Origin of the sequence: Sphingobacterium faecale (assembly GCF_016746095.1) — a bacterium.
Lineage (GTDB): Bacteria > Bacteroidota > Bacteroidia > Sphingobacteriales > Sphingobacteriaceae > Sphingobacterium > Sphingobacterium faecale.
Map to the genome: position 1 here is coordinate 230,116 of NZ_JAERTY010000007.1, position 84,201 is coordinate 314,316.

An 84,201-nucleotide genomic window follows, 5' to 3' on the forward strand; every position below is an offset into this window, starting at 1 on the left:
ATCTGCAGGGCGGTACACATCCCCATAAATCACTGGCGGCTTGACACAGCGTGAACCGTATGATTGCACCCATCCATATTGTGTAAATGCATAACCAGCTAATTGTTCGCCGAAGTATTCAACCATGTCGTTGCGTTCGAACTCTCCGTGCACTAATACATCGATCTCTAATTGTTCTTGAAGACGAATGGTATTTTCTGTTTCTTCAGCAATAGCTTTATCGTATTCTTCTTGTGTAATGGTTCCTTTTTTAAGATCTGCACGCCATTTACGAACATCCTTGGTCTGTGGGAATGATCCAATCGTGGTTGTAGCAAACGATGGTAAGTTGAATTTTGCTTGTTGTGCTGCTTTACGTGATGCAAACGGAGAGGTGCGCTGTGCATCCTCATCTGTAATATTACTTACACGTTCCTTTACTTCAGGTCGGTGTATTAGTGGGGATGTACGACGGCTTTCTGCGGAGGCTTTATTAGCTTCAAAGTGTTGCGCTGTTGTTGCGTCAACGTCTCCATTGGCTAATATAGCAAGGTCTTTTACTTCTGCTAGCTTTTGTTTGGCAAATGCTAACCAGTTTTTGACTTCAGCAGGAAGTGTTTCTTCATTCTTTTCACTTTCCAAATCAAATGGTACGTGGAGTAAAGAGGAAGAAGTGCCTACCCATACACGATCTGCACCTAATGCATTAACGGCCTGCTGGATTTTGGTAAGTGATTTTTGATAATCATTCTTCCATATATTACGTCCCTCTACAACGCCCAAAGAAAGAGTCAGTGATGATGGAACCTTAGCCAAGAGTGTGTCTAATTGATTCTCACCACGTACGAGGTCAATATGTAGGGCATGTACAGGTAGATTGACTGCTAGATCTTCATTGTCCTGTAATGCCTCGAAATAAGTGGTTGCAATAAGTTTTGCATTTCCAGCAGCACTATTTAATCTTTCAAAAACTTGGTTATATAAAGCTTTTGTTTTAGCATCGATATCCAGGGCCAAGTAGGGTTCATCAATTTGGATGTATTTAGCGCCCGCATCAGCTAGCTTGGACAGGATCTGTTCGTAAACTGGTAATAGGTTTTCAATTAAGTCAATACGGTTAAACCCTGTTTCTTTTTCTTTTCCTATCAATAAGTATGTGATGGGGCCGATAATAACTGGCTTGGTGTCGATACCAAGAGCTTTAGCTTCATTATATTCATTTAAGAACTTTTCTGAACTAAGTTTGAATGTCTGTCCTTTTGTAAATTCAGGAACCATGTAGTGGTAGTTTGTGTCAAACCACTTGGTCATTTCGGACGCTGTAACGTCTATTCCGTCTTGTTGGAAACCGCGAGCCATAGCGAAGTACAGATCTAAACTGTAGCCGTTGTCTGCTTTATCCAATAAAGAGCTGTAACGAGCCGGTATCGCACCTAACGTTAAGGAAAGATCCAATACTTGATCATAAAAAGAGAAATCATTGGAAGGAATTAAATCAATTCCGGCATTCTTTTGTGTGTTCCAATTTGCTTGACGGATTTCTTTGGCTGTTTGAAGTAATTCTTCCGCAGAAATCTTTTTAGCCCAATACGCCTCATTAGCTTTTTTTAGTTCGCGGAAAGGTCCCACTCTTGGGTAACCTAAGTTGTTGGTAATTAACATACTATTCCCTTTTTAAAATGTTTTTTAATAAAAAAATAATGCTGTAGAGAGAGTTCTTGGATCAGAAACTTCGGCTTATCTTTTCCGCCAGCTGGCGGATAGAATTTAGCACCTTGTCAAGGGACAGGTTGCTAAGGCTTCATCGGGTCTAGTCCCTCTGCCTTTCTCTATAAGCGCTGCTAAATTAAAGAGAAGAATTGATATTACAAAAAAAAAGACAAAAACAGATTCGTTTTCGTCTTTCTTTGTTCTTGAGGTTATACGATTTTAGCTCACGAGCAGTTTGTATCCTTTACCATGGACATTGACAATCTCTACATTAGGGTCTTCTTTAAGATACTTTCTAAGCTTACTTAAAAAAACATCCATACTGCGACCAGTAAAGTAGTTGTCATCATGCCAGATCTTGATGAGAGCTTCCTCGCGTGTGAGAACATCGTTCTTTTTTAAGCAGAGTAGACGTAGCAATTCTGCTTCTTTGGTCGATAGTTTTTGCTGTTGCCCTTTGTAGGATATAATCTGACTGGTATAATCAAAAAAATACCCGCCAATTTCAAATTTGTCTGCAAGTTCTTCTTCTTTGTCTTTAGATACTCGTTTGAGCAAAGCGTTAATACGTAGTAAAAGTTCTTCGACACGAAATGGCTTTGTGATATAGTCGTCTCCTCCCAATTCAAAGGCTTGGGTTTTGTCTTCCATCATTCCTTTGGCCGTAGCAAAAATGATCGGGATGGTCTGATTTATCTTCCTGATTTCTTTTCCCAATGTGAAACCATCTTTTCTAGGCATCATGACATCGAAAATACAAAGATCGAAATTGTCTTTTCTAAACTGCTCTAATGCCTGTTCTCCATCTTGGCAAAGTACTACTTCGTATTTTCCTTTTAGTTCTAGGTAGTCTTTTAAGAGTTCACCTAGATTAGGGTCATCTTCTGCTAATAATATCTTTTGCATAGTGGTTTGTTGTCTTTGTTTATGAGTTATCGATGTCTTTTGATTTTAATGGTAATGTTATCTCAAAAGTTGTGCCTCTATCTTTTTCGCTTTTTACCTGAATTTTTCCATCTAATCTCTTAATGATATCATGGACATAGCTCAATCCTAGTCCAAAACCTTTTACATTGTGTAGATTCCCAGTAGGAATTCGGTAGAACTGGTCAAATATTTTTTCCTGCTGTTCTTTTGTCATCCCCATCCCCTTGTCAGAAATTGATATTATGATATTTCCTTTCGAATTATGGCTTTTTACCAGTATCTCTGGTGAATTTGGACTATATTTTATAGCATTGTCAACTAAGTTAAAGAATACATTGGAAAGATGCAATTCATCCCCTATAACTAAGTCTTTGGTCGCTGATAAGTCAGACTGGATTGACCCCTTGGCCTTTTGCAGCTGTAATTGCATACTGTCTAAAACACCCTCTAATAACGGGTTGACAAGGACATCAACACGTTCTATCTTAAGGTTTTCTTTTTCCAGTTTAGCTATATTTAGTACGCGTTCGATGTGACTACCTAGTCTTACGTTTTCGTCGTAAATAATATTTGCTAGTTTATTTACACGTTGTTCATTTGATGCGATTTCAGGATCTCTTAAGGACTCACTTGCAATCATGATAGTCGCCACGGGAGTTTTGAATTCGTGGGTCATATTGTTGATAAAGTCTGTTTTCATTTCTGAAATCTTTTTCTGTTTGAAGATAATAGACAATGTGTAGGCGAAGCAACCAATAAGTAGGGCAAAGAGCGTTAGGGTAGGTAATATCAGGTAGCTCATGTTGTCTGCAATGACCCGCTTTTTGTTGGGAAAATATATACTCAATCGACCTGTTGGCTCTCCGAAGTCTCCCTTGAATAAGGCTGTGGTATAGCGAGGAGACTGATCAGCTGTTGTAAGTGTCTCGGCATCGGGACTATGGTAAATAATCTTCGATCGATCTCTGATCTCGATTTTGAACGGAGAATGTATGCCTCGAGATATTAACTCTTCTTGCAGTAGTTTTTGGACTTGATTTTGATTTACCCTTTGTTCAAGTGGCCTGTTTGACAGTTGAATGCTCAATGCAATGTCTTCGACGAATCCTGCCTTCTTGCCTCCCAAAATGGCTAAGGTGTCAAAAGCATTTTCTGCTCCAGCCAGCGCATTTTTCTTGTCTGCCAAAAACTCTTTGTTCAATACCTCTAGCTGTGCTCTCAGCTCCATAAGTTCGAAGGCAACTTTTGCATCGGCTTTTGGAGGTAAAGTTGCAATACGATAATCTCTGACAATTCCCATGGCGTCTATTGTAGATACAACGTATCGAACGGAATCGTCTTTTGCGCTAACGCGTGGTAATTCCTGTGTAGCTGATACAACAACAAAACTCTGTGCCAGTGAGGTTCCGGGAATGCGTTCTTGAACCAGACTGATATCTATATACTGTTGAGTTTGGCGTTTGCGGAAATAAGTCTCGTAAAACCAGTTTTCGATATAGGTAATATTTGCAAATATTGCTTTTAGTTTTTCGTCTTCTTCCCGGAATATACTTTCTACGTCAAGTTGTTGTAATCTTAATCTTTCAATTTGACGTTGTATACGCAATTGTTCGGCAAGCATCCGTTGTTTTTTTTGCTCTGCTTCATATTTGGCTTGATTGGCCCGTGTTATGATCTGGGAATTGTTGATTAATTCACTTTTCTCGATTTCTGAAGCTACCTTAGCTAATGAAGTGTTGATTGCTTCATCAAAAAGAATTGATTTTTGCTTGTAGGTCTCACGGATAAAATAGTATTGCATGGCCACTACGCCGAGTAGGGCAATAGACATTAGACCTATGATCAGTGAGATGCTTTTTTTCTTCATTGTTACAAAAATAGTAATGTATTATACCTTGAAGCTCTCTTTAACACTATTTAACAGCGGTTTAAGGAATTAGAGGAGATGATATTGTTGATAATATTTGTATTTTTATTTAAACATGGGGGTATGTATGGTTTATATATTTTGCTTTTTTTGATGATGACAAACATAAATTCTAATATAGTGAAAAGAATAAGTTTTAGTTTTATTTTTTTTGTCTTGCTGTCCGGCCAAGTTTGGGCGCAAGTAGAGGGATCCGAGAAGAAAGCTAGAGGAGATTATAAGTGTTGTATGTCTGTAGTGGAGTTCAAAATCCCGAAAATTGATACGTTGAGAGTGAACGGTACTGACTCTTTGTTGAGAAATTATGGTCTAAGACCAGTTGAGATTCCTAACGCGTATAAGAGACCGGAAGATAGTGCATCGACTTCGAGAATGCCTATAGTGCGGCTTTCTGGAAAGAATTGTGCACGAATGCCTGGGACTGAGCGGTTGGATAAAATGGAGGATTATAAAAAAAATATCCCTCATATGAAAACAATACCTTTGCTTATGAAGTGATTGATTTGTACTTATCAATAACAAAAGGGGGGGGCTGTCTTGGCATTTACGAGACAGCCCCCTTTTGTTATAATATATGGTTTAAAATAAATTAATTTACTTCTGAAACTCTAATCGTATTTGTCTTTCCTTTTTCGTGTAAAGGCGTTGACGCCGTATTGATTACAATTTGTCCTTTTTCTACCAGTTGATTTGATTTTAAAAGTTCATTGACATCTTGGATCGTGCCATCTGTACTCTCATACTTTTCGTACATGAAGGTTCTTACTCCCCATAGTAAACTAAGTTGTCTCAATAGGTTTTTATTGCCTGTAAACACGTAGACATCAGCATTTGGTCTGTAGCTTGAGATTTCGAAAGCAGTGTAACCTGAAGCAGTCATTACTGCAATTGCTGAAGCTTTAGTTTTTTCGGCTAAAAAGATAGAAGAGCCACAGATTGCATCTGGAATTTTGTTTACTTCTATGAAAGCATCTACTTTTTCGCTATAATAGGGATAAGATGTGGATTCGACATGTGTAATTACCTTTGCCATTGTCTCTATGACAATTTCAGGAAACTCTCCGACAGAAGTTTCTCCGCTCAACATGACTGCGTCAGCCCCATCTAATACCGAATTTGCAACGTCATTTACCTCTGCGCGGGTAGGACGAGGTGTGGTGATCATGCTTTCTAACATCTGGGTTGCGATAATTACAGGTTTAGAAAGATTACGACATTTTTGTACAATTATTTTCTGTAGACCAGGTACTTCTTCCATAGGCATTTCGACACCTAGGTCCCCGCGAGCTACCATTACTGCATCTGTTGCGTTGATGATAGCGTCTATATTTTCGATTGCTTCTGGTTTTTCAATTTTTGCAATTATTTTCGCATGGCTTCCTTTAGCAGCTATAATCTTTTTGCATTGTTCTATATCTTCTGCTGAACGGACAAATGACATTGCAATCCAATCGGCACCATGATCTAAAGCAAAGTTTAGATTGTCTAGATCTTCTTCAGTCAATGATGGGATTGACACTTTGGTGTTAGGGAGGTTTACTCCTTTGCGAGAGGTTAAAATACCCCCATGTACCACTTCACAGATAACAGTATCTTTATGGTCTGTCGATATGACTCGTAGCTGTAACTTGCCATCATCTAGGAGTATAATTTCATTCTCCTTAACGTCGTTAGGAAAGTTTTCGTAAGTAATATAGATTTGTTTTTCGTCACCAATTAGTTCTTTTGTTGTCATTTCAACTGTTGAGCCATTGATCAGTGTTGCTCCACCTTCTTTCATCTTGCCGATACGGATTTTAGGACCTTGTAAATCTGCTAAAATGCTCACATTGAAGGAATGTTTTGCGTTAATCTCATTGATGGTGTTAATAACTTGAAGGTGATCGTTTTGGCTACCATGAGAAAAGTTCAATCTGCATACATCGACGCCTTTAGCAATCATACTGGTCAATACCTCTATATTGGACGATGCAGGACCTAGAGTCGCTACTATTTTGGTTCTTTTTTGAATCTTCTTCATATTGTTGTTGTTCTATTTTTTTTGACTGTTCCTGAATTGATTTCAGAGTAACAAGTGATTATGGCTAATCTAAACTTTATAAGGGTGTAAAATCTACACACTTTAAAGAATTCGCTAAAATATCAGATTTTCTTTAGATTTCAATATTGTTGGGTCAATTTCTTTCACCAACATGATTTCGTTGATTGATTTTAGGTTGTCCAGTAGAGTATCAAGATCTTCTTTATCTATATAATGTTTTATGATTATGAAATAGTCAAAATTAGGCGCTTCTGGTATGAGGAGGCCATTTTCAAGGCTTTTGTTGTTGATGAGGTAGTATTCAAAATCAAAAGAATCACAACAATATCTGTACATCTGATAATGGTGTTTTGTTTCTTTTTTTCCTTTTGATTTTTCTTGGATAATATGAAAGTCTAATTCCTCCTGTGCTTTGGTTTTTAAGTTTCCATTGTGATCTATTGGGGATTCTTTGCCATAGATGAATCCTAACCCGGTATGTTTATTGATAAAATGGCATAGTCTGTAATCCCGGAAAGAGGAACTAATACCTACTAAAATAAAATCTAGCTCGAGGTCAAAGTCAATATCTAATTTGAATGTGATTTTGTTCAATTTTATTATAGGGTCTTGATTTATTTACGAAAGTACAACTTATGCATGTGGTTTTTTAGTGAAGTCGTGTAAATTTTGTATTAAATGAAAGTTTTTTTGTGATTCAATATTACTTTTAGTATTATTGAGTTGTGTTTCTTTATAGGGCTATAATGCACTAAATGAGCTTGGTTGCTCTTTATTTGTCACCTAAAAATTAAAAAGGTTTGATTTTTGGTGAAATTTATTTTTCTTTGCACAGATTTATTAAACAATTAAACTATAAAATCATGTCAGATATCGCATCAAGAGTAAAAGCAATTATCGTTGAAAAGTTAGGTGTAGATGAAAATGAAGTGACACCAGAAGCGTCTTTCACGAATGATTTAGGTGCAGACTCACTTGATACAGTTGAGTTGATCATGGAATTCGAAAAAGAATTTAACGTTGCAATTCCTGATGACCAAGCTGAAAATATCAGTACTGTAGGTCAAGCAATCGCTTATTTAGAAAAAAACGTTAACTAACTAATTGTATTAGGCTAAAGATATAAATGGAGCTTAAGAGAGTAGTTGTAACAGGATTAGGCGCACTTACACCGCTAGGTAATACCGTCCAAGCTTATTGGGAGGGATTGATTAATGGTGTAAGTGGTGCTGCTCCTATTACGCATTTTGATGCGTCAAAATTTAAAACCCAATTTGCTTGCGAGGTGAAAGGATTCGATCCACATGATTTTATGGATCGTAAAGAGGCTCGTAAGGTAGATCCTTTCGTACAGTATGCTATTGCTTCTACAGATGAGGCAGTTAAGGATGCTGGATTGGAATTTGATAAATTAGACAGAAACCGTATTGGCGTAATATGGGGCTCGGGAATAGGTGGGCTAACTACCTTTACAGAGGAAGTAGCTAACTTTTCTAAAGGTGATGGAACACCTCGTTTCAACCCTTTTTTTATTCCGAAGATGTTGGTAGATATTGCTCCTGGACATATTTCTATGCGACACGGTTTGCGTGGTCCAAACTTTTCAGCGGTTTCTGCATGTGCATCGGCGACAAACGCAATGATCGATGCTTTTACCTATATTCGTATGGGAAGGGCTGATATTATCATTACAGGAGGCTCGGAGGCTACAATTAATGAAGCTGGAATAGGTGGGTTTAATGCAATGCATGCTTTGTCTACTCGTAATGATGATCCTAAGACAGCTTCTAGGCCTTTCGATAAGGATAGGGATGGTTTTGTGTCGGGAGAAGGGTCTGGTGCAATTATTTTAGAGAGTTTGGAGCATGCGCTAGCGCGTGGGGCTAAGATTTATGCTGAGATTGTTGGTGGAGGTATGAGTGCAGATGCACATCATATCACTGCGTCGCACCCTGAGGGGCTTGGTGCTAAGCTTGCAATGACTATGGCGATTAAAGATGCTGAATTCCAGTTTTCGGATATCGATTATATTAATGTGCATGGTACATCAACTCCAGTAGGAGATATCAGTGAGACGAAGGCAATTGTCGATCTTTTTGGTGAGAGTGCTTATCGATTGAATATTAGTTCTACAAAATCTATGACGGGGCACTTGTTGGGGGCGGCGGGAGCTGTCGAAGGAATAGCTTCTATATTGGCCGTCAAAAATGATATAGTCCCGCCTACCATCAATCATTTTACGGATGATCCAGAAATTGATAATCGTTTGAATTTTACGTTTAATACGGCTCAAAAGCGTGTTGTTAATGCCGCTTTGAGTAATACATTTGGCTTTGGTGGTCATAATGCTTCGGTGATATTCAAAAAATATCAAGCTTAATCAATGATCAGATGTTAAAATAAGAAATGGATAGGTAGTTTGTAAAAGCTACCTATTTTTCTATAGATTTAGGTAGGCTTTTGTTTAGGGAACTTTGAGAATATCTGTTGTTTTTGATGCTATTAAGCGTTGGCCTTTGCGTGTTAGTTCGTGAAAGTTGCGCTTTTCGTGAATACTTATGTCACTAAGAATTTATAAACTATACTTTTCTCCTAATCGGGCTGATTTTAAAAAGCTTAAGAATATTCTTGGATTTGTGCCAGGTAACCTCAAACTGTATCAGATGGCCTTTCGGCATAAGTCTGTGGCAAAGCAAATCAAAGAGGGAGTTAAAAATAGTAACGAACGGATGGAGTTTTTGGGAGACGCTGTCCTTGGATCTGTGGTCGCAGAATTGCTGTTCAAACTGTATCCATATAAAGATGAAGGATTCCTTACAGAGATGAGATCAAAAATCGTATCTCGAGCGAATCTAAACCAGTTGTCTAGAAAGCTTGGGTTTGATAAGCTTATCCAGTATGACTCAAGGATGATATCTTACCCCAATAAGCAGGGGTCGCTATTGGGAGATGCTTTTGAAGCTGTCGTAGGTGCTGTCTATTTGGATAAGGGATATCAGTTTACCCGAGAGTTTTTATTGACACGTATAATTAAGCCCCACGTTGATATCCACACATTGGAAAATACGGAGACAAATTTCAAGAGTCGCCTTATTGAATGGTGTCAACATGAGGGTAAGGAAGTGACATTTGTACCTGTCGATAATCCCGAAGGTGAGTCGTCCAAGATGTTTAGCATAGAAGTACTTGTCAATGGTGAGGCTTGTGGCTTAGGTCGTGACTTTAATAAAAAAAGTGCGGAGAAACTCGCTGCCGAGCGGGCTTGTGAATATCTGAAAATTATTGAAATTGCCTAGAAAGCGTCTGGCATTCTTTCCTTATTCATTCTGTTGTATTACCTTTGCTCTATGGCAATAGTTAAACCATCTTTAGCAAAAGGTACTAGAGACTTTTCTCCTCTTGAAATGGAAAGGAGAAACTTTATATTCAATACTCTCAAGCGTATTTTCAAAAAGTACGGTTATAGCGAGATTCAGACACCCTCGTTTGAAAACTTAGCAACGCTGACCGGAAAATATGGTGATGAAGGGGACAAGCTTATTTTTAAGATTTTAAATTCTGGCGACTATCTTTCGAAAGTATCGAACGAAGTGTGGGGCGAAAGAAATTCGAATAGGTTGATTCCCCATATTTCAGAAAAGGCACTTCGTTATGATCTGACGGTTCCTTTTGCTAGGTATGTGGTGATGCATCAAAATGATATCGCACTTCCGTTCAAGCGTTTTCAGATTCAGCCAGTGTGGCGAGCTGATAGGCCTCAGAGAGGACGCTACCGTGAGTTCTATCAGTGTGACGTGGATGTCGTGGGGTCGGATAGTCTGCTGAATGAAGCGGAATTTGTTTTGATCTATTGGGAGGCATTGAAGGAACTGGGATTGAAGGATTTTACAATTAAGATCAATAATCGTAAAATCCTGACAGGTATTGCTGAAATTCTTGGGAAACCAGAGCTGATTGTTGATATGACGGTGGCTATTGATAAGTTGGATAAAATCGGTCTGGAGGGGGTTAACAAAGAATTGTTGGAAAGGGGATTTACCGAGGAGGATTTAGAGTTGTTGAAGCCGATTGTCTTATTGGGAGGTACTAATCTAGAGAAGTTGGAGAGTCTCAAGAAAGTCTTGGCTTCGTCAGAAAAAGGAATGCAGGGGATTGCTGAAATAGAGACGGTATTTTCTTATATAGATGCTTTTAAAGTTGACGAGACGTTGTTGGAGCGTGAGGTCGAGGTGGATATTACATTGGCTCGTGGATTAAACTATTATACAGGTTGTATTTTTGAGGTAAAGACCAACGAAGTAGCTATGGGAAGTATTGGTGGCGGTGGTCGATATGACGATCTTACAGGGATGTTTGGTTTGAAGGGGTTGACAGGTGTAGGAGTGTCTTTCGGTGCAGATCGAATCTATGATGTGTTGGAAGAGCTTAGTCTCTTTCCAGAGGCCACAGTTGTGAGCTCGAAGATTCTTATCTCTAATTTTGACAAGACACTTGAATCTTATACAATCTCTTTATTGACTAGTCTACGTAAGGAGGGAATTGCTGTGGAATTATATCCTGTCGCAGCCAAGTTGAAAAAGCAGATGAGTTATGCTGACGCTAAAGGAATTCCGTTTGTTCTACTGGTGGGGGAAGAGGAAGTAGAGTCCGGTTTGCTGACTTTGAAGAATATGGAATCTGGAGAACAGATTAAAGTAAAATTGTCGACACTTATCGAAATGATGAGGGGCTAAGCGGTAAAAAATATACTTTTTGTCGATATAAATTATTAGATTTGTAATCGGTTAAGTAAGAAACAGACTTTATAAAATGAGTTCAACACCTATAACAAAAGAAACATATCTCGAGTGGTATAAATCTATGCTACTCATGCGTAAATTTGAAGAGAAAGCTGGACAATTGTACGGACAACAAAAAATCCGTGGTTTTTGTCATTTATACATTGGACAGGAAGCGGTAGTGGCTGGTACAATTTCGGCGACAAGACAAGAGGACACAGTTATCACTTCTTACCGTGATCATGCTCATGCTTTAGCAAAGGGCGTTTCTGCGGATGCATGTATGGCTGAATTGTATGGTAAGAGTACAGGTTGCTCCAAAGGAAAAGGAGGGTCAATGCACTTTTTCTCCAAAGAGCATGGTATGATGGGCGGACATGGTATCGTGGGTGGACAGATCCCTCTAGGTGCTGGTATAGCTTTTGCTGAGCAGTATCTTGGAAAAGACAATGTTAATGTTTGTTTTATGGGAGATGGTGCAGTACGTCAGGGAGCCTTGAATGAGACTTTCAATATGGCTATGTTGTGGAAGCTGCCAGTGATCTTTGTTTGTGAGAACAATGGTTATGCAATGGGTACTTCTGTAAAACGTACAACCAATATGGAAGATATCTATAAGATTGGTTTGGGATTTGATATGCCGAGTATGCCAGTCGATGGTATGGATCCGGTTGCTGTTCATAATGCTATGGACGAAGCTGTGCAACGTGCTCGTGCTGGTGAAGGGCCTACATTTCTTGAAATCCGTACGTATCGTTATAAAGGACACTCTATGTCCGATCCTGCAAAATATCGTACCAAAGAAGAATTGGAAGAGTATAAAGGGAAAGACCCTTTGTTCAGTACTAAACATGCTATACTGGAGAATGGTTATGCCGATGATGCATGGTTCGCTGCAGTAGAGGCTGAAGTTAAGAAGACTGTTGAAGATTCTGTTAAGTTTGCAGAAGAGTCTCCTTATCCTACCGTAGATGAGTTGTATAAAGATATCTACGTGCAAGAGGATTATCCATTTGTGATGGATTAATAAATCACTGTTTTGTTTGAATTGTTATAAGATATAATTTACTATAATACATGGCTGAAGTAGTAAAAATGCCGAAAATGAGCGACACCATGACAGAAGGGGTGATTGCTAAGTGGCACAAAAAAGTTGGTGACAAAGTAAATGCGGGAGATCTTGTTGCTGAGATCGAAACAGATAAAGCAACAATGGACTTTGAGTCCTATCAAGAAGGAACTTTACTCTATATAGGGCCAAAAGAAGGTGAAGCCGTAGCTGTCGATGCTGTAATCGCTGTGCTGGGTGAGGAAGGTGAAGACTATAAAGCTCTATTGGACGGCGCAGCTTCAGCTCCTGAAAAGAAAGAAGAAGAGAAGACAAGTGATAAAACAGAGGAAGTAGCTGCAGAGGAATCTACAGGTAGCAATGTTACTGCAGAAGATTTAGATTGTACAGTTATCACTATGCCTCTGTTGAGTGATACAATGACGGAAGGAGTAATTGCGCAGTGGAACTTTAAAGTAGGTGATACGATTAAGTCTGATGATGCAATTGCAGATGTTGAGACTGATAAGGCAACAATGGAGGTTACTGCGTATGCAGAAGGTACATTGTTGTATGTCGGCGTTGAAGCTGGACAGGCTGCTAAAGTGAACGATATTATAGCTATTGTTGGCCCTGCAGGAACAGACGTTACTCCTCTTTTGAATCAAAAACCTGCGGCAGCGAAAGCGGAAGCAAAAGCAGAAGTAGCTCCTGTAGCTGCGGATAGCGCACCAGTTGCGGCGGCTAATACGGTTTCTAGCAACAGTGATGATTCAAGAGTGAAAGCTTCTCCTTTGGCTCGCAAGATTGCTAAAGAAAAAGGAATCAATCTGAATGATGTTAAGGGATCTGCTGATGGCGGTCGTATCGTAAAGAAAGACGTAGAGAACTTCGTTCCTGCAGCTAAATCTACAGCTGCACCAGCGACTGAATCAAAAGGTATCAGCTTACCTACAGTTGTAGGAGAGGAAAGATATACAGAAGTAAATGTGTCGCAAATGCGTAAAACGATCGCTCGTCGTTTAGGAGAGTCTTTGTTTACAGCACCACATTTCTACCTGACTGTAAGTATCGATATGGATAATGCTATCGCAGCTCGTGCACAGATCAATGAAGTAGCTCCTGTAAAAGTATCTTTCAATGATATGGTTATCAAAGCAGTAGCAGCTTCATTGAAAAAGCACCCAGCGGTGAATTCTTCATGGCAAGGTGATAAAATCAGATTCAATGAGCATACGAATATCGGTGTAGCTATGGCTGTTGAAGACGGTTTATTGGTTCCTGTAGTTCGTTTTGCAGATGGTAAGACATTGTCTCACATCTCTGCAGAGGTTAAAGATTTCGCAGGAAAAGCTAAATCTAAAAAATTAACTCCAGCGGATTGGGAAGGTTCTACATTCACTGTATCTAACTTAGGTATGTTTGGTATTGATGAATTTACATCAATCATCAACTCACCTGACGGAGCGATCTTGTCGGTAGGTGCTATTCAACAGATTCCGGTTGTTAAAAACGGAGCGGTTGTCCCTGGAAACGTTATGAAGTTGACATTAGGTTGCGACCATCGTGTTGTGGACGGTGCAAGTGGCGCCCAGTTTTTACAAACATTGAAAGGACTGTTAGAAGCTCCAATTCGTTTGTTGGCCTAACGGAAATATATTTCACGGCCTTTATGGGCTAGGAGAAGGAAAGTATCTTTTTAGATACTTTCCTTTTTTTTGACCGTTTTTTATACGTTTTTTGGATAGGATATTGGCTTTTTCTGCTTATTTGCCTATATTTAATTTTGTGTTAATAAATGAATTGCCCGTGAGATTTTTTCTGTCTAAGCTACTAAACCTTGTATTCTTAATTATTCTTTTTTCTTGTTCAAGTGCTGAACAAAAGCAACAAGAAGTCCAAAAAAAGCAGTCCGAATTAGACAGTATAGCGCTCTCCTATAATCCAAGTGAAGGGAACCCGGAAATTGATGCTTTTATGAAGAAACTGCATCTCACTTCTGGTTTTAATGGGAATGTTCTTGTAGCTAAAAAAGGTAAAATACTGTATCAGAATTCATTCGGTTGGGCTGATTATCTACATAAGGATAGCTTGAAGATAACGTCGAAGTTTGAATTGGCTTCTGTTTCAAAGCCTATGACAGGCCTCGCTGTATTACAGCTGGTTGAAACTGGTAAACTGAAGTTGGATCAACTTGTCAGTGATTTCTTTCCGGGATTTCCTTATGAGGGAGTGACGGTAGAGCAGCTGTTGACGCACCGTTCGGGATTACCCAACTATGTGTATTTTGTAGATAAAATATGGCCTGATAGAAAAAAAGGCATGTCTAACATGGAAGCGATTAATTTGATGATAGAGTATAAGCCGGCGAGGTATGGTAAGCCTGATGGTCGCTTTCATTATAACAATTCAAATTACATGATTCTTGGGGCTATCGTAGAGAAGGTTTCCGGACAAGATTTTGCTACGTATATGGAGGAGCATGTGTTTAAACCAGCTGGTATGAAGAATACAGCGGCACTGTCTCGAGTAAAGTATGATAAAATTCCTACGGATGTTATAGGGCATGATAAAATATGGAGGAGGTCTGTTGTCCAGGATTATTTAGATGGTCCGCTGGGCGACAAGGGTATTTACAGTACGATTCAGGATATGTATCTGTTGGATCTTGCTCTTAAAGAGGGAAGATTGTTGGGGAAAGAATTACTGGATTCCGCCTATGTGCCACGTTCGGACGCCAAAAGAGGCGTGTTTAGCTACGGATATGGATGGCGTACATTTTCTACGAATGGAAATCAGATTGTGTACCATACAGGTTGGTGGCATGGGTTTAAAAATCTATATGTGCGGGACTTAACCAATGATGTGACTATCGTATTGTTGTCAAATATGGTTAATGGGAGTTTAAATAATCTTGATGGCTTGTATAAGATTTTGGAAATGCCTATTTTGAGACAGAATGCTTATGATGCAAACGGCGGTTTTGTAGAACATTAAATATATAGACAACATATTATGAAAAAGACCTTGATTTTAGGCGCAAGTACCAATTCTGCTAGATATTCCTATCTTGTAGCGAATAAGCTGGTAAGAAAAGGATATCCAATAGTGAATGTTGGGCGTAAGAAAGGGGAGGTTGCCGGAGTGGCAATTGAACCAGCAGAAGTCGTCCATACGGATATTGATACAGTAACAATGTATGTCGGCCCGAAAAATCAAACGTCATATTATGAATATATCTTAGCTACGAATCCTCATCGTGTAATTTTTAATCCTGGTTCAGAAAATCCGGAGTTGGCGACTCAGCTGAAGGAGCGGGGGATAGAAGTGATAGAGGCTTGTACCTTGGTGATGTTAAATACCGGACAGTATTAGTCTTTTGAAGCAATAGATATTCTATAGGAGCATAGCCTCATCAGATAGTGCTTTATATAGGAATGGCCTAGTAGAAAGCTAGGCCATTCTTGCTGTTAACGGTGTTTTTTGTGATTTAGAATTTATAAGTCACGCCAGCTCCTAGAATCTGTTTTACTTGTAGTCTAGCGCCTGTTCCTGTCTGCACATTGTTCTCAAAGATTGGAACTTTGGTGTTGTCATCATAAACCAATTGTACCCCTGCATTGACGTTTATGAACTTATTGACCTTCATGAAAAGGTTGGCCGTGTAATCCACATCCACATTCTGTGGATCTTCCTTGTAATTGGAATATAGTTTTAAGATGTTTTCAAACGCGATATTCTCCATGATGTCTATTTTATAATATGCATCTAGAGATGCTCCGAATTCGAAACGGGATTTTTTTCCTTCTTCCAGACCGTAAGATTTTTCATCTATATCTTTGTTGGTCACGAATACAAAACGTGCTGCTGCGGGCGACACGTTTATTCTGAAATTGTCCGATTCTTTGTAGGCGATCCCGGGACCGAAGGTCAGGTAAGCTGGAGCGAAGCCTGCAGACAATAATTTGTCGGTACCGTCGGCATTGTACTTATAGCCTTTAGCAAATTGGGTGTTGAAATTTGTGAAGAAGGTATAAAGCATCTTTTCGCTCATTTTGTGACCAACCAATGAGTTGTAAACAAAGCGGTCATCATTTTTTCTCCAATCAGTTTCTTTTTGAAATGTTTGACCGTAGGCAGCTAAAACTTTGTTATCCCAGCTCCATTTGTCTTTTTTGTAGTTGAAGTCATAGTTTAAAACTAGGTTTCCTGCGAAGGAGTTTATTCCCCCTGCTGCCCAATTTGAGAATGTGCTTTGGTTTATTAAAAATGTGTTCTCGCCTTTAATAGTCCATTTTTTGTCGTTGTCTGTCTGAGCAACAACAGAACCTAGTCCAAATAGGAAGAATGCTGTTGAAAGTAAAAAAGTTTTTTTCATAAGTTTGATTTTTTTATTAATAACAAATATAAGAGGATTTTGATTGGATTATAATATTTCTCTGGTTATTTGAAAATGATGAATGTTTGGGGATAGCGTATTTTGTTAAAAATTAAAAAATAATACATTAACTATTTGATAGTTATAAAAAACTTTTTACCTTTGCAGTCCCTTATTGGGAAAATTGTGTCTTGAGCGAAGCCCTACTGCTTCGATGGACTTTAATTAATTTAATTTATAACATGTCAGGAATTATTGGTAAAAAAGTAGGAATGACCAGCCTGTTCAACGCTGATGGGAAGAATATCCCATGTACAGTAATCGAGGCTGGGCCGTGCGTGGTAACGCAGATACGTACGGTAGAGAAGGACGGTTATGCTGCTATTCAGCTTGGCTATGATGATGCCAAGGAGAAGAACACAACCGCTCCTTTAAAAGGACACTTTGCAAAAGCAGGAGTGACTCCTAAGCGTAAACTAGTTGAGTTCAAAACTTTTGAAGTTGAGAAAGAACTAGGTGACATCGTGGATGTAACTTTATTCGAGGAAGGCGAGTACGTTGACGTAGTCGGTACTTCTAAAGGAAAAGGATTCCAGGGTGTAATGAAGCGTCACGGATTTGGTGGTGTAGGTGGTGCGACTCACGGTCAGCACAACAGACTACGCGCTCCAGGTTCTATTGGTGCGGCTTCATGGCCTTCGCGTGTATTCAAAGGAATGCGCATGGCGGGTCGTACAGGTGGAGATAGAGTGAAGGTTCAAAACTTACAGGTTTTGAAAGTTTACGCTGAACAAAACCTAATCGTTGTTAGTGGTTCCATTCCAGGAGCTAAAGGTTCATATGTAATCGTAGACAAATAGTAGAGATGGAAGTTAACGTATTAAATTTATCAGGTAAAGAAACAGGTGCCAAGGTGCAACTTCCTGAATCAGTATTTGGTGTAACGCCAAACGACCATGCGATCTACTTAGATGTTAAGCAATACCTAGCGAACCAACGCCAAGGTACGCACAAGTCTAAACAACGTAACGAAATCGCGGGTTCAACTCGTAAATTACACAAACAAAAAGGTACTGGTGGTGCTCGTGCGGGTTCTATCAAATCTCCATTGTTTAATGGTGGTGGTCGTGTATTCGGACCTCAACCTCGCGACTACAGCTTTAAGTTGAATAAAAAATTAAAGCAATTAGCGCGTAAATCAGCGTTGTCTTACAAAGCACAAGAGAACAATGTTGTTGTATTGGATGCTGTTAGCTTCGATACAATAAAAACAAAGAACTATGTGTCTTTCGTAAACGCATTAAACGTAGCTGACGAAAAAACATTATTAGTTTTGCCAGCGTATGATAACAATGTTTATTTATCAAGCAGAAACTTGAAGAAAGCAAAAGTTGTAGTAGCTTCTGATTTGAATACATATGATGTATTGAATGCTACTAAATTATTGTTGACTGCAGATTCTGTTAAAACTTTGGAGGAAGCATTAGCTAAGTAGTATGGAAATTATTAAAAAACCTATCTTAACTGAGAAAGCTTCATTGTTAACGGAGAAATTAAACCGTTATGCTTTCAAAGTAGATCATAGAGCAAACAAAATTCAGATTAAAACAGCTATTCAAGAGATGTTCGGTGTGACCGTAGTTGCAGTAAATACTTCTGTTGTGGCTGGAAAAGCTAAAAGCCGTTATACTAAAGCTGGCTTTGTATCTGGAAGAGCTCCTAAATATAAAAAGGCCGTCGTTACAATTAAGGATGGTGAAACTATTGACTTTTACAGCGTTATATAATTAGAGATGGCAGTTAAAAGATTCAAACCGGTAACCCCTGGTACTCGTTTCAGAGTAGGTGCAAACTATTCTGACGTTACTACAAATGTCCCTGAAAAGTCATTGGTAGTAGGAAGTAACAAAAGATCGGGCGGTCGTAATAAATCCGGTAAAATGACTATGCGTTATATCGGTGGCGGACATAAGAAAGTTTACCGTATTATAGATTTCAAACGCGATAAAAAAGAAATCCCTGCAACAGTAGCTACTATCGAGTACGATCCTAACCGTACAGCACGTATTGCATTATTGCACTATGCTGATGGTGAGAAACGTTACATCATCGCTCCAACAGGTTTGCAAGTTGGACAAACAGTGATCGCTGGCGACAAAGTTGCTCCTGAAGTAGGTAATACTTTACCATTGGCAAATATTCCTTTAGGTTCTATCATTCACAATATCGAATTGAACCCAGGACAAGGTGGCTCAATCGCTCGTTCGGCTGGTACGTATGCGCAATTGTCTGCTCGTGATGGTAAATATGCTATTATCAAATTGCCTTCAAGTGAGACACGTATGATCTTGTTGACTTGTGTTGCAACTATTGGTTCAGTTTCGAATGCGGAGAGACAGCACGAGGTATTAGGTAAAGCTGGCCGTAAACGTTGGTTAGGACGTCGTCCTCGCGTTCGTGGTGTTGCAATGAACCCTGTCGATCACCCAATGGGTGGTGGTGAAGGCCGTACTTCTGGAGGCCAACCACGCTCACGTACAGGAGTGTTGGCTAAAGGTTACAAAACACGCTACAAGAAGAAAACATCGAATCGTTACATCATTGAAAGAAGGAAAAAATAATGGCTCGTTCAATTAAAAAAGGTCCTTATATCGATCACAACTTGGAAAGAAAAGTTCTTTCTCAGAATGAATCAAACAAAAAATCAGTAATTAAAACTTGGTCTCGTAGATCAATGATTTCTCCTGATTTCGTTGGCCATACCTTCGCAGTGCACAACGGGAATAAATTTATCCCTGTATATGTAACAGAAAATATGGTCGGTCACAAGCTTGGTGAATTTGCGCCTACGCGTACATTCAAAGGCCACGCAGAAAAGAAAAAATAATAGGTAATGGAAGCAACAAAAAAACTCAAAAAATCTGTCTTAATTAGACAGCGCAAAGAGCAGGAAAAGGCTCAAGTAGGAGGAGCTTCTACTGCCAAGTTATTGAATTGCCCTACTTCACCTCGTAAGATGCGTTTAGTAGTGGATCTGATCCGTGGTGAAAAAGTAGAAAACGCTCTTTATATTCTTAAGCATACAGGTAAAGAAGCTGCTGCTCGTGTTGAGAAATTGTTATTATCAGCAATTAAAAACTGGGAAGCTGCAAACGAAGGTTCTTCAGTAGCAGACAGCGCTTTGTTCGTAAAGGAAGTATCTGTAGGCGGTGGACGTCAATTGAAAAGATTACGCCCAGCTCCGCAAGGACGTGGATATAGAATCCGTAAGCGTTCTAACCACGTAACTTTGGTAGTAGATAGTTTAAATAACGTAAACAACTAATTTATTAATAAGAATGGGACAAAAAGCAAATCCAATTGGTAGCAGATTAGGTATCATCAAAGGATGGGACTCTAACTGGTTCGGCGGAAAAAACTATTCCGATAAATTAGTTGAGGACGAAAAAATCAGAAAGTATCTTTCTGTACGTATCGCTAAAGGTGGCGTAGCAAAAGTAGTTATTGAAAGAACTCTGAAACGTGTTACGGTTACTATCCACACAGCACGTCCAGGAATCGTTATCGGTAAAGGTGGTCAAGAGGTAGACAAGATTAAGGAAGAGTTGAAGAAACTGACTAAAAAGGATGTTCAAATCAATATTTTCGAGATCAAACGTCCAGAGCTTGATGCTAAATTGGTAGCTGAAGGTGTAGCTAAGCAATTAGAGGCAAGAATTTCATTCCGTCGTGCAATGAAAACATCTATCGCTTCTACTATGCGTATGGGAGCTGAAGGTATCAAGATCATGTGTTCAGGTCGTTTGGGCGGTGCAGAGATGGCTCGTACAGAGCAGTATAAGGAAGGAAGAACTCCTCTTCATACGTTACGTGCAGACATCGACTACGCATTGGCTGAAGCATTGACTACTTACGGTAAGATCGGTATCAAAGTATGGATCTGTAAAGGTGAGGTTTACGGTAAACGTGACTTATCTCCTAACATCGGTCAAACTTCGAACGTGAAAACCCGTGGCGGTAATGAGGGTGGTGCTGATCGTCGCGATAACCGTGGCGGTAACAACCGTGGTCCTCGCCGTGATAACAACAACAATCGTGGCGGAGCTCGTGGTGGCAACAACCGTGGTGGAGCAAAAAGAGATTAATTAATAACAAGATTTAAAAGTGTCCCGACGATGGTCGGGATTAAAATAAAATACGAACATGTTACAGCCAAAAAGAACGAAGTTCAGAAAGATGCAGAAAGGCCGTATGAAAGGTAACGCTTCACGTGGAGCGGAGTTATCTTTCGGTTCTTTCGGTATCAAATCAATGGAAGAAGCATGGATCACCAGCCGTCAGATTGAGGCAGCTCGTATTGCCGTTACACGTTTTATGAAACGTGAAGGTCAAGTATGGATCCGTATCTTCCCTGATAAACCGGTTACTAAAAAGCCTGCAGAGGTACGTATGGGTAAAGGTAAAGGTGCTCCCGAGTATTGGGTAGCCGTAGTACGCCCAGGACGTATGTTATTCGAAGCTGAAGGTGTGCCTCTAGAGGTCGCTAAAGAAGCTTTACGTCTAGCAGCTCAAAAATTGCCGGTACAGACTAAGTTTGTTATACGTAGAGATTACGTTGAAGCATAAAAATCGTTGGTAATGTCAATACGTTTAAGCCTTGTGGCCGTTACCCACAAGGCTCAATATAGACTATTTGATAACCCGACACAACACTGAAAGAAAATGAAAAATTCAGAAATCGTAGAATTAACAACAGAAGGTTTAGCAGCGAAACTTAATGAAGAAAAAGTTGCTTTAAACAAGTTAAAATTTGCACATGCTGTTTCTGCTATTGAGAACCCAAATGTTCTTAAAGCAGCTCGCAAGAATATCGCTCGTATCTCAACAGAGATTTCGAAACGTAAGAATGCAGCCAAATCTGAAACAGCCTCTGAGGCGTAAAAATTAAGTCGAAATGGAAAGAAATTTAAGAAAAACAAGAATCGGCTTAGTAGTTAGCGATAAAATGGATAAGTCCATTGTAGTGGCTGTAGAGCGTAAAGTAAAGCACCCTATCTATGGAAAGTTCGTTAAGAAAACTACTAAATTCAAAGCTCATGACGAAACAAATACCTGCGGTATCGGCGACACGGTATTAATTATGGAAACTCGTCCGCTGAGTAAAACAAAGAACTGGAGATTAGTTGAAATTTTAGAAAGAGCTAAATAACATGGTACAACAGGAATCAAGACTAAATGTAGCTGACAATAGCGGTGCTAAAGAAGTTTTAGTAATCCGTGTATTGGGCGGTACGCGTAAGCGTTATGCATCTATCGGTGATAAGATCGTTGTTACCGTTAAGAGCGCTTTACCTTCAGGCAACGTAAAAAAAGGAACAGTTTCTAAAGCTGTTGTCGTACGTACAAAAAAGGAAATCCGTCGTAAAGATGGTTCTTATATTCGTTTCGATGATAATGCTGCAGTATTGTTAAATAACAACGATGAACCACGTGGAACACGTATTTTCGGCCCAGTAGCTCGTGAATTACGTGAGAAGCAGTTTATGAAAATTGTATCACTAGCACCGGAGGTTTTATAATTATGGCTATTAAAAAAACAAAAACAACTCACAAGATCAAGATCAAAAAAGGTGATTTAGTGAAAGTTATCGCTGGTAACTCTAAAGGTGTTCAAGGAAAAGTATTGTCTATTTTAGTGGACGCTAATAGAGCTGTCGTTGAAGGCGCTAACATCGTTAAAAAACACACTAAACCAAGTGCAGCTAATCCTCAAGGTGGTATTATTGAGAAAGAAGCTGCTATCAACATTTCAAACTTAGCGTTGATCGATCCTAAGACAGGAAAGCCTACTCGCGTAGGACGTAAAGTTAATGAAGATGGGAAAATAGTTCGTTACGCTAAAAAATCAGGGGAGGAAATTAAATAATGACTTACATACCAAGATTAAAGGCGAAATATGCGGAAGAGATCCGTACTGCGCTTAAAGACAAATTCCAGTATAAAAGCATTATGCAAGTTCCGAAACTTGAGAAGATAGTTGTATCACAAGGTATCGGAGCTGCTACGGCAGATAAAAAATTGATCGATAGCGCTATTGCTGAATTGACAATGATTACTGGTCAGCAAGCTGTTCCTACGAAATCGAAGAAAGATATCTCTAACTTCAAGCTTCGTAAAGGAATGCCTGTTGGTGCTCGCGTAACATTGCGTGATAATAATATGTATGAGTTCTTGGATCGTTTGATCGCTGTATCTCTACCACGTATTCGTGACTTCCGTGGAATCAATGATAAAGGATTTGACGGGAGAGGTAACTACAATCTAGGGGTTACTGAACAGATCATCTTCCCAGAGATCAATATTGATAAAATCAATAAAATCGCGGGTATGGATATCACGTTTGTAACTTCCGCTCAAAATGATATCGAAGCATTGGAGTTATTAAAACAATTCGGTTTACCATTCAAAAATCAAAACTCGAACAACAATGGCTAAGGAAGGATTAAAAGCACGCGAAGTAAAGCGTCAAAAATTGGTAGCTAAGTATGCAGCTAAACGCGCGGCTTTGAAAGAAGCTGGTGATTACGCTGGATTAGATAAATTGCCAAAGAATGCTTCACCAGTTAGATTGCACAACCGTTGTAAACTAACAGGACGTCCTAAAGGATATATGCGCCAGTTTGGTATCTCACGTGTAACGTTCCGCGAGATGGCATTGGACGGAAAAATCCCAGGAGTAACTAAAGCTTCTTGGTAAGTTTTAAAAAAATACTTACTTTTGCCCGGATAAATCCTTTTTAAAAAGGGATTTATCGGGTTTTTTCGTTGGTATTAGGTTATTTAACGAGAAGATACGTCTACTTGAGATGCTGTGACCGAGAGGTTGTGGTGCAAGTAGAGCTATAAAAGCAAATTTATTTACCGATAATAGGTCTTCTCCCGATGGTCGGGAATTGAAACCATTATCATAATTTATATTACATAATGAATACAGATCCAATAGCGGATTACCTTACACGAGTAAGGAATGCCATTAAGGCCAACCACAGGGTTGTTGAAATTCCTGCATCGAACCTTAAGAAAGAAATTACTAAAGTTCTTTTTGACAAAGGTTACATTGCTAACTACAAATTCGTAGAAGAAGGACCTCAGGGTTCTATCAAAATTGCGTTGAAATACAACCCAATTAGCAAAGTGCCGGCTATTCGCACATTGACACGTGTGAGTAAACCTGGTTTAAGAAAGTATGCAAGTGTTGAAAACATGCCTCGCGTTTTGAACGGTTTGGGTATCGCAGTTTTGTCAACTTCTAAAGGAGTAATGACAGACAAAGAAGCCCGTTTACAAAACGTTGGTGGTGAAGTTTTATGTTACGTTTATTAATCTAGGAAAAACACACAAAAAAATGTCAAGAATTGGAAAAGCACCTATCGCTATTCCTTCGGGAGTATCGATTTCTGTATCAGACAAGAATCTGGTAACAGTGAAAGGTCCTAAAGGTGAATTAACTCAGAAAGTAGATAGCGACATTTCTGTTAAAGAAGAAGACGGTAATATCGTTGTCTCTCGTCCTACTGAGCAGAAAAAACACAAAGCATTACACGGGTTATACCGCGCACTAATCCAGAATATGGTTGTGGGTGTAACAGAAGGTTATAAAACTACTCAAGAGTTAGTCGGTGTTGGTTACCGTGCATCAAACAACGGTAATATTTTAGAGTTGACTTTAGGTTTCTCTCACCCGATTGTTTTCGTATTGCCACAGGAAGTTAAGGTTTCAACAACTGCTGAGAAAGGTAAAAATCCTACTATCACTTTGGAATCGACAGACAAACAATTAATTGGACAGATAGCAGCAAAAATCCGCGGCTTCCGTAAACCAGAACCATATAAAGGTAAAGGTGTCAAGTTTGTAGGTGAAGTATTAAGAAGAAAAGCAGGTAAATCAGCTAAAAAATAATAACCATGGCAGGAATTAAAACATCTCGCAGAGAGCGAATTAAAAAGGGAATAAGAAAACACCTGACTGGATCTACTGAACGTCCTCGTTTGTCTGTTTTCAGATCAAATAAGGGTATCTATGCACAAGTTATCGATGATACTACAGGTAAGACATTGGCGTCTGCATCTAGTTTGTCAAAGGACTTCGCTGCATCAGGGAATAAAGTAGAGCAATCTAAAGCTGTTGGTAAATTAGTTGCTGAGAAAGCAGTAGCAGCAGGTATTAGTAAAGTAGTTTTTGACCGTAATGGGTACTTGTATCACGGCCGTGTTAAATCATTGGCAGAGGGTGCTCGCGAAGGCGGTTTAGACTTTTAATTGATAGAAAAAATGGCATTAAGCAATATTAAAAGAGTAAAGTCAAGCGAGATTGAATTGAAAGATCGCTTAGTAAGCATCCAGCGCGTAGCAAAGGTAACTAAAGGTGGTCGTACTTTCAGTTTCTCCGCTATCGTAGTCGTTGGTGATGAAAACGGTATCGTTGGTTTCGGTTTAGGAAAAGCTAAAGAGGTTACTGAAGCAATTACTAAAGGTATCGATGATGCAAAGAAGAACTTGGTGAAGGTTCCTATTATTAAAGGAACAGTACCTCACGAGCAATATGGTAAATTCTCAGGCGGTTCAGTATTGATCAAACCAGCTGTTGATGGTACAGGTGTACTAGCAGGTGGTGCGATGCGTGCTGTGTTGGAGTCTGCTGGTATCAAAGACGTATTAGCGAAGTCATTAGGATCATCAAACCCGCACAACGTGGTAAAAGCAACAATCGATGCTTTAGCTAATATGCGTGATGCATATACAGTGGCTCAACACCGCGGTGTCGATTTAAACAAAGTATTTAACGGTTAATTATCATGGCAAAAATCAAAATCACCCAGATAAAGAGCGTTATCGACAGAAGCGAGCGCCAAAAGAAAACTATTGAGGCATTGGGATTGAGAAAGATCAATCACTCAGTAGAAGTTGAGGCTACACCGGCTATTATCGGTATGGTTCGTAAAGTGAACCATTTAGTAGCTATCGAGACTATCTAAAAAACATTACTACTATGGAAAGAATTTCGGTTCTTTCCATTAGTTGTTTATAATTTTATTGTTAATCGTTGTGTCCTGTTTAGTGAAAGCGAAGGCGCAACATAATCTTAGTTTAAAATGAACTTAAGTAATTTAAAACCAGCAGCTGGTTCAACAAAAAGCAGAAAACGTATAGGTCGTGGTCAAGGTTCTGGTCGTGGTGGTACATCTACTCGCGGTCATAAAGGTGCCGGATCTCGTTCAGGTCACTCGACTAAAATCGGTTTCGAAGGTGGTCAGATGCCTTTGCAACGTCGTGTACCTAAGTTTGGTTTCAAAAATGCTAACCGTGTTGAATACAATGGTGTAAACTTAGACGTTTTACAAAGCTTAGTAGAAAAATATAACCTTACAGTTGTTGATTTCGATACATTGAAAGAACATGGTTTAGTTTCTAAGAATGACTTAGTAAAAGTTTTAGGTCGTGGAGAGTTTACTGCTAAAGTTGAAGTTAAAGCACATGCATTTTCAGCTTCAGCTCAAAAAGCTATTGAAGCTGCAGGTGGTTCCATCGTAAAACTTTAATACATGAAGAAACTAATCACAACCTTAACCAATATATGGAAAATTGAAGATTTACGTAAACGTATTATTAATACGTTACTGTTTCTTCTTATTTATCGTATTGGATGTCACGTGGTATTACCAGGTGTTAATCCAGATGCATTAGCTACAGGGCAAAAAGAAGGTCTTCTTGGACTTTTGGATATGTTCGCTGGGGGTTCATTCTCTCGCTCGGCTATCTTTGCTTTAGGTGTAATGCCTTATATTTCTGCATCGATCGTTGTACAATTATTGGGGATTGCTGTTCCTGCATTTCAAAAAATGCAAAAAGAAGGTGAGTCTGGCCGTAAGAAGATGACTCAGATAACCCGTTATCTGACATTGGCTATTACATTAGTACAAGCAATTGCTTACGTAAAAACTCAAATTGAGCCCGGAGCGAAGACTATTGCAGATCCTATGTTCACTATTCTTGCTGCGATTGTTTTGACTGCAGGCACGTTGTTTGTGATGTGGTTGGGTGAGAAAATCACTGATAAAGGTATCGGAAATGGCATTTCTTTGATCATTATGGCGGGTATTATTGCACAGTTGCCTGGTGGTGCGGTTGCTGAATGGGCTTCCCGCATGAGTCCTAGCGGTGGTGGTATTATCCCTATTCTGATTGAGGCTATCGCGCTATTTTTCATTGTTATCTTTACTATCTTGATTGTTCAGGGAGTCCGAAAAATACCTGTACAGTATGCGAAAAAGATTGTTGGAAACAAGCAGGTAGGTGGCGTACGTCAGTATATACCATTAAAGGTAAATGCAGCCGGCGTAATGCCAATTATATTTGCACAAGCTATTATGTTTTTACCAATGTCATTGGCGCAGTTTTTTCCAAATCTTCAGTCAGACTTTTTAACATCGTTGACGAATTTTACTTCGGTAGCCTATAACGTAACTTTTGCCGTATTGATTATTGCATTTACGTTTTTCTATACAGCTATTATGGTGAATCCTCAACAAATGTCTGAAGACATGAAAAAAAATGGGGGGTTTGTACCTGGAATCAAACCGGGGTATGATACGAATCTATTTATAGATAACGTCATTTCTCGTATCACATTTCCTGGTGCGGTTTTTTTAGCAATCATTGCTATAATGCCGGCTATAGCTAGTGCTGCGGGTGTAAATAATCAGTTTGCACATTTCTATGGCGGTACTTCCCTATTGATTCTTGTAGGCGTGGTGTTGGATACTCTTCAGCAAATCGAGTCGCATTTGTTGATGCGCCATTATGATGGTCTTATGAAGACCGGAAGAGTTAAAGGACGTTCAACAGCTAGTGTAGAGGGATATGATCAATCTGCTATTTAATATCTTTAGATGTCTAAAGTAATTTATAAAACAGAAGAACAAATTGAGCAAGTGCGAGAGTCTGCAAAGGTACTCTCGCATTTACTTGCCGAAATAGCTAAAGTAATTAAACCAGGTGTAACGACATTGTCGTTAGACAAGTTAGCCTATGATTTTATTCATGATAATGGTGGTACTCCTGCCTTTTTGAATTATCATGGCTTCCCTTATTCCTTATGTATCTCTGTTAATGATCAGATAGTACACGGATTTCCTAGTGATTATGAGATTAAAGATGGAGATTTAGTATCGGTAGATGGAGGTGTAAACTTGAACGGTTTTATCTCTGACTCCGCGTATACATTCGGTATTGGGGAGATTTCGGAAGAGGCTCAGCAATTGCTTGATGTCACAAAAGCATCTTTGTATAAAGGTGTGGAACAGGCTGTGGCCGGCAAGCGGGTAGGCGATATTTCATCCGCTATTCAAGAATACGTACAGCCCTACAATTTTGGAATTGTAAGAGAGTTGGTAGGACACGGAGTCGGACTGCATTTGCACGAAAAGCCAGAGGTTCCTAATTATGGTAAGCGCGGTTCTGGACCAAAACTGGAAGCTGGATTGGTGATTTGTATTGAACCGATGATCAACGCAGGAAAATCTGGAGTCCGTTTTTGGGACGATGGATGGACGGTGAGTACTATTGATGGTAAGCTTTCTGCGCACTTCGAACAGATGGTCGCTATAAGAAAGGGACAACCAGACGTCTTGTTGAATTTTGATGAGGTAGAGGAAGTTTTGAATAAAAAGTAGTTGGTTTTCAATATTTTTATTTATCTTTGCACTCCTGTTGGTGCAGGCTATAAAACGTTAATAAGTAATTGATATATGGCTAAACAAGCCTCGATAGAACAAGACGGTGTTATCAAAGAAGCATTATCTAATGCTATGTTTAGGGTAGAATTGGAGAATGGGCACGAAATTATTGCTCATATTTCTGGAAAAATGCGTATGCATTATATCAAGATTTTACCTGGGGACAAGGTTAAATTAGAAATGTCACCTTATGATTTGACTAAAGGAAGGATAACATATCGTTATAAATAAGATATTGCTCTGCGAAGAGCTTAATAATTTAGTAAAATGAAAGTAAGAGCATCAGTAAAAAAACGTAGCGCGGATTGCAAGATCATCCGTCGTAAAGGAAAGATTTTTGTAATCAACAAGAAGAACCCTAAATTCAAACAACGTCAGGGATAATTAATTAACAAAATCGCTTAAAATATTATATGGCAAGGATATCAGGTATAGATTTACCTAAAAACAAAAGAGGAGTTATCGGCCTTACCTACATTTTTGGTATCGGTAGTGCGACTGCTGCGTATATCTTGGATAAAGCAGGTATTAGTCAGGATGTTAAAGTTTCAGAGTGGAACGATGATCAATTGGCTGCTATTCGTACAATTATCAACGATGAAATTAAAGTAGAAGGTGCTTTACGTTCAGAGGTTCAATTGAATATCAAACGTTTGATGGATATCGGTTGTTACCGTGGTTTACGTCACCGTAAGCATTTACCAGTTCGTGGTCAACGTACAAAAAACAACTCACGTACTCGTAAAGGAAAACGTAAGACAGTTGCAAACAAGAAAAAAGCTACTAAATAACAAGTAAGAAATGGCTAAAAGTAAAAAAGTCGCAAAAAAACGTATCGTTGTTATAGAGCCTGTTGGTCAAGCTCACATCAACGCTACTTTTAATAACATTATTATTACTTTGACTAACAATTCTGGTCAAACAATCTCCTGGTCTTCAGCTGGTAAAATGGGATTTAGAGGTTCTAAAAAGAACACCCCATACGCAGCAGGACAAGCAGCAAGCGACTGTGGTAAAGTTGCTCACGATTTGGGATTGCGCAAAGTTGAAGTTTTCGTTAAAGGACCTGGTGCTGGACGTGAGTCTGCTATCCGTACTTTACAAACTGTAGGTATTGATGTAACTACTATCAAGGATATTACTCCACTTCCTCACAACGGTTGTCGTCCTCCAAAACGCAGAAGAGTTTAATAATATTATTGTTTAAGATTAAGATTCATCAGTTATAGGCTGATAGATACTTCAAACAGAGAAAGAAATGGCAAGATATACCGGACCTAAGTCCAAAATTGCACGTAAATTCAGAGAACCAATTTTTGGTCCTGATAAAGCATTAGAGAAAAAGAATTATCCTCCTGGACAACATGGTCCATCTAAAAGAAGAGGTAAGCAATCTGAATACGCTATTCAGTTGTTAGAAAAACAAAAGGCTAAATATACTTATGGTGTTTTAGAACGTCAGTTCTCTAACCTATTTGTAAAAGCAGCTGCGAAGCAAGGTATCACAGGTGAGAACTTCTTGAAATTATTAGAAGCTCGTTTAGATAATGTAGTATACCGTTTAGGTATTGCAACTACTCGTGCAGCTGCTCGTCAGTTAGTTTCACACAAGCATATTACTGTTAACGGTAATGTCGTTAACATTCCATCATATAGCATTCGTCCAGGTGATGTCATCGCTGTTCGTGAACGCTCTCAAGCTCTAGAGGCTATCTCTAGCTCTGTGGCAGGAAGAACAATCAACAAATACGGTTGGTTAGAATGGGACGCAAAAGCGTTATCAGGTAAGTTTTTAACATATCCAGAACGCTCTGATATTCCTGAGAATATTAAGGAGAACTTAATCGTAGAGTTATACTCTAAATAATAATTAGTAGCTATGCATAATTCCTTTCGAATAGGGAGTTATGCATACGTTATTAAGATACACATTGTTGAAAAATATTAAAATATTATAAATGGCAATTTTAGCATTTCAAAGACCGGATAAAGTTATCATGCAAAAATCAACAGATTTTGATGGTACTTTCGAATTTCGTCCATTAGAGCCAGGTTTTGGTGTTACTATTGGTAATGCTTTACGCCGTATTTTATTGTCCTCTTTAGAAGGATATGCGATTACGTCGGTAAGATTTTCGGGCGTGTCACACGAATTCTCTACAATCAAAGGCGTAGCAGAAGACGTAACCGAGATTATCCTCAATTTGAAACAAGTTCGTTTTCAGAAGACGGGTGAACAAGGTGACAGCGAGAAGATTTTTGTAGTTATCAATGGTCAAGAACAATTCAAAGCGGGTGATATCACTAAGTTTTCAAACAACTTTACTGTATTGAATCCAGACTTCGTAATCTGTAATATGGAAAGCTCTGTAACTATCGAGGTGGAGTTGTCTGTTGCTAAAGGACGTGGTTACGTAAATGCAGAAGAGAATAAAGTCGTTGATGGACCTGTAGGCTTGATCGCTATAGACTCTATTTACACTCCGATTAAGAATGTCAAATATACTATTGAAAACTACCGTGTAGAGCAAAAGACCGACTACGAAAAATTGTTGTTGGATATATCTACAGATGGTTCAATTCATCCTGAAGACGCATTGAAGGATGCTGCTCGTATTCTTATACAGCATTTCATGTTGTTCTCTGATGAGAACATGTTGTTGGAATCACAAGCTAAGGAAGAGACTAAAGTTGTTGATGAAGAAATCTTACATATGCGTAAGGTTCTTAAAACAGAGTTGGTTGATTTGGATCTTTCAGTTCGCGCATTGAACTGTCTAAAGGCTGCGGATATTCGCACCTTGGCGGAGTTAGTGACTTACGACGTAGCCGATATGTTGAAGTTCCGTAACTTCGGTAAAAAATCTTTGAGTGAAATTCAGGAGTTGGTTAAATCGAAGGGTTTATCATTCGGAATGAACTTGTCGAAGTTTAAACTAGACGAAGAATAATAATAAATAAAATAAAGCGACCTGTTGCGTAATTCCTCGAACGAAGTGGATTAAGTCAGAAATCAAAAGTTAGAATCTTTTCTTACTTTCTATTTTCTTACTTCATTTCTTTAAGAACGGTACGCACGAAAAAACATTAAGAAAATGAGACACGGAAAAAAAGTAAATCACTTAGGCCGCACTGACAGTCACCGTAAGGCGATGTTAGCTAATATGGCGACTTCATTAATCAAACACAAACGTATCACTACTACTTTAGCGAAAGCTAAAGCATTACGTACTTACGTTGAGCCGTTGATTACAAAATCTAAAAACGATACGACACACTCTCGTCGTACTGTATTTGCTTACTTAAAAGATAAAGAAGCGGTAACTATTTTGTTCCGCGAAGTATCTGAGAAAGTAGCTACACGTCCAGGAGGTTATACTCGTATTATTAAGATGGAGAACCGTTTAGGCGATAACGCTGAGATGGCTTTCATCGAGTTGGTAGATTACAACGAAGTTTATGGCAAAGAAGCTAAAGCCGAGAAGAAAACTACTCGACGTCGCGGTGGTGCTAAGAAAAAAGGCGCTGAAGGCACAGAGGTAGTAGAAACTGCTGTTGAAGAAGTAAAAGCTGAGGAAGCTGCTACGACAGAAGAAGCTCCTGCTACAGAAGAGAAAAAGGACTAATTTTTCTCTTCTAGATATAAAAGCCTATCATCAGCGATGATAGGCTTTTTTTGTTGTTTTTTCGGAGTATTTTAATACTTTTTTTCATAGTGTATTAAGTATGTCTTAACTATATTTGTACACAGTTTTTTATCAACCTTAAATAATATCAGGCTCATGGATTTGTTTGATGTTTACCCTGTCAACCCAATTAATATCGTGAGAGCTAAGGGCTCAGCTGTTTGGGATGCCGAAGGTAACGAATATTTAGACTTGTATGGGGGGCATGCAGTCATATCAGTAGGGCATACGCATCCGCATTATGTTAATTCTGTTACATCGCAACTTAACGAAATTGGCTTTTATTCCAATTCTATTGAGATTCCGATTCAGAAACGATTAGGGAAGTTGCTAGGGGAGGTTTCCGGGAAGGAAGATTACGCCTTATTTTTGTGTAACTCCGGAGCCGAAGCTAATGAGAATGCGTTAAAGCTCGCGTCGTTCCATACTGGAAAGAAGAAAATAATATCTTTTTCTAAAGCTTTTCATGGACGTACGTCACTGGCTGTAGCAGTCACAGACAATCCGACTATTGTAGCTCCGGTCAATCAGACGGATAATGCTGTTTTCTTGCCCTTTAATGATGAGACGGCCTTGTCAGAGGCATTTTCTGACTATGGCGATGAGATCGCAGCTGTTATTATAGAAGGTATTCAAGGTGTTGGAGGTATACGTGAAGCTTCTGTCTCATTTTTGCAACTGATTAGACAATTATGTGATGAATATGGTGCTACATTTATCGCTGATTCGGTACAGTGTGGTTATGGAAGAACGGGTATTTTTTATTCGCATGACTACGCTGATATAAAGGCAGACATCTATACGATGGCTAAAGGAATGGGAAATGGGTTTCCTATAGGTGCGATTAGTATTTCCCCAAAATTTAAAGCTTCTTATGGTTTGTTGGGTACGACTTTTGGCGGAAACCATTTAGCTTGTGCAGCAGCCGTCTCTGTTCTGGAAATCTTTCAAGCAGAGAGTTTAATGGACAACGCACGAGTGCTGGGTGAATACTTGATTTCCGAATTAAAAGGATTCGATAAAGTTAACGAAGTGAGAGGTAGAGGGCTTATGATCGGAATCGACCTTCCTAGTGAGCTATCTAATGTGAAGAAGGATTTGCTGACCAAGAATCGTATTTTTACAGGAGAAGCAAAACCTAATGTTATCCGTATTCTTCCGGCTCTGAATATAGACAAAGCGATTGCCGACAGGTTTTTAGAAGCCTTGAATGAAAGATTAAAGGAGGTATAGTTAGGGACTTTTCGTAATAATAATTATTTTTAGAAGATGAAGAAGTTTTTTTCCGTTGAAGACGTCGATAGCCTAGAAGAAGTTGTACAAGAAGCACTTCAGTTAAAGGCTAATCCTAATGCTAATGAATCGTTAGGTAGATATAAAACCTTAGGCTTGGTATTTTTAAATCCGAGTCTCCGTACCCGTCTTAGTACCCAGAAGGCAGCCATGAATCTAGGAATGAATGTGATGGTGATGAATATGGATAAAGATGGGTGGGCTCTAGAGACGCAGGATGGTGTCGTTATGAATGGTACTACTGTGGAACATATACGTGAGGCGGCGGCCGTAATGGGAGAATATTGCGATATTTTAGGGTTGCGTAGTTTTCCTTCTTTGAAAGACAAAGAAGCAGATTATAATGAAGACCTGTTCAATAAGTTTATCAAGTTCTGCGGTGTTCCTGTCGTTTCATTGGAAAGTGCTACGAGACACCCTTTGCAGAGTCTGACAGACCTTATAACGATTACAGAGTATAAACAGGTTGATAAACCTAAAGTTGTTCTGGCTTGGGCTCCACATGTGAAAGCATTGCCGCAAGCTGTGCCTAACTCCTTCGCCGAATGGATGAGCAAGGCACAGGAACAGGGCCTAGTAGAATTTACGGTAACACATCCTGCTGGTTATGAGCTCGCCGAGAATTTTACCAAAGGTGCCACGATTACAAATAATCTGAAAGAAGCCCTCTCGGGAGCAGATTTTGTATATGTAAAGAACTGGTCTTCCTATAAGGAGTATGGCGAGGTGTACCCGGTTTCGGAAGACTGGATGATGAATAACCAAAAGCTGTCATTGACAAATGACGCAAAGGTTATGCATTGTCTACCTGTACGCAGGGATTTGGAATTGTCGTCAGAAATATTGGATGGACCAAGCTCCTTGGTGATTAAAGAGGCAAGTAATCGGGTATGGGCCGCCCAAGTTGTTTTGAAGCGGATGTTGGAGAGTTTGGAAAAATAACCAAACGCGGACAGCTGTTTTTAGTTTTTGACTTTTAAATTAAACTATGTCGAATAGTACATTGAATATTATTAAGATAGGGGGCAATGTAATTGATGATGATATTCAGTTAGAGGCTTTTTTAGAGAAATTTGCCGCTATACCAGGTAAAAAGATTTTGGTACATGGTGGCGGAAAAATTGCGACTCGCCTAGGTTCTAGGTTGGGGATCGAAGCTAAATTAGTCGAAGGAAGAAGGGTTACTGATAAGGAGATGCTGGACGTTGTTACTATGGTGTATGCTGGGTTGACGAATAAAAGGATCGTAGCCAGTCTGCAAAAGTATCAGTGCGATGCGATAGGCCTTAGTGGGGCTGATGGAAATGTTATCAAGTCAATCAAAAGACCGGTAAAGGATATTGATTATGGTTATGTAGGAGATATCTTGGTCGATTCGGTAAATGTGCCAGCGATAAAGAAATTTTTGGAGGCTGGATTTACTCCAGTTTTTTCTGCGATTACTCATAACGGTAACGGACAGTTGTTAAATACCAATGCAGATACGATAGCCTCAGCATTATCTACTTCCTTATCTGGATTGTATGATGTTTCGTTGATATATTGTTTTGAAAAGAATGGGGTACTATCGGATGTTCTAGATGACAATTCGGTTATAGAGACGATTGCAATAGAGCAGTTTGAAAATTATAAAGCGAAGGGGATTATCAGTGAGGGAATGATTCCGAAGTTACAGAATGCCTTTGAAGCTATTAATAAAGGAGTAAAATCCGTATATATTGGCAATGCTACTAATTTGCATTTATTTCAACAGCAAAAATTTGGCACGCGCCTAATTATAAAGTAATCAACCTAATCTTATTTAATATGAACAAGCTCACTATCATAGGTTCTGGTAATATTGGTTTTTCCCTTGCGAAGGGATTGGTGAAAACAGGCTATTATCTCCCCGGAGAAATTGTACTAACGAGACGTTCTATTGCTGCTTTGGAAGAAGAGAGGTCTCTTGGCTTTGGAATAAGTAACAATAATAAGGATGCGATTCAGGGGGCAGATGTTATTGTATTGTCGGTACTCCCGCAACAGATTAGAAAAGTTATGGAGGAGATTGCGGGAAGTCTGACGAAAGATCAGCTTGTTATCTCTGTCGCCTCGGGCGTTTCTTGTCAAGACGTTAAGGCGATATTAGGCGAGGACTGTACTGTAGTACGTGCCATGCCAAATACAGCAATAGCCATTGGGCAATCGATGACTTGTATTGCTACTGATAATGCTTCTAGCGATGCTATTGCTACAGTAGAGCGTATTTTTGAATCTGTAGGTTCAGTTGTCGTGATTGATGAGGAGCTGATGACATCGGCTACAGCGCTATGTGCCTGTGGTATAGCCTTCTTCCTTCGCGCTATACGGGCCGCCTCTCAAGGAGGTGTTGAGATTGGCTTTCATGCACATGATGCTTTAAAAATGGCCATACAAACTGCGAAAGGAGCTGCAGATTTACTGCTTCAGACTAATAGCCACCCAGAGAGCGAAATTGACAAAGTAACCTCCCCAAAAGGTTGTACCATCGCGGGGCTGAACGAGATGGAACACAATGGACTTAGTTCAGCGTTTATAAAAGGTATTAAGCTTTCGGCATTGAAAGCAGGTGGACTTTATAATGAATAAAGCAATAGATTCATTGGTCGATGATAGTATATTGCTACTATCTCAATTGGTGGCTATGCCTTCTTTTAGTCGAGAAGAGCACACCACAGCTACGCTTTTGGTGACTTTTCTTGAAGAGCAAGGTGTCAAGGGTGTAAAGCGCATTGGTAATAATGTGTTGGTTTATAATAAGTTTTTTGATATCAATAAGCCTACTATTTTACTGAATTCACATCACGATACTGTAAAACCGAACCCTGGATATACGAATGACCCTTTTTTAGCTATAAGAAAAGAAGGTAAATTGTACGGTTTAGGAAGTAATGACGCGGGAGGGTGTCTAGTTTCTCTAATTGCTGCTTTTTTGTTCTTCTATGAACAAGAGGATTTAAAGTATAACCTGTGCCTAATAGCTTCTGCTGAAGAGGAAATCTCTGGTAGAAATGGGATCGAAGAAGCATATAAACACGTTGTATGTTGTGATTTTGCTATTGTCGGCGAACCTACTTTGTTGGATTTAGCGATTGCGGAGAAAGGACTGATGGTCTTGGATTGTGTAGCACATGGAGAATCCGGACATGCAGCTAGGGAGGAAGGGGTGAATGCTATTTATAGAGCATTGAAAGATATTAGTTGGTTTAATTCCTTTCGCTTTCCGAAAGAATCTTCATTTTTAGGGCCAGTGAAAATGTCTGTCACTATGATTGAAGCAGGCATACAGCATAATGTCGTACCTGCTGAGTGCAAGTTTGTGGTCGATGTACGTACAACAGACGTCTATCAGAACGAAGAGGTTCTTGCTATTATACGAAAACATGTAGAATCCGAAGTAACTCCTAGATCAACTCGACTGAATCCTTCGACGATCGCTTTAGATCATCCTATAGTACGTTCTGGTTTGAAGTTGGGGAAAAAACTATACGGGAGCCCGACGATGAGTGATCAAGCGCTTTTGCCCATCCCTTCTATAAAGGTTGGACCTGGAGATTCTGCACGTTCCCATACTGCAGACGAATATATATATGAAGAGGAGATAAGTAATGGTATAGCATTTTATATCAATTTATTAGAGGGGGTGATTTTATAGTTATCTTGATACATATTTATTACAGATCAATTTTTTCGCTTGTCATTTTCATATCCTATTGATCTCAGTTAAAAGATCTATCCTAAAAATCTTTCTACACAATGTCATTCCGCAGTGAAGGCACTCTTCAACTAGCGATTTTTTTCCTATTATTCGCACTAAGCTAATTTATATTTCGAGGAGCTTGCGGGTCTATATTTCAATAGATAGATCTTAGAGGTAAATTTTGTCATCAAGATAATTTTATATAAGTTTGCTTTGACCATATTAAACAACCAAAGAATACCGAACTAATAATGAGGCTTCGAAAAGTAGCATATCAGGAAGAGGAAATGCTCCATCTCGTCAGACGGGGAGACCCAGAAGCATTTGAACAACTCTATCATAAGTATGCAAAGCGGATATCTATCAAGTTAGTACAGCTATTGAAATCGGAAGAACTGGCCCAGGATATTCTGCAGGAAGTGTTTATAAAAATTTGGAATATTCGAGAAGAAATCAATCCAGAACTGCCATTTAGTAGCTTTCTTTACAGAATTGCGGTTAACATGAGCTGCAATGTTTATCAACGTGCACTTAAAGAACAGATCATTCTCAAAGAGATTTATCCTGTAGGCGAGTATCTTCCTATCGATACACACATAGACGGCAGAGAAATAGCGGAACTGATAGAAAAGGCCTTAGGTACATTGACAGAACGACAGAGGCAGGTTTATACCATGCACAAGATAGAGGGCTTAAGTTATAAGGAAATTAGTGAACAGTTGCAGATCAGTGTTTCTGCTATCAATCACCATATTCAAGATGCAAGCAAACGATTAAGGGCTTATCTTAAGTCTTACTATCCAGTGGCTACTTTTTTATTTATTCTGATTAAATACCTGCTCTAGCCTTAGTTGATTCAAACTTAATTTTGTTCTTAATTATATTATTAAGTGAACTGTTTTTTTTTGTATTGATTGTCAGTCGTTTGTCTTTTTTTTATAAAAAATGATACACATAAGGTGCTATTTTCTCGTTGCCGTTTGTATTAGATACAAGAGGCCTAAGAATATAATTGTATGAACGTAAATCCATATATCGAGTCACTTTTCCGAAAATATCTAGACGACGATATAGAATTATCTGAATTGAAAGAGCTGTATCGTTATTTTGATGGAGAGCGAGATTCTCGTGAGTTGAAGCAGTTAGTCTTAGAAAAGCTTAATGAACAGAATGTTAAACCAACATGTTTAGATGGAGAAAAAGCGATTCAGGTTGAGTCTGCTGCATGGATTATGATTAAAGCCTATATCCAAAACGATAGACAGGTTGACAAGACACCGTGGAGATTTTCAAGGAAGTGGCTTTCTTATGCTGCCAGTATCTTGGTTCTATTGGGTGTTTCTATTGGGATCTACTATTATAAACAGGGGCCGAAAGAAATAGCACTAGTCAGCAAGTACGGTGGTGATCTACTGCCTAGCGTTAATAATACTATAATTACACTTTCTGATGGTAGTCAATTTGATCTTAATGAATCCAAAAACGGTATTCATATTAGTGAAGACGGTATTCATTATGACGACGGATCTTTATTGACCTCTGATATCAGTTTGCATGCGACAGTCAGCACTTCAAAAGGGGGACAGTATAGGATTACCTTGCCTGATGGCACTAAGGTAATCCTGAATGCGGCCTCATCTTTTAGCTATCCTACTCGTTTTGCGAAACAGGAAAGACGAGTCTATCTAGACGGAGAGGGCTACTTTGAAGTTACCAAAGATTCTGCGCGTCCTTTCGTGATCGATACTAAGACGCAACAGGTTGAGGTAATAGGAACGAGCTTTAACCTGTCTGTTTATGCGCACACACCGACTGTAACTACTCTCGTGGAAGGAATCGTAAATCTTAAGGGGATTAATAATGTCATTACTAGATTGGAGGTCGGGCAACAAGCGATTCAAAGAAGCGATGGTTACTCCATACATAAGGTAGAAACTTCAGATTATACTGCATGGATACGTGACCAGTTTGTATTTAATAATATGTCACTTTTAGAGACTTTTGCACAATTAGAGCGCTGGTATGATATTACCTTTGAATGCCCTAAAGAACTGACCAATCAAAGAATATACGCAGAGATTGGACGAGATAGAAAGTTGTCTAAAGTGCTCGAAACTTTAGAAGAAGTTCTGAATTTAAAATTCAGAATTGAAGGAAGGAGGGTCATTGTGAGCAAATAACCTTTATATCAGGTGCCCAGCAATGAATAAAGCCATCCGGAGTGCTAGTCTGGATGGCGGATATTGGCCACCAAAATACCTACTTGAATAGATAATTAATTATTAACCAACGGTACAAAAATAGATAATAACAGTTGTATTTCATAACTTCTAAATCGTTATGTGCAGTAATCTATTGTGCCAAAAACCAAGTATACATAATGAAAGCCAATTACATTGATAGGCTAAAAGAACTAATGCTAATGAAGCTCATTATCCTTTTTATTTGTTTACTCAGTTTATCTTCTGTTGCAAATACTTTTTCGCAACAGATTACCCTTTCTGTAAAGAATGAAAAACTGGTTAACGTTATTAAGGAACTGAGAAAGCAAAGCAAAGGATACGATTTCGCTTTGAATTCAACGGTCTTAGATAAGGCAAAACCAGTAACTTTAAAATTTCAGAATTTAGAATTTAAAAAGGCATTGGATTTACTTTTTAAAGACCAACCGTTACGGTATGAAATCAAGAATAAGACAATCTTAATTAAGGAAAAGCCAATCCCTCATACTTCAGACAATACGATAGAAAATAATAATGTCTTCAATCCGTTGGGACTAGATTTGCAGCAAGAGGTTATTCAAGGAAGAGTAGTTGATAGCCTTGGTAATCCAATGCCCGGAGTTACGGTACGTGTATTGGGTACCAAGAAATCTACCATGACAGACCATAACGGGAGTTATCGGCTATTTGATGTGAAACATGGAACCCAAGTGTCATTCAGTTTTCTTGGGTACAAAACTAGAACAGTTACTGTTTCTGGAAATGTACTCAATATAGCTTTGCAATTCGGACAAGATTTCTTAGACGAAGTAGTGATCAATACTGGGTACTATTCTCTTCCTCTTGAGCGATCTACGGGTGCTGTGACTTATTTAGACGAAAAACAATTGAGCGACATAACTGCGGTCAGTCTTAAAGATAAATTGGAAGGGCTCGTGCCGGGATTGCTATTCGAACCAAATTATAACTCAGATCAGGATGCATCAACAGACAGAAGCCGTGCTATTGTGTTACGAGGGCAGAATAATACCGCTGGTAATACCATGCCACTTATCGTAGTTGATGGTTTTCCGATTATTACAACCGACGGGATAGATCCATGGAGTACAATTAATCCGAATGACGTGAAGGATGTTACGGTTTTGAAAGATGCAGCAGCAGCGGCTATATGGGGAGGCCAATCTGCGAACGGGGTTATCGTCATTACTACAAAAAGGGGAGGGGCTACAGGATCATCGATCAATGCGGATATAGAGTACATTGCGCAACCTACTCCTAATCTGTATGATATCCCCTTTGCTTCCAGTACAGAAGCTGTAGATATATATAAGTATATGTTTAAAGAGACCACTTATTTCAATACGTTAACCAGTGCAACAAACCGTTCTCGTTACGATTTTCCGGCTTATATGGATCTATTAGTCCAGTGGAAAGCCAAAGAAATAACAGAAGAGCAATTAGATCAAGAGTTGCAGGAATTAGCAAAGATTGATGTTCGGGACGAGTTTACGGATTTGTTTTTACGGAAGGAAAGATATAAAAAAGCAACTGTTTCTTTCAGCAGTGTCAGCTCCAATAATAACTTACGGGCATCCGTTATGACCTTAAATAATGAAAAATTTTCATATGGTAATAGCGGTAATCAGATCATAGGCAATATGAATAATATTTTTAGTCCCAATAAATGGTTGTCCGTTAACTTTGGACTGAATATTTCTGTGGCCAACAATAAGCTGAATGGAGTAGATATTAGAGATCTACAATCTATTCCCCAAATGTCGAAGATTCTGGATGAAAATGGGGACTATCTACCTATGATTAAACAGAGTGGAGAATTTTACTATACCGTGCCCACCTCAAAAAGGAGAGAACTCGTAGAGCAGTATAATCTTCCGTATGACTGGGATTGGAACTTAAAGCGTGAGATAGACAATACGGATATCAAGGAAAACAAAAAAGACCTCCGGGTAACCGGCGGCCTTACTTTAACACCTTTCGAAGGGGTTAATTTGGACTTATTGTACAAATACCAGAATAATGATGGTCTCTATAGCAATTATATGAACACCGATACTTGGTATGTCCGCAATGCAGTTCTTAATTATTACAGAAAAGATACAGACCAATTTCCAATTCCACAGGGAGGTATGCTTTATGAACGCCGTGATGGTTTTATTTCTCAATATGGTCGTTTTCAGGCTACGGTAAATAAAACATGGAGTGACCATAATATACGCGCCCTTGGTGGAATGGAGCTACGTGCTGATTATAGAGAAAGTATCCCTTATGGGTATTATGGTTACGATCCAGTATCACTTACTCACGTCACAGCTCTAGATCATAAAAATACAGTTTCTGGTCCTCCGCTCTCTACCGGTTTAGGGACTACGACGCCTGCTATCCCACCAATACCTACATTGCGTTCGACCAGTATTAGTATAAGAGGGAGAGATGACCGTTTTCTATCTTATTATGGTAATATAGGCTATAGTTATAAAAACCGTTATGATGTTACAGGTAGTGTGCGTTTGGATAAGACGAATCTTTATGGGCGGACTGCCACTTACAGAGAACATCCACAATGGTCGGCTGGTGCTGGGTACATTTTGTCTAATGAAGACTTTTTTAAGGTTAAACCTTTAAATTTTTTAAAATTTAGAGTTGCTTATGGACTCAATGGATTGATTGACAAAAGTGCTAGCGGCTATATTTCAGCTACAGCTTGGCTAGACCCTATTAATCAAGCCCCGTACGGATCTATTCAAGTTACTCCTAATCCGGGGCTGACTTGGGAAAAGACGGCAAATCTCAATTTTGGGATGGATTTTGGAATGTTTTCAAACCGTTTAAAGGGAACTATTGAAATCTACAAGAAGAATACGACCAATGTCTTAGCCGAATTCGAGGTGAATCCTACGTATGGATTCTATTATGATGGTGCTGTGCTCAATCAAGGGAAAATGAAAAACAAAGGTGTTGAAATTGAATTATCAGGCCTTGTGATTGATAGTAAATTGAAGTGGAGATCTGCTTTCAACTACTCACACAATAAAAATGAAGTGGTTAATATTAAGGTCGCAGGGACTAATATGGCTACAAGAACTACGATGTCTCAATTTTATTCTATTCCTGGATTACCTACGGATTATATTTCGGTAGCTGAGTTTGCGGGCTATGATGATCAAGGCTTGTTACAGGTCATGTACGAAGGAAAGCCTCAGAACATCTTGGCGGTGCCTTACATTGGAGCTGATTTAGACGATTTGTTCAAGTACGCAGGTCAACGATCCCCTAAGCATTATGGTTCATGGATCAATAATTTTACATATGGCAATTTTGAGCTGTCTGCTAGATTGCAATATAGTTTTGGACATAAGTTTCTGAATGATTCTCCTCCGCGTAGCACCTTGTATTACATGCAATTGTCTTCGAGTTATTTTACCTTTCTGCCGCAGTTGATGGTCGACAGGTGGATGTCCCCAGAAGATAATGAGACAGCTTCTATGTACGGGCTCACTACTCGTGTAGCTAATTACAACGCAACAATTGCCAATGACATTCTTTCTGAGTATAACTCAAGGAATCTATTGGATGCAGGTAATATACGCTTACAGAGTATCAGTTTGGCGTATCGACTTCCTGGGTCAGTCTTAGGCAAGGTATTCAAGAATGCGCGTGTCCAAGTGCAAGCAAGGAACCTCAAGCCGATTTATTTAGTGAACAAAGAAGGGATTGATCCTCTATTTCCTAAGTATAGCGGATCACTATACTCTGCTTATTACAATACGGTTAGGTCAAGACCGGAATACTCTATTTCTTTAAAATTTGGGCTTTAATTCAAATGGCTATGAAGCCATCATGTTTTCGCTGATAGATAACCATACAGAGAGTTGATTTGATGGCTCCATTATAGCAATAATAATTTTAAATTGATGAAAAATATATTTTTACCACTGATAGTTTTCTCATTCTTCCTGCTTTCCTGTGAAAGCAAGTTTTTGGATGTTCTTCCGAAAGAATTGGTGATTGCTCAAACTACAGCTGATTTCAGAAAGTTACTTGACAATGCCGATACGCGCTACACCTATAATCTCAGCCAAGTTTCAGGATATGTCGATGTTGTATCGGACGATTCACAATTAGATTCCGTTTGGTTTGATTGGGAACGAGATCGTTTGCATGCTAAGCAACTATACGCGTTTGAACCTGAAGTCTGGTTACCCGATGGAGCTGCTGACGATAATGTTTGGAAACAAAACTATTATGTCAATTCTGTAGTCAGTACGATTTTAGATGGAATAGTGATCGCAAAAGACGATCCCAAACAGCAAAAACAATTGATTGCCGAAGCAAAGGTACACCGATCCTATGCTTATCTTACATTAGTCAACATATATGCCAAGCATTATAACAAAACCACTGCAAATACAGATTTGGGGGTTCCCTTATTTACCAATCCGGTTGATTTACCAAAGTTGAACCGTGCTTCCGTAGCTAAGGTTTATCAATTCATCATTAGCGAGCTGATGGCTGCATTACCTGATCTGCCCGATAATGTTCAAATGCAAAATAGCCATAGACCTACAAAGGTATCGGTCTACGCTATACTTGCTCGGGCTTATCTGTATATGGGAGAATACGAAAAGGCGATAGAGTATGCTGACCTGAGTTTGGCAATCAAAAATTTTCTTTACGATTACAATACCATCTTTACAGGGCTGCCGGCAGTCGGGAGCCTTAAAGGTCTGTCTCGCACTAATGATGAAGAGATGTTACTCCACAAGACAACTGTAAAAAGTGCACGGATTTCTGACTACGCAATGTTGGATTCAAATAGTTTCAATGATCTTTACAGTGGATTCTATCGAATCAGTGATACAGAGGTCGAAAACACTGATTTACGAAGAGTACTTTGGTTTGAGGGTTTAAACTCGAGTGGCAAATTTAATCGAGACCGCGTAACTTATACATTTGCCAAAAACCGGTACAAATTGGATAATGCTATTGTCGATTATATTCCTGTCTCGACACCAGAAGTTTATTTGACTAGGGCAGAGTGCCGTGCACGTCTCAATAATCTGAAGGAGGCATTGGATGACGTTAACGCCATTCGCCAGAAACGCTATAAATCCGGAAAATATACAGCAGTAAGTCCTGCCGACTTCGGTAACGATAGAGAGCGTGTGCTCCAAGAAGTACTTCTTGAAAGGCGTAGAGAATTATACGGTAGAGATTTAAGATTATTTGATGTGAAAAGACTAGGTTTGCCAGTCAGTCATATATTGGGAGAAGAGATCGTTTCTGCTTCGTCGAATGATCAAAAATTGATCTGGCCTATCTATTACAATTATATTGTACTGAATCCAGAGATTGATCAAAATCAAAGATAATCTGATGATCCATGTCTTTACGATTAGAATCAAATGATATACCGAAAGGCGTGGTTTGGAAAAAATGAGTGTCATATTTAAAAAAGATTTAAGATGAAAAGTTTTAATAAAACCCAATACTACTTAAGATTTAGCCTTTTACTTGCTATATTGGTAGGGTTAAGTATGAATATCGGTCTCTTTGCACAGAACCGAAAGGTTGATTTAAAAGAGAATTTACCTTTTGAGGAGGTGTTAAAAATGGCTAAAGCGCAAGACAAATATATTTTCCTGGATTTTGGATCACTGACCTGTAAGCCCTGCCTGTATATCAAAAAGTTTGTACTGACGTTAGATAGTGTTGCAGATTTTATCAATGCACGATTTGTTTCTGTAGACTATAATCAAGGAGCCGAGAAAGATCGTTTACGCAAATTATACAATGTAGTTGGAGAACCCGTATTATTGATTCTTGATCAAGATGGGAATTTCATGCATCGTATGGCGGGGAGAGTGGAGGGAAATGAACTCATGGAACGGTTCAGGCAAGGATTAGATTTACAGAATAATTTAGTGGCACTGGAGAAGCAGTACAACTCCGGAGTTAGGGACAAAGATTTAATACTTAAATATCTAAAGACTCTCCAGCAAGCGGGTGAGGTGGGGCGCATGAATAAAGTCTATCATGAATATACTTCCGGCTCTTTGGAAAATCTTAAGAAGCCAGAATATTTCGATGTTTTTTATGCTTACAACGATGATGTTGGAAGTGAAGAGGTATTATACATGACAGAAAATTGGCAGGAATTCGGTAAGTTATTCGGATCTGGAAAGATAGATAGTAAAATAAATAAACTGTTTAGCCTACATTCCCTAAAATACCTATATGGACATACTAATCCAAAGGAAGATCCTACGTTTGGAAAAATTCTTAATTTTCTTCAAAAATCTCAGCATCCACGTGCTTCGGAATGGTTATGCTATCTTGTGCCTGCTCAATATAAATATGAAGATTGGCCCCGAATGGCTCAAGAAGTGGATAATATATATAAGTATAATCTTCTGAAAGGAAAAGCAGGTGTTAGCTTTAAAGATATGATGGTGACTCAATTTGTGATGTATTGCCATGATCCTGAGGCTTTGGTTTATGGGGTAAAATGGTGTAAAGAACTTAGTGAGGAGGCAGACGAGAAAGCCAAACAAAATTATCAGAATACCATCAAGACTTTTGAAGAGCGTATTAGTAAAGGAAAACCCGAAGAACTGGAATGGCATTAGATTCATCAATCGCCAAGCGGTTTTTATTCCAAAGAGAAATGGCATCGGTTCGAAAAAGTTAAGCTTATTGCCGTTTGGTAGGAAAGGACCAAACGGCAATTTGGGAGTGTAAAACAAACTGTGTCATGGGGTAATTCTCAGTCCCGCAGGGCTGATAATTACCCTTTGTGATTACTGCAAATCTAGCACCATTCTCCCTGGAAACCAAATAGCCAGTTTTTGGGCAGTAGTTCCCCAATTTGCCAATGGCATTGTCCATTTTTTCTTAATATTATTATGTGCTAAGTAGATCAGTTTCATCAGTGCCATATCTGAGGTAAATGCGCCCTTGGTCTTGGTCACTTTCCGTACCTGACGGTGGAACCCTTCAATTGTATTGGTGGTGTAGATTAATTTCCTAATGGACTTGTCATAACGGAAATAAGTGGTCAAACGCTCCCAGTTACGTCGCCAGGAATCAATCACTACCGGGTATTTTTCGCCCCATTTATCTTGAAGCTCATCCATCCGCAATCCGGCCTGATCCAACGTGTCGGCACGGTATACAGGCTTGAGATCGTTCATAAATTCCTTTTGGTCTTTACTGGCCACATACTTTAGGCTGTTACGAATCTGGTGGACCACGCAGGTCTGTACCTCGGTTTCGGGATAAATACTCTGTATAGCCTCAGAAAAGCCTTTCAGGTTATCAATACAGGCAATCAGAATATCTTGCACGCCCCGGTTTTGTAAATCAGTCAATACGCTCAACCAAAAGTTAGCTCCTTCATTCTCTGAAACGTACATTCCCAATAAATGCTTATGCCCATTGCGGTCAATCCCTAAAATATTATAAACAGCCCGGGAAACAAAGCGATGATCCTCTTTTACCTTATAGTGCATCGCATCCATCCAAACGATAGTATAAAGGGAGTCCAAGCTTCTAGACTGCCATTCTTTGACCTCAGGAATAATCTTGTCTGTAATGGAAGAAAGTGTACTGTGACTAATATCCGTATCATACATTTCCTTCAAGTGACTGGAAATATCACGTAAGCTCATACCTAAACCGTACATGCCTAAAATCTTCTTCTCTAGGCTTTCTGCAAGGATAGTCTCCCGCTTCTTAACCAACTGTGGCTCAAAGCTAGATCGACGATCACGTGGTGTAGAAATATCAATAGTGCCATCAGAAGTACGAATCGGTTTGCTGGTCTTACCATTACGTCTGTTACCATTTGAACGCTCGAAATCATCCATATGGCTGTCCATTTCTGCCTCAAGGGCGGACTCTAAAAAACTCTTTAACAATGGGGCGAAAGCACCATCTTTCCCATAAAGTGATTTACCGCTACGCAGCTGCTCTAGCGCTTTGTCCTTCATGGATTCAAAATCAAAATCTGTCTCGTTAACGCTCATAAAACTATGTCAAAAATAATATATTCATTTATTATCTGTGACACAGTTTATTTTACAGTCTCGGCAATTTTGTTTTTGCACTAAGAATCATTAAGCTACTATGATGAGTTTGGCCCCTAAGGGTCAAACTCCAATTCCATGCTCTCCGTGCAAAATATAATATATTCGCACTACTAATCTGTATCCCAATTAACATACATTTATTAGTTCATCATCAATGTTGCCACCGAACTATTTAATCATTATGTACGGTGGTTCTTTGTAGGATACTGTTTTAAAACCCTTACTCCTAGTGTTTATATTTTCAAATTTATACCCATGCAACACGGATATATCTCAAAGTTGAAGCGGTTGATCTTTCTTCCTGAGGTAGCCGAAGAGCTCCATCAGAATATATTTATGGCGATCTGGAATGAGCGTGGGACTCTTCCTATAGCTATTATCAATAAATTGAATTATGAATAGATAATGTAATCAAGAGAGGTTACAAAAAATACGAAGTTCTTTTGAACTCCGCATTTTTTATAACTTATCCATTTTGTGAGACAGTGTCTTTTAAAATGAAAACCCAATTCCTATACTCAAATTACTGTTTTTCATTGAAGGCATGCCTGCATCTTTTTTCCAGACCTCCATTAGCCCGTTGCTTAAACGCAGGTGTACATTAAACCAATTATAATGTATTCGAGCTCCTAGACTATAGCCAAAGTCAAACTCGTTTATTAGCTCATCATCAATAAGGGCCTGTGCGGTATTATCTGCTTTTGAAGATGCCAATAGCGAGGCAAATAGATTACTTTCTAAAGCAAATGCACCAAAGTTTTTATTTTTCCATATATAATAGTTAAACCCAACCGGTACTAACGTGATATAGTTTAGGTTCAAGCTCTCGTATTGATCAATCCAATCGCCTAGCTTGTTAAATAAAAACTCAAATTGGTAGGATACTCTACTGCTGATATCTTTTTCAGTCCCAAAGCCAGCGTACCAACTCGTAATGCCTTCTTCGTACGCACTTCCCGCTAATTTTCCGGTGCCTAAACCCGCGTTTAGTAAGAATCGGCTGCCATCTCTTTTTTCCGCATAAAAAAAGCGTGCTTGTTTTGCGTCCAAAATTCTTTGTGCTTCTTCTTTTTCAATACGTATTTTTTCCTCTTGCTGACGTTTTTCTTCCGCGCGTTTCTGTGCAAGTTGGCGCTTTTCTTCTGCATCTTTCTCGCGTTTCAAACGAGATTCTTCCTCCTGTTTTTCTTTTTCTATCCTTTCGAGCTCCTTTTGAAGGTTCTGTAAGCCTGATTTAGCCAATCCGTTTCCTTTATTCGACGCTATTAAATAATGGTTTCTTGCGGTCTCGTATTTTTTTTCTTTAAAGGCTTCATTGCCCATCCTATAGTCCAGGTCTTTTTCTTCTAATTCGGTTATACGTTGTTTCTCCAATTCCAGACGTCTTTGTTCTTCTAAATCGGCCTTAATCCCTTTGAGTTTTTGTTCCAAATCATAAACTATCGTTAGCTTTTCAATAGGTACTTTGCCTGGATTCTTATTTGCATAGTCCATGTATTTTGCTATTTCTTTGTTTAGATTGGCGAGGTGTTTGTCCCCCAGGCTTCTGAAATTAGCAAGTTGTTCCAAGACCTCAATTTTGAGATAACCGACCCTTCCAGAATAAAAATTCAATAGATTTTCACTTTCAGTTATATGTTGTAATGCTTTTTGATAATTTCCATCTTGAAAGGCTGTTTCCGCTTTGCCAAATTCAATTTGGGCTTTGAGATCGTTTTGAGCGATAGCAAAGTTGCTCACTGTAATAGTGATAGCTAGGAATATAGTTCTTAAGAGTAATTTGCTCATGATAATAGCTGTTAATATGTATTAGTTGGTTTTTAATCCCAAAAGCTGGTTTGGCTATTCGTTTGATTTGTTTTGACGGGTGTTTGTCCTGTTTCCCAAAAATCATTATCGTTCGAAATCGGTTTATTTATGTTCCTGTTTTCTTTTACTTTTATATCTACAGTTTTTACCATAAATTCTGCTTTTTGTACACTAGATATAAAGTTTTTTCGTATCTCTTCGATTTCTGTTTTATCAGTAAAAAAGCCGATCAGTGTAATATCATCTACATTTCCCAAAGAGCTTAATGTTTTTAATACCACATTTTTATAGGGAAAAGTATCATCGCTCATCTTGTATATAGGTATGATATTACTGACAAGAATGGATGAACTATTTGCATTCTTCCAATCATTCTTTGATGAAGAATAAGCGAATAAATATACTTCCGGTTGGGTAATGTTATGTTTTTGCAGGGGCGTACCGCCGTCAACAAATGTTTGTGCTAGCTGTTTTCTCAAATTAATGATACCTTCTCTGATAGCTTCTTTGCGTAGACGTTCCGCTTCGGCCTTCAGCTTTTGTTCGGCCTCTTCGTGTTCTTTTTTTGCTTTTGCCATGGCCTTGGCAATATCTTCTGCTTGTCGTTTCCTTTCCTCGGCGAGTTCTTTGCGGGCTTTATCAGCTCTACTAGATGCTATAAGTCCTCCGATTGCTGCTCCTAATTGTCCTGCCGATTGGCTGAGTTCTGAATTGCCCCATCCTGCTTCGGCAATACTTGCTGCAGCCGATGCATAAGCCGCTGATGTCGCTTGTTGTTCTGTTGCTGCTGAGGCGGACAGCTGTCTTAATTTAGCACTGTATTCTGCTTCCAAGCTAGCCAGATTGGTGTGAGTTTGTTGAAAACTACTTGCCTCTATACGCATTTCCTTGGCAAAAGATGCCTGAGCACCATAATAAGATGCCTGCTGCATATAAGCATCAGAACGCTCATTACGTGCCACTCTCTCTTGTTCTTGTCGGCGGATATTATCGATAGTGGCTTGTGCCTTGCGGTTTTGTTCCTCTAGCAATCGTGCTCTTGCTTGTTCGCCCTGTCGTTCTAAATTTGCTTTGTGCTCATATTTGCGTTGGTTATATTCTTGTTCCGAGATATACACCAAGTGTCCATTATCCTTCTTGATGTACTTTCCATCGTTGGTTTTAAATTCTTCGGGATAATTTCTGTATTGCTCTACTGAGACATTTCCCAAGACAAAATCTTTCCTTGGCTCTTCTGTTTTAGAAGAGCGGCTTACGGTTGTTTCTGTGCGCGCAGAGCCGTTTGCAGATTGATCACTTGCCGTTTGTTTTCTTCTGTTTTCTTCCGCTAGACGTTGATTCTCGGCTTCTTGTTTAGCTTTTTCATTGGCCAGTCTTTTTTGCTCTTCTTCTTTTTGTTTTTTCAGTTCCGCTTCTTTTCTTGCTTTTTCTTCAGCTAGGCGTTTGCGTTCTGCTTCTTCTTTTTCTCTTTTGGCCTGTTCGTCCCGTTTTTGCTGACTGTAATTCACAACACTAATTAACGAACAGCTTATCCCTGAAATAACTGTCTTCTGCCCTTTTTTTCTTTTGCCACAAAGCCTTTCATACTCTTTTACGGCCTCTTTTGACATACCATTAGTGTCGAAGAAAAAGTTGGCATCAGTCTGTTTGCCTCCTGCCAAGTTGATCACGCCATCTATTCCTGCGTTGTAGGAGAAGGAGCTTCCACAGGTCAAATGTACTGTAACGCTTAGCTTTATGCCTAAGTCATCACCTGTGTTATTTTTCACAACAGCTCCCGCATGTTGTTCCCCAAAAGATGATTCGGTTTGATATCCTAATCGAATATAGATTCTGCTATCGGGTTGTCTCTGTAACTCCACTTTGGTTACTTGTCCAATACTCAACTGAACAGTACAAAGTGAAAAAAATATTATTAATAAAGTTTTCAATATTTATAGTTTTCCTTAAGTTTTTATTCTACCAAAGATGCCCCCGTCCCTCAAAAAAGTCAATACCCAGGTTTAGGTATTTTTTCACAGAAAAGTATGTTTTGAATGCAGGGAAAGCGCAAAAATACAATCGCTATTATCTTGGAATAGAAAAATGGATTTATCTATTGCGGATATCTTCAAAGGTGCCGGTCTTTCCGTAGAACAGATCGATAAGCTGTAGGGATTTTACTGGTAATACGATATAGCCGTTTGGTACGATAGTGCCAAATGGCTTTTTGGTATACATACAGTTTAGCGGTGTTATGAAAGCTCGGAATCACGTATCCCGTTTATAAGGAAGTTCCTGAGGTTTTTCAAATTATTATATGTTTTTTTTGTAATTGATACATTTTTAGTATTTTAGGTTTATAGGCCCGCATGCGGATCTGTGTTGTTTTAAGTGGGTAGCCGCTTGGAGGAAGGACCAGGCGGCTTTTCCGTGTCTTGTCTGTATACAGAAATTCTTTTTTACCCTTGGCCAGCGTCTGCTCAGAGCTCTAATGGCTTAATGACACAGCTCTCTGGAGAGAGGCGCGAGCGTAGGTTGCTCTCAATCGCTTTGTCTTCGGCTTCACATAATTATTTCGTATATTTCGTTTACAATATATGACTCCGTGCAAATAAGAAAATCTACAGAATTATTTTTATATAACTACGTCATCATATTGCATTTGGTGGTGAATTTATGTAGGTTTGAGGACACAATATCGCTGATAAACCTGATTTCATGTAGGTTTGATCTACAGCTTTAAGGACTCAGAGTCTACCTGACCATAGTACGACAACAGGATATGCAAATTGACTTTAAAAATTTAGGAAAGGATAAGAAAAGTTGGGAGTATGTCTATGAGCATTTTTACCAAAAACTTTGTTTTTTCTCGAACGACATCCTAAATGACCGAGAGAAGGCAGCAGATGTTGTACAGTCCATACTCATCAAAATATGGCAGGAAAATATGGCTTTTGACAGTTTTCAGCACCTCCGGAATTATTTGTACAAAAGTGTCCAAAATGCAACGATCAACGAGTTGAACAAAGACAATTCACGCTCCCGTATCCTGAAAGGTCTAGGTAAGGACAATCCAGACATCTATCGGCAAGAGGATCATTTTTATACCATCGTGAGAGCTGAGGTCTACAAACAGATAGGCGATGCGGTAAACCAGCTGCCAGAAAAAACCAGACAGGTTTTTAATCTAGCGTTTTTGGAACATAAGTCAAATCCAGAAATAGCAGACTTGTTATCCATCAGCATCAACACGGTCAAAGTACATAAAAATAACGCTAAAAAGGCACTTCAGCTCAGCCTGCGCGACTTAAATCCCCTGCTGGTATTGATCCTTTGGGAAGCCTTTCAATAAAAATATCATTTCTGACTAATCCTTTTAGGCTTGTTATCTGTAATAAGGCTAAACACATCATGAAATGATTGAAAAAGACCCGTTTGACCTTGCAAAAAAAATAGTACAGTACCGCACTGACGAATTGACTCCGATCGAACGGCAAGAGTTTGAAGAGCAACTGGCCAATGATCCCAAGCTCAGGGCTCTTTTTGATGAACTGAGTAACCCGGTAAAGGTGCAGCAAGAGTTGCAGCAATTGGAGTTCTTCGATGCAAAAAATGCCTTTAAGCAAGCACAAGAGGAGGTAGCTCCGGTCAGATTATGGTCTTGGAATCCCTATGCATGGATCGCCGCGAGTATAGCTGTCGTCGTGGGGATATCATTCGTTTTATTGCGTATGTTATCGCCGTCAGCACCCAGACTTGAAGTATTATTGACGCAGCAGGACACAACGGATGGCGTACAATTGATGCTTGCCACAGGCCAACGTATCCAAACCGACACGCTTTCCTTTATTCGCGCCAATGAAACTGAATTTAGAGGAAATGATAGCGTACTCCATGTGCAATCCATGGAGGATGCACAGCCGACAGACATCAATAAAATCATTGTGCCTTTCCGGAAAAAATATCAGATCGTCCTATCGGATGGTTCCAAGGTATTCCTCAATGCGGGATCTACGCTTACTTTTCCGGCAGTCTTTGCTCCAGACGAGCGACGGGTACATTTAGAAGGAGAAGCTTATTTCGAGGTCGCTCCCATGAGCAACAAGCGATTTGTTGTCGAGACCGGACAACAGCAGATACGTGTATACGGCACCATATTCAATATAAAAGCTTACGACAACGAACCTATTCATTACACCACGTTAATAGAAGGACAGATATCTGTACAGAGCAGGGGAAAAGAACAATTTCTCCAACCCGGAAATCAGGCACAATTCGAGCCATCCACGGGCGCAACTTCCATATCCATGGCCAATACAGCAATCGCGGCGAGCTGGAAAGATGGATGGCTGGCATTTGACAACCTACCGATGAGTGAGATATTACGCCAGATCGGCCGTTGGTACAATCTGGAGATTGCATTAGCGGACAGATCGCTGCACAACATGTCGGTCACTGGAAAAATCCTTTTATACCCCGACGTCAATGATGTGTTGCGGAAATTTGAAAAGCTCGATGATATTAGCCTACAGGCAACTGAAGATAAAGTAATAGCAAAACGTAGCAACAATACATAAAAAACAATAACTGACTAATGAAACACCAATTTTTAATTCGAATGCTAAAGACAGGCTGCCTGTTGGCGACGTTTTTATTGCCGCTGCAACAACCCGTGCACGCCTTTAGCCAATCGAAAACTAATGTCAAAATCAGCTTATCAATCGCTGCTCCCCTGTCGTTTGAAGAAGTCTTTGATAAACTGGAAACACAGAGCGGCTATACCTTTCTTTATAAAAAAGAAGATGTTAAAAACCTACGGTCTGGAAAAATAGATATTAAAGACCAACGATTAGACCTAGTACTGAGCAATTTGCTGAAGTCTACAGGATTGCAGTATGAAATAGACGATAAGGTTATCATTATACGCAAAGCTTCGCAGCAGAACAGTAAAAGTACGACCAATACGATGCAGCAACAGCGTGTCATCAGAGGCCGGGTTCTTAGCGAGTCAAATGTTCCTTTAGTAGGGGCGACAATCTACCTCAAAAGCCAACCGGCAAGTGTCATTCAGACCGATAGCCGTGGAGGCTATGAAATTACGGTTAAGTCGAACACAACTAACCCTATTTTGGTTTTTTCCTATGTAGGGATGGATGCCCGCGAGATTACAATAGGGGCACAGAACACGATAGATGTACAGCTCAAAGAAAAAATCAACGTATTAGAAGAGGCGGTTATCGTCAGCGGATATGGGGTTGCGCAAAAAAGATCAGACATGGTCGGCAGTGCTTTTCAGGTCACTGCCGAGCAGATCAAAAATCTACCGGCGCAGCGTATTGATAATCTGTTGGAGGGATTGGTACCGGGACTTCAAGTCAATTTCAATACCGATCAGGCCAGCAGTACACGCCCCCGGATGAATGTACGTGTGCGGGGGGAGGCATCCTTAACAGCCTCCAATGAACCTTTGTGGATTGTAGATGGTATACGCCTTTATACGGGTGAGCGGACAAATTTAATTCCTGGAATGAATACATCCGTAAGCCCGTTATCCTACCTTAACCCAGACGATATCGAGAGCATCACTGTCCTTAAAGATGCCACAACGGCTTCTATTTATGGTGCAGACGGAGCTAATGGAGTAATTTTAATAACCACAAAAAAAGGTGTGAAGAGCGCCCCTGCGCTAAACGTTACCTCACGTTATGGGCTTGCAAAGATCAATAGATCTACGCGGTTCAAGGTATTGGATGCGGAGCAATACAGAGAACTCGCACTAGAGGCCTACCACAATGTACCAGGCAATGATATGGCTTTCTTCCCCTTTCAGGACTTGCCAAACAACCCCTACAGTACGACCGATACCGATTGGTATGACGTTTATTATGGGACAGGGACATATTCTCAAAACAACCTCAGCATCCGTGGAGGTACAGAGGCTGTAGATTATTTTGTATCCGGAGAGTATTTCTCAAATAAATCAACGATCAAAGGTAACCAGCAAGACCGATTTTCCTTACGGAGCAATATCGACTTCAAAATTACAGATAAACTAAATGTCGCCCTACAGATGTCCGGTTCTTACAATGTGAATGACATTTTCAATCCTAGTTCAGATTCGTATGCGATACTACCGATATTCTCGCCCTATAATGAAGACGGGTCCTTACGTCTGTGGAATGATCTGATTCTCCCCTTTCAAGATCCCACGACGGGAAATCTTACGCCTAGCGTAGATACACGTAAGTTTTTCAACAGTGTTGCCAGACGGGAGGAAAATGATGACTTCCAGCGGAGTCTCAATTCTGTAAATAACCTTCTGATTGATTACCAGATCTTACCTTCACTAAAATTCACCAGCCAGGTGGGAGCTAATATTCAAAGTAGCCACGAAGAGATTTATGAAGCACGCACCAACTGGTCAGGTATCTCCAGTCAGGGTGAGCCAAGAGGTTATGCTACTCGTGCGCACGCCAATTTCCTGAATTGGTCGATCATCGAGAGATTAAACTATAACCGTCGTTTCGGGCAACATAATGTAACAGGGTTATTGGGTTTCGAAGCCAGCTCTGAGGATAAAAAAAGTCTATCTTCCTATGGTAGTGGGTTTGCAAATGACCACATAAAAGAAGTATCGTATGCGGCAGTTCGGGAAAACGGTAGCAGCTCCTCCAGCAGAGTACGACGTGCTTCCTTTTTTGGGCAGGCTGGATATAATTACAACAGCAAATATTACCTCAACCTAAACTGGCGCTCGGATGGTAATTCCGATTTTGGTGAAGATACACAATGGGGTAATTTTTGGTCCATCGGTGGATCATGGAATATCCACAACGAAGAGTTTTTCCAAAGCGACATCCTAAAAACATTGAAGCTTAAAGCTTCCCATGGTACACTGGGAAACTCCCGCCTAGGGAATGTACGTGCACAAGGGCTGTATACCTATGGTACATCCAGCAACTATTTTGGCCAGAGCGGAACAACAATGCTCAGCGTGTGGAACCGAAAAATGAGCTGGGAACAATCGAAAATGACCAATATTGGACTACGTGCCAACATTAATAACCGGATAGATGTAGAGGTAGAGGTCTACCACAAAAAGACGATAGACCTCATGCAAGAACAGGACGTATCACGTACCACAGGGGATACCCGGGTAAGCCGCAATATAGGCTCTACACGAAATCAGGGTATCGAAATGAATATTGAGACTATCAATATAGAGAATAAGAATTTCAGCTGGCGGACCAACTTAAATGCAGCTCATAACAACAATAAACTATTGGAGCTTTACCAAGGGATATCGCAGACCAGAGAACGCACGATCTGGAGAGAAGGCTACGATTTAGGTACCTACTATCTTGTACAATGGGCAGGGGTAGATCCGCGCGATGGTGCACCCCTTTGGTACGATATCAATGGAAATATAACCCGTACGTATAATAATGCGGACCGTATACCTAACAAAAACTCTACTCCATTGTTTTTTGGAGGAATCAATAATACCTTCCAATATAAAGACTGGACACTAAGCCTTTTGGCAGTCTATTCGGTCGGGGGGTACAAATTTACGTCGTTCGGACGTAGTGCATCATCCGATGGTCTTAACCTTATGGAAAATAATCAATCGATCAATCAACTGGACAGATGGCAACAGCCCGGTGATCTGGCGCTATCCCCCAAACCCCTGTGGCAGGTCACCAATGCTAGATCCACGATGAACTCGACGAGGTACCTGCAAAATGCGACTTTTATTCGCTTAAAGAATGTTTATCTGACCTACGAGTTATCCCAGGAATGGGCCCAACGGATCGGGTTAAAAGGAGCTAGTGTTTCTTTACTCGCTGATAACATCGGGGTATGGACTCCTTATGACAAGGCGGATCGCAACTCCTATAAACAGACCATGTCAGGATATCCGATAGAGACCACCATTTCAGCAGGGTTAAATGTAAAATTCTAAGCAAACACAAACATGAATATTCGAAAAATAAAAATATATAGTCTACTCACTGTGCTAGTGATGGGGGCCAGCAGCTGTACCAAGTTCTTGAATGTCACTCCCGTAGGTCAAACGACGATCCCTACCGTTTTCTCGGATATGGATGGTATCCGTGCTGCTATTCCTGGCGCATATGCCAAAACCTACGACTATTATTCCAGTCATTTTTATCTTTATCCCGAGCTGGCTGGGGACCTCCTGAATCCAGATCTTTCGCTAATCAACGAGGGAGAGGTCAATATTTATAACTTACAGTCTGTCCCCGAACAGGAAGCAGCTCCATCCGCTAAGATATGGTCCGATATTCTGGCTGCACTGGCCAATGTCAACAATGCTTTGTTCTACCTCCCTTCGTTACAACAAAAATACCCATTGAACCAAAAGGAATTAGAAATCTACAAAGCAGAGCTTTTATTTTTACGTGCCTTGGCACATTTTGACCTTTGTAGAGCCTACGCCCAACCGTACAACTATACCGCTGAAGCGACACATCTAGGGATACCCATTTTGACACAGACCCCCAGCCCAGATGACAATGTCGCACGGCAACCGGTCAAAAAAGTATATGAGTTTATCCTCAATGACCTCAAAGAAGCTGAGCGTATCTACAACAATACGCCCGAACTGCGTACACAAAAGCAACAACCTTATTATGTGTCCAAACAAGCAGTCCAAGCCCTATTCTCCCGCATATACCTATATATGGAAGACTGGGACCAGGCAATTTTTTATGCCAGTGCCGTGATTACAGCAAAACCCTTAGTAGCCCATGCGGATTATATGGATATGTTTTTGAACCTAGCAGGACAGGAAAAAGAAACGATCTTCCGCTTAAATGGAGAAGATAAGGGCTCTGGTTTATTCAGCTTTTATAATTTTCGGACAGGCGAAGACAAATTTGCCTACCCTTCGGGAGCGCCTTCCAATATTTTTATCAATTCTTTTGATGAAGCGAATGATATCCGTAAAAATGCACTCTTGCTGCAAATAGATGCAGGGTCGTCTTTCTACTACGTAAGCCGCAAATTTGATGCTGTACAGACCAGTTCAGAGAGGAGTAAACAACACATTAATCCTTTGATTCTACGTGCTTCAGAAGTGTACCTCAACCGTGCTGAGGCATATATTGCCAAGAAGCAACCTGAGCTTGCCGCTGCCGATATCAAGGCTATCCAAGGACGTGCCCGCAACCTGTCTCCGGAAGCTATCACCTTGCCGGAAAGTGATATAGAAGCCATGAAAACAATAGTCTACCAAGAGCGTATCCGCGAACTGGGACTGGAAGGGCATCGATTATTTGATATCACCAGAAGGAAGCAGGATCTGGTACGCGTGGCCAACACGACCTCAACCACGCAGAAGCTGACGTATCCAAGCGACTATTTTATCTTACCCATTCCACTACGGGAACTTGATGCCAACCCGAATATGAAACCCAACCCTACTGTCAATAATTAGAAAGCGAAGATGAGAAGAACAATATTATATAGTACAACCTGTCTAATTTTATTTTTGGCAGGCTGCGGCAAAGAGGAACAAGCTCCCTTTGACCACCCATTTATTCATATCATGAATAACAACAGTTCTACCGAGACGGTCAACTATATGGCCAACTCCGTACGGACCTATAATATTTATCTGAGTTCTAAACCACTTACTGAAAACCTCAGCGTTTCTTTCGAAGTGACTCCTGGAAATGGGTTGAAAGAGGGTGTCGATTATGAAATGGTCACCCCCGGTAATAGCTTAGTTTTCTTACCCGGTATATGGGATATGCCGGTGCGGATACGTTGGAAGGCAAGCCCCGATTTAGACCCCAAAAAAGATAATACGCTCACTATTGAGCTGACGGGCAATAGCCAGAACCTTACACTTGGTTTGCCGGGCCCCGATCAGCTTCAGAAAAAATTTGTCATCACAAAAGTAAAATAACAAAGCATGTACAAAGCTTGGTGTATCTATATACTAACCTATATTAGCCTATTTTTATGGTCTACGGCAGCTGCACAGCAGACAGAGTCACCCACTATAAAAGGTAAGCTAGACAACGGATTGACTTATTACGTCCGTCACAATCCCTATCCGTCCGGCGAGGCTGTCTATCGGCTTTTTCTCAAAACCGGATCATTGGCAGAGCAAGAGGCGCAGCGGGGATTGGCCCATTTTCTAGAGCACATGGCCTTCAATGGAACCCATCATTTCCCCGGAGACTCACTGGTCCGTTTTCTAGAACAACAGGGTGCCAAATTTGGTAAAGATCTCAATGCACATACTTCCTATAATGAAACCGTATACAAGTTGCAGCTCCCGTCAAAAGATAGCAGCTTGGTCAATAAAACGTTGACTATCCTAGCCGATTGGATAGGAGGACTACAGCTGGACAGTACGGCTATAGAAAAGGAAAGAGGTATCATCTATTCCGAGTGGCTCTCCCGTAAGACAGGTGGGCAAGGGGCTGAAGAGGCCTTCTTAAACGCCCTGTTCAACGGATCCCACTATGCCGACCGTAAGGTGATCGGCGATACAGCTGTCATCCTCCATGCGCCCGCCGGGCAGATCAGAACCTACTACCAAGATTGGTATAGCCCATCGCTTACCGCTGTCGCGATAGTCGGCGATATCGATGAAGACCAGGTCGTCAAACTCATCAAAGACAAATTTGGCGCATTACCTGGGAATAACAAACAGCCCCGGGAGTGGCCCATTCCCAATTATACCAAAAGCAGCTTCCATCAAGTCATTGATGACGGAGAATCCAAGGCAGAACTCCATGTTATTCGTCTGCTCGACCTTCCTCAGCCTGTACGCAACCAAAAGGAACATCTCCACTATCTGGAATCGGATCTATTAAAACTTTTGATCCGCAAGAGATTCCGTGATCTTGCTTTCAAGAATCCTGCTTATACCAAAGGAAGCTTACAGTCATCGGGTTTTCTGAATACAAAGCAAATCGTACTGGCGAGTGTCGGTATCAATCCGGATAAGCCCGACTCGTCAATCATCGAATTTGCCACCAACCTTGCGCAATTGGTACAGTACGGTTTTGATAGCAATGAAATTGCCAGCATCAAGAAGAGCTACGAAGCAGCCCTGCAACGTAAGGCATCAAGCAATCGGCCGACCCCTTCCGCAATATTGATGGACGATATCTATAATGATTATTACAAAGGCCAGCCGGCTATATCGGCGCAGCAGGAGTACGATTGGTACGTTGACAATACCACACAGATCGATTCTACATCCCTATTGCGGCATCTTCAACATTGGTATTACCCGGACAATGCCTACTACCTGCTCACGGGTTATCCGCAGATAGCATCGATTCTGCCCAGTGAAACTCAAGTCATGTCTTGGTTTCAACAGGCACACGACAAGGTACAGCCACGCTACCACAAGCCCATGGATATGGTGACGGCTCTGCTGGAAAATGCCCCAGCTCCCGCTACTATTGTGGCACAGGGACAGCGTCATTCCATTGATGCCGAAGAGATCGGACTTTCTAACGGTGTACGTGTTATTTTCCGCAAACCGGTTGTCGAGCGGGACCGTATCAGTGTTACCGGTTTTCGAAAGGGGGGATTATATAGCCTTGACTCTACCGATTATATCAGCGGTCTATATACCAGCCAGATTGTGGCCTTAAGCGGTGCCGGTACGCTAGACCGGGAATCCCTGAATCATTATCTAAGCGGCAGCTCGGCTTCCGTCCGTTTCTTAATTGACAAAACACGTTCAGGTATTGCAGGTAGCGCTGATCCTCGTGACATAGAGACCTTATTGCAGCTCATTTATCTAAAATGGACCGCTCCGCGTGTGGATAGTACCACCTTCGGACAGGTCAAAGAAAAAGCCATCGATACCTATCGCCATACCAATCAGACACCTGCCTCGATCTTTGGACGTGACCTGGGGTATATTGTCAATGGAAGAGATTACACCAGCCAGGAGATAACCGATCAGGTCCTTGCAAAAGAGTTGAGACAAGATCGATTGCTGCCCATTTTTGACCGTGCTTTTGGTCCGGCCTCAGGCTATACATTTATCGTCGTTGCCGACCCTAAGGATGAAGAACTAAAGGAAATGATCCTGAGCTATCTTGGTGCACTTCCAGGTGGCACTTCCGACACGGCATATCGCTATGTACGCCCTCCGGTAGCAGCCGGCACCACGTTCCTAAAATACGACGGGGACACCCCCAAGGCAACAGTGTGGTTAACCTATCAAAGCAACAGCATACCTATGGATTACCAGGATTATCAATTGCGTACCGATATCGCTACTGCTGTCTTACGTACCCAGTTTTTGAAAGAACTCCGGGAGGAAATGGGTAAGGTCTACAGTGTCGGTGTAACCGGTAGTTCGACATTGCTTCCCGGGCCATTGGCCCGTACCAGTATCCAGTTTAGCTGTAAGCCCGAAGATGCTGAGCTTCTGGTCCAGACCATTCATAACCGCATACAGCAACTGATCGACCATCCGGAAAGTATGGCCGCTACCCTGGAAGATGTCAAAAACAACCTTCGCAAGGAGATGGACCTCCAAAAGCAAAAAGATTCCTTTTGGAGTAGCTATATCCGAAACGCTATCTTCAATGGTGACGAGTCTTTACTCTTCGTGGCCGATTACGAAGACAAATTGCGAGAGATCAGCCCTTCTCTTATAGCCGGTTTTATAGATCTGCAGCTCGGTACTATACAACCCGTTAAGGCTATACTTTATCCTGCCGGATTTGATAAAACAACACCTCCTAAGAAGGACAATAAAAAGAATAATAAAACCAAGTAATGATTTAATAAACAATGAAGATGAAAAATTTAAACAAATTAACCCGCTATCTAATGGTGGCTATTATTGCACTCGGTGTGACTGCGTGTAGTAAAAAAGCGGATGACACCCCTATCAAAACAGACCCAAAGATGCTTTCTTTTGGTTTTTATGCAGCCGATAATGAGGACAATCTTTTCAGGGATTATGTCGTCAAAGAGGTGACCGGCAATTCTATTCAGATTGAACTGCCAAAAGAAGTAGATCGAACCAAGTTGGTCGCTCGTTTTACGACCACTGAGAAAGCTACCGTTACGCTCAATGGCAGTCCTCAACAGTCCGGAATAACAAAGGCCGACTTTAGTACACCTGCGGATTATATCGTTACCGAAGGTGCCACCAATGCACGCTATACCGTCACTATTGTTAATGCTGCAGACTATGTATGGACCCGAGTAGGAGCCTATACGGATAAGGTCGCATCTGAGTTTGATATGAAGGTCAATCCTTCAAACGGTGTTCCTTATTTCTTTTTTATGCAGGCTTCTTCGGATGTGGAATTACGCAAAGGATTTGCCGCCAAATATCAGGATAATAGCTGGGCTGCTTTAGGCAATGAAATTTCAGCAGGTCGGATAGGTACCAATTTGAGTATGACATTAGATAAAGACGGACAGCCTTATATTGTTTATCAAGACTACACCGCCGAGAAAGCACAGACACCGACTATACAACGATACAACGGTACGAGCTGGTCTTTGGTAGGTAAGAAGGGTATTTTTAATTCTACACTCAGCAATTTAAGCATCGGGATTAATCCGGCCAACAACCAGCCAATTCTCTTCACCTCCTTGAATGTTGTTGCTGGCGGAGAAGCCCTGTCAAAAAGAGCACTTTCGGTATCCTTATTCAGCGGATCGACTTGGTCTATCCACAATGAGGTAACTAACCGTCCTACGGGACAGGCTACTGGAAGCACAAGTTCTAAAACTGTTGGTGAAACCTTGTACCTGATAGCATTTAATAGTTCAGGAGTCCAGACATACTCGGTCTACACCTACAAACAAGGCACTTGGACGACTATCATAGACAAAGCTATAGAGCCAAGTGCAAAGAACTCGCTTCTTTCGCAAGTAGGTATCGATGTAGATCATGATGGCAATATTTATATTATTGTTGCAGATGATGGACAGACAAATGGTACGTTTAATCTACGGGTAAAAAAATACACCCCTGCTACCCAGTCATGGAGCCAGGTCGGTAATGTGATCAATACCAAGGCAAGTACCTATTCCCTTGCTTTATCTCCCGCCGGAACTCCTTATGTATTATATCGCGATGACAACGGTCTGCCTACGGTAACCGCTTTTAATACCGATACTCAGGACTGGGGAACTCCCAAGGCTTTGGATAATGTAGCTGCTAAAAGCGCGAATGTATTTATCGGATTTGCAGCTAACGGCACAGGGTATGCTTCTTACATCAATTCGACAGACAATATTGTACTGTACAAATTTGATACACCCCAATAAGGATTTTATTTCCTGATAACATAATAAAGGGGGCAGCGTAATGCCCCCTTTTTCTTAAAAAATAGCCTATGCTTAGATTTTCTTTATTTACCTACCTTTTATTATTCCCTATCCTCCTTTGGAGCCAGCATTCCTCCTGGGTAGAAGGCACCGTATTTATAGATAAAAATAAAAACCAACTTCTTGATGCTAAAGAGCGGGGATTGAAACACATTGCCGTATCCAATGGAAAGGACATAGTATATACCGATAGCAAAGGTAAATTCCGGATCGAAGTACAGTCCGGACAGTCCATCTTCCCCATTGTCCCTAACGGATATACGCTGTCAAGAGCCAAGGGTGAGCAGGTCAACAATTCTTTCTTTTTCTACCCCGACAGTCCCGATAGGCTATCAGCTCCATTGACCCATCATTTTGCACTGATTGCCGAAAAACAGCCGGACTCCTTTCGGATCGGCGCTATTGGAGACATTCAGGTCGGCGATATAGAGGAGATCAACTATGCCGGCAAGAGTATTTTCAGTGAGTTAGCCAGCCGGACAGATATCGCCTTTCACCTCATACTGGGCGACCTGGTCAATGATGACATCCATTTGCTCCCTCCCTTCAAAGCGATGCTACAGACGCTACCTTCCCCTTCATGGACCGTACTCGGCAATCACGATCGTAATACCGATAATACCAGTCCGTTGCATAGACACTATAACCAGCAATTTGGCGCATCCACATACGCATTCAACTATGGGGGGCGACATTTCGTTGTACTGAACAATGTGTTTAGCACCGGCACACGGAGCTATGAAGGCCGGGTTTCAGACGACCAGCTTCAGTTTTTGAAAGCGGACTTAGAAGATCTAGCCAAAGACACTCAGGTCGTACTTTGCCAACATATCCCTATGCTGTACACGCGCAATCGCGATGAGGTACTTGCTTTGTTAAAACCATTCTCCAATGTACTCCTCCTTTCAGGGCATACCCATCAAGTGAGCCGTCATTTTTACAACCACGGCCAGGTACAGGAAATAGTAGCCGGCGCCCCCTGCGGAAACTGGTGGACCGGCGAGTTCAATCCATGGGGAGTCCCCGATGCGCTGATGCAATGTGGTAGTCCGCGTAATTACTTTACGATCGATTTTGACAAAACAAGCTATCGTATACATTTCAAAGGGATAGGACTAGATAACGATCAGCAGCTGGATATCACGATGCGCGGAGACACAGTGATTACCAACTTATACGCTGCTTCAGACAGCACCATGGTACAGGTTCAGATTGATAATGGCGAATGGTTGCCCATGCAGCAAGCCAAAAGACCGGCAGAATCTGTATTACAGATAATCGAAAAGAACAAAGAAAAGAAATTTCCTGCTTCAGGAAAGCGGATCAATCCACTTCGATTAAGGGCCTCTCCGCACATCTGGCAGGCCGTGATTCCTTTCCTTGTTCCGGGAGTACATACTATCCGTATCAAGGCTTTCGACAGATTCGGCTACCATGTGGAGAAAGTCGAATCATTCGTTAATTCCGTGCCGACCGATATACCTTGAGACTATTAAGTTACTTTAATTTTGATAATATACACATTTTTAGTAACTTAGGCTTATGCATAGGAGATGATAGGCTATGCTGTTTAGTTGGCCGCTCGGTGGGGTGTTCCCGAGCGGCCTTTTTCGTATACCCAGTTCCGGTTAGGGATATTACCGTTATTAAGAGAGAACGATTCTAATCTTGATTACTCAGCCTAATAAGATTTTCTATCTCTTGCGTCATAGCTTCTTCCTGCGGGTCTGAACCTGAAATCATAAACCGCATATGCCCTTCTTTGTCCAATACAACCTTGGTGGGCAAGCTGGGTACTCCTATTTGTGTAGCGAGTAGGGCATCATTTTTGTCTGATAGTTCATCGTATAATACTTCAAAAGTATAAGAGTTTTGCGTGATCAACTTGTCTACGGCCTGCTTAAAGTTTGCTTGCTTCTCCCAAGTGTTAATAAATAAAAAAACAACATCTTTATCTGCATATTTATTAATCATTTTTTGCATGATCGGGAAAGAGTTTACACATGGTATACACCAGGTGGCCCAAAAATCGAGTATCACCGTTTTGCCTTTAAAATCGCTGAGACGTACTGTTTCGCCTTCTCTATTTTGAAGCTCAAAATCTGGAAAATCTTTCTTCACCATCTTGCTTTTTAGCAAGGCTAGATCTTGTTCATTTTTTACCGTTTCTATTTCTTTTTTATAATCGGCGAATATGCCTTTCCCTTGATTGAGTTTTACATATAGGTTTTCCAAAGAATCCCACACCTCTGGAGAAGCATTGTTAATCCTGGCCTGTGCATCTAAGGTTAGAAAGGCATCCAGGTAGCGTTCGCTTTTTTGGTAGGCATTTGCTAGAATTAGAGCCATTTTATCGACCTGCATCACTTGGTATTTTCCATCGTTTAAGATACGTGGCAGGTTGTTTATGGCTACCTTCGGGTCATCCAGTTCTAGGGATACTTCAGCATTCAATAGGGCAATATTGTTGTACATTAGGGCTCCAAAACTACTTCTGGTTTTTGGATCTTCTGCATTTTTAGCTTGCTCGCTCCAATTTAATGCGGCCTCCAGATAGTTACGGCTTTGTTGTTTATGGCCTGCTTTTAATAAGCTTTCTGCTATGTTGTAATAGCTCACAGTCTTGAGGCTTTGTTCGATAAAATTATCTTTGTATTTATCCGTAAGGTTAAACTCTTCTTTACTGCTAAAGTGTTTGAGGAGCTGCAAAAGTACCATGTCGTAGAAGCCTCTATCTTGAGGTTCAAAACTGTCAACTGGAAATTTTTTGAGCCACTGTTGGTAAGCTCTTTCCGTTTTATGCGCATCTTCATTTTCAATCTTCGCTAAGAATAAGTTGGCGGCTTGTTCGCGTGCTGTAATGCCTTTTGGATATTCTTTGATACTTTTGGCTGTTAGTTGGTTTACGATGGCATCTTCCCCAAGCTCTTTGTATATTTTTTTTGCTAAAATAAGGTCAGATTCATTTTTAGCCTGTTCTAATTTTTTGGCCTCTAGGTACAAGGTCTGTTTGCTTTCAGCTGTATTCGCATTGAGAAGTTTGTTCAGGTAGTTTAAAAGATTGGCTCTTTGCGATTCTTTATCTTCAAAAATACCGTTTAGTATTTGATTTAAATCATCCTGTCCTTGTCCAGATCGATAGACAATATTCCCTTCTGGGTCGACTAATATTTTGGTGGGGTAAGAAGTAACTCCAAACAACTCGACAATATTATGCTGTTTTGTATTGAGTACATGCCTCCAGTTAATTTGGTCTTCTTCGATGGCTTGTTCCCATTTCCTTACCTGCTCTTCCTGAGAGCCGGTTTCTAATGCTACACCTAATATTTCGAGGCCTTGGCTGTTATATTTTTGGTAGGTTTTCCGCAGTTCAGGATGACTCGCCCGACAAGGTTGGCACCAGCTGCCCCAAAAATCAATTAAGTAGTATTTACCGCCCAATTGATTCGATTTAAAGAGCTGACCGTCTAGGTCTATGGCTTCAAAATAAGGAATCTTTGATCCCAGCGCTGATTTTAAAGTAGCGTCAAGTTTTTCTTTGATTTCGAGGTACAAGGGACTCGTTTTATAATCCTTGGCTATATCAACCAGTTGCTTGCGGGCTTGCTGTGCGGGCAGCATCATATAATAACTTGAAAACACCGCTAAAGCAGAATAACTATCCGGATTGTTTTTAACGAAGTTTTGTTTTATTCTAAGCATAGCCTCCTTTTCATCAGGATCTGCTTTACTATCATTTTGTATGTTCGCAAAAGACTTCGCTTGGTAAGAGCGCTCTTCTTTTGCGAATTGCTCAAATAACCTCACATTAGGGTCATCGCATACAATTTCTAAATTCAATTGATCACCATCCAGTACCTTAATTTGTAGTTTTGCATCTGGTCCCGCCAAAAGACTGGGCATAGGTTTGGGCGTGAAACCTGTAGAGGACATGTGCATATTCTTTGGCGTATTCACCATGATTTTAAAAGGGATATAGCCATTGTTCGGTAGATGCACTAGGTACGAGTTTGGTGCTATTTCATTCCCAGATACCGTTTTTGAAGCATCTCCATCCTTATAGAAAACCAATATGGTCGCCTTATCTTTTTGTTGAATATCGATTTGAACAGGAATACTGTCTTGCGCTACAACTGTGCTGATAATGCACAATAGTGAATATATGGTTTTTAAGAAAATGTTCATCTGTTTAATTATTTGTTATTTGGCATATCTGGATTAAATCCTAAAGTCATAGGGGGGATACGTAGACAAAGGCGTTCTGGTCTAAGCGTTACCGTCTGTCCGTCTATAGTTCTGCTATTGCGTAGATTATTATAGGTTGGATCATTATAGAGGCGACGCATATCTAGCCAACGCAATCCCGTTGCTGCAAATTCTCGTTGCCTCTCTTCCAAAATTAATCTGACTAGTGCCTCCTGGTCAGCATACACGATAGCTGCTTCGGTTTCAGGCATTCTGTGTTTTCTAAAGTCAACCAATAGCTGTTCTGCTTTTTGCAGTTCATTCGCCCGTGCTTCACACTCGGCCGTCATCAGGATGAGATTGGGTACCGATGGTCCATAATTTATCGTCCCTGGTTGCGCCCGCTGGTATCCCGGAAGCTGTAGCGAAGCAGACATTAAACCTTTGTTGCTGAATATTTTCAAACGCAGATCGTTTGGGCTGAACAAGTTATAAACCTGTTCATGGAGTACACTTTGACTAGCCATCGCACTATAGATAGGAGCAGCAGATTGTTTAACATAGATGTTTTCTTCAGAATCGAAAGGGTTTGGGTGATTGAGTAAGCCCATGTTAGGCATAAAACCAATCCACCATGTCGGCACTTTTTTATTGTAATCGTAGGTCCCTAAAGCTATCTGAGTTTGATTTAGATAATTTTGACATTGTTTGAAAGCCATTAGAGCTTTATCATACTTTCTCATATAGAAATAGGTTTCTCCCAACATATAATATCCAGCGGCTTTAGATATACGACTGCGGTTGTAGGTTTCATTCGGGAGATGAGGTATGGCCTGTTCCAATTCGTCAAGAATAAATTGGTAGGTTTCCGAAAGCGTAGCTCGTTTCACATTTTTCAACTCTGTATTGGCTTCGGTGATCAGCGGAATACCCATTGTCTGAGAAGCCGTTGCTTCCTCGTAGGGAAGAGCGAATAATTGCGCAGTCCAAAAATGCATGTGCGCTCGTGCGGCACGTGATTCCGCAAGCAGTCCTTGCTTTTGATTAATGGTACCCCCTTCTGTATCCATTACACCATTGGCAATCAGATTATATACATAATTGAGACTATACATCGTACCCCATTCGGCCGCATTATCATCGACAAGATATACGTCATCTTGCCAGCGGTACATGTTCTTTTGTATTTGTGTATAGTTATTAAACGTATTTGGATTCGCAACGATGTCATCCGACATAAAGAAAGGTGCCTGTACTTCACCAAGTATGGAGAATGAATAGCCCATATCACCGGTTTCTGCATTGGAAGTAGCCGTAAATTTCAAGAATTGAAGTCCATTTAAAAAAGAGTTGTTCAGTAGGCCTTCGTAATTTTCGTATTTGGCCAAGACGCTTTTCCCTTTTGGTTCTACATCCAAAAAGTTAGTACAACTACTTACTAATATAGATATGAGGAGTACGGAAAAAATATTTTTCATGATTTAATTCTTTTTAATGTTATAAATTGACACGTAAACCTAGGGTGAAGAAAGGAGGGAACTTGCCAACTCGGTAACCTGATGCTAGATTATAATATTCAGGATCAATATGCTTTGAATTTTTCGTCCATAATAAAATATTATTTACCTGTCCAAAGACTTTGATATCCTTGAAATGATACTTTTTAGAAAGCTCGGTATCCCATGTGTAAGACAATGTCAAGTCGCGCAATCTTAGGTAAGATGCCGATATAATGTTGACATCGGCATATTTATAGAGGCTTGTATTTCGTTGGTTGTCACTGTCCGTTTGGTTCGCGATATATTTAGGGATGATAGTATGTTGTTCATCTCCAGGTTGCTGCCATCTTTCTTCAAATACTTGATTCAGATTGCTGCTTATTCGTCCGGAAAAGAAGGTGTTGAGCTCTTGTCGCATATGGTGGCCCAAGTTGTACACGACAAGGAATGATAGGTTGAAATTTTTGTAGTCAAACCGATTGGTTATACCACCATACCACAGTGGCTGGCTACTACCTTGGTAGTGGACGTCATCCAATGTCAGTTGGTTGGTCATCGTGGCTTTGTCACCATTTGCCTTATATACTTCAGGGTTTCCATCGTTATTGAGGCCTGAATACCTTAGACCAAATAGGCTAAAAGCAGAATAGCCTTCAGTGAAGGACGATGCCGCTTTTTGCATTGGGCTAATGGTGTTGTAACGTTTTAAGGCCGTGATTTTATTTTTATTGTATGCAATATTGAAATTAGTAGACCATCGGAATGCGCTATTCCGGATGTTTTGAGACTCTATTTGGATCTCTACACCTCTGTTATAGAGATCACCTAGGTTACCATAAGCCGACACCCATCCCAAGGTGTTGTCTATAGGCCGATCACCGAAGAGGTTGCTCGTGTTTTTACTATAGAAATCTATACTTCCACGTATGCGATTGTTCCAAAGGGCATAATCCACTGCCAGGTTAAATGTCCGCGTCTGTTCCCATACGAGATCATTATTAGCCGGACTTATCACAATGTACCCCGTACCTAGACCATCAAATAAGGGGTCATTTACGGCATACAGAATATCAAATGGGCCGCCCAGACCTGGACGTGGCGAATTTCCAGCGATACCGTAGGTAGTTCTTAGGGTTAAATTATTTACGATATCAGATTGAAAGAAATCTTCCTTGTGCGCATTCCAGCTTACACCCATACTCCATATAGGTTTATTTTGGCTTGCGCTGGATTTGCCGAACAAGTTAGACTGATCAAATCGAAGACTGCCGTTAAAGTTATATTTATTTCTATATGAATAAGCTATATTACTGTAAAAGGACACAAAGCGCAGTTCACTTTCAGATTCCATCAGCGGTTTATAGTCTAACGTGTTTTGTCCTGAACTTCGGTACAGTACTGGCAGTACCGTATTGTTTATGCCCGGTTTATTGAGGGTCTTTACATCAAACTGTGTATAGGTCATCGACTGCAAATCATAGCCCTTCTGATAGGTTTTTTTGATTTTAAATAAGGAACTGCGGCTTTCAAAACCTGCCAAGGCAGTTATTTGGTGATTTTGAGCGATAGTTTTGTTATAATCCAGTTGACTCCTGACCGTCCATGAGCGTACATCATCATTCAAGGTTGTATAGTTTCCGCCTTGAACAGGTAGGAAATAAGTCGGTTTTGAACCAGGATCAGGGGCTAATTGCGTAAATTGAATCCGTTCCAGTTGTGTTTGGTAGCGATCACCCGATAAATAATCGTAGCCCGCACTACCATTGCTCTGATACTGACCGCGACTATTGAGGCTTAAGGCATCTGATATTTTGATGCTAAGCCCTGCATTAAAGCGGCTGGATAGTTTGTTAAAGCTGTTCTCACGATCCTGCCATTCGCTATAAGGTCGGTAGGCTAGTGGCAAGCCAGAATTTGAAATTGCCGTTTGTCTATATGAATCGGTCATGTACAGGTAGGAGTGGTCCAAGGCCTGCCCATCGGATCCCACGAACATCACATATGGCAGGTAGTCGTCGAGCGATTTAGGCGATGTGAAGTTGTTGGCATCGTAAAGCTCATAGGCCATATTGCCCGTCAGATCCAATCGTACATAATTCCCGATTTTGATATCTTCTTTTAGCGTGATGTTATAGCGGTCTCTTTTGGTTTTGTCGTAATTATCGTTTCGCAGGTAACCTAGAGATGCAAAAAAGCGATTATTGCTCCCCCCTCCCGATAACGTGACGTTGTGGTTAGTCCACACGCTATTACGGTAAAACAAGTCCTGTACCTGTCGTTGCCCCTGTTGTTGTGACAGACTATCCAGTTTCGTTTGATAGGCTGATTCGGATATTTGATTGGCCTTATATTGGTAGAAAGCCTGTTCGTGAGGGTACAGCACAGGATAGTCCACATTATGTATGTTTGTTTCCGGAAATGCCGCTATATAAGAAGGATCACGCATGAGTTGCGCAGTGGTATTCGTAAAGCTACGGCTATCCATCAGATTTAAATAGTTGTGGTCGGGTTTTCCTTTTAGGGAGACCATGCCATCATAGGCAATCTTGACCTTTTCGCTGTTAAATTCCCCGGTTTGAGTGGTGATCACAATCACCCCATTCGCTGCTTGAGCTCCCCAGATTGAGGCCGCTGTGGCATCTTTCAATACCGTAATATCTTTTACATCCTGTGCATTGACCAAAGACTCGATGTCCGTATATTCTGCAATCGGAACCCCATCGAGCACGATAAGCGGTTGTCGGGCAAGATTTACGGAACTTACACCGCGCAGCAACAATTTATCGTTCCCTTCTCCATAGTTAACCGCCAGTCCTGGCACCAATCCCTCCAAGCGGTCTACAACGTTCATACTTCCCGACTTCTCCAGGATTTGATCGCTGCGAACCTGACTGAAAGCACCGGCACTACGTTCCTTGGGGATATGTTGATAACCCGTTTGTATATGAACAATCACCGAATCGAGTACATTATCCTGAGGTACCATATTAATGACAAACTTGAACTTATTATCTTTAGTAAGGTTGCGGTTATATTCCGAGTCAATCGTCAGGAGCAGAGTTTCATATCCTATATATTTTACAGTGATTTTCGCTTTTTCGGAGCTAACAGATAATTTAAAATAGCCATTGGCATCCGTTTGGGTATGATTATTCGTATTGACTTCCATCACGGTAACAAAAGCGAGGGGATCACCATTTTGGTTTATAATTCGACCTTGTATCACGTGAGACTGCTGTACGGATCTATTGATCAGGATGCGGTCATTGTCCACCTGTCTTGGCGCCAGGTCGAATTCTTTCAGGATCTGTTTTAAGGCTTCAAAAACAGGTGCCTTATTCAAATTGAGCTCGCGGATGGTATGGGATCGAAGCAGCTCATCATTGTAGATGAAGGTGGTTTTCGTCTGACTTTCCATCTGCTTTAGGATCTGGATGAGGGGCTGGTTCGTTGCTTGCAACGTTACCGTTTTCTGTGCCATCCCTTTATTAGCATAGCTTTGATAGCAGAATGCTAGCATAAAAACTAAAATGAATTTGACCATTACAACTTTTTTCCAAAAATTGGGGAGATGCTGAGTTTTTAATTCAGTATCTGACTTCTTTTTCATAATTTTGAGTGATTAGGGTTTACAAATGAATCTTATTTAATTTTTTAAAGGGATATAGTACCAGTATATCCCTTTTCTGTTTATTACTCTATGATTATGGCGTCTTGTTCTTTTCGTATTGATTTTATTCCTCCCGTTTCTTTTAATAACTTTAAAACCTCTTCAATAGACGTTTCTTTAAACTTACCGCTAAAGTGGTTGTGTATTAATTCTTCGTTTCTTATCTCGATTTTTACGCCGTACCATTTTTCTAACTTGGATTGTACGTAAGGCATAGGGTCATTCTCGAATACCAGTACATTATCTTTCCATACCGCACTGTTTTGTAGTCCCTCTTGTTCTTTTATGTCTTTCTTGTCGACGACACCGGATTGATTTTTGTTCACGCTTACCTTCTCTCCAGGACTCATGGTATACGTTTTCGGTTCTATATTACCTTCAGATCTGTCCACAGCATCGACAGTTAGTTCTACCCTACCTGATAATAGGGTGGTTTCACGCCACACTTCGTCCGGATAAGCACGTACATTGAAAGTCGTACCGACCACTTTAATGTGTAATTCGTCCGCGTTGACCAAGAATGGTTTATGCGAATCATGCTTGACATCAAAATATGCCTCACCTAACAACGTCACTCTACGATCGTTCTCCCCGAACCTATCCTCCAACTTCAAGCTACTGCCTCCATTGAGCCATACCTGAGAGCCGTCCGGCAGGGCGTAGTGTAGACGCTTACCTAATGGTGCTTGATACACTAAGGAGATATCGGTCTTTTCTCTAGAGCTGTATATCACTGCAGCAAATACAAACATCAAAAGTATCACCGCAGCGGCGTACTTCCATACCGAAAGTCTGAATATGGTGTTCTTTTTTCTGCGGGGTTGATCCGGCATTTTTTGCTTTAGCTTTTCAAACGCTGTTTCCACATTAGATAGTGGTAAAGTCGAGTTTACGACGTTTTCAAAAAACAACCTATTTTGTTCATGCTTCCTCAAAAATCTTGCTAACTGTTGATATTCTTCGTCCGTAATACGTCGGGTCATATACAGCTCAACTAATTTTAAAAAATAATCATTATCACAAGACATAGTATATCTATCTTAATTCAACCTAATGACAAAAGCTAAAGCTGAAATCATCAGTTTGATTTTTGTTTTTTTTATAAATGACTGTGGTATAGGGATATATTTTTTATTTTATAAGCTTGTTATGCAGTTTTTTTAACGCATCTTGCAGATGCCTATTGACCGTATGCACGCTGATATCTAACAAATCTGCAACTTCTTTATAACTCATCTGATTATCACGAATTAATATGAATACAGTGCGACATTTAGGGGGGAGGTTCTCGATCGCTTTCTGGATCTCCAGATGACTTTCTTTACTGATTAATATATTTTCTGGACTTAGGTAAGCAGAGTCCTCTTGTGCCGTTGCTTTGTGTTGGTAAGTCGGTTTTTTAGCGCATGCATTTAATGAACGATTTTTTGTAGCCTTATAAATGTAATGCTGTATATTTTTTATTTCGTTCAATTTATCCTCCATACTCCAGATCACGAGCATAAGCTCCGAGACGATGTCTTCGGCCATAGTTCGATCCAGCGTATAAGTAAAGGCATAATTGACAAGTGGATTGAAGAAACGCTCGAAGAATTGTCTAAAAGCCATTTCATCACGATCAGCGATTGCTAATTGTAAAGCTTTAAGTTCTTCTTGATCATTTTTCATTATAAAACTAAATTTAGACAAAAATTGTCTTTAACCCATGCTTTTCGAGCAAAGTACTAAAATAAATTAAATATATCCTTCCGCTGTTTTTATGAGTTTACCTATTGCGGATATTGCCAAAGGTACCGGCCTTTTTTGAGCCTTATATACCGCATTCCGGTATTAGCGGTGTACAGCGTCATATTTCATTACGATCCATATTTTTTTTATATGTTTGTGTGATGACCTCCAGAGATTATAACCTGCTTGACGACAATATACTCTTTTCGCTGCTACGGGAAGGGGATCGCGAGGCTTTTTCCGAGATCTATAAGCGTTATTGGATGGTTCTGTACGGGCAGGTATACCGTATGTTGGAAGAGGAGGAGGAAACCCGTGATATTGTCCAGGAGGTTTTTACCACGATCTGGTTTAAGAGAGACCGTTTCTCTTCCTTTGATAATCTGGCGGGTCTGCTCTATACCTCTGCCCGTCACAGGATGCTAGATCTCCTTGCACATCGTAAAATACAGCACAAACACGTGGAGTCACTGGGCTCGTATATACAGCAGCATAGTGATAACATTATCGAAGACCTCAATGCCAAAGAACTCATGGCGGCTTTTGAACTGGAGATCGAAAAGCTTCCGCCCAAGATGAAAGAAATCTTTCGACTGCGTGTGCACGAGCACAAAAGCTATCAGGAAATTGCCGATCTATTGGGGATTTCGGATCTGACCGTAAAAAAGCAAGTCAATAATGCTATCAAGATTATTAAACCCAAGTTACGGTCATACGTAGGCTGGATTTCTATATTGACTTGGCTCACGCATTAATAATTTTAAAATACTTTCGATTTCTTCTACTACTTCGCTTTCCCCCGCCCGTTTATACTTATAGATGAACAGTACAGGTATGAACCGCACTCAGGCACAACAATTATTGGATAACTACCATCAGGGCAAGTGCTCCGCTTCGGAGCTGGCGTTGCTCCACCGTTGGTATGCAGCGCAGGGAAAGCGCCTGGAGGCAGCTCCTGATCTGCCTGACCCCTTGGCGATGGAACGCCTGCTTTGGCAGCGGATCGAGCAGGATATTGATGGAGTAGATACTTTGTCTACTAAGGTAGCCAGGTTCAACTGGATAAGATGGCTATCCGTTGCCGCTTCCTTACTTATTGTTGCCACTTTTTCTGTATGGTACTACTCTAGCAGCCGTATAGCTTCCCCAGGTGTTGAATTGCATGCCGATATACCTGCAGGGAGCAATAGAGCCACTTTTACGCTGAGCGATGGGCACCATGTCGCCTTGAGCGAAGCCCAGGGTACACTGGTCAGTGATGGAGAGCGTTTTACGTACGCAGATGGTACCTCCGTATTGGATGTCCCTTCTGTACAGATGGCTACCGTCACTACCCCACGATCGGGACAGTATCAGGTGGTCCTTCCGGATGGGAGCCATGTTTGGCTCAATGCGGCCAGCAGTATCCGTTACCCGACGCGATTCAGCAAAGACGTAAGACGCGTTGAACTCGAGGGAGAAGCTTATTTTGAGGTCAAGAAAGGCCAGGTGCCCTTTGTGGTATCCACGGCGGGACCCGAGATCAGGGTACTCGGTACAGCGTTCAATGTCATGGCCTATTCCGACGAGCCCTATACCCAGACCACCCTCGTCGAGGGAAGCGTGCGTTTGACTTCCTCCGCAGGAGCCATCCGGGAGCTCGTGCCCGGCATGCAGGCCATTGCGGATCGTCAGGGCATTCGCGTACAGGAGGTCGATGTTGTCGACTATACTTCTTGGAAAGACGGTATCATCACCTTAGAAAAACAGACTTTGTCCCAGATTTTTCGCCAGCTTGGCCGGTGGTACGACGTCGAGTTTGTCGTGGAGCGTGGCGTCAGTCTACCTTCGGCAACACTGTCCGGAGATGTTTTACGGGACTTATCACTTCATGCGCTACTGCAGACTCTAGCCCAGCAGACCGGTTTACAATTTGAACTTAACGAAAGGAGGGTGATAGTCAGAAGCAGATAATCCAAAAACATCTGTACCCGACAATAAAGAAGCCGTAGGTGCAACGAACACCTGCGGCCGGTGTCAGGTACAAAAATCAAATCGCAGAACACAATTTTATTAACTAACCTAACAAGACAAAGGTATGAAAATTAACCATCTTGCCAAGGAATGCTATGCGTTTATCCGTATAGGAGATAGCATTTTACCTGGTAGGCATCAATCCATCAAGAACTGGATTATTATGAAGCTTATTTTATTTCTCACCCTGGCTTTTACGCTGCATGCTATGGCCGATGCGGTAGGGCAGCGTGTGACACTTACGGTCAGTAACCAACCGCTCAAGAGCGTGTTAAAGGAACTGCGCAAACAGAGCCGGTATTCCTTTATGTACAGGGATAGCGATCTGGCGCAACTCCAACATGTCGATCTGGACGTTCGGGGGCAGGAGATTTTAAGCGTACTCCCCCTGCTTTTTGACAATCTTCCGTTGACATATACCATTCATGGTAAGATCATCAGTATCCAGAAGAAACCACAAGATAGAACGGGCAGCAACCCGGCTGTAGTCCGTTATGACGAAGATCACCGTTCTATAAATCAGGAGATTAAAGGACGTGTCGTGGATGAGAAAAATCAACCCCTCGTCGGGGCTTCCGTCTATGTGCTGGATACCCGAGGTAAGCGTAGCGCCATACAGACCAAGACCGACGGGGACGGTAATTTTATACTTCCAGGTGTTGCACCAGGTGTTCGCATAGAGGTTAGTTACTTGGGCCATGCTTCCGTGACAGTGACTGCCACAGGTGCCTATGTAACTGCTTCTTTAAAAACGCTGTCGTCGGAAGTTGATGAGGTAACCGTAGTATCTACAGGCTATCAGACTATACCCCGGGAAAGAGCTACGGGGAGTTTTGTGCAGCTGGACCATGCGCTGTTGAATAGGAAGATCAGTACCAATATACTGGATCGTCTGGATGGGGTGACCAGTGGTTTGCAGTTTCGTAGTCCCGTTATTGGCGCAGATCCCTATAATCCCGATTTTATACAGATACACGGCAGAAGCACCATTCGAGGGAATGCGCAGGCATTGATTGTTCTGGACAATTTTCCTTATGACGGTAATATGTCAAGCATCAACCCCAATGATATTGAGTCTATCACAGTGCTCAAGGACGCTGCTGCAGCCTCGGCCTGGGGAGCGAGGGCAGGTAATGGTGTCATCGTGATCACGACCAAGAAAGGAAAACTCAATAGTCGGACCAACCTCAATCTGGTTGCCAACACGACATTAGGAGGGAAACCGAATTTATTCTCGGCAGGTATGCCACAATTGTCGTCTGAGGAGTATATCGAAGTCGAACAGTTTTTGTTTGATAAAGGAGCATATAATACGCGTCTGAAAAATGGTTATCAGGGATTCAGCCCTGCTGTAGACATCTTCTGGCGTACACGCGAGAAGATGATCAGCCCAGCTGACTCGCTGCAGCTGATCAATGCGCTGAAGGGGTATGACTCCCGGGATGAGCTCCTGAAGCACTACTACCAGCATACGGTCAATCAGCAATATAATGTAAGCCTCCATGGAGGCGGAGCGAATAACCGGTTCTTTGTATCGCTAGGTTATGATGATAATAAAGCACATATCGTCAATAATTATACTAAGCGGTACAGTGTCAATGTGAATAACGATTATTTATTCTTTGATCAGAAGATGGAGCTGTCCACAAATCTGGCCTTTACATCGGGCAGGACGGGAGCAGGTGCGCAGATCAGCACGTTATATCCCTATGATCGTTTTGTGGATGATAACGGGCAGGCCATGGCGTTGACCAATGCGTCGGGGCTTTCGCATTACTTTACGGATAGCTTTGGTGGCGGTCAGCTACTCGACTGGAAGTATAGGCCCATGGATGAACTTAACGCGGGTAGTACAAATATGACCGATCGAGTTAGTTATCGCTTGAATACAGCACTCAGCTATAAAATAACGGATTACCTTAAAGCCTCGATACGCTATGGCTATGAACGTGGAGGTACGGTCAATGACAACTATTATAGCAAAGATTCTTTTTATGGCAGGGATATGATCAACAAGTTTGCGCAGAAGAACAGTACTACGCAATTGTTTGATTTTGTGCTGCCCCAAGGTGGTATTCTAAGAAATAGCAATGATGGGTTTACGACGTCTAATGGACGCTTACAGCTGGATTTCAACAAGAAGTGGCTCGACCATGAGCTGCACGCCATAGCAGGGAGCGAAATAAAAGATATGCAGAGCTACCGCAATGCGGTTTTTTTCTATGGCCATGATCCCGTGACATTGACCAATCAGAATGCAGCGATAGACTTTACGAAGACCTACAATTATTCCTATGGCAGTGGCTCGGCACGTATTGACAACGGGGCCACGCAGTATGAAGCGGTAGACCGGTTTTTCTCTTATTTTGCCAATGCCTCCTACACCTATGTCGATAAATATACCGTATCGGGTAGCGCCCGTAGGGATGAGTCCAATCTTTTTGGGGTAAAGACCAATCAGAAGGGGGTGCCCTTATGGTCTGCGGGGGCGCTGTGGCGGGTTTCTAAAGAATCCTTTATGCAATATATACCTCAGGTCAATGATCTGCGACTGCGTGCTACCTACGGCTATACGGGCAATGTCAATAAAAGCCTATCGGCCTACCTGACCGCACATAGTACCTCCTACCTGATCAATAGTTATAACCAGCTCTTTGCCGATATTGTCAATCCGCCCAATCCTTCACTCCGGTGGGAGCGCGTGAGCAACCTCAACTTTGGCTTGGATGCGGCCTTATTTGAGAATAGGCTATCCCTATCGATCGACTATTGGAAGAAAAGAGGGCTGGACCTGATCGGTCCTGCGGCTATAGCGCCACAGACCGGGATAACCCGTTTTACGGGTAATACCGCAAGTACTTCTTCCCGTGGTGTGGATGTACAGCTACGTTCTGTCAATCTCAATAGCGGGCTGAAGTGGAATACCGATGTGCTCTTTAATATCTCAAAGGATAAGGTTACGGATTACCTACTGGAGACGGGTACCAACTACGATATTATATCTATTCCCTCCAATAATCCACTTGTAGGTTATCCTTATTGGTCGCTATTCAGCTTTCCCTATGCGGGTCTTAATGAGACGGGCGCTCCTATAGGTTACCTGGATGGCGAGCAAAGTACGGATTATATGAATATAATAGGAAGTAAAGAGCGAAGTAATCTGGTATATAATGGCTCTAGAGTGCCGACCGTATTTGGTTCTGTTCGTAATACGTTTCGTTATGGATCATTCGACTTATCGTTCAATATCAGTTACAAGTTTGGCTATGTGTTCAGGAGAAAATCATTGGACAACAGTAGCTTGTATGGTAGCGATGGCGCTGTATCTGCTGTGATTTCAGATTATGATAAGCGATGGCAGCAATCGGGTGATGAGTTGCGTACCGATGTCCCGGTCTTGGTCTATCCTGCCAACATGTTCCGCACGATGCTATATACCCAGTCTGAAAGGCTTATAGAGCCTGGTGCACATATCCGTTTGGAAGATATACAACTGGGCTATTCCTTTTCGAGGATACAGCTGTCCGCTTATATCAATAACCTAGGGATCCTATGGCGCAAGAATAGCAGAGGTATAGATCCGGATTATCCAAGTTCATTTCCTGCTATGCGTACCTATGCGATAAGTATGAAGGTGTCACTATAAAAAATTACAAAGATGAAAACATATATAAATGTACTGGCTCTACTCAGTCTGTTTGCTCTGATGAACTGCACCAAGTCCGATTTCCTTAATGTCAAGCCCAATTCGGGTATCTTGATTCCCAATACCTTGGAAGATGTAGAGAAACTGCTTAATAATAGTATTATGCACAATGTAGCTAGTGGTTTGGCCACAGTATCTGCCGATGAATATATAATCAATGAAGCAAACTGGAACTCAGCTCCTGCTATAGAGCGGAATGCATCGGTATGGAATGAGGAAATTTATGAGTTAGGTGGTAAGGTGGAGGATTGGAATAGACCATTTGCAATAATTTTTTATGTCAACAATGCGCTGAATGTGCTTTCGGGTATGGATAAAAAAATGCAAACTACCAAACATTATAAAGAATTGAAAGGCTGGTCTTTGTTTAATCGGTCTTATGCTAATTATGAACTCGCTCGGTTATTCTGCAAAAGCTATGATGAAAATACGGCAAAGACGGACTTAGGGGTCCCGATCCGTACATCGCCGGATATCGATGTGGTTGTACAACGGTCTAGTGTAGATGCTACTTATACCCATATACTGAAGGATGTGACGGAGTCTATTCCACTATTGTCTACCGAGCGTACAACAAATCTGTTAAAGCCAAACCGCACAGCAGCATACAGCCTATTGGCAAGGATTTACCTAGATATGGGAAAATATACCGAAGCAGAAAGCTATGTGGATAGTGCGTTGAATCTTTATAATGTATTGTTGGATTATAATGTATTGAGTCAAACAACAAATTCTCCGTTCTCGCTTGATAATGCTGAAATTATTTTCAGTACGATGACAGTTGGGCAATATCGCTTGGCTTCAGGAGGGACAATTAATAGAATATATACTATAAATCCAGAGCTTCTTGAGTTGTATGGGACAGAAGATATACGATCTAAAGTATTTTTCCTTTCTGATGGATTAGGTCAGACGGTGATGAAAAGAACTTATAATGGTTTGGGGGCTTACGGTTTTACAGGACTAGCGACAGATGAGCTCTATTTAATCAAGGCAGAATGTTTGGCTAGAAGGGATAAGGGGGGCGAGGCTTTGGAATGGATCCATGACCTGTTGCAAAAAAGATATACAACGGATAAAGTGCCAATGCTGGAAGAACTGCAATCCCGTGGACCGGTACTGGAAACAGTCTTAGAGGAACGAAGAAAAGAACTGGTCTGGCGGTCTATCCGCTGGTCGGATATTAAGCGCCTGAATAGGGACGGAAAAGGAATAGAACTGGTACGAGAGATAGGTGACAAAAAATATACATTATCACCTAATGACCCGAGATACGTCCTCCCTATCCCGGATGATGAAATAGCATTTAGTGGCTTAACTCAAAATAAAAGATAGTGAAACATATAAATATATTTCTACTAATACTAGGTTTGTTTTCAGGAAGTAATCATATTGTAGCGCAAGACAGTGAGTTTTCTGTCGTGTATGATTTTCATGTGCATTATCCGGAACAACTAAAAGAGGGTAAGGTTCAGATTTTGGTGTATAAAGAAGGGGTTTATACATTCGCAGGTAAAAATATGGAATATATTGATCTAGACCTCGCCGATAGCGTTACACGGGTCAGGGTATCTATCCCAGAACGTATCAACTATCTACATTTAGAGCCTATTTTTATGGGGGTGCAGGGATCAGAGAGTCTGATTGACCTCAATGTTGGAAACAACCTCTTTATTGCAGAAGATAAGGATACCATAGCAATACACTTATATCCCAAGAAAATTAGTCCTGTTGTTTTTAAAGGTACACATGCAAAAAAATATAATTTACAGTATGAATTGGCAAAACAAGTGAGAATTAGTGATAGTTTGTATATTCAAGCTAGGGATTTTACAGGTAAAAGGCAGTATCCAGAAGCATTTCAAGTACTAAATAATTGGGCAGAATCTACGATTAGTATAGTTTCAGATCGGTTGGATAAAGCAGATATTAATCCAGAGATAAAAAAAATATTATGGTATGATAATGTGTCGCAGGTTTACCGTGCTCATGCTCAGCTTGTTGTTGGAAATGAAGACTTGCTGCAGTATGATGTTGTACAGCAAAAAGTTGTTTTAGCAGAGCTCCAGAACGTTGTTAAATTTTCAAGAGACTTCGATTCTGCCATAGCAGCTCGGTCATTGCGCTGGGGAGATATGCTCTTGCGAAAAGAATGGTCTCAATTTGCACTGGAAAAACATCCACACCGAATTGAAATTGTTAAAGATAATGATTATGGGTTTACAAACTATTTGGCGGAGCGTTACACAGGTGAACTTCGAGACAAATTGTTTTATTTAGCTCTTACACGGCAGTGGGATATTTATGGATTAAAAACGATAGCTCCTTCCATTTTGTATGCAAATAAATATGCTACTGCTTTCAAAAATTTATTAGGAAGAATGGAAGGCTCTCCTATGTTTGATACAGAGCTCTTTGATAGGGAGGGCAACGTGCATCGTTTTTCTGATTTTAAAGGTAAGGTGGTGGTTGTCGATATGTGGTATACGGGTTGTATGCCTTGTAAAGTACTTGGGAAGGAGTTGAAAGCTATGCATAGTGAGCTAGCTCACATGGATGATGTAGTGTTCCTGTCCTTAAGTGTAGATCGGCAAAAAGATTTGTGGCTGAGGTCTTTAGAGGAGGGAGAATATACCCATGATCAGGCCGTTAACCTTTGGATCGGTGAACTAGCTATGAAGCACCCTATTGCCGAGTATTATAGTATATTGGGTTATCCTCAACTAATGATTGTAGATAAAGAAGGTAATTTGGCTGTTCGTAACGCTATACGTCCTTACAGAATCTCTCCTGATCATTGGAATGGATTTATAGGTATGGTAGAAAAATATCGCTAATCAAGAAAATCGTCTATCGTACAAGTGCTAGTCCTGAGCTCGACACATCCATTCTGGTCATTAAAACGGTGACTTTTAGTCTCTGGGGAGTGTTGTTTTTATTAATTATTATTTGGTAATTAACACATTTTTAGTATCTTAGGCTGGCTGGTGCAGGTTGTTGGTCTGCGTTGTTCAGTTTATATAGCCGCTTGGAAGAGAAGCCCAGGCGGCTTTTTAGTAGGTATACAGTTTAGCGGTGTTTGAAAGCTTAGGATCACTTATTCCATCTGTACGGGAAGCTACGCTTTTTTTAAATCACTATATTTTTTTGTTTACACATGACAAAAAGGCGTTTTTCGTCCTTGCGAATGCAATGAAGCAATCTCATTGCTAATAGGCGATTATCTATGATGAGCCTTTCGGGGTTGCTTCGCTTTATGTTATTCCATTACCAATGATAGATTGTTGTAAACTATGTCGTCACATCGACCGAAGTGGAGATATCTAGAAGCTATTATTAACCCTATGTAGGTAATAGACCTTCGGAAACTCGGAACAAGTACTTCACAAGGTCCCCTAGGCGTGTCCCGAATTGACTTCGGTGGTAAACTCGGGACTCCGCGAGAGCCTGTCGCGCTGCACAGAAAAGCATAAGGCAAATACAACATGCACCTACATCCAGGTCATTGATGAGATTTTTTTACGTATTAGTTTGATTGTCAGGTTTTTGTTTTGTATTTTGGGGCCGTTAACCAACAAGTTGAATTATGAGTACAGGACGGGGGCTAAAACCTGCTAAGAAGAACGACGAACTTCTGAAAG

At 40.7% G+C, this 84,201-nt stretch carries 77 protein-coding genes and 1 riboswitch (1 of these 78 only partly in view); of the genes, 62 read left to right on the forward strand and 15 right to left on the reverse strand.

Features of this window, described 5'->3' with window-relative positions:
• The 3 genes from metE to JKG61_RS13370 form a co-directional block, all read right to left on the reverse strand.
• Positions 1-1,641 carry the 5' portion of a 5-methyltetrahydropteroyltriglutamate--homocysteine S-methyltransferase gene (gene metE, locus JKG61_RS13360; protein ID WP_202103478.1) on the reverse strand. Its footprint begins 672 nt before the window's first position, so only the first 1,641 of its 2,313 coding nucleotides appear in the window; the start codon lies at positions 1,639-1,641; the stop codon falls past the left edge of the window.
• 72 nt (positions 1,642-1,713) lie between these two features.
• A riboswitch (SAM riboswitch) is annotated at positions 1,714-1,817 on the reverse strand.
• Between the two features lie 91 nt (positions 1,818-1,908).
• Positions 1,909-2,595, reverse strand: a complete 687-nt coding sequence (locus JKG61_RS13365; RefSeq protein WP_021071196.1) for a response regulator transcription factor — start codon at positions 2,593-2,595, stop codon at positions 1,909-1,911.
• Between the two features lie 19 nt (positions 2,596-2,614).
• The gene (locus JKG61_RS13370) at positions 2,615-4,483 is read right to left on the reverse strand and encodes a sensor histidine kinase (RefSeq protein WP_202103479.1); all 1,869 of its coding nucleotides are present in this window, start codon (positions 4,481-4,483) and stop codon (positions 2,615-2,617) included.
• Positions 4,484-4,663: 180 nt separating this feature from the next.
• Here JKG61_RS13370 and JKG61_RS13375 point away from each other — a divergent pair, with 180 nt between their 5' ends.
• Entirely contained in the window at positions 4,664-5,041 is a 378-nt protein-coding gene (locus JKG61_RS13375; RefSeq protein ID WP_202103480.1) for a hypothetical protein, read from the forward strand.
• Between the two features lie 91 nt (positions 5,042-5,132).
• Here the strand turns inward: JKG61_RS13375 and pyk are convergent, their stop codons facing one another.
• On the reverse strand, positions 5,133-6,563 hold the full coding sequence (gene pyk / locus JKG61_RS13380) for a pyruvate kinase (RefSeq protein ID WP_202103481.1): 1,431 nt from the start codon (positions 6,561-6,563) through the stop codon (positions 5,133-5,135).
• Positions 6,564-6,677: 114 nt separating this feature from the next.
• Positions 6,678-7,178: an IPExxxVDY family protein gene (locus tag JKG61_RS13385; RefSeq protein ID WP_202103482.1), complete on the reverse strand. Its 501-nt coding sequence runs from the start codon at positions 7,176-7,178 to the stop codon at positions 6,678-6,680.
• Positions 7,179-7,447: 269 nt separating this feature from the next.
• On the opposite strand from JKG61_RS13385, the gene JKG61_RS13390 reads away from it, so the two are divergent.
• The 8 genes from JKG61_RS13390 (at position 7,448) to JKG61_RS13425 (ending at position 15,785) form a co-directional block, all read left to right on the forward strand.
• Positions 7,448-7,684, forward strand: a complete 237-nt coding sequence (locus tag JKG61_RS13390) for an acyl carrier protein (RefSeq protein WP_079643602.1) — start codon at positions 7,448-7,450, stop codon at positions 7,682-7,684.
• A 26-nt stretch (positions 7,685-7,710) separates the two neighbouring features.
• On the forward strand, positions 7,711-8,964 hold the full coding sequence (gene fabF / locus JKG61_RS13395) for a beta-ketoacyl-ACP synthase II (RefSeq protein ID WP_202103483.1): 1,254 nt from the start codon (positions 7,711-7,713) through the stop codon (positions 8,962-8,964).
• A gap of 178 nt (positions 8,965-9,142) precedes the next feature.
• On the forward strand, positions 9,143-9,880 hold the full coding sequence (rnc, locus tag JKG61_RS13400; protein WP_202103484.1) for a ribonuclease III: 738 nt from the start codon (positions 9,143-9,145) through the stop codon (positions 9,878-9,880).
• Between the two features lie 51 nt (positions 9,881-9,931).
• Complete coding sequence (gene hisS / locus JKG61_RS13405; RefSeq protein WP_202103485.1) at positions 9,932-11,317, forward strand: histidine--tRNA ligase; 1,386 nt, start codon at positions 9,932-9,934, stop codon at positions 11,315-11,317.
• A 76-nt stretch (positions 11,318-11,393) separates the two neighbouring features.
• Complete coding sequence (gene pdhA / locus JKG61_RS13410; RefSeq protein WP_021071205.1) at positions 11,394-12,389, forward strand: pyruvate dehydrogenase (acetyl-transferring) E1 component subunit alpha; 996 nt, start codon at positions 11,394-11,396, stop codon at positions 12,387-12,389.
• 50 nt (positions 12,390-12,439) lie between these two features.
• A complete protein-coding gene (locus JKG61_RS13415; RefSeq protein ID WP_202103486.1) occupies positions 12,440-14,059 on the forward strand; it encodes a pyruvate dehydrogenase complex dihydrolipoamide acetyltransferase in 1,620 nt (539 codons plus the stop codon).
• Positions 14,060-14,219: 160 nt separating this feature from the next.
• Positions 14,220-15,407, forward strand: a complete 1,188-nt coding sequence (locus JKG61_RS13420) for a serine hydrolase domain-containing protein (RefSeq protein ID WP_202103487.1) — start codon at positions 14,220-14,222, stop codon at positions 15,405-15,407.
• A gap of 18 nt (positions 15,408-15,425) precedes the next feature.
• On the forward strand, positions 15,426-15,785 hold the full coding sequence (locus JKG61_RS13425; RefSeq protein WP_202103488.1) for a CoA-binding protein: 360 nt from the start codon (positions 15,426-15,428) through the stop codon (positions 15,783-15,785).
• A gap of 115 nt (positions 15,786-15,900) precedes the next feature.
• On the opposite strand, the gene JKG61_RS13430 is transcribed toward JKG61_RS13425, so the two are convergent.
• Positions 15,901-16,788, reverse strand: a complete 888-nt coding sequence (locus JKG61_RS13430; RefSeq protein ID WP_202103489.1) for a DUF3078 domain-containing protein — start codon at positions 16,786-16,788, stop codon at positions 15,901-15,903.
• A 242-nt stretch (positions 16,789-17,030) separates the two neighbouring features.
• On the opposite strand from JKG61_RS13430, the gene rplC reads away from it, so the two are divergent.
• The 39 genes from rplC to JKG61_RS13625 all read left to right on the forward strand — a co-directional run bounded on the left by rplC (position 17,031) and on the right by JKG61_RS13625 (position 46,149).
• Positions 17,031-17,648 (forward strand): 50S ribosomal protein L3, encoded by a 618-nt coding sequence (gene rplC / locus JKG61_RS13435; protein ID WP_021071210.1) that lies wholly within the window; start codon positions 17,031-17,033, stop codon positions 17,646-17,648.
• Between the two features lie 5 nt (positions 17,649-17,653).
• Entirely contained in the window at positions 17,654-18,283 is a 630-nt protein-coding gene (gene rplD / locus JKG61_RS13440) for a 50S ribosomal protein L4 (RefSeq protein ID WP_202103490.1), read from the forward strand.
• Position 18,284: 1 nt separating this feature from the next.
• The gene (gene rplW, locus JKG61_RS13445; protein ID WP_202103491.1) at positions 18,285-18,575 is read left to right on the forward strand and encodes a 50S ribosomal protein L23; all 291 of its coding nucleotides are present in this window, start codon (positions 18,285-18,287) and stop codon (positions 18,573-18,575) included.
• 6 nt (positions 18,576-18,581) lie between these two features.
• Positions 18,582-19,409 carry a 50S ribosomal protein L2 gene (gene rplB / locus JKG61_RS13450; RefSeq protein WP_202103492.1) on the forward strand — a complete coding sequence of 276 codons (828 nt, stop codon included), beginning with the start codon at positions 18,582-18,584 and terminating at the stop codon, positions 19,407-19,409.
• On the forward strand, positions 19,409-19,675 hold the full coding sequence (rpsS, locus tag JKG61_RS13455; protein ID WP_021071214.1) for a 30S ribosomal protein S19: 267 nt from the start codon (positions 19,409-19,411) through the stop codon (positions 19,673-19,675). Before rplB ends, rpsS begins: the two co-directional genes overlap by 1 nt.
• Positions 19,676-19,681: 6 nt before the next feature.
• Positions 19,682-20,113, forward strand: coding sequence for a 50S ribosomal protein L22 (gene rplV / locus JKG61_RS13460; RefSeq protein WP_021071215.1), 432 nt, complete (start codon positions 19,682-19,684; stop codon positions 20,111-20,113).
• A 13-nt stretch (positions 20,114-20,126) separates the two neighbouring features.
• Positions 20,127-20,933, forward strand: a complete 807-nt coding sequence (gene rpsC / locus JKG61_RS13465) for a 30S ribosomal protein S3 (protein ID WP_021071216.1) — start codon at positions 20,127-20,129, stop codon at positions 20,931-20,933.
• Positions 20,934-20,991: 58 nt separating this feature from the next.
• On the forward strand, positions 20,992-21,414 hold the full coding sequence (rplP, locus tag JKG61_RS13470) for a 50S ribosomal protein L16 (protein WP_021071217.1): 423 nt from the start codon (positions 20,992-20,994) through the stop codon (positions 21,412-21,414).
• A 96-nt stretch (positions 21,415-21,510) separates the two neighbouring features.
• Complete coding sequence (rpmC, locus tag JKG61_RS13475; protein ID WP_202103493.1) at positions 21,511-21,729, forward strand: 50S ribosomal protein L29; 219 nt, start codon at positions 21,511-21,513, stop codon at positions 21,727-21,729.
• 13 nt (positions 21,730-21,742) lie between these two features.
• Complete coding sequence (gene rpsQ / locus JKG61_RS13480; RefSeq protein ID WP_021071219.1) at positions 21,743-21,997, forward strand: 30S ribosomal protein S17; 255 nt, start codon at positions 21,743-21,745, stop codon at positions 21,995-21,997.
• 1 nt (position 21,998) lies between these two features.
• Positions 21,999-22,367 (forward strand): 50S ribosomal protein L14, encoded by a 369-nt coding sequence (gene rplN, locus JKG61_RS13485; RefSeq protein ID WP_165295078.1) that lies wholly within the window; start codon positions 21,999-22,001, stop codon positions 22,365-22,367.
• A gap of 2 nt (positions 22,368-22,369) precedes the next feature.
• A complete protein-coding gene (gene rplX, locus JKG61_RS13490; protein ID WP_021071220.1) occupies positions 22,370-22,714 on the forward strand; it encodes a 50S ribosomal protein L24 in 345 nt (114 codons plus the stop codon).
• Positions 22,714-23,283 (forward strand): 50S ribosomal protein L5, encoded by a 570-nt coding sequence (gene rplE, locus JKG61_RS13495; protein ID WP_237249475.1) that lies wholly within the window; start codon positions 22,714-22,716, stop codon positions 23,281-23,283. The genes rplX and rplE overlap by 1 nt, the downstream gene beginning before the upstream one ends.
• Positions 23,276-23,545 (forward strand): 30S ribosomal protein S14, encoded by a 270-nt coding sequence (gene rpsN, locus JKG61_RS13500; protein ID WP_079643270.1) that lies wholly within the window; start codon positions 23,276-23,278, stop codon positions 23,543-23,545. The genes rplE and rpsN overlap by 8 nt, the downstream gene beginning before the upstream one ends.
• A 227-nt stretch (positions 23,546-23,772) precedes the next feature.
• Positions 23,773-24,171, forward strand: a complete 399-nt coding sequence (rpsH, locus tag JKG61_RS13505) for a 30S ribosomal protein S8 (RefSeq protein ID WP_021071223.1) — start codon at positions 23,773-23,775, stop codon at positions 24,169-24,171.
• Positions 24,172-24,193: 22 nt separating this feature from the next.
• Positions 24,194-24,748, forward strand: coding sequence for a 50S ribosomal protein L6 (gene rplF / locus JKG61_RS13510; RefSeq protein ID WP_202103494.1), 555 nt, complete (start codon positions 24,194-24,196; stop codon positions 24,746-24,748).
• A 5-nt stretch (positions 24,749-24,753) separates the two neighbouring features.
• Positions 24,754-25,107, forward strand: a complete 354-nt coding sequence (rplR, locus tag JKG61_RS13515) for a 50S ribosomal protein L18 (RefSeq protein WP_202103495.1) — start codon at positions 24,754-24,756, stop codon at positions 25,105-25,107.
• A gap of 12 nt (positions 25,108-25,119) precedes the next feature.
• Positions 25,120-25,638, forward strand: a complete 519-nt coding sequence (gene rpsE, locus JKG61_RS13520; protein ID WP_021071226.1) for a 30S ribosomal protein S5 — start codon at positions 25,120-25,122, stop codon at positions 25,636-25,638.
• Between the two features lie 5 nt (positions 25,639-25,643).
• On the forward strand, positions 25,644-25,823 hold the full coding sequence (rpmD, locus tag JKG61_RS13525) for a 50S ribosomal protein L30 (RefSeq protein WP_079643274.1): 180 nt from the start codon (positions 25,644-25,646) through the stop codon (positions 25,821-25,823).
• A gap of 117 nt (positions 25,824-25,940) precedes the next feature.
• Positions 25,941-26,387 carry a 50S ribosomal protein L15 gene (gene rplO, locus JKG61_RS13530; protein ID WP_021071228.1) on the forward strand — a complete coding sequence of 149 codons (447 nt, stop codon included), beginning with the start codon at positions 25,941-25,943 and terminating at the stop codon, positions 26,385-26,387.
• 3 nt (positions 26,388-26,390) lie between these two features.
• On the forward strand, positions 26,391-27,728 hold the full coding sequence (gene secY / locus JKG61_RS13535; protein ID WP_202103496.1) for a preprotein translocase subunit SecY: 1,338 nt from the start codon (positions 26,391-26,393) through the stop codon (positions 27,726-27,728).
• A gap of 9 nt (positions 27,729-27,737) precedes the next feature.
• Positions 27,738-28,520 carry a type I methionyl aminopeptidase gene (map, locus tag JKG61_RS13540; RefSeq protein ID WP_202103497.1) on the forward strand — a complete coding sequence of 261 codons (783 nt, stop codon included), beginning with the start codon at positions 27,738-27,740 and terminating at the stop codon, positions 28,518-28,520.
• A 75-nt stretch (positions 28,521-28,595) separates the two neighbouring features.
• Positions 28,596-28,814, forward strand: a complete 219-nt coding sequence (gene infA / locus JKG61_RS13545; protein ID WP_079643278.1) for a translation initiation factor IF-1 — start codon at positions 28,596-28,598, stop codon at positions 28,812-28,814.
• Between the two features lie 36 nt (positions 28,815-28,850).
• On the forward strand, positions 28,851-28,967 hold the full coding sequence (gene ykgO, locus JKG61_RS13550) for a type B 50S ribosomal protein L36 (RefSeq protein ID WP_021071232.1): 117 nt from the start codon (positions 28,851-28,853) through the stop codon (positions 28,965-28,967).
• Positions 28,968-28,996: 29 nt separating this feature from the next.
• Entirely contained in the window at positions 28,997-29,374 is a 378-nt protein-coding gene (gene rpsM, locus JKG61_RS13555) for a 30S ribosomal protein S13 (protein WP_021071233.1), read from the forward strand.
• A gap of 10 nt (positions 29,375-29,384) precedes the next feature.
• The gene (gene rpsK / locus JKG61_RS13560) at positions 29,385-29,774 is read left to right on the forward strand and encodes a 30S ribosomal protein S11 (RefSeq protein WP_021071234.1); all 390 of its coding nucleotides are present in this window, start codon (positions 29,385-29,387) and stop codon (positions 29,772-29,774) included.
• Between the two features lie 67 nt (positions 29,775-29,841).
• Complete coding sequence (gene rpsD, locus JKG61_RS13565; RefSeq protein WP_202103498.1) at positions 29,842-30,450, forward strand: 30S ribosomal protein S4; 609 nt, start codon at positions 29,842-29,844, stop codon at positions 30,448-30,450.
• Positions 30,451-30,541: 91 nt separating this feature from the next.
• Entirely contained in the window at positions 30,542-31,534 is a 993-nt protein-coding gene (locus tag JKG61_RS13570) for a DNA-directed RNA polymerase subunit alpha (protein WP_202103499.1), read from the forward strand.
• 144 nt (positions 31,535-31,678) lie between these two features.
• Positions 31,679-32,209: a 50S ribosomal protein L17 gene (gene rplQ / locus JKG61_RS13575; protein WP_022829405.1), complete on the forward strand. Its 531-nt coding sequence runs from the start codon at positions 31,679-31,681 to the stop codon at positions 32,207-32,209.
• 156 nt (positions 32,210-32,365) lie between these two features.
• Positions 32,366-33,502, forward strand: coding sequence for an aspartate aminotransferase family protein (locus JKG61_RS13580; RefSeq protein ID WP_202103500.1), 1,137 nt, complete (start codon positions 32,366-32,368; stop codon positions 33,500-33,502).
• 36 nt (positions 33,503-33,538) lie between these two features.
• Positions 33,539-34,504, forward strand: coding sequence for a Rossmann-fold NAD(P)-binding domain-containing protein (locus tag JKG61_RS13585; protein ID WP_202103501.1), 966 nt, complete (start codon positions 33,539-33,541; stop codon positions 34,502-34,504).
• Positions 34,505-34,550: 46 nt separating this feature from the next.
• Complete coding sequence (gene argB, locus JKG61_RS13590) at positions 34,551-35,348, forward strand: acetylglutamate kinase (protein WP_202103502.1); 798 nt, start codon at positions 34,551-34,553, stop codon at positions 35,346-35,348.
• Between the two features lie 20 nt (positions 35,349-35,368).
• On the forward strand, positions 35,369-36,169 hold the full coding sequence (gene proC, locus JKG61_RS13595; RefSeq protein ID WP_202103503.1) for a pyrroline-5-carboxylate reductase: 801 nt from the start codon (positions 35,369-35,371) through the stop codon (positions 36,167-36,169).
• Positions 36,162-37,235, forward strand: coding sequence for a M20 family metallo-hydrolase (locus JKG61_RS13600; RefSeq protein WP_202103504.1), 1,074 nt, complete (start codon positions 36,162-36,164; stop codon positions 37,233-37,235). The genes proC and JKG61_RS13600 overlap by 8 nt, the downstream gene beginning before the upstream one ends.
• A gap of 296 nt (positions 37,236-37,531) precedes the next feature.
• Positions 37,532-38,125 (forward strand): RNA polymerase sigma factor, encoded by a 594-nt coding sequence (locus JKG61_RS13605; protein WP_202103505.1) that lies wholly within the window; start codon positions 37,532-37,534, stop codon positions 38,123-38,125.
• Between the two features lie 171 nt (positions 38,126-38,296).
• Positions 38,297-39,460 carry a FecR family protein gene (locus JKG61_RS13610; RefSeq protein WP_202103506.1) on the forward strand — a complete coding sequence of 388 codons (1,164 nt, stop codon included), beginning with the start codon at positions 38,297-38,299 and terminating at the stop codon, positions 39,458-39,460.
• Between the two features lie 200 nt (positions 39,461-39,660).
• Positions 39,661-43,338 (forward strand): SusC/RagA family TonB-linked outer membrane protein, encoded by a 3,678-nt coding sequence (locus tag JKG61_RS13615; protein WP_202103507.1) that lies wholly within the window; start codon positions 39,661-39,663, stop codon positions 43,336-43,338.
• A 96-nt stretch (positions 43,339-43,434) separates the two neighbouring features.
• A complete protein-coding gene (locus JKG61_RS13620; protein ID WP_202103508.1) occupies positions 43,435-44,892 on the forward strand; it encodes a RagB/SusD family nutrient uptake outer membrane protein in 1,458 nt (485 codons plus the stop codon).
• A 93-nt stretch (positions 44,893-44,985) separates the two neighbouring features.
• The gene (locus tag JKG61_RS13625) at positions 44,986-46,149 is read left to right on the forward strand and encodes a thioredoxin family protein (RefSeq protein ID WP_202103509.1); all 1,164 of its coding nucleotides are present in this window, start codon (positions 44,986-44,988) and stop codon (positions 46,147-46,149) included.
• Positions 46,150-46,320: 171 nt separating this feature from the next.
• Here JKG61_RS13625 and JKG61_RS13630 read toward each other — a convergent pair whose 3' ends face one another.
• Positions 46,321-47,547 (reverse strand): IS256 family transposase, encoded by a 1,227-nt coding sequence (locus JKG61_RS13630; RefSeq protein WP_202103510.1) that lies wholly within the window; start codon positions 47,545-47,547, stop codon positions 46,321-46,323.
• 318 nt (positions 47,548-47,865) lie between these two features.
• Between JKG61_RS13630 and JKG61_RS13635 the strand changes: the two genes are divergently transcribed.
• Entirely contained in the window at positions 47,866-48,012 is a 147-nt protein-coding gene (locus JKG61_RS13635; RefSeq protein WP_202103511.1) for a hypothetical protein, read from the forward strand.
• A gap of 90 nt (positions 48,013-48,102) precedes the next feature.
• Here JKG61_RS13635 and JKG61_RS13640 read toward each other — a convergent pair whose 3' ends face one another.
• The 3 genes from JKG61_RS13640 to JKG61_RS23100 form a co-directional block, all read right to left on the reverse strand.
• Positions 48,103-49,398: a porin family protein gene (locus JKG61_RS13640; protein ID WP_202103512.1), complete on the reverse strand. Its 1,296-nt coding sequence runs from the start codon at positions 49,396-49,398 to the stop codon at positions 48,103-48,105.
• Positions 49,399-49,430: 32 nt separating this feature from the next.
• Positions 49,431-51,188, reverse strand: a complete 1,758-nt coding sequence (locus JKG61_RS13645) for an MAP7 domain-containing protein (RefSeq protein WP_202103513.1) — start codon at positions 51,186-51,188, stop codon at positions 49,431-49,433.
• 322 nt (positions 51,189-51,510) lie between these two features.
• Positions 51,511-51,639 carry a hypothetical protein gene (locus tag JKG61_RS23100; protein WP_262896202.1) on the reverse strand — a complete coding sequence of 43 codons (129 nt, stop codon included), beginning with the start codon at positions 51,637-51,639 and terminating at the stop codon, positions 51,511-51,513.
• 544 nt (positions 51,640-52,183) lie between these two features.
• On the opposite strand from JKG61_RS23100, the gene JKG61_RS13650 reads away from it, so the two are divergent.
• From JKG61_RS13650 to JKG61_RS13685, 8 genes are all read left to right on the forward strand, one after another.
• On the forward strand, positions 52,184-52,753 hold the full coding sequence (locus JKG61_RS13650) for an RNA polymerase sigma-70 factor (protein WP_202103514.1): 570 nt from the start codon (positions 52,184-52,186) through the stop codon (positions 52,751-52,753).
• 64 nt (positions 52,754-52,817) lie between these two features.
• A complete protein-coding gene (locus tag JKG61_RS13655) occupies positions 52,818-53,978 on the forward strand; it encodes a FecR domain-containing protein (RefSeq protein ID WP_202103515.1) in 1,161 nt (386 codons plus the stop codon).
• A 17-nt stretch (positions 53,979-53,995) separates the two neighbouring features.
• Positions 53,996-57,364 carry a SusC/RagA family TonB-linked outer membrane protein gene (locus JKG61_RS13660; protein WP_202103516.1) on the forward strand — a complete coding sequence of 1,123 codons (3,369 nt, stop codon included), beginning with the start codon at positions 53,996-53,998 and terminating at the stop codon, positions 57,362-57,364.
• 12 nt (positions 57,365-57,376) lie between these two features.
• Positions 57,377-58,861 (forward strand): RagB/SusD family nutrient uptake outer membrane protein, encoded by a 1,485-nt coding sequence (locus JKG61_RS13665; RefSeq protein ID WP_202103517.1) that lies wholly within the window; start codon positions 57,377-57,379, stop codon positions 58,859-58,861.
• A gap of 9 nt (positions 58,862-58,870) precedes the next feature.
• Positions 58,871-59,335, forward strand: coding sequence for a hypothetical protein (locus JKG61_RS13670; protein ID WP_202103518.1), 465 nt, complete (start codon positions 58,871-58,873; stop codon positions 59,333-59,335).
• 6 nt (positions 59,336-59,341) lie between these two features.
• Complete coding sequence (locus JKG61_RS13675) at positions 59,342-62,188, forward strand: M16 family metallopeptidase (protein WP_202103519.1); 2,847 nt, start codon at positions 59,342-59,344, stop codon at positions 62,186-62,188.
• Between the two features lie 20 nt (positions 62,189-62,208).
• Positions 62,209-63,699, forward strand: coding sequence for an NHL repeat-containing protein (locus JKG61_RS13680; protein WP_202103520.1), 1,491 nt, complete (start codon positions 62,209-62,211; stop codon positions 63,697-63,699).
• A 68-nt stretch (positions 63,700-63,767) separates the two neighbouring features.
• Positions 63,768-65,246, forward strand: a complete 1,479-nt coding sequence (locus JKG61_RS13685) for a calcineurin-like phosphoesterase C-terminal domain-containing protein (RefSeq protein ID WP_202103521.1) — start codon at positions 63,768-63,770, stop codon at positions 65,244-65,246.
• 175 nt (positions 65,247-65,421) lie between these two features.
• Here the strand turns inward: JKG61_RS13685 and JKG61_RS13690 are convergent, their stop codons facing one another.
• From JKG61_RS13690 to JKG61_RS13710, 5 genes are all read right to left on the reverse strand, one after another.
• Positions 65,422-67,944, reverse strand: coding sequence for a TlpA disulfide reductase family protein (locus JKG61_RS13690; RefSeq protein ID WP_202103522.1), 2,523 nt, complete (start codon positions 67,942-67,944; stop codon positions 65,422-65,424).
• 8 nt (positions 67,945-67,952) lie between these two features.
• Positions 67,953-69,422 carry a RagB/SusD family nutrient uptake outer membrane protein gene (locus tag JKG61_RS13695; protein ID WP_202103523.1) on the reverse strand — a complete coding sequence of 490 codons (1,470 nt, stop codon included), beginning with the start codon at positions 69,420-69,422 and terminating at the stop codon, positions 67,953-67,955.
• A gap of 19 nt (positions 69,423-69,441) precedes the next feature.
• The gene (locus JKG61_RS13700; RefSeq protein WP_202103524.1) at positions 69,442-73,053 is read right to left on the reverse strand and encodes a SusC/RagA family TonB-linked outer membrane protein; all 3,612 of its coding nucleotides are present in this window, start codon (positions 73,051-73,053) and stop codon (positions 69,442-69,444) included.
• 83 nt (positions 73,054-73,136) lie between these two features.
• Complete coding sequence (locus JKG61_RS13705) at positions 73,137-74,141, reverse strand: FecR family protein (protein WP_202103525.1); 1,005 nt, start codon at positions 74,139-74,141, stop codon at positions 73,137-73,139.
• A 103-nt stretch (positions 74,142-74,244) separates the two neighbouring features.
• The gene (locus JKG61_RS13710) at positions 74,245-74,781 is read right to left on the reverse strand and encodes an RNA polymerase sigma-70 factor (protein ID WP_202103526.1); all 537 of its coding nucleotides are present in this window, start codon (positions 74,779-74,781) and stop codon (positions 74,245-74,247) included.
• 221 nt (positions 74,782-75,002) lie between these two features.
• Between JKG61_RS13710 and JKG61_RS13715 the strand changes: the two genes are divergently transcribed.
• The 5 genes from JKG61_RS13715 to JKG61_RS23180 all read left to right on the forward strand — a co-directional run bounded on the left by JKG61_RS13715 (position 75,003) and on the right by JKG61_RS23180 (position 83,397).
• On the forward strand, positions 75,003-75,596 hold the full coding sequence (locus JKG61_RS13715; protein ID WP_237249480.1) for an RNA polymerase sigma factor: 594 nt from the start codon (positions 75,003-75,005) through the stop codon (positions 75,594-75,596).
• A gap of 64 nt (positions 75,597-75,660) precedes the next feature.
• On the forward strand, positions 75,661-76,794 hold the full coding sequence (locus JKG61_RS13720; RefSeq protein ID WP_202103528.1) for a FecR family protein: 1,134 nt from the start codon (positions 75,661-75,663) through the stop codon (positions 76,792-76,794).
• 124 nt (positions 76,795-76,918) lie between these two features.
• Entirely contained in the window at positions 76,919-80,500 is a 3,582-nt protein-coding gene (locus JKG61_RS13725; protein ID WP_202103529.1) for a SusC/RagA family TonB-linked outer membrane protein, read from the forward strand.
• 12 nt (positions 80,501-80,512) lie between these two features.
• Positions 80,513-81,895, forward strand: coding sequence for a RagB/SusD family nutrient uptake outer membrane protein (locus tag JKG61_RS13730; RefSeq protein ID WP_202103530.1), 1,383 nt, complete (start codon positions 80,513-80,515; stop codon positions 81,893-81,895).
• Positions 81,895-83,397: a TlpA family protein disulfide reductase gene (locus tag JKG61_RS23180; protein ID WP_202103531.1), complete on the forward strand. Its 1,503-nt coding sequence runs from the start codon at positions 81,895-81,897 to the stop codon at positions 83,395-83,397. Before JKG61_RS13730 ends, JKG61_RS23180 begins: the two co-directional genes overlap by 1 nt.
• Positions 83,398-84,201 lie beyond the last annotated feature (804 nt).

What these genes read in the sequence shown, in the direction of transcription:
- rplB (WP_202103492.1), top strand. Translation starts at nt 18,582, where the DNA reads ATGGCAGTTAAAAGATTCAAACCGGTAACCCCTGGTACTCGTTTCAGA.
- JKG61_RS13685 (WP_202103521.1), top strand. Translation starts at nt 63,768, where the DNA reads ATGCTTAGATTTTCTTTATTTACCTACCTTTTATTATTCCCTATCCTC.
- rpsD (WP_202103498.1), top strand. Translation starts at nt 29,842, where the DNA reads ATGGCAAGATATACCGGACCTAAGTCCAAAATTGCACGTAAATTCAGA.
- rplR (WP_202103495.1), top strand. Translation starts at nt 24,754, where the DNA reads ATGGCAGGAATTAAAACATCTCGCAGAGAGCGAATTAAAAAGGGAATA.
- JKG61_RS13580 (WP_202103500.1), top strand. Translation starts at nt 32,366, where the DNA reads ATGGATTTGTTTGATGTTTACCCTGTCAACCCAATTAATATCGTGAGA.
- JKG61_RS13670 (WP_202103518.1), top strand. Translation starts at nt 58,871, where the DNA reads ATGAGAAGAACAATATTATATAGTACAACCTGTCTAATTTTATTTTTG.
- JKG61_RS13430 (WP_202103489.1), bottom strand. Translation starts at nt 16,788, where the DNA reads ATGAAAAAAACTTTTTTACTTTCAACAGCATTCTTCCTATTTGGACTA.
- rplD (WP_202103490.1), top strand. Translation starts at nt 17,654, where the DNA reads ATGGAAGTTAACGTATTAAATTTATCAGGTAAAGAAACAGGTGCCAAG.
- rplX (WP_021071220.1), top strand. Translation starts at nt 22,370, where the DNA reads ATGGCTATTAAAAAAACAAAAACAACTCACAAGATCAAGATCAAAAAA.
- ykgO (WP_021071232.1), top strand. Translation starts at nt 28,851, where the DNA reads ATGAAAGTAAGAGCATCAGTAAAAAAACGTAGCGCGGATTGCAAGATC.
- rplC (WP_021071210.1), top strand. Translation starts at nt 17,031, where the DNA reads ATGTCAGGAATTATTGGTAAAAAAGTAGGAATGACCAGCCTGTTCAAC.
- rplP (WP_021071217.1), top strand. Translation starts at nt 20,992, where the DNA reads ATGTTACAGCCAAAAAGAACGAAGTTCAGAAAGATGCAGAAAGGCCGT.
- JKG61_RS13585 (WP_202103501.1), top strand. Translation starts at nt 33,539, where the DNA reads ATGAAGAAGTTTTTTTCCGTTGAAGACGTCGATAGCCTAGAAGAAGTT.
- rpsH (WP_021071223.1), top strand. Translation starts at nt 23,773, where the DNA reads ATGAATACAGATCCAATAGCGGATTACCTTACACGAGTAAGGAATGCC.
- JKG61_RS13625 (WP_202103509.1), top strand. Translation starts at nt 44,986, where the DNA reads ATGAAAAGTTTTAATAAAACCCAATACTACTTAAGATTTAGCCTTTTA.
- JKG61_RS13600 (WP_202103504.1), top strand. Translation starts at nt 36,162, where the DNA reads ATGAATAAAGCAATAGATTCATTGGTCGATGATAGTATATTGCTACTA.
- hisS (WP_202103485.1), top strand. Translation starts at nt 9,932, where the DNA reads ATGGCAATAGTTAAACCATCTTTAGCAAAAGGTACTAGAGACTTTTCT.
- rplO (WP_021071228.1), top strand. Translation starts at nt 25,941, where the DNA reads ATGAACTTAAGTAATTTAAAACCAGCAGCTGGTTCAACAAAAAGCAGA.
- rpsN (WP_079643270.1), top strand. Translation starts at nt 23,276, where the DNA reads ATGGCTAAGGAAGGATTAAAAGCACGCGAAGTAAAGCGTCAAAAATTG.
- JKG61_RS13690 (WP_202103522.1), bottom strand. Translation starts at nt 67,944, where the DNA reads ATGAACATTTTCTTAAAAACCATATATTCACTATTGTGCATTATCAGC.
- fabF (WP_202103483.1), top strand. Translation starts at nt 7,711, where the DNA reads ATGGAGCTTAAGAGAGTAGTTGTAACAGGATTAGGCGCACTTACACCG.
- rplE (WP_237249475.1), top strand. Translation starts at nt 22,714, where the DNA reads ATGACTTACATACCAAGATTAAAGGCGAAATATGCGGAAGAGATCCGT.
- JKG61_RS13425 (WP_202103488.1), top strand. Translation starts at nt 15,426, where the DNA reads ATGAAAAAGACCTTGATTTTAGGCGCAAGTACCAATTCTGCTAGATAT.
- JKG61_RS13720 (WP_202103528.1), top strand. Translation starts at nt 75,661, where the DNA reads ATGAACAGTACAGGTATGAACCGCACTCAGGCACAACAATTATTGGAT.
- secY (WP_202103496.1), top strand. Translation starts at nt 26,391, where the DNA reads ATGAAGAAACTAATCACAACCTTAACCAATATATGGAAAATTGAAGAT.
- JKG61_RS13605 (WP_202103505.1), top strand. Translation starts at nt 37,532, where the DNA reads ATGAGGCTTCGAAAAGTAGCATATCAGGAAGAGGAAATGCTCCATCTC.
- JKG61_RS13665 (WP_202103517.1), top strand. Translation starts at nt 57,377, where the DNA reads ATGAATATTCGAAAAATAAAAATATATAGTCTACTCACTGTGCTAGTG.
- JKG61_RS13415 (WP_202103486.1), top strand. Translation starts at nt 12,440, where the DNA reads ATGGCTGAAGTAGTAAAAATGCCGAAAATGAGCGACACCATGACAGAA.
- JKG61_RS13715 (WP_237249480.1), top strand. Translation starts at nt 75,003, where the DNA reads ATGACCTCCAGAGATTATAACCTGCTTGACGACAATATACTCTTTTCG.
- JKG61_RS13615 (WP_202103507.1), top strand. Translation starts at nt 39,661, where the DNA reads ATGAAAGCCAATTACATTGATAGGCTAAAAGAACTAATGCTAATGAAG.
- JKG61_RS13730 (WP_202103530.1), top strand. Translation starts at nt 80,513, where the DNA reads ATGAAAACATATATAAATGTACTGGCTCTACTCAGTCTGTTTGCTCTG.
- JKG61_RS13710 (WP_202103526.1), bottom strand. Translation starts at nt 74,781, where the DNA reads ATGAAAAATGATCAAGAAGAACTTAAAGCTTTACAATTAGCAATCGCT.
- argB (WP_202103502.1), top strand. Translation starts at nt 34,551, where the DNA reads ATGTCGAATAGTACATTGAATATTATTAAGATAGGGGGCAATGTAATT.
- JKG61_RS13700 (WP_202103524.1), bottom strand. Translation starts at nt 73,053, where the DNA reads ATGAAAAAGAAGTCAGATACTGAATTAAAAACTCAGCATCTCCCCAAT.
- JKG61_RS13630 (WP_202103510.1), bottom strand. Translation starts at nt 47,547, where the DNA reads ATGAGCGTTAACGAGACAGATTTTGATTTTGAATCCATGAAGGACAAA.
- rplW (WP_202103491.1), top strand. Translation starts at nt 18,285, where the DNA reads ATGGAAATTATTAAAAAACCTATCTTAACTGAGAAAGCTTCATTGTTA.
- JKG61_RS13620 (WP_202103508.1), top strand. Translation starts at nt 43,435, where the DNA reads ATGAAAAATATATTTTTACCACTGATAGTTTTCTCATTCTTCCTGCTT.
- JKG61_RS13610 (WP_202103506.1), top strand. Translation starts at nt 38,297, where the DNA reads ATGAACGTAAATCCATATATCGAGTCACTTTTCCGAAAATATCTAGAC.
- JKG61_RS13635 (WP_202103511.1), top strand. Translation starts at nt 47,866, where the DNA reads ATGCAACACGGATATATCTCAAAGTTGAAGCGGTTGATCTTTCTTCCT.
- rpsM (WP_021071233.1), top strand. Translation starts at nt 28,997, where the DNA reads ATGGCAAGGATATCAGGTATAGATTTACCTAAAAACAAAAGAGGAGTT.
- rpmD (WP_079643274.1), top strand. Translation starts at nt 25,644, where the DNA reads ATGGCAAAAATCAAAATCACCCAGATAAAGAGCGTTATCGACAGAAGC.
- JKG61_RS13570 (WP_202103499.1), top strand. Translation starts at nt 30,542, where the DNA reads ATGGCAATTTTAGCATTTCAAAGACCGGATAAAGTTATCATGCAAAAA.
- JKG61_RS13695 (WP_202103523.1), bottom strand. Translation starts at nt 69,422, where the DNA reads ATGAAAAATATTTTTTCCGTACTCCTCATATCTATATTAGTAAGTAGT.
- proC (WP_202103503.1), top strand. Translation starts at nt 35,369, where the DNA reads ATGAACAAGCTCACTATCATAGGTTCTGGTAATATTGGTTTTTCCCTT.
- JKG61_RS13650 (WP_202103514.1), top strand. Translation starts at nt 52,184, where the DNA reads ATGCAAATTGACTTTAAAAATTTAGGAAAGGATAAGAAAAGTTGGGAG.
- rplF (WP_202103494.1), top strand. Translation starts at nt 24,194, where the DNA reads ATGTCAAGAATTGGAAAAGCACCTATCGCTATTCCTTCGGGAGTATCG.
- pdhA (WP_021071205.1), top strand. Translation starts at nt 11,394, where the DNA reads ATGAGTTCAACACCTATAACAAAAGAAACATATCTCGAGTGGTATAAA.
- JKG61_RS13365 (WP_021071196.1), bottom strand. Translation starts at nt 2,595, where the DNA reads ATGCAAAAGATATTATTAGCAGAAGATGACCCTAATCTAGGTGAACTC.
- rpsC (WP_021071216.1), top strand. Translation starts at nt 20,127, where the DNA reads ATGGGACAAAAAGCAAATCCAATTGGTAGCAGATTAGGTATCATCAAA.
- rpsS (WP_021071214.1), top strand. Translation starts at nt 19,409, where the DNA reads ATGGCTCGTTCAATTAAAAAAGGTCCTTATATCGATCACAACTTGGAA.
- rpmC (WP_202103493.1), top strand. Translation starts at nt 21,511, where the DNA reads ATGAAAAATTCAGAAATCGTAGAATTAACAACAGAAGGTTTAGCAGCG.
- rpsE (WP_021071226.1), top strand. Translation starts at nt 25,120, where the DNA reads ATGGCATTAAGCAATATTAAAAGAGTAAAGTCAAGCGAGATTGAATTG.
- rpsQ (WP_021071219.1), top strand. Translation starts at nt 21,743, where the DNA reads ATGGAAAGAAATTTAAGAAAAACAAGAATCGGCTTAGTAGTTAGCGAT.
- rnc (WP_202103484.1), top strand. Translation starts at nt 9,143, where the DNA reads ATGTCACTAAGAATTTATAAACTATACTTTTCTCCTAATCGGGCTGAT.
- rpsK (WP_021071234.1), top strand. Translation starts at nt 29,385, where the DNA reads ATGGCTAAAAGTAAAAAAGTCGCAAAAAAACGTATCGTTGTTATAGAG.
- rplN (WP_165295078.1), top strand. Translation starts at nt 21,999, where the DNA reads ATGGTACAACAGGAATCAAGACTAAATGTAGCTGACAATAGCGGTGCT.
- JKG61_RS13660 (WP_202103516.1), top strand. Translation starts at nt 53,996, where the DNA reads ATGAAACACCAATTTTTAATTCGAATGCTAAAGACAGGCTGCCTGTTG.
- JKG61_RS13640 (WP_202103512.1), bottom strand. Translation starts at nt 49,398, where the DNA reads ATGAGCAAATTACTCTTAAGAACTATATTCCTAGCTATCACTATTACA.
- JKG61_RS13725 (WP_202103529.1), top strand. Translation starts at nt 76,919, where the DNA reads ATGAAAATTAACCATCTTGCCAAGGAATGCTATGCGTTTATCCGTATA.
- rplQ (WP_022829405.1), top strand. Translation starts at nt 31,679, where the DNA reads ATGAGACACGGAAAAAAAGTAAATCACTTAGGCCGCACTGACAGTCAC.
- JKG61_RS13675 (WP_202103519.1), top strand. Translation starts at nt 59,342, where the DNA reads ATGTACAAAGCTTGGTGTATCTATATACTAACCTATATTAGCCTATTT.
- pyk (WP_202103481.1), bottom strand. Translation starts at nt 6,563, where the DNA reads ATGAAGAAGATTCAAAAAAGAACCAAAATAGTAGCGACTCTAGGTCCT.
- map (WP_202103497.1), top strand. Translation starts at nt 27,738, where the DNA reads ATGTCTAAAGTAATTTATAAAACAGAAGAACAAATTGAGCAAGTGCGA.
- JKG61_RS13390 (WP_079643602.1), top strand. Translation starts at nt 7,448, where the DNA reads ATGTCAGATATCGCATCAAGAGTAAAAGCAATTATCGTTGAAAAGTTA.
- JKG61_RS13655 (WP_202103515.1), top strand. Translation starts at nt 52,818, where the DNA reads ATGATTGAAAAAGACCCGTTTGACCTTGCAAAAAAAATAGTACAGTAC.
- JKG61_RS13680 (WP_202103520.1), top strand. Translation starts at nt 62,209, where the DNA reads ATGAAAAATTTAAACAAATTAACCCGCTATCTAATGGTGGCTATTATT.
- JKG61_RS13705 (WP_202103525.1), bottom strand. Translation starts at nt 74,141, where the DNA reads ATGTCTTGTGATAATGATTATTTTTTAAAATTAGTTGAGCTGTATATG.
- infA (WP_079643278.1), top strand. Translation starts at nt 28,596, where the DNA reads ATGGCTAAACAAGCCTCGATAGAACAAGACGGTGTTATCAAAGAAGCA.
- JKG61_RS23100 (WP_262896202.1), bottom strand. Translation starts at nt 51,639, where the DNA reads ATGTATACCAAAAAGCCATTTGGCACTATCGTACCAAACGGCTATATC.
- rplV (WP_021071215.1), top strand. Translation starts at nt 19,682, where the DNA reads ATGGAAGCAACAAAAAAACTCAAAAAATCTGTCTTAATTAGACAGCGC.
- JKG61_RS13370 (WP_202103479.1), bottom strand. Translation starts at nt 4,483, where the DNA reads ATGAAGAAAAAAAGCATCTCACTGATCATAGGTCTAATGTCTATTGCC.